The sequence below is a fragment of the Terriglobales bacterium genome (genome assembly GCA_035567895.1).
Lineage (GTDB): Bacteria > Acidobacteriota > Terriglobia > Terriglobales > Acidobacteriaceae > Gp1-AA112.
The window spans coordinates 57,672-173,014 of record DATMPC010000014.1 but is presented as its reverse complement, the minus strand read 5'-3'; the positions used below and the strand labels follow the sequence as shown (position 1 = coordinate 173,014).

At 55.7% G+C, this 115,343-nt stretch carries 105 protein-coding genes and 2 tRNA genes (2 of these 107 cut by a window edge); 53 read left to right on the top strand and 54 right to left on the bottom strand.

The genetic code is table 11. The annotated features are described in order from the left end of the window. Both VNX88_05575 and VNX88_05570 read right to left on the bottom strand, forming a co-directional pair. On the bottom strand, positions 1–1,447 hold the 5' portion of the coding sequence (locus VNX88_05575; protein HWY68112.1) for a methylmalonyl-CoA mutase family protein. Its footprint begins 161 nt before the window's first position; only the first 1,447 of its 1,608 coding nucleotides appear in the window; its start codon is at positions 1,445–1,447; its stop codon lies off the left edge, out of view. Beyond that, positions 1,440–1,781: a hypothetical protein gene (locus VNX88_05570; GenBank protein HWY68111.1), complete on the bottom strand. Its 342-nt coding sequence runs from the start codon at positions 1,779–1,781 to the stop codon at positions 1,440–1,442. The genes VNX88_05575 and VNX88_05570 overlap by 8 nt, the downstream gene beginning before the upstream one ends. An 85-nt stretch (positions 1,782–1,866) precedes the next feature. On the opposite strand from VNX88_05570, the gene VNX88_05565 reads away from it, so the two are divergent. The 5 genes from VNX88_05565 to VNX88_05545 all read left to right on the top strand — a co-directional run bounded on the left by VNX88_05565 (position 1,867) and on the right by VNX88_05545 (position 5,983). Next, positions 1,867–1,995, top strand: a complete 129-nt coding sequence (locus VNX88_05565; protein ID HWY68110.1) for a hypothetical protein — start codon at positions 1,867–1,869, stop codon at positions 1,993–1,995. A gap of 168 nt (positions 1,996–2,163) precedes the next feature. Beyond that, positions 2,164–3,066 carry a LysR family transcriptional regulator gene (locus tag VNX88_05560; protein ID HWY68109.1) on the top strand — a complete coding sequence of 301 codons (903 nt, stop codon included), beginning with the start codon at positions 2,164–2,166 and terminating at the stop codon, positions 3,064–3,066. Between the two features lie 100 nt (positions 3,067–3,166). Next, positions 3,167–3,724, top strand: coding sequence for an arginine decarboxylase, pyruvoyl-dependent (locus VNX88_05555; protein ID HWY68108.1), 558 nt, complete (start codon positions 3,167–3,169; stop codon positions 3,722–3,724). A 153-nt stretch (positions 3,725–3,877) separates the two neighbouring features. Beyond that, positions 3,878–4,780 (top strand): carbon-nitrogen hydrolase, encoded by a 903-nt coding sequence (locus VNX88_05550; GenBank protein ID HWY68107.1) that lies wholly within the window; start codon positions 3,878–3,880, stop codon positions 4,778–4,780. A gap of 117 nt (positions 4,781–4,897) precedes the next feature. Beyond that, positions 4,898–5,983: an agmatine deiminase family protein gene (locus tag VNX88_05545; GenBank protein ID HWY68106.1), complete on the top strand. Its 1,086-nt coding sequence runs from the start codon at positions 4,898–4,900 to the stop codon at positions 5,981–5,983. Positions 5,984–6,094: 111 nt separating this feature from the next. Here VNX88_05545 and VNX88_05540 read toward each other — a convergent pair whose 3' ends face one another. From VNX88_05540 to VNX88_05530, 3 genes are all read right to left on the bottom strand, one after another. Then, on the bottom strand, positions 6,095–6,397 hold the full coding sequence (locus VNX88_05540) for a DUF962 domain-containing protein (GenBank protein HWY68105.1): 303 nt from the start codon (positions 6,395–6,397) through the stop codon (positions 6,095–6,097). Between the two features lie 35 nt (positions 6,398–6,432). Continuing rightward, positions 6,433–6,729 carry a PspC domain-containing protein gene (locus tag VNX88_05535; GenBank protein HWY68104.1) on the bottom strand — a complete coding sequence of 99 codons (297 nt, stop codon included), beginning with the start codon at positions 6,727–6,729 and terminating at the stop codon, positions 6,433–6,435. Positions 6,730–7,066: 337 nt separating this feature from the next. Continuing rightward, positions 7,067–8,329 (bottom strand): hypothetical protein, encoded by a 1,263-nt coding sequence (locus tag VNX88_05530; protein ID HWY68103.1) that lies wholly within the window; start codon positions 8,327–8,329, stop codon positions 7,067–7,069. Between the two features lie 94 nt (positions 8,330–8,423). Between VNX88_05530 and VNX88_05525 the strand changes: the two genes are divergently transcribed. Together VNX88_05525 and VNX88_05520 are read left to right on the top strand one after the other, a co-directional pair. Next, complete coding sequence (locus tag VNX88_05525; GenBank protein ID HWY68102.1) at positions 8,424–8,690, top strand: hypothetical protein; 267 nt, start codon at positions 8,424–8,426, stop codon at positions 8,688–8,690. A 121-nt stretch (positions 8,691–8,811) separates the two neighbouring features. After that, positions 8,812–9,306 carry a hypothetical protein gene (locus VNX88_05520; GenBank protein HWY68101.1) on the top strand — a complete coding sequence of 165 codons (495 nt, stop codon included), beginning with the start codon at positions 8,812–8,814 and terminating at the stop codon, positions 9,304–9,306. A 72-nt stretch (positions 9,307–9,378) separates the two neighbouring features. Here the strand turns inward: VNX88_05520 and VNX88_05515 are convergent, their stop codons facing one another. Beyond that, a complete protein-coding gene (locus VNX88_05515; GenBank protein HWY68100.1) occupies positions 9,379–10,569 on the bottom strand; it encodes a DUF5666 domain-containing protein in 1,191 nt (396 codons plus the stop codon). A gap of 376 nt (positions 10,570–10,945) precedes the next feature. Here VNX88_05515 and VNX88_05510 point away from each other — a divergent pair, with 376 nt between their 5' ends. Next, the gene (locus VNX88_05510; GenBank protein ID HWY68099.1) at positions 10,946–12,094 is read left to right on the top strand and encodes a tetratricopeptide repeat protein; all 1,149 of its coding nucleotides are present in this window, start codon (positions 10,946–10,948) and stop codon (positions 12,092–12,094) included. Positions 12,095–12,129: 35 nt separating this feature from the next. Here VNX88_05510 and VNX88_05505 read toward each other — a convergent pair whose 3' ends face one another. Then, a complete protein-coding gene (locus VNX88_05505; protein HWY68098.1) occupies positions 12,130–13,188 on the bottom strand; it encodes a hypothetical protein in 1,059 nt (352 codons plus the stop codon). A 418-nt stretch (positions 13,189–13,606) separates the two neighbouring features. Between VNX88_05505 and VNX88_05500 the strand changes: the two genes are divergently transcribed. The 5 genes from VNX88_05500 (at position 13,607) to VNX88_05480 (ending at position 16,580) form a co-directional block, all read left to right on the top strand. Then, on the top strand, positions 13,607–13,951 hold the full coding sequence (locus VNX88_05500) for a hypothetical protein (protein HWY68097.1): 345 nt from the start codon (positions 13,607–13,609) through the stop codon (positions 13,949–13,951). A gap of 40 nt (positions 13,952–13,991) precedes the next feature. Continuing rightward, the gene (locus VNX88_05495; GenBank protein HWY68096.1) at positions 13,992–14,729 is read left to right on the top strand and encodes a PilZ domain-containing protein; all 738 of its coding nucleotides are present in this window, start codon (positions 13,992–13,994) and stop codon (positions 14,727–14,729) included. Then, entirely contained in the window at positions 14,716–15,051 is a 336-nt protein-coding gene (locus VNX88_05490) for a PilZ domain-containing protein (protein ID HWY68095.1), read from the top strand. The genes VNX88_05495 and VNX88_05490 overlap by 14 nt, the downstream gene beginning before the upstream one ends. A gap of 34 nt (positions 15,052–15,085) precedes the next feature. Next, on the top strand, positions 15,086–16,096 hold the full coding sequence (locus tag VNX88_05485) for an MBL fold metallo-hydrolase (protein ID HWY68094.1): 1,011 nt from the start codon (positions 15,086–15,088) through the stop codon (positions 16,094–16,096). Between the two features lie 130 nt (positions 16,097–16,226). Beyond that, a complete protein-coding gene (locus tag VNX88_05480) occupies positions 16,227–16,580 on the top strand; it encodes a cytochrome c (GenBank protein HWY68093.1) in 354 nt (117 codons plus the stop codon). A 58-nt stretch (positions 16,581–16,638) separates the two neighbouring features. On the opposite strand, the gene VNX88_05475 is transcribed toward VNX88_05480, so the two are convergent. Next, complete coding sequence (locus VNX88_05475) at positions 16,639–16,929, bottom strand: GNAT family N-acetyltransferase (GenBank protein HWY68092.1); 291 nt, start codon at positions 16,927–16,929, stop codon at positions 16,639–16,641. Between the two features lie 123 nt (positions 16,930–17,052). Here VNX88_05475 and VNX88_05470 point away from each other — a divergent pair, with 123 nt between their 5' ends. Beyond that, a complete protein-coding gene (locus tag VNX88_05470; GenBank protein HWY68091.1) occupies positions 17,053–17,748 on the top strand; it encodes a DUF1349 domain-containing protein in 696 nt (231 codons plus the stop codon). Between the two features lie 20 nt (positions 17,749–17,768). On the opposite strand, the gene VNX88_05465 is transcribed toward VNX88_05470, so the two are convergent. Further along, entirely contained in the window at positions 17,769–20,237 is a 2,469-nt protein-coding gene (locus VNX88_05465; protein HWY68090.1) for an ABC transporter permease, read from the bottom strand. 258 nt (positions 20,238–20,495) lie between these two features. Here VNX88_05465 and VNX88_05460 point away from each other — a divergent pair, with 258 nt between their 5' ends. Next, positions 20,496–20,873 (top strand): DoxX family protein, encoded by a 378-nt coding sequence (locus VNX88_05460; GenBank protein ID HWY68089.1) that lies wholly within the window; start codon positions 20,496–20,498, stop codon positions 20,871–20,873. An 86-nt stretch (positions 20,874–20,959) separates the two neighbouring features. Here the strand turns inward: VNX88_05460 and VNX88_05455 are convergent, their stop codons facing one another. After that, positions 20,960–22,915, bottom strand: coding sequence for a S9 family peptidase (locus VNX88_05455; protein HWY68088.1), 1,956 nt, complete (start codon positions 22,913–22,915; stop codon positions 20,960–20,962). Between the two features lie 187 nt (positions 22,916–23,102). On the opposite strand from VNX88_05455, the gene VNX88_05450 reads away from it, so the two are divergent. The 4 genes from VNX88_05450 to mqnC all read left to right on the top strand — a co-directional run bounded on the left by VNX88_05450 (position 23,103) and on the right by mqnC (position 26,392). Then, on the top strand, positions 23,103–24,551 hold the full coding sequence (locus tag VNX88_05450) for an aspartate ammonia-lyase (protein ID HWY68087.1): 1,449 nt from the start codon (positions 23,103–23,105) through the stop codon (positions 24,549–24,551). Positions 24,552–24,621: 70 nt separating this feature from the next. Further along, positions 24,622–24,852, top strand: coding sequence for a type II toxin-antitoxin system VapB family antitoxin (gene vapB / locus VNX88_05445; protein ID HWY68086.1), 231 nt, complete (start codon positions 24,622–24,624; stop codon positions 24,850–24,852). Further along, a complete protein-coding gene (locus tag VNX88_05440; protein HWY68085.1) occupies positions 24,852–25,259 on the top strand; it encodes a type II toxin-antitoxin system VapC family toxin in 408 nt (135 codons plus the stop codon). The genes vapB and VNX88_05440 overlap by 1 nt, the downstream gene beginning before the upstream one ends. 86 nt (positions 25,260–25,345) lie before the next feature. Beyond that, positions 25,346–26,392 (top strand): cyclic dehypoxanthinyl futalosine synthase, encoded by a 1,047-nt coding sequence (gene mqnC / locus VNX88_05435; protein HWY68084.1) that lies wholly within the window; start codon positions 25,346–25,348, stop codon positions 26,390–26,392. 3 nt (positions 26,393–26,395) lie between these two features. Here mqnC and VNX88_05430 read toward each other — a convergent pair whose 3' ends face one another. Together VNX88_05430 and VNX88_05425 are read right to left on the bottom strand one after the other, a co-directional pair. Next, positions 26,396–26,812, bottom strand: coding sequence for a type II toxin-antitoxin system VapC family toxin (locus tag VNX88_05430; protein HWY68083.1), 417 nt, complete (start codon positions 26,810–26,812; stop codon positions 26,396–26,398). Next, complete coding sequence (locus VNX88_05425) at positions 26,809–27,228, bottom strand: AbrB/MazE/SpoVT family DNA-binding domain-containing protein (GenBank protein ID HWY68082.1); 420 nt, start codon at positions 27,226–27,228, stop codon at positions 26,809–26,811. Before VNX88_05425 ends, VNX88_05430 begins: the two co-directional genes overlap by 4 nt. Before the next feature lie 134 nt (positions 27,229–27,362). Here VNX88_05425 and VNX88_05420 point away from each other — a divergent pair, with 134 nt between their 5' ends. The 3 genes from VNX88_05420 (at position 27,363) to VNX88_05410 (ending at position 33,445) form a co-directional block, all read left to right on the top strand. After that, a complete protein-coding gene (locus VNX88_05420; protein ID HWY68081.1) occupies positions 27,363–29,009 on the top strand; it encodes a cellulose synthase family protein in 1,647 nt (548 codons plus the stop codon). A gap of 360 nt (positions 29,010–29,369) precedes the next feature. Next, complete coding sequence (locus VNX88_05415) at positions 29,370–30,731, top strand: Xaa-Pro peptidase family protein (protein HWY68080.1); 1,362 nt, start codon at positions 29,370–29,372, stop codon at positions 30,729–30,731. 242 nt (positions 30,732–30,973) lie between these two features. Beyond that, positions 30,974–33,445, top strand: a complete 2,472-nt coding sequence (locus VNX88_05410; GenBank protein ID HWY68079.1) for an ABC transporter permease — start codon at positions 30,974–30,976, stop codon at positions 33,443–33,445. A 215-nt stretch (positions 33,446–33,660) separates the two neighbouring features. On the opposite strand, the gene VNX88_05405 is transcribed toward VNX88_05410, so the two are convergent. From VNX88_05405 to VNX88_05395, 3 genes are all read right to left on the bottom strand, one after another. Further along, positions 33,661–34,281: a hypothetical protein gene (locus tag VNX88_05405; protein ID HWY68078.1), complete on the bottom strand. Its 621-nt coding sequence runs from the start codon at positions 34,279–34,281 to the stop codon at positions 33,661–33,663. 103 nt (positions 34,282–34,384) lie between these two features. Then, entirely contained in the window at positions 34,385–35,152 is a 768-nt protein-coding gene (gene eutC, locus VNX88_05400) for an ethanolamine ammonia-lyase subunit EutC (GenBank protein HWY68077.1), read from the bottom strand. A gap of 4 nt (positions 35,153–35,156) precedes the next feature. Further along, positions 35,157–36,527: an ethanolamine ammonia-lyase subunit EutB gene (locus VNX88_05395; GenBank protein HWY68076.1), complete on the bottom strand. Its 1,371-nt coding sequence runs from the start codon at positions 36,525–36,527 to the stop codon at positions 35,157–35,159. 167 nt (positions 36,528–36,694) lie between these two features. Between VNX88_05395 and VNX88_05390 the strand changes: the two genes are divergently transcribed. Next, positions 36,695–37,579 (top strand): histone deacetylase, encoded by an 885-nt coding sequence (locus tag VNX88_05390; GenBank protein HWY68075.1) that lies wholly within the window; start codon positions 36,695–36,697, stop codon positions 37,577–37,579. Positions 37,580–37,624: 45 nt separating this feature from the next. Here the strand turns inward: VNX88_05390 and VNX88_05385 are convergent, their stop codons facing one another. The 3 genes from VNX88_05385 to VNX88_05375 all read right to left on the bottom strand — a co-directional run bounded on the left by VNX88_05385 (position 37,625) and on the right by VNX88_05375 (position 40,548). Continuing rightward, entirely contained in the window at positions 37,625–38,428 is an 804-nt protein-coding gene (locus VNX88_05385) for a dolichyl-phosphate beta-glucosyltransferase (protein HWY68074.1), read from the bottom strand. A gap of 8 nt (positions 38,429–38,436) precedes the next feature. Next, positions 38,437–39,696 carry a glycosyltransferase gene (locus VNX88_05380; protein ID HWY68073.1) on the bottom strand — a complete coding sequence of 420 codons (1,260 nt, stop codon included), beginning with the start codon at positions 39,694–39,696 and terminating at the stop codon, positions 38,437–38,439. A gap of 273 nt (positions 39,697–39,969) precedes the next feature. Beyond that, positions 39,970–40,548: an outer membrane beta-barrel protein gene (locus VNX88_05375; protein ID HWY68072.1), complete on the bottom strand. Its 579-nt coding sequence runs from the start codon at positions 40,546–40,548 to the stop codon at positions 39,970–39,972. Between the two features lie 225 nt (positions 40,549–40,773). Here VNX88_05375 and VNX88_05370 point away from each other — a divergent pair, with 225 nt between their 5' ends. Continuing rightward, positions 40,774–41,061 (top strand): hypothetical protein, encoded by a 288-nt coding sequence (locus VNX88_05370; protein ID HWY68071.1) that lies wholly within the window; start codon positions 40,774–40,776, stop codon positions 41,059–41,061. A 16-nt stretch (positions 41,062–41,077) separates the two neighbouring features. Here the strand turns inward: VNX88_05370 and VNX88_05365 are convergent, their stop codons facing one another. Continuing rightward, on the bottom strand, positions 41,078–42,094 hold the full coding sequence (locus tag VNX88_05365; GenBank protein ID HWY68070.1) for a YpdA family putative bacillithiol disulfide reductase: 1,017 nt from the start codon (positions 42,092–42,094) through the stop codon (positions 41,078–41,080). A 166-nt stretch (positions 42,095–42,260) separates the two neighbouring features. Between VNX88_05365 and VNX88_05360 the strand changes: the two genes are divergently transcribed. Then, the gene (locus VNX88_05360) at positions 42,261–43,331 is read left to right on the top strand and encodes a peptidyl-alpha-hydroxyglycine alpha-amidating lyase family protein (protein HWY68069.1); all 1,071 of its coding nucleotides are present in this window, start codon (positions 42,261–42,263) and stop codon (positions 43,329–43,331) included. Positions 43,332–43,449: 118 nt separating this feature from the next. On the opposite strand, the gene VNX88_05355 is transcribed toward VNX88_05360, so the two are convergent. From VNX88_05355 to VNX88_05330, 6 genes are all read right to left on the bottom strand, one after another. Next, entirely contained in the window at positions 43,450–45,543 is a 2,094-nt protein-coding gene (locus VNX88_05355; GenBank protein HWY68068.1) for a prolyl oligopeptidase family serine peptidase, read from the bottom strand. Between the two features lie 98 nt (positions 45,544–45,641). Further along, on the bottom strand, positions 45,642–46,598 hold the full coding sequence (locus tag VNX88_05350) for a threonine/serine dehydratase (protein HWY68067.1): 957 nt from the start codon (positions 46,596–46,598) through the stop codon (positions 45,642–45,644). Between the two features lie 66 nt (positions 46,599–46,664). Continuing rightward, positions 46,665–47,060, bottom strand: coding sequence for a PIN domain nuclease (locus VNX88_05345; GenBank protein ID HWY68066.1), 396 nt, complete (start codon positions 47,058–47,060; stop codon positions 46,665–46,667). 300 nt (positions 47,061–47,360) lie between these two features. Further along, a complete protein-coding gene (locus VNX88_05340) occupies positions 47,361–49,622 on the bottom strand; it encodes a transglycosylase SLT domain-containing protein (GenBank protein HWY68065.1) in 2,262 nt (753 codons plus the stop codon). 80 nt (positions 49,623–49,702) lie between these two features. After that, the gene (locus VNX88_05335; GenBank protein ID HWY68064.1) at positions 49,703–50,752 is read right to left on the bottom strand and encodes a hypothetical protein; all 1,050 of its coding nucleotides are present in this window, start codon (positions 50,750–50,752) and stop codon (positions 49,703–49,705) included. Positions 50,753–50,936: 184 nt separating this feature from the next. Beyond that, entirely contained in the window at positions 50,937–51,296 is a 360-nt protein-coding gene (locus VNX88_05330) for a cupredoxin domain-containing protein (GenBank protein HWY68063.1), read from the bottom strand. An 87-nt stretch (positions 51,297–51,383) separates the two neighbouring features. Here VNX88_05330 and VNX88_05325 point away from each other — a divergent pair, with 87 nt between their 5' ends. Then, positions 51,384–52,067, top strand: a complete 684-nt coding sequence (locus VNX88_05325) for an RNA polymerase sigma factor (protein HWY68062.1) — start codon at positions 51,384–51,386, stop codon at positions 52,065–52,067. Between the two features lie 23 nt (positions 52,068–52,090). Here VNX88_05325 and VNX88_05320 read toward each other — a convergent pair whose 3' ends face one another. Further along, the gene (locus tag VNX88_05320) at positions 52,091–52,297 is read right to left on the bottom strand and encodes a hypothetical protein (protein ID HWY68061.1); all 207 of its coding nucleotides are present in this window, start codon (positions 52,295–52,297) and stop codon (positions 52,091–52,093) included. A 116-nt stretch (positions 52,298–52,413) separates the two neighbouring features. Between VNX88_05320 and VNX88_05315 the strand changes: the two genes are divergently transcribed. After that, the gene (locus VNX88_05315; GenBank protein HWY68060.1) at positions 52,414–53,691 is read left to right on the top strand and encodes a hypothetical protein; all 1,278 of its coding nucleotides are present in this window, start codon (positions 52,414–52,416) and stop codon (positions 53,689–53,691) included. 69 nt (positions 53,692–53,760) lie between these two features. Continuing rightward, on the top strand, positions 53,761–54,093 hold the full coding sequence (locus VNX88_05310) for a cupin domain-containing protein (protein ID HWY68059.1): 333 nt from the start codon (positions 53,761–53,763) through the stop codon (positions 54,091–54,093). A gap of 317 nt (positions 54,094–54,410) precedes the next feature. Here VNX88_05310 and VNX88_05305 read toward each other — a convergent pair whose 3' ends face one another. Beyond that, complete coding sequence (locus tag VNX88_05305; GenBank protein HWY68058.1) at positions 54,411–55,793, bottom strand: aspartate kinase; 1,383 nt, start codon at positions 55,791–55,793, stop codon at positions 54,411–54,413. A gap of 608 nt (positions 55,794–56,401) precedes the next feature. Between VNX88_05305 and VNX88_05300 the strand changes: the two genes are divergently transcribed. Beyond that, positions 56,402–56,695, top strand: a complete 294-nt coding sequence (locus tag VNX88_05300) for a hypothetical protein (protein ID HWY68057.1) — start codon at positions 56,402–56,404, stop codon at positions 56,693–56,695. A 287-nt stretch (positions 56,696–56,982) separates the two neighbouring features. On the opposite strand, the gene VNX88_05295 is transcribed toward VNX88_05300, so the two are convergent. Both VNX88_05295 and VNX88_05290 read right to left on the bottom strand, forming a co-directional pair. Then, the gene (locus VNX88_05295) at positions 56,983–57,741 is read right to left on the bottom strand and encodes a hypothetical protein (GenBank protein ID HWY68056.1); all 759 of its coding nucleotides are present in this window, start codon (positions 57,739–57,741) and stop codon (positions 56,983–56,985) included. A 123-nt stretch (positions 57,742–57,864) separates the two neighbouring features. Beyond that, on the bottom strand, positions 57,865–58,272 hold the full coding sequence (locus VNX88_05290; GenBank protein HWY68055.1) for a hypothetical protein: 408 nt from the start codon (positions 58,270–58,272) through the stop codon (positions 57,865–57,867). 1,067 nt (positions 58,273–59,339) lie between these two features. On the opposite strand from VNX88_05290, the gene VNX88_05285 reads away from it, so the two are divergent. Beyond that, positions 59,340–60,776 carry a family 16 glycosylhydrolase gene (locus VNX88_05285; GenBank protein HWY68054.1) on the top strand — a complete coding sequence of 479 codons (1,437 nt, stop codon included), beginning with the start codon at positions 59,340–59,342 and terminating at the stop codon, positions 60,774–60,776. A gap of 58 nt (positions 60,777–60,834) precedes the next feature. On the opposite strand, the gene VNX88_05280 is transcribed toward VNX88_05285, so the two are convergent. The 8 genes from VNX88_05280 to VNX88_05245 all read right to left on the bottom strand — a co-directional run bounded on the left by VNX88_05280 (position 60,835) and on the right by VNX88_05245 (position 69,288). Continuing rightward, positions 60,835–61,758, bottom strand: a complete 924-nt coding sequence (locus tag VNX88_05280) for a Rap1a/Tai family immunity protein (protein ID HWY68053.1) — start codon at positions 61,756–61,758, stop codon at positions 60,835–60,837. Positions 61,759–62,146: 388 nt separating this feature from the next. Beyond that, complete coding sequence (locus VNX88_05275) at positions 62,147–62,662, bottom strand: GNAT family N-acetyltransferase (protein ID HWY68052.1); 516 nt, start codon at positions 62,660–62,662, stop codon at positions 62,147–62,149. Between the two features lie 767 nt (positions 62,663–63,429). Next, a complete protein-coding gene (gene rpiA / locus VNX88_05270) occupies positions 63,430–64,128 on the bottom strand; it encodes a ribose-5-phosphate isomerase RpiA (protein HWY68051.1) in 699 nt (232 codons plus the stop codon). Positions 64,129–64,180: 52 nt separating this feature from the next. Continuing rightward, positions 64,181–65,134: a nuclear transport factor 2 family protein gene (locus VNX88_05265; protein ID HWY68050.1), complete on the bottom strand. Its 954-nt coding sequence runs from the start codon at positions 65,132–65,134 to the stop codon at positions 64,181–64,183. A 261-nt stretch (positions 65,135–65,395) separates the two neighbouring features. Continuing rightward, positions 65,396–65,746: a hypothetical protein gene (locus VNX88_05260; protein HWY68049.1), complete on the bottom strand. Its 351-nt coding sequence runs from the start codon at positions 65,744–65,746 to the stop codon at positions 65,396–65,398. A 177-nt stretch (positions 65,747–65,923) separates the two neighbouring features. Then, positions 65,924–67,156 carry a response regulator gene (locus tag VNX88_05255; GenBank protein ID HWY68048.1) on the bottom strand — a complete coding sequence of 411 codons (1,233 nt, stop codon included), beginning with the start codon at positions 67,154–67,156 and terminating at the stop codon, positions 65,924–65,926. A gap of 147 nt (positions 67,157–67,303) precedes the next feature. Further along, complete coding sequence (locus VNX88_05250) at positions 67,304–68,581, bottom strand: DegT/DnrJ/EryC1/StrS aminotransferase family protein (GenBank protein HWY68047.1); 1,278 nt, start codon at positions 68,579–68,581, stop codon at positions 67,304–67,306. A 53-nt stretch (positions 68,582–68,634) separates the two neighbouring features. Continuing rightward, positions 68,635–69,288 carry a hypothetical protein gene (locus VNX88_05245; protein ID HWY68046.1) on the bottom strand — a complete coding sequence of 218 codons (654 nt, stop codon included), beginning with the start codon at positions 69,286–69,288 and terminating at the stop codon, positions 68,635–68,637. Between the two features lie 99 nt (positions 69,289–69,387). Here VNX88_05245 and VNX88_05240 point away from each other — a divergent pair, with 99 nt between their 5' ends. Both VNX88_05240 and VNX88_05235 read left to right on the top strand, forming a co-directional pair. Further along, the gene (locus tag VNX88_05240) at positions 69,388–70,011 is read left to right on the top strand and encodes a hypothetical protein (protein ID HWY68045.1); all 624 of its coding nucleotides are present in this window, start codon (positions 69,388–69,390) and stop codon (positions 70,009–70,011) included. A 577-nt stretch (positions 70,012–70,588) separates the two neighbouring features. Continuing rightward, positions 70,589–71,488 (top strand): hypothetical protein, encoded by a 900-nt coding sequence (locus VNX88_05235; GenBank protein HWY68044.1) that lies wholly within the window; start codon positions 70,589–70,591, stop codon positions 71,486–71,488. Positions 71,489–71,490: 2 nt separating this feature from the next. Here VNX88_05235 and menC read toward each other — a convergent pair whose 3' ends face one another. The 3 genes from menC to mazG are packed head-to-tail and all read right to left on the bottom strand — an operon-like array spanning position 71,491 to position 74,305. Further along, positions 71,491–72,618, bottom strand: a complete 1,128-nt coding sequence (gene menC, locus VNX88_05230) for an o-succinylbenzoate synthase (GenBank protein ID HWY68043.1) — start codon at positions 72,616–72,618, stop codon at positions 71,491–71,493. Beyond that, the gene (locus tag VNX88_05225; GenBank protein HWY68042.1) at positions 72,609–73,430 is read right to left on the bottom strand and encodes a GNAT family N-acetyltransferase; all 822 of its coding nucleotides are present in this window, start codon (positions 73,428–73,430) and stop codon (positions 72,609–72,611) included. Before VNX88_05225 ends, menC begins: the two co-directional genes overlap by 10 nt. Then, positions 73,427–74,305 (bottom strand): nucleoside triphosphate pyrophosphohydrolase, encoded by an 879-nt coding sequence (gene mazG, locus VNX88_05220; GenBank protein HWY68041.1) that lies wholly within the window; start codon positions 74,303–74,305, stop codon positions 73,427–73,429. The genes VNX88_05225 and mazG overlap by 4 nt, the downstream gene beginning before the upstream one ends. A gap of 60 nt (positions 74,306–74,365) precedes the next feature. Between mazG and VNX88_05215 the strand changes: the two genes are divergently transcribed. Then, positions 74,366–74,779, top strand: a complete 414-nt coding sequence (locus VNX88_05215; protein HWY68040.1) for a secondary thiamine-phosphate synthase enzyme YjbQ — start codon at positions 74,366–74,368, stop codon at positions 74,777–74,779. A gap of 121 nt (positions 74,780–74,900) precedes the next feature. Next, complete coding sequence (bshA, locus tag VNX88_05210) at positions 74,901–76,043, top strand: N-acetyl-alpha-D-glucosaminyl L-malate synthase BshA (protein HWY68039.1); 1,143 nt, start codon at positions 74,901–74,903, stop codon at positions 76,041–76,043. Here bshA and VNX88_05205 read toward each other — a convergent pair. Further along, entirely contained in the window at positions 76,016–77,407 is a 1,392-nt protein-coding gene (locus tag VNX88_05205) for a histidine kinase (GenBank protein ID HWY68038.1), read from the bottom strand. The genes bshA and VNX88_05205 overlap by 28 nt on opposite strands. Positions 77,408–77,449: 42 nt before the next feature. Between VNX88_05205 and ribA the strand changes: the two genes are divergently transcribed. Together ribA and VNX88_05195 are read left to right on the top strand one after the other, a co-directional pair. Next, a complete protein-coding gene (gene ribA, locus VNX88_05200) occupies positions 77,450–78,082 on the top strand; it encodes a GTP cyclohydrolase II (GenBank protein HWY68037.1) in 633 nt (210 codons plus the stop codon). A 153-nt stretch (positions 78,083–78,235) separates the two neighbouring features. Continuing rightward, positions 78,236–79,165, top strand: a complete 930-nt coding sequence (locus VNX88_05195) for a halocarboxylic acid dehydrogenase DehI family protein (protein ID HWY68036.1) — start codon at positions 78,236–78,238, stop codon at positions 79,163–79,165. On the opposite strand, the gene VNX88_05190 is transcribed toward VNX88_05195, so the two are convergent. From VNX88_05190 to VNX88_05175, 4 genes are read right to left on the bottom strand one after another with little or no spacing between them, the layout of a single operon-like run. After that, positions 79,162–79,743, bottom strand: coding sequence for a hypothetical protein (locus VNX88_05190; GenBank protein ID HWY68035.1), 582 nt, complete (start codon positions 79,741–79,743; stop codon positions 79,162–79,164). The genes VNX88_05195 and VNX88_05190 overlap by 4 nt on opposite strands. Positions 79,744–79,752: 9 nt before the next feature. Next, entirely contained in the window at positions 79,753–80,763 is a 1,011-nt protein-coding gene (lpxD, locus tag VNX88_05185; protein ID HWY68034.1) for a UDP-3-O-(3-hydroxymyristoyl)glucosamine N-acyltransferase, read from the bottom strand. A gap of 1 nt (position 80,764) precedes the next feature. Next, positions 80,765–81,706 (bottom strand): lysophospholipid acyltransferase family protein, encoded by a 942-nt coding sequence (locus VNX88_05180; GenBank protein HWY68033.1) that lies wholly within the window; start codon positions 81,704–81,706, stop codon positions 80,765–80,767. A gap of 25 nt (positions 81,707–81,731) precedes the next feature. Beyond that, positions 81,732–83,294: a UbiD family decarboxylase gene (locus VNX88_05175; GenBank protein ID HWY68032.1), complete on the bottom strand. Its 1,563-nt coding sequence runs from the start codon at positions 83,292–83,294 to the stop codon at positions 81,732–81,734. Positions 83,295–83,493: 199 nt separating this feature from the next. Between VNX88_05175 and VNX88_05170 the strand changes: the two genes are divergently transcribed. Beyond that, positions 83,494–84,579, top strand: coding sequence for a hypothetical protein (locus tag VNX88_05170; protein HWY68031.1), 1,086 nt, complete (start codon positions 83,494–83,496; stop codon positions 84,577–84,579). Between the two features lie 80 nt (positions 84,580–84,659). After that, positions 84,660–85,556, top strand: a complete 897-nt coding sequence (locus VNX88_05165) for a DUF72 domain-containing protein (protein ID HWY68030.1) — start codon at positions 84,660–84,662, stop codon at positions 85,554–85,556. A gap of 8 nt (positions 85,557–85,564) precedes the next feature. Here VNX88_05165 and VNX88_05160 read toward each other — a convergent pair whose 3' ends face one another. Next, positions 85,565–85,942 carry a response regulator gene (locus tag VNX88_05160; protein ID HWY68029.1) on the bottom strand — a complete coding sequence of 126 codons (378 nt, stop codon included), beginning with the start codon at positions 85,940–85,942 and terminating at the stop codon, positions 85,565–85,567. Positions 85,943–86,092: 150 nt separating this feature from the next. After that, entirely contained in the window at positions 86,093–88,189 is a 2,097-nt protein-coding gene (locus tag VNX88_05155) for an ATP-binding protein (protein HWY68028.1), read from the bottom strand. A gap of 314 nt (positions 88,190–88,503) precedes the next feature. Between VNX88_05155 and VNX88_05150 the strand changes: the two genes are divergently transcribed. From VNX88_05150 to VNX88_05120, 7 genes are all read left to right on the top strand, one after another. Next, positions 88,504–88,578, top strand: a tRNA-Gly gene (locus tag VNX88_05150). Between the two features lie 130 nt (positions 88,579–88,708). Continuing rightward, the gene (locus tag VNX88_05145; GenBank protein HWY68027.1) at positions 88,709–90,256 is read left to right on the top strand and encodes a tetratricopeptide repeat protein; all 1,548 of its coding nucleotides are present in this window, start codon (positions 88,709–88,711) and stop codon (positions 90,254–90,256) included. Further along, positions 90,253–91,563, top strand: coding sequence for a nodulation protein NfeD (locus tag VNX88_05140; protein ID HWY68026.1), 1,311 nt, complete (start codon positions 90,253–90,255; stop codon positions 91,561–91,563). Before VNX88_05145 ends, VNX88_05140 begins: the two co-directional genes overlap by 4 nt. 118 nt (positions 91,564–91,681) lie before the next feature. Continuing rightward, positions 91,682–92,464 carry a slipin family protein gene (locus VNX88_05135; GenBank protein HWY68025.1) on the top strand — a complete coding sequence of 261 codons (783 nt, stop codon included), beginning with the start codon at positions 91,682–91,684 and terminating at the stop codon, positions 92,462–92,464. Between the two features lie 8 nt (positions 92,465–92,472). After that, positions 92,473–93,093 (top strand): SPOR domain-containing protein, encoded by a 621-nt coding sequence (locus VNX88_05130; GenBank protein HWY68024.1) that lies wholly within the window; start codon positions 92,473–92,475, stop codon positions 93,091–93,093. Positions 93,094–93,131: 38 nt separating this feature from the next. After that, entirely contained in the window at positions 93,132–94,277 is a 1,146-nt protein-coding gene (locus VNX88_05125; GenBank protein ID HWY68023.1) for a PilT/PilU family type 4a pilus ATPase, read from the top strand. A 466-nt stretch (positions 94,278–94,743) separates the two neighbouring features. Further along, a tRNA-Phe gene (locus tag VNX88_05120) sits at positions 94,744–94,819 on the top strand. A gap of 476 nt (positions 94,820–95,295) precedes the next feature. On the opposite strand, the gene VNX88_05115 is transcribed toward VNX88_05120, so the two are convergent. Both VNX88_05115 and VNX88_05110 read right to left on the bottom strand, forming a co-directional pair. Continuing rightward, on the bottom strand, positions 95,296–96,519 hold the full coding sequence (locus VNX88_05115; GenBank protein ID HWY68022.1) for a cellulase family glycosylhydrolase: 1,224 nt from the start codon (positions 96,517–96,519) through the stop codon (positions 95,296–95,298). 569 nt (positions 96,520–97,088) lie between these two features. Continuing rightward, positions 97,089–97,574 (bottom strand): hypothetical protein, encoded by a 486-nt coding sequence (locus VNX88_05110; protein HWY68021.1) that lies wholly within the window; start codon positions 97,572–97,574, stop codon positions 97,089–97,091. A gap of 687 nt (positions 97,575–98,261) precedes the next feature. Here VNX88_05110 and VNX88_05105 point away from each other — a divergent pair. Both VNX88_05105 and VNX88_05100 read left to right on the top strand, forming a co-directional pair. Continuing rightward, positions 98,262–99,779, top strand: a complete 1,518-nt coding sequence (locus VNX88_05105; protein ID HWY68020.1) for an FAD-binding oxidoreductase — start codon at positions 98,262–98,264, stop codon at positions 99,777–99,779. 448 nt (positions 99,780–100,227) lie between these two features. Then, entirely contained in the window at positions 100,228–100,350 is a 123-nt protein-coding gene (locus VNX88_05100; GenBank protein HWY68019.1) for a hypothetical protein, read from the top strand. A gap of 209 nt (positions 100,351–100,559) precedes the next feature. Here VNX88_05100 and VNX88_05095 read toward each other — a convergent pair whose 3' ends face one another. The 4 genes from VNX88_05095 to VNX88_05080 form a co-directional block, all read right to left on the bottom strand. Continuing rightward, positions 100,560–101,804, bottom strand: coding sequence for a hypothetical protein (locus VNX88_05095; GenBank protein ID HWY68018.1), 1,245 nt, complete (start codon positions 101,802–101,804; stop codon positions 100,560–100,562). Positions 101,805–101,825: 21 nt separating this feature from the next. Next, the gene (locus tag VNX88_05090) at positions 101,826–103,256 is read right to left on the bottom strand and encodes an amidohydrolase family protein (GenBank protein ID HWY68017.1); all 1,431 of its coding nucleotides are present in this window, start codon (positions 103,254–103,256) and stop codon (positions 101,826–101,828) included. 80 nt (positions 103,257–103,336) lie between these two features. After that, a complete protein-coding gene (locus VNX88_05085) occupies positions 103,337–104,302 on the bottom strand; it encodes a M56 family metallopeptidase (GenBank protein HWY68016.1) in 966 nt (321 codons plus the stop codon). Next, entirely contained in the window at positions 104,262–104,660 is a 399-nt protein-coding gene (locus tag VNX88_05080) for a BlaI/MecI/CopY family transcriptional regulator (protein HWY68015.1), read from the bottom strand. Before VNX88_05080 ends, VNX88_05085 begins: the two co-directional genes overlap by 41 nt. Positions 104,661–104,992: 332 nt before the next feature. Here VNX88_05080 and VNX88_05075 point away from each other — a divergent pair, with 332 nt between their 5' ends. The 4 genes from VNX88_05075 to VNX88_05060 all read left to right on the top strand — a co-directional run bounded on the left by VNX88_05075 (position 104,993) and on the right by VNX88_05060 (position 109,242). After that, complete coding sequence (locus VNX88_05075; protein ID HWY68014.1) at positions 104,993–107,455, top strand: ABC transporter permease; 2,463 nt, start codon at positions 104,993–104,995, stop codon at positions 107,453–107,455. A 126-nt stretch (positions 107,456–107,581) separates the two neighbouring features. Continuing rightward, a complete protein-coding gene (locus tag VNX88_05070) occupies positions 107,582–107,800 on the top strand; it encodes a hypothetical protein (GenBank protein ID HWY68013.1) in 219 nt (72 codons plus the stop codon). 792 nt (positions 107,801–108,592) lie between these two features. After that, complete coding sequence (locus tag VNX88_05065) at positions 108,593–108,934, top strand: hypothetical protein (protein ID HWY68012.1); 342 nt, start codon at positions 108,593–108,595, stop codon at positions 108,932–108,934. Positions 108,935–108,936: 2 nt separating this feature from the next. Then, complete coding sequence (locus VNX88_05060; protein HWY68011.1) at positions 108,937–109,242, top strand: helix-turn-helix domain-containing protein; 306 nt, start codon at positions 108,937–108,939, stop codon at positions 109,240–109,242. Positions 109,243–109,527: 285 nt separating this feature from the next. On the opposite strand, the gene VNX88_05055 is transcribed toward VNX88_05060, so the two are convergent. Beyond that, a complete protein-coding gene (locus tag VNX88_05055; GenBank protein ID HWY68010.1) occupies positions 109,528–109,926 on the bottom strand; it encodes a VOC family protein in 399 nt (132 codons plus the stop codon). A 488-nt stretch (positions 109,927–110,414) separates the two neighbouring features. On the opposite strand from VNX88_05055, the gene VNX88_05050 reads away from it, so the two are divergent. Next, positions 110,415–113,090 (top strand): site-specific DNA-methyltransferase, encoded by a 2,676-nt coding sequence (locus VNX88_05050; GenBank protein ID HWY68009.1) that lies wholly within the window; start codon positions 110,415–110,417, stop codon positions 113,088–113,090. Then, positions 113,090–115,343 carry the 5' portion of a DEAD/DEAH box helicase family protein gene (locus tag VNX88_05045; GenBank protein HWY68008.1) on the top strand. The gene runs 650 nt beyond the window's last position, so only the first 2,254 of its 2,904 coding nucleotides appear in the window; the start codon lies at positions 113,090–113,092; the stop codon falls past the right edge of the window. The genes VNX88_05050 and VNX88_05045 overlap by 1 nt, the downstream gene beginning before the upstream one ends.

Here is a 115,343-nt window from a genome sequence, read left to right as displayed (position 1 = left end):
GGTTGGCGTCCCTGCCGGCCCGCAGTGCCCGCACTCGCTCCACCTGCTTGCGCTCCAGCGCTTCGTCGATCCGCTGGATTGGAATTGCCTTTTCGTCCTCAATCGCGAAGCGGTTCACACCAACGACGACCACATCGCCGTGATCAATCTTCTTTTGGACGTCGTAAGCTGCGTTCTGGATCTCCTGCTGCACGAATCCTTGTTCGATGGCCTTGATCATGCCTCCCAGAGAACCGATTTTCTCGATGTAGTCGCTGGCTCGACTCTCGATTTCGTCCGTGAGGCTCTCAATCGCATACGATCCGGCGAATGGATCAATGGTCTGTGCTGCGCCTGATTCGTAGGCGATGATCTGCTGAGTGCGGAGCGCAATGCGCGCCGCCTCTTCAGTGGGAATCGCCAGCGCTTCATCGTATCCATTGGTATGAAGTGACTGCGTGCCGCCCAACACGGATGCGAGTGCCTGAATCGCGGTTCTCACGATGTTGACTTCAGGTTGCTGGGCAGTGAGCGTTGAGCCGGCAGTCTGAGTGTGGAACCGAAGCATCCACGACCTGGGGTTCTTCGCCCGAAAACGTTCGCGCATAATGCGAGCCCACATCCGTCGCGCAGCGCGAAACTTTGCAACTTCTTCCAGGAAATTGTTGTGGGCGTTGAAGAAGAATGAGAGTCGCGGAGCAAAGCGGTCCAAGTCGAGTCCAGCATCAAGAGCGGCCTGCACGTAAGCAATACCGTTCCCAAGCGTAAACGCTACTTCCTGCACAGCGGTGCAGCCGGCCTCTCGCATGTGGTAGCCGGAGATCGAGATTGGATTCCATTCCGGCAGATGCTCATTGGCGAAGGCGAAGATGTCAATAATGATCCGCATCGCGTGCAGTGGGGGATAAATGTACGTCCCGCGCGCGATGTACTCCTTCAGCACATCGTTTTGCACCGTACCCGACAGCTTACGGGGATTCGCGCCCCTTCGCTTCGCCACGGCAACATACAGCGCCAGCAGAATGATGGCCGTGGCATTGATGGTCATCGACGTGGAAATTTTCTCCAGATCAATGCCGTCGAAAAGCCGCTCCATGTCTTCGATGGAATCAATAGCTACTCCGACTTTGCCGACTTCACCCAAGGCCATGGGATCATCTGAGTCATATCCGATTTGGGTCGGCAGATCGAAGGCGACAGAGAGCCCCATGGTGCCGTGCGCAAGCAGGTATTTGTAACGGCGATTCGACTCTTCCGCATCTCCCATGCCTGCATACTGGCGCATGGTCCAGAGGCGTCCGCGATACATCGTGGGCTGAATGCCTCGAGTGAATGGATACTGACCAGGAAAACCAGCCTGCTCGTCGTAATTCCACTGCGATTGCGAGAGGTCTTCTTCGGTATAGAGTTCGCGCAGTTCGGGTTGAGAAGCCGGCTTGAGGCTTTCCGATCGCGCAGAATCAACCATTGCCATTCTCTTTAATCGCGGCACGGCGGCGAGCACGCAGAAAGGAACTCGCAGAGAAGTAGATGAATGTCGCGGTAAACGCCAAAGTCACGATCACATGCGAAACGGGAGCTGACGACTGGCCAGACTGAATCCTCTCCCATTGACGCCAGGCAGCTCCGAGGCCCATCGCAGCAAACACCGCGAAGAAAAAGCCAGTGATCTCAAGCACCAGGATCCGAGTGGTTCGTGCAGCGGCCTTGCCAACACTCTTAGCCGCAGCAACTCCTCCTCTCACCGCATAGTGACGGTTGCTAAGCCTCCACAAAACGCGCCCTAAAGCGTGGGCTCGCATGAGATTTCGAGACTGCGGCACGCTTCGATTCTAGCAATGAAAGCAGCAAGAAATCGCCACGAACTCGTGGGATACAATTCGGCGCATGAAGAGCACTCGACAACTGACGGCGATCATTGAACGCGAAGACGACGCATATGTAGCCCTCTGCCCGGAGCTCGACATTGCCAGTCAGGGTGAAACCGTCGAGGCGGCAAGAACCAAATCTAGTTGAGGCGCTGGAACTCTTCTTTGAGTCTGCTGATCCCACTGAAATAAACGACAGTCTCCATACGGAGGTCTTCATAACGCGAGTTGAGGTGCCGGTTGGGTGAGCCCGCCGTTTTGGCTGCGAAATTAAGCAATCCGGGGTACGATACAGGTCAAGTTCCCGTCCGGCCTCATGGATCTCGACCAACTCAACTCCTTCCTGGAAGTCGCTAAGCACTCCAGCTTTTCCAAAGCTGCCGAGCGCTGTTTTCGGACTCAGCCCGCCATTTCATCGCAGATTCGCGCTCTCGAAGAGGAAGTGGGAGCCAAGTTGTTCGACCGCTCGGGCGCCAAGGTTACGCTTACCATGGCCGGAAAAGCATTTCAGACGTACGCCGAAGAAGCGCTCCGATCATTGAAGTCCGTGAAGATGACCATTGCGGAAATGGAGCGCACGCCACGTGGAGAAATCGTTGTCGGGGCCAACGAAGCCACCTGTCTCTACATTCTGCCCGAGGTCTTTGGCGACTTTAAACGCCAGTACCCCAAGGTTTCCGTCAGCATTCAACGCGCGGAGACCACTACGACGCTGGAGTCCGTGATTGACCAGACGGTGGACTTCGGCGTTGTCTCGATGCCCGTGAAGGATGCTCGGCTAGCAGCCCTTCCCATACACCACGATGAACTGGTCCTCATTACTTCTCCCGGACATCCTCTGGCGCAGCTTGCACACGCACGCCTCGAGGAAATCGCCAAGTATCCATTGGTTCTCCCAAAGTTAGGACGCACGCGCGACGCGATTGATGACGTCTTTCAGGAAGCTCAGCTCAAACCTCATGTATCAATGGAACTCGATTCCAGTGAGCTGCTCAAGCGGTTCGTGGCCGCCGACGTGGGCATTGGCTTTGTAGCACGATCGAATATCTCCGACGAGGTCCGAGCCGGAACGCTTGTGGCCCTGAACTTCATCGATCCTCCGATCGCCCGAGACTTGGCGCTGGTTTATCGCAAGGACAAGACGCTGAGCCGCGCTGCTCGCGCCTTCATGGACATTGCGGTACATAGAAAAGCCGTAAAGAAATTGGCCCACTCCTAAACCGGGGAAATTCATACTGCTTAAACATTTTCCTTCCCGCGTAGTGCACAATTTCTGTTAGCTTTATTTTTTCTATCAGCCTTTCCGGAGGATTTTTGAATTGGGTAAAGACATGGTTCCCAAGCGGCTCTTTCTCACCAAAGGGGTGGGAAAACACAAAGAGCGCTTGACCTCCTTCGAGCTGGCACTGCGTGACGCCGGCATCGCATCGCAAAATCTGGTACGCGTATCTTCCATCTTCCCGCCGCATTGCAAGTTGACCTCCCGCAAAGTAGGCCAAAAGTACCTCAATCACGGCGAGGTTGTGTTTGCGGTAGTCGCCGAGAATTCAACTCGCGAACCGCATCGATTGCTGGCCTCAAGTATTGGTGTCGCTATTCCGACGGATCGCAGCACTTACGGCTACATGAGCGAGCACCACAGCTTTGGTGAGACCGACGACCAGGCGGGCGATTACGCGGAAGAACTCGCAGCCGAGATGCTGGCGACAACGCTTGATGTGGACTTCGACGCCGACAAGTCCTGGGACGAGAAGAAGGAAATCTATCGCATCTCGAACAAGATCGTGCGCACGGCCAACATGACTCAGTCGGCAGTGGGGGATAAGCACGGCCGTTGGACCACCGTAATTGCAGCCGCAATTCTGATTTTCGAGTAAGACCGGGAAGAGCGAACACGAAGGTCACGAAGGCGACTCCGAAGGACACGAAGAACGTATTTGTAATTCTTTCCAGAGATTTGGCAATAGTTTCTTCGTGACCTCTTGTGTCACCTTTGTGCCCTTCGTGTTCGCTCTTGGTTTTTGCTTTCCATGACTCAAGATCGTTTCCAAGTCGGACTGATTCAACTTTCCTGCTCGCCGGATCCGGATGCCAATCTGCAGAAGGCCGTTCAGCGCATCCGCGAAGCCGGGCGCAATGGCGCGCAGATCATCTGTCTGCCAGAATTGTTTCGGACCCAGTATTTTTGCCAGCGTGAAGATCCTGCCCTCTTCGACCTGGCAGAAACAATTCCCGGTCCGACCACTGACGCAATCTCGAAGGCAGCAACGGAAGCCAAGGCAGTTGTTGTTACTTCAGTTTTCGAGAAACGGACTCGGGGCCTGTATCACAACACTGCAGCGCTGATCGGAAGCGACGGAGCCATCAAGGGTCTGTATCGGAAAATGCACATTCCCGATGACCCGCTCTACTACGAAAAGTACTACTTCACTCCCGGCGATCTCGGATTCAAAGCATTCGACACTGATGTTGGCCGCATTGGAACGTTGGTCTGCTGGGATCAGTGGTATCCAGAAGGCGCGCGGCTTACAGCGCTGCAAGGAGCACAGGTGCTCTTCTATCCGACAGCGATCGGCTGGCATCCGGCGGAGAAGGAGCAACATGGGGTCGCGCAACACGATGCCTGGCGCACGATTCAGCGCGCACATGCCATCGCCAACGGAGTATTCGTTGCTGTGGTGAATCGAGTTGGCCACGAAACCGGCAACATCCGCGGAAACGAAGCCAAAGGCGCCGGCCTGGAGTTCTGGGGAGGCTCATTCCTCGCCGATCCTTTCGGACGCGTCCTCGCAGAGGCCTCACACGACCGCGAAGAGATCCTTTGTGCTGAGGTGAACCTAAGCGAGATTGACGAAACTCGCCGTAACTGGCCGTTCTTGCGCGACCGCCGCATCGAGAGCTATTCCGGCATTACGCATCGATTCCTAGATTGAAAGTAGGAGCTAACCACAGAGGACACAGAGAACACTGAGGAAACCGGGAAAACATGGCTCCAATTTTCCTCCGTGTCCTCTATGTCCTCTGTGGTTGTGTTGTTTGAAAGGCGAGAATTGAAGAGACCGCAGTCAGCCACGCCAGCGTTGCTTGGCTATCGCATGCCGGCGGAATGGGAGCGTCATGAAGCCACGTGGATCGCGTGGCCGCACAACCGCGATGACTGGCCGGGCAAGTTCCAACCTATTCCGTTTATTTATGCCGACATCGTTCGCCATCTCGCGCGCGGCGAGCAGGTGAGGATCATCGTTAACGATGCCTCACATCAGCGTTCGGCCGAACGCACTCTGAAGCACGCGCATGTGCAGTTAGATCGCGTGGAATTCTTTCGCTGGAAGACAGATCGCGTTTGGACTCGCGACTCGGGCCCGATCTTTGTTACGCGAGACAAGAATCCCAAGTTGGCAATCACGCATTGGCAATTCAACGGATGGGCCAAATATCCGAACTACAAGAAGGACGAAAAGCTTCCCGCACTAATTGGCCGCAAGCTTGGACTCGAGAGCTGGCCACCCGAGTTGAAAGTCAACGGAAAGCCCCGGCGCGCCGTGCTCGAAGGCGGCAGCATCGATGTGAACGGGCGCGGCACAATGCTCACGACAGAAGAATGCCTGTTAAGTGACGTTCAGGAGAGAAATCCGGGCGCCACTCGTGAGCAGCTGGAACAAATGTTCGCCGATTATCTAGGAGTCACGAAGACTATCTGGTTAGGAAGCGGAATCGCTGGCGACGATACGCATGGCCACGTCGATGACATTTCCAGGTTCGTTTCGCCCGACACCATTGTCACCGCCGTCGAGAAAAATTCTTCCGATCCGAACCACGCGCCCTTGCAGGACAATTTGCAACGCCTGCGAAGTGCCACCGATCAGGATGGCAAACGCTTCAAAGTGATTGAGCTTCCGATTCCCTCCCCTGTTTGGTTTCGTGGGCAACGGTTGCCGGCCAGCTATGCCAACTTTTACATCGCCAACGCCGTCGTCTTGGTCCCCACCTTCAACAATCTCTACGACAAAGCCGCGTTAAGCATTCTTGGTGAACTGTTTCCAGATCGAGACGTGGTTGGCATTTATTGCGGCGATTTCATTTGGGGACTAGGCGCAATTCATTGCGCCACGCAGCAACAGCCTGCGACTTCTTGAACGCCGAGGAAAGATCGAAGAGCGAACACGAAGGTCACGAAGGCAACATCAAGGTCACGGAGGGCGCTTCGTGTCTTTGGTTTTTCCTTCGTGACCTTCGTGTTTGCTCTGTTAAGCCTTACCTCTCATCTTTGCCACCCACCACCTCGCTCCCACGAGCAAGAACCTCCAATCATGAAAGAACTCCGGAGGCTTGCCTTCGAATGCGTGTCCAACGAATTGAAAGATCCAGCCGACTATGAAAAGCGTGAGAGGCAATCGCCAGAAGCCAGAGACAAATGGAATCACCGGCGTGACAACTAGAGAGAGGATGATCATCGGAATGCCGATCGTGTGGCAGACACGATTGACGGCATTCTGATGGCTGCTTGCGTACTGCGCGATCCATTCGTTCCAGGATCGGCCGAAGAACATGATGTGGTCCTCCAAACCTGCAATCCCGACAGAATCTAGGTCATGGGCGGGCCGGATTGGCTGTGCACTACCTGCGTCTGGGGCACGATGACCGGCTCTTCAGGTATCACGATCCAGGCGATCACATATGCGACAAATCCGATGCCAGTGAATATCGCTACTACCAGCGTGAGCAAGCGGATCAGAGTTACGTCGACATCGAGGTGGCGAGCAAGACCCATACACACGCCACCGATCTTTCGACCTTCACGCGCACGCTCCAGCGGTCGCCGAACTACTCTCGCCCCTAACTGGCGGCCGCAGGCCGAACAGTAGAGACAGTCGTCTGCCATGGTTCGTCCACAAAAATTGCAGTACATAAACCCTCCAGTGACTCATGCTGGCCCTCGTCGGAACCACCTATGGGAAGAAACGCACGCAATCCCTGAAAAGTTCCCACTGTACCCCCCACTGGAAGAACGCGGGTTTAGGGAGGGGCATCGGCTTTAGCCGTGCCGTTCCGAGCTCTCCTCATATCACCTTCGAGCGCCGGGGGCGCGGCACCACTACGCGTATCGTGAAGTGGCCTGCCTCCAGCACTCAGAAGTTCTACCTCTGTTTCGAGCGGCACGGCTGCAGCCGATGCCCTCCTTAAACCAGTTGTCTCGGCAGTGTTCGAAGCCAAATGTCCTATTCAGGACGATAAGGCTCACGCAGGAGTTTGCGAGCTATTTCCGCCTGCGCGGATGAATTGTCCTGAGCAATTACCGCCTGGTATTGAATCACAGCCAGGTCGCGCTTGCGCAGCACATCGTACATCTCGCCCGCAGCCAATCCGGCACGTTGCTTTAAGCTGAGCTGTCCGCTGGGCACATTAGCAGTGAACTCGTATTCCTTGAGCGCGCCCTCATAATCCTTCTGCCCACGCAAACTTTCTGCCAGTCCAAAGGCCGCAAATTCGACGTGAGGGTTCGCAAACTCCGCGGATCTTGCTCCGTCGAGCAGCTTCTCGTAGCAGATCACAGCCTGCGGACCCTTGCCGCCATCCTTCAGCAGATTGCAGTGTTCGAGAGCGAAGAGAAAATTCCTGGGATACTGCTTAGTCAAGGTCTCCACTACCCCGCTAGCCTCGTCGTAACGGCCTTCCCGGCGCAGGAAAAGGGCGAGGGCAACGCGGGCATCAGCACTCGACTCGCGACCCTCCTTCGAAGCCTGTTGCAGGTATTCCAGTCCTCGTTTCCGATTTCCTCCGAGGCCGGCAATACCGGCAAGCACCTTCACCGGCATCGGCAGGCTACCGACCACGTAGTTGTGCGCACCTACGACAGTCTTCGCGTCAATGTACTTAGGATCGATCTGCAGAACGCGTTCATGATCGCGACGCGCCGCAACTGCGCTTCTCAAGGCAGCGAGGAAACTTTTGTCGACCAGGGCGATGTAGGTGGACTTCAACCCCCGTGCAACACCACGCACGTAGAGCGCCTCCACGTCGTTAGAGTCCTTCGCCAGCCGCGCGTCGCAAAGCTTGACTGTGCGCGCTGTGAGCTGGTCGACCTGGGTGCGCACCGCCGGATCGCCGTTTACTGCCTTCCCGGAAAGAAATCCATCGTGTGCGTAGAGCGTCGTATCAAGCAGATTCAGGCGATATAGCTCGCGGAACACGGTCGCCTGTAGGACATGAACTACCGCGAAAGGATCCTCGGGATGGGCCTTCTCGATACGCTCAAACTCGGAAACAGCCTTGTCGTACTCCAGGTTGTAGAAATCGTCGAGCGCAAGCTTTACCTGAGGATCCTGATCCGCGTGATATGTGACAGCTGGGATAGAGGCCGGGGACGATCCCCATGCCGACGGACAGTTCGAGAGGCCCGTTACTAGCAAGGCACCGAGTAAACACAGTAGAAGCACCACTGGAGGTCGGTCCGGGGAGCTAAGAACCGGGTAAGGCTTCATGGCAGGGTACCTGCGAAGTTTACCTGATATTCCAGGTACTCTGAAACAGGTACAAAGATGCTGCCCCCGGAAAGATCGAGAAACCATCACTACTATGCATAGGCCTGCCAAGACGACGAAAGAGTTCTACACCGAACAAGAAGCGGCAGCAGAGCTGAAGATCTCTGTCGACAGGCTCCATCACCTTCTGGATCGAAAGCTATTCAACGATGGCTCCATCCGTCCGGCATCCGTCAGTTTTCAGAGCACCGACCTCATTTTGCTGCGGTTCTGGCTGGAGCAGGACCAGCCTAAGCTGATCCAGATGCCTACCCGTAACTTCCGTGGTACCGGCACCGACGATTTTGATCGGGAGCGGTAAAACTTTCACGCCTCGCTGGGTCCAACAGCCAAAACGGGAAATCTAACCTACTAAGAATTAAAGACTTACGCATAGAAGACCTTTGGCTCTCTACGTGCGAAAGTCAGTGTAGGAATCTCCCATGAGCACCAATCCTCTAAGGCGCGAAGGTGGTTACTGGAAGCCCGTACTCGATTACGAGCATTGGGAAGAAGAAGCACCCGAAGCCGCGAGCAAGACAACAGCAGTAGCTAGCGAGCCTGCCCCGGTGGCAGAGCCGCAGACACGCCACGACCTCTGCCAACATTGCGGCGCAGAATTTGTGGTCAATTCCCCGTTCTGCCGTATGTGTGGTCGTGCCCGTGATGGCGTCGCCAGGCGAAAGAAGAGCCGCTGGGACGCTTTGGATTTCTACCAGCTTCGTTCTCGCTTAGGGTTGAGCGTTGGTGCCATGATCTGTTTCATTGTCGGCCTGATCTGCATCGGCGCAGGGGTAACGACCGGGTTCATCTACACAGCCTCCACGTTGGTCGATTGGCAGGCGATTCAGATTTGGCGGGGCGAATGGCTAATTGCTGCCGGCGTCGCATTCATCTGCGGGATTCTCCTGAACAGCCGCAAGACCACCCAACTCTAAAGATTCTCCCTTAAACCAAGAGCCCGCCGGTGGCGGGCTTTTTTGCGTGTTAGAAAAGCAGCATGCTTCGTTCTACAACTGATCGTCGTCGGAATAAGATTTGTCTCGATCTTTGTCGTTCCGCTTAGATCGATCATCTTTGAATCGATCCTTCTTGCCGTGCTTTTCACTATCAGCAGCAGCGGCGGCATTTTGTTGGGCTTCAGTCATGGCCGCCCTGTCCGGGCCAGAATTTACTTCGATACTCTGCGCGACATAGTCGTTTCCGCGGAACATTGCGACGGCTGTTACCTGGCTTCCGATCGTCAAATTGTCAGGTATCCGCGTGGCGGAATCGAAGTGAATGTCATAGACCTTGCCGTCCGCCTGGTTCTCGATAGCGAGAAGCCCTGCGTGCAGGTCGAGGTGCGTCACGCGACCAAAGTATGTGAACGACGTGCCGGGCGACGCGAGGATCGACACTTCCTCGGCCGCACCGATGCTGCGGGAGCGTGGTGAGAATTTCACCGCGATCAGCGATCCTGGACGTAGAGCGCTTGCGGTTGTCTTCGCGTCGCCTTGCTTGATCGTCGTCTGCGGATCGACTCGGAATTTCACAGTGCTGCCTGCGAGTTGATCCTGCACAACCATGTCCCCGGTCTTGCGATTGAAGCTCACTATCTGACCGCTGGCATCCGCAGAGCGGCTCCCAGATTCAACCTGCACGTTCTTGGCGAATACTTTGCCTTCAAAGAGCTGGGTATCGAGATAGACGCGGTCACCTTTTTTCACGGTTAACTGCGTAGTCTCTTTTCCGTCGCGGTAAAAGTGCGTTCGCTGATCGAACTTCACGCGCATGGTCCCGGCGTCATAGACGTGCACGGTCATGTTGTCGCGAATCTGATCGATACTTTTCACCGTTCCGCCGATCAGAGAGAGCTTGCTTGACTCTAGCGGTTTAGGGGCAAGCAGGTCAGCAACATCGTTAGGATCGACGAGACCTCCGCCGCCAAGAGTTTTAGTCACCGGCTGCGGCGGATTGGCAACGAGAGAGTTTCCTGCACTGACGTCCGACGAGGAAACCGCGGGCGGCGTATTCGCCGACGGTTGCGGTCTTGTCGTAGTGGCGCCAGCTCCATTCTGCGTCGTTCCGACCGTCTGCACGGTCGATTGATCCATATGCGTTCCGGGAGCAGGCGCAGCCGAGGTGCCGGAAGGCTGTTGTGCGGCCGCAACTCCGCAGATCAATACCGTAATAAAAGCACAAGAAGTGGAACGAAACATCGGTCTCCTCAATGCAACTGAGATCAGCTGATGACGCACGAGCAGCAGCTCTGCGTCAATAGAAGTTGGATGCAGAATCTAAGAATCGGGTGATCGGGCCATCGGGTCATCGGTTGAAGTAAGGTAAGAGTGCCGCGAAAGACGCAAGTAAGTCCGCCGTATCCCCAGAGATCCTTCGCCCAAACGAGGCTCAGGATGACAACTGACTTCAGGATGCCGTTCTTTCGGCTGTTACTTGACCCGCTAACCCGATCACCCGATCACCCGATTCCTCCTGATGCAACCAAAAATCCAGTGCAGCTACTCCCATAACCATCGACTGCTCCGGCAGCGAGGCGGCCCTGCGCCTCTGCATCAATGCCGGATGCGGAGGCCCATGATCCTGGTGAAAAGTCCCTGGTCTCGAATTTCGCTTGTTCTCTTCTCGACGGTGCTCCTTGCCTCGTTCCTCCATGCCGAGGAAAAAACACTGCGAATCAGTATTCCAAAACGCAGTAAACCGACTCCCGTGCAGGCACTCAACCGCGATGGTGTAAAGGCCGTGGAAAAGCACGACTACGCCAAAGCCAAGAAGCTTTTCTACAAGGCCTACCTGCTCGATCCGGATGATCCGTTCACGCTGAACAACCTTGGCTACATCGCCGAATTGGAAGGCGATGTCGATCGCGCCCAGCGCTTTTATCAACTTTCACAGGATCAGAAGTCACAGGCTACGATCGATCGCGCTAGCAACGACAACATCAAGGGTAAGACGGTAGCCGAGGTCGCAGGCCATGCACAGACGGGCAACGTTCAGTCGAATGTCCTGAACGTAGAAGCAATCAGTCTGCTAAACAAAGATCGCGTGGCGGAAGCAGACGCCATTCTGCAGAAGGCATTGCGCATTGATCCGCGAAATCCATTCACGTTGAACAATATGGGCTACACGAAGGAGAAAGAGGGCGAGCTCGAAGCTGCGATTAACTACTATCGCGCAGCGGCCGACGCCAATTCGGACGAGCCCGTGATCGTTACCGTGAACAAATCATGGCGAGGACGCCCAATCAGCAAGGTCGCTGCCAGCAATGCGAAAAAAGTGCAGTCAGCTTTGGCCAAGGAAGACAGTACGGATGCCAGAGTCGCGCGCTTGAATCAACGAGGTGTTTCTGCGCTCAATCGTAACAATCGCGCCGAGGCCCTGAAGTACTTCACACAGGCCTACAAGCTCAATCCGGAGGATGCGTTCGCTCTGAACAACATGGGATATGTCGCCGAGCTGAACGGGGACCGCGAATCCGCAAATTTCTACTACAGCAAAGCCAAAGAAGCGGACAATCACGAGCGCCACGTAACTCTGGCCAGCCGAGCCGAGGATGAAGGCAAGAAGTTGGTCGAAGTTGCCGACAAGAACGACAGCAAGACCGAAGCCAGCATTCAGGCTCAACAGGAGCTGAACCGCCGCTCAGGAAAGACTCCGGCATTAGTTGGGCGAGGCACTCGTCGCCCCGCAACAACAACGCCTGACAACGACAACCAGCCACGGTAGGGCGACCGCAAGACTGATCGAGTAAGGGCAGGTTGCTACTGCAGCAGCGAATGCAAGAGCGCAGCGGCTTCGGCCTGTTCTGCGCGGGAGGCGTTTGCTCGCGCGATGCTGGCCAGATGCTCCGAGATGGCAACCACCGCGGCGTCTCCGGCCAAGTACATGGGGCCGGCTCGGTCGTCGATTTTCCACCCATTCTGGGTGCGAATCAGGCGGAAAGTCACAGCGTCGTTCGAAGGATGGGTCTGCATTTCTTCAGGCGTGATACGGGCGACGGATCTGATTTTCACTTCCAATTTCCCAGTAGCTCCTCTCAGTAAAATGCGCTCGACCTTGAGTGTTTCTACGATCACCGTTTCCGATGCTCCTTGCCACCTGTCCTGCCGATCGTCTGAGGGGAGGCCCCATGCCCGCAAAAGCGCACTTTGGACAGCACTTTTCTTGGGCCGTTCCCAGTTTAGGAATACCTCGTCGGAGGATGGGGCCGGGAGGGATTTCGTCTTGAGCGCTGAACCCAGGTTTGCCGATGCGGGATGGTCTGTGGGACTAGTATCGAATCCGTCCTCGTCTGAACGGGCAACTACATTTTCGTTCGTAGTGTTGCGTATACGGTCTCCATTCAGCACTATAAGGCGGAAAAAGCGAGCTGGACCTCGAGCGCGCCAAGTGGCAGAGTCGTACGAATCGATTTTCAGGCCGCTGTTCAACGAGCTATAGAACGAATGCTCCTGAGGATTGACAATGACGCCGACATGTCCAGGCCACACGATTAGGTCTGCCGGCTGTGGCGTCCGAACCCGTTCGAACCCGTCGACTCCCTGGTACAGTTCATTTGACGTGGCATACTGATAGTGTAGGCCGGCTTGCTCGTAAATTTGGTTTACCAAGTGCGAGCAATCGATGGCCGAGTCGAATTTGCTAAGGTTCTTCCACGCGATCTTTATTACCTGCACTCCTTCGCTCCAGGTAAGCAACCGCCGCGCGGCATCGGACTCCGACCGCAAATCGCTGCCGACACCAACTGATCGATTGCTCGAAACTTGACCTGACGACGTTCCTAGAGTGATCAACAAAACTAATAGCAGGCTACGCTTCATGCAGGGCCCTCCGGCAGCAAACACCTCCTAGATAGATAAATCTCGCCCGGAAAATACCTAAGGTATCGGTAGTATCGGCCCTTTCGCTAAGTCGTTTGTTGTCTGTGTAGATTCCGCGGAGTGTTTCGGTTTTTTTTGCGTTCCCTGGCGTGCGCATTCGGCCTTACGCTTCGCACCTTTGCAGATTGCCGAGCCGGGTGAGTTACGACCAAAGAATGGGGCCGTCGCCCCTTTTACTGCCCTTAATATCCGTCGCTAGGACCCTTAGGGGACTTGTTTTCGAGGTGTCCAAATCCCGGACACTTTCCAAAATTCGGACAGAATACTAGTTGACTGGCCATCCGCCTGATCTACAATAAATGCCCCAAAACCAGTGACTTACGTCTGCAAGCCACGGTTGGCGGAAAGATTGCATCCCATGCAGTACAGAAACGGGAATCCGGTACGGGTAATGAACGTGATAGCACTCGCAATATGTGTGCTCGTGTTCATCCTGTTCGGAGTGACCCCTGCTCTGCAAGCCGAGTCGAACCAGGTAGGATCCCGGCAGGCGGTTTTGCACATTAGCGTAGTTGTGATGCCGGTCGTTCAGGCGCTCAACATGAGTCCGGCGCCGCGCCATGACGGTCCAGTTACATTCAACCTGGACACGACTCCACGCGAAACAAGATATGAAGTGCGCACTCTCCCCACAGAAACAACGCCGCACCTTGATAAAGAGGCTCCGGCGATTTTGAAGACTTTCGTAATCGTTCCAGAATAGGACTCCCCCGCACTCCCCCAAGAACCTTCGTGGAGGAAATATGAATAGCTGTGACTTGCAGGCTGTCCTGGTGTCTTCTGACCCGGTGGTCGTTAATTCAGTATCGGAGTCTCTCGAAAAACTCGGGATCACTCCTGCCGTCTATCGGGAGAGCTCGGCCGCGATGCGGACGTTGAGCAGCCAGAAGACAGATGCGTTTCTGGTGGATCGCGAGGTTGATCCTGAATTGTCTGTGCTTAAAGCGATGCGGCATTCAAGTTCGAGCCGCTATGCCGTTGGATTTGCGATTTGCTCCAAGGAGTCCTCAGCCAGAGGAGCCTTCCGCGTCGCCGATTTTGTTATCGACAAACCGCTCGCTTCCCATCGTGTGAAACGAACCATGAAGGCAGCGTACGGAATCATGTTGAAGGAACGCATGCGGTACTTCCGGCATTCCCTGAGCACGGAAGCGACTCTGATCGACTTGAGCTACCGCAGGTTCATCGCTCAAACCAGCAACATCAGCCAAACAGGTATTGGCCTGGAATGCGTTGCTCCGCTGATTGCTCGCCAGGTGGTTCAACTCGAATTTGCCCTTCCAGGCGATCAACAAAAATTGAGTTGCAAAGCTCAAGTCATCTGGCTGGCCGACAACGGCAAAACGGGATTAACGTTCACAGATATGAGCAATGCCGACAGAGAGCGGCTCAATGAGTGGATCGAAAGCCAATTTCTGCGCAGGCTGCATCCGGGAATGCCGGTCAATACTTCCGCGAGGTCCGCTCATGCAACTGCCTGAAACTGCTCAATGGATCGATGGCTCCATAGCTCGCCGCAGCACACGCATAGAAACCGATGTTCTCATCGAGGTGCAGGGAGAAGGCTTCGCATATGCGGGCGAAACTGTCAGAGTTAGCCTCCACGGAGCCTTGATAAGAACGTCCGCACCTTTGGAGGTGGGCACTCCTGTGACGGTATACGTGCACCGGACCGGCAAGTCTGCACCGGCACACATCGTGTCTGTCGTCCACGACACCGGTTCCCGCTATGGGATTGAGCTCGATCGTCCAGGCAACATTTGGGGCGTCTCTGCGACCCCGTCCGACTGGAGAGTATGCTGACTCGCGCGAGGACATTGAGTTAGACTCGCCGGGAATGTCCGCACGAATACGTTGGCAGCCGGGAAGACTGAAGTACACGGCTGCCATTCCGCTCCTAGTGACCTTGGCGATCCCACTCGGGCTATTGGCGCAGAAACCTACGAAGCCGCCACAGACGCAGCTTGAGTTGGTCGTGCTTGGCTCCGGCGGCCCGCGATCGTTCGGACGGGCCTCTACAAGTTATCTAATCCTCATTGAAAATAGGCCGCGAATCCTCGTCGATGCCGGTCCCGGTGCGTTTCTCGAATTGGGAAAGCTCGGCCTCGATCTGGCACACGTGGACATTGTGTTACTCACTCACCTCCATATCGATCACAGTGCGGATATCCCTGCGATCTTCCTCGATCGCGCGCTCACGGCTGATCAGCCAATTCGCTTCAAGGTGTTTGGTCCTCAAGGCGAGGGACTCTTTCCTAGTACCAAGCAGTTCCTGCAGTTACTGTTTGGGCCGGGAGGGGCTTATGAGTACGAGAAAACGTTTGGAGCCGAAGAGACGATCGAGGCCGTGGATTTGCCGATTGCTTTGGATTCGCCCGAACGCAACATCGTCTCGGAAGGCGATCTCCGTGTGAGAGAGATCGCAACCCACCACGGTGATTGTCCAGCAGTGGCCTACCGTATCGATTACAAGCACAACAGCATCACTTTTTCGGGCGACATGGACGCCTCAGCCATTTCCAACCTGCAGCACTTGGCGCTCGATTCGGATCTGCTGGTCGCTCACGCGGCAGTGCTCGATCCACCTGGCTCGCCGGAGATCCTCTACACTCTGCACACTCCGCCGAAACAAATTGGACAGGCAGCTCGCGACGCGCGTGTGAAGCATCTGCTGCTTAGCCACATCGCTCCAGTAATCGAAGAGAATCGCCGCCAAGTCTTGCGGTCGATAGCAAACTCCTATAAACAAAGCATCGAGTTTGCTCATGACGGCATGCGAATTCCCGTCACAGCTGCAAAATCATCACCTCATCACGAGGCCAGAGCCGGGACTCCTTCCGGACAATGAAATCGCCTTCTGTTTGTGAACACGAAAACGAAATCGCGGCGCCGCGGTCCTGTGTTCTTCGAAAGGTCTTTGCCCACCCAAGGGTATTAAGTTGTAAGATTCAGTCTGCTCGTGGAGCCGGAGGTCGATCATGAAGGGATCGGCGCTTCTTTTGTTGATTGCACTGACTTCAAACTGTGCGATCGCTTCCGACAAAGACGCTCTGCAGTCGGGCTCGACCGACGCTGCTCTTCGCGTACAAGGCAAGAAGATTTTCGTTGGCCGATGTGCGCAGTGCCACGATGACGATGGCAGTAAGAAGCTTCCCGACGGCACAACACTCCTGCAGCGGTTGGCGAAAAGCAAAGATCCCGAAGCGCGGCTGCGAACGCGGCTGAAGAATCCGCAAGAACGTCACTCGGTCACGCTCTACATGGAGGAAATCCTCACGCGGCTCCACTTTTCGCCGGCGGGACAAAGTGCATCTCCAGCTGCTCCTCGCTAGTTTCTTATCGGCTTTGGATTACCGGACTGCGACCAACATGCCGTGAGCCGGGGCGCCGCTAGCGCAGCAGAAGATCAGAATATTCCGGATGCTTCTTGATGTACTCCGTTGCGAAGGGACAGATTACGTCGACCTTCACGTGGTGCTCCCGGGCCCATTGCAATGCGGACTGAACAAGAGATGATGCTGCGCCGGTGCCCTTCATTTTTTCCGGCACTTCAGTGTGAATAAGCTCCAGAACCTTGCCGGCCAACGCATACTCCAGATAGGCCACAGTGCCATCTTGTTCGATTTCGAAGCGGCCACTTGTGACCAGCGTCGGATTAGCTGGCTTGCCGAAAATCTTCATGCCAAGAGATTAACTGAGCATCCGGGGACTGGAAACAAACGGAGAGTACGCACGTGAGGAGGAAAATCTTCTGTCCTCAGTTCTCTCCCGTTGCTGAAGCTGTAACATTACGAATCGCGCTCGATGAACCGTCTATCCCTATTCCGAAATATTGATTTCGCGATCCTCTTACTTGTCAGCATTACCATATCTCTATCTCTGCCTGCTGGAGCGCAAGGCCAAGAACCGTCCATTGCAGGTCTCCCTGGCAGACTGGCGTGGAAGAATTCGCCGTTAGCATGGCACGTCGATGCCGGCGATCAGTTAAAGATTTCTGCGGGCAAAAAGACCGATTGGTTCGTCGATCCCTTCGACGGAAGGGTGGAGAACTCAGCGCCCATTCTTTTCTTCGCTCCAGGCCCGGACTATGTCCTCAATGCCAAAGTCAGTGTAGGCTTCCGTTCCAAGTGGGATGCCGGAGCTTTCATGATTTGGGCCGACGACCTTCATTGGGCAAAGCTATCTTTCGAGCTGTCGCCCGAGAATCAGCCCACCATGGTTACCGTGGTGACGCGCGGCTTATCCGACGATTGCAACTCGAATCCGATCAGCGGCAACGAAGTCTTCCTGCAAGTAGCCAAGAGCCGAAACACTTACGTCTTCTATTCTTCCCTGGACGGCCACGACTGGAATATTCTGCGCACCTTCAACCTCGATACCAATTTGAAACAGATGGTGGGATTCGAAGCCCAATCTCCCGCCGGCTCAGGAGCGGACGCCACGTTTTCAGAGATTCACTACAGCCCCACAAGAATCAAGAATATCTACACCGGCCAATGAAGTCGTGGAAAGTCGTTCCGCTACTCATACCTCAACGCTACCATCGGATCTGTGCGCGATGCGCGCAGAGCCGGCAGATAACAGGAAGCCATGGTGACGAGTAGCAGCACGAGCGGCACAATCACGTAGGTCGCGGAATTTGGGTGACCCAGGCCAACAAAGCCCGCCGTCAGTGCCCGTGACACGCCCACGCTGATCGCTCCTCCGATCAGGATTCCCGCAACGGATAACTTGAGTCCCTGCTGCAGCACCATGTTCAGTACATCGGATCGCCGTGCCCCGATCGCCATGCGCACGCCGATTTCGCGCGTACGGCGCGCGACCGAGTATGCGATGAGACCGTACAGGCCGATAAGCGCCAGGGCCAAGCCGACCGCGCCCATCGTTCCGACAACTTCCACGATGATGCGCATCACAGAAATTGCGCGGATCTGATAAAAGTCCTCCATGGTCCTCACGTTGAAGACTGGCTGATCGGGATCAAGCACATGCGCAAGTTCGCGCAGAGGTGCGGCCAAAGCCGCCGAATCGCCATAGCTGTTCGTGAGGAGATACATGCTCTTACGCGGGTTCTGCGCAAACGGCAAATAGAGAAATGTCGTTGGCGGCTCGCCTGTGTACGTGTACTTGCCCGTCTTCGCGACGCCCACAACTTGAAGCCATTCGTTCTTCTTGCTGTCGATGCGCAGACGTTTGCCGATGGCATCCTGTCCAGGCCAGTAGGTTTTGGCAAATTGTTCGTTGACGATGGCGACGGCTGGAGCACCTTCTTTGTCCGTGGCCGTGAATGCCCGCCCCCGAACTACCGGCGTTTGCATGACTTCAAAGTAGTTCTCGTCCACCACGCTGGAGAGGACGCCCACTGTGAATTGTCCTTTCGGGAATTGATAGCCTTCGGGAGCTACGTTCTCACCGTTCTGCGCCGGGGAGAGGGGAACCGTGCTCGCGAGCGTGAGCGCGCGAACTGCGGGCAGTGCGCGCGCCTTCTCCACAAGATCCCGGTAGAAATCGTGGCTCTGCGCTTGCGTGTAGCGCACGAGCGAAGTGTCGAACTGCATCGTCAACATATGGTCGATGCGAAAGCCTGGGTTGAGTACAAGAGCGTTGCGAAAGCCATCCATGAGCATGCCGGTCGCGATCAGCAGAATCATCGACATTGCAACCTGAGCAATCACTAGAACATTGCGTCCAGTGAGACGACGCTGCCCGGGCTGTCCCGATTCGGCACTCTTCAGGGCTGGCACTAAGTCCACTCTCGAGCTTTGCAGCGCCGGTGCAAGACCGAAAACGATCGCGCTGGCAATGGCGCACGCGAGACTAAAGACAAGTACACGTCCGTCAAGCTGCGGAGAGATCACGATCGGAAGGTCCGTCGGTATGCGGATTGTCTGGAGAAAACGTATGCCACCATAAGCGAAGCCCAGTCCAACAATCGCTCCCAACATCGCCAGCAACACGCTTTCCGTGAGCAGCTGGCGCACGAGTCTTCCGCGTGTCACCCCGAGTGCCAGGCGAATTGCGATTTCGCGACTGCGTCCGCGGGCCCGTCCCAGCAGCAGATTGGCGACATTTGCACAGGCGATGATGAGCACCACTCCGACCAAGACCATCAGAAGAGTGATGAGGTAAGCGTCTGGAGGATCTTGAACCACACGAGCCTGGAGTTCAGTGCGAACTCGAATCATGCGCTGCCGATCCGTTACCGAATGGAGCGGTTCTAGTCCCTTCCATATCGTAGCCAGCTCGGCTTGAGCCTGTTCGCGGGTGACGCCAGACTTTAGCCGGCCTTTGACGTCAAAGTCGTGACTGTTGCGGTCTTCAAATTGATTCTCGGTGCTTGCGCTTAGACGCTGCGTCATCGCGGCAGGCACGTAGAGATGAGGACGTACGTACTGATCGACTCCGGTAAAGCCCTTGGGAGCAACCCCAACGATGGTGAAATCAATTCCGTTGATTCGCATCGTCCGGCCGAGAATCGAGGGATCGGAGGAGAAGTCGGTGCGCCAGAAATCATAGGCAAGTACCGCGACAGGATTCCCTCCGGAGACAGAATCTTCTTCCGCAAGAAAGCCGCGTCCGAGAGCCGGCTCAACTCCGAGCACCTGGAAGAAGTTGCCGCTAACCATCAGCGCGGCACGAAGATGAGCACTGTCATTGGTCGACCTCACCACGCTCACCCTTGAGAGCTCCATAGCGGCTAGACCGTCGAAGGAGTGCGCCTTGTCGCGGAAGTCGCGATAGTCCGGATACGAGACGCCGCCCATCGCTCCCGAATCGGTCGCCGGATCGGTGCTGACCGCGACGACTGAACTCGGGTGGTAGATCGCAAGGGGACGCAGCAGCAGAGCGTCGGCGAGACTGAAAATCGCGCTGTTTGCGCCAATACCCAGCGCGAGCGATAGCGTCGCAACCAGGGTGAACCCAGGATTACGCACAAGCAGCCGCAACGCGTAGCGAACTTCTCCCAAGATCGCGTGAAAAAATGCCATCGACGACTCCTTAAGTTGCTGGGGATACGTCTGGCATTCAGTGCAAGTTCCCTGCCTCGAAGGTAAGTTGCAGATTCAATGGTTTGCGACGCAATAGAACTCTTCAATTGTTCAGGGATGCAGGCGTGTGTTCAAAATCGGACGAACCTGGATGCTGGATGAAAGAAACATGAGCGGCCCGCTTATTTGTTTTGTGGCTTGCCTGGCGCGTTTATCATCTGTTGCTGTTCTTCCACCAATCAAAGGGGAAACCACTGCATGGCACAGAAAGTGATCTACTGGATAATCACAGGTCTATTGGCCGCGATGTCGGCCTTTGCCGCCGTCAGCTATCTGACGGGCAATTCTCAGGCAGTTCAAGGGTTCGCTCACGTGGGATATCCACAGCAGTTGCGCATTCTGCTTGGGATTGCCAAACTCCTGGGAGCGATCGTCCTTGTAGCTCCTGGACTTCCCAAGCTCAAAGAGTGGGCTTACGCTGGATTCACCTTCGCCTGGATCGCAGCATTCGTTGCGCACTATTTGGCCAAAGATGGCCCGACAGCGTTTATTCCGGTCGTGTTGCTGGTATTCCTGGCCGTTTCTTATGCAACGCGTCCGTCCAGTCGCAAGTGGCAAGCGACGGCTGCGACGTAGGGCAGGTTCTGGTCGGTTTTTTCGTTCCAGATTTACGCTTTGAACTCGGGAGGATGGTGCGCTGGAGGAGACCCGAACGCCTCACGTCACCGTCCACCCGAGGCAGGATGCGCAGCGGCTCCTGTAGGCAGATACTTCTCAAACCAGTCCAGCGTCCGCTTGATGGCATCGATCTGGTTTTCGCGCTTGGCGAAACCGTGGCCTTCGGCCGGGTAGTAGTGGACATCGACCACATTACCGCGCTTCTTCAGCATATCGACCACTTGATCTGTTTCCTCTTTTGGGACTCGAGGATCGTTTTCCCCCTGCAGAACCAGCAGCGGAGCCTTGATGTTCGCCACATACTTGCTTGGGGATGTGTTTTCATAGACGGCCCGATTCTTCTGCGGATCTCCGAGCAGACTCACGATGTACTGCTGCAAAAGTGGATCGGAGTTCTTCATCATGCTGAACCAATCGAGTGGACCAAAAAGGTCCACGGCCACGGCAAACGTCTGAGGATACTTGCCGACAGCCATTAACGTGGTGTATCCGCCGTAGGAGCCGCCGGTAACTCCGACCTTCTTAGGATCGGCGTAGCCTGTGTCGAGAACAAATTGGACGGCGGCCATATCGTCTTTCAGATCGCCATTCCCCAGGTCTTGATAATTGGCGTTCTGGAAATCGATTCCATATCCACTCGAGCCTCGCGGATTCGGCGCGATCACGATGTACCCGCGCGAGACTAGCGCGTTAATCGTTCGATTGAACGTGTCCTCCGATTGACCGGTAGGACCACCGTGCGGATAGAGAACGACGGGATTCGATCCATCGCGTTTCAAATTAAACGGCGTGTAGAGAAAGGCGCTGATAGTCTTCCCGTCGAAGCTCTTGTAATGCACGATCTGAGATTGCGGAAAGTTTTGCGGAGTCAAGCTTGCTAACGCGGAATGCGTGAGCTGCCGCGCCTGGTTGGCACTTGTATCGTAAATCCAGAGATCGTTTGGAGTATTCGAGCCCGCATGAGCAAGCATCAAGCTCTTGCCATCGGGGGAGAAGTGTTGCGTTCCCAAAAGACCAGTGATCCCCTCGGGCATTTTGAGCTGGCGCGATTGCCCATTGCGATCGCCGAGATATACGTCTCTACGTCCGTCCTGATTGAGCTCGTAGCTGAAATGCACGCCATCGGGGGAAAATTCGCCGGGGCTCGCCTCCCACTGGGTGTCGGTGACCCAAGTCATCTTTCGACTGGCAACATCGAGCAGGGCGATGTTCTCGAATCCGCCTTTTTCGTTCGAGGCAAGCAGAATTTGGCGGCCATCGCGAGAGAGCGAAGTGCCCGTGTGCGAAGACTTGCCGGAGTGTGGCGTGAGGTTTGTTGCACTTCCCGAAACGGCATCGATCCCATAGACATCTGTGTTGGCCCCTAGGAGGTCGCCGCGATTTGCGTACAGAGTCTTGCCATCCGGACTCCAGTCCACAAGCGACCATGTGTATTGTGGATCGCTTTCGTGCGTGAGCTGGCGCAGTTGGTGAGTCGCCACTTCGAGAACGGCGACGTTGTAGGAAGACGCATCCTTGGGCTTGACGATGCACGCGAGCCACTGGCCGTCGCGCGACCAGCGTGGCGACTGCTCTCGAACGTCAGGCGTGTTGCTCAGGTTGGTGAGCTGCGATCCGTTGCTCGAAACTACATAGATATCCCAAAGCTCGTTACCGCCCTTGTCCTGCGTGAAGGCAATCCACTTGCTATCCGGTGACCACTGGCCTTCGTGTTGACGCTCGTCGGACTGCACAATCTGTGTTGGCCAACTTCCGTTAGCTGCCACTCGCCACAAGTTCGCGCGCCCGGTAAGCGTAGTGCTCAGCTCGATCTGCTTGCCATCCGGCGACCAGGCCGCGTCAGAGATGAGTCGCGTGAAGAACAGATCTTCGACGGGAACGGCCTTGGCATCAGCATTCTGCTGTGAGGTTACGGATTTCGGATCGGTGATTTGCCGGTCGTTGGGACCGGAAACGGCGAATGCGGTACCAAGAAGCACTAGGCACACAAGTGTTCTCATGAGGTCCTCCTTAGTGCGACGCTTGCGTGTTCTGCAACTTCCCCGCTTACTCATTGAAAAGCCTGATCAGGCGAGCCGCCATTTCGTCGCGGCCATAGCATACAGTAGCCATCGAAGCATCGCTTATAATCGAAGGTTCGGCTGTGCTTCCAGTACGACTCTGTACATCCCTGGTTCAGGAGCAATCATGTCCACGGCCCCTTCTGTTGGCACCCGCTTAGAGAAAGACTCCATCGGTCCAAAAGAGATTCCAGCACATGTCTATTACGGCGTACAAACCGCCCGCGCGGTGGAGAACTATCCGATTTCGGGAATGCGAGCTCACCCGACGCTGATTCGTGCTATTGGCATGATTAAGCGGGCCGCAGCCGAAGCCAATAAGGAGCTCGGATTAATCGATGTGAGAGTTGCCGACGCCATCATTACCGCTGCCCAGGAAGTTATTGACGGCAAGTGGGACCGTGAGTTCGTTGTCGATGTCTTCCAGGCTGGCGCAGGTGTCAGCTTCCACATGAATTCGAACGAAGTGATCGCCAATCGGGCGGAGGAGATTCTCGGCGGCAAGCTCGGCGAATACAAACGAGTTCACCCCAACGATCACGTCAACTACGGACAGTCCACCAACGATGTCTTCCCTACCGCAATGCGCCTGGCCACGCTGATTGAGCTGGAGAAACTTTATCCGGTGCTCGACGCGATCGCGGCCAGCTTTGAGAAGAAGGGCAAGGAGTTTTGGGAAGTAATGAAGTCAGGGCGCACGCACATGCAGGACGCGGTGCCGATTCGCCTCGGCCAGGAGTTTGCCGCGTATGGACTGACGATCCGAAAAGCTGCGCAGAATATTCGCAGCAACTCTGAGGACTTGCACGAGCTGGGGCTCGGGGGATCGGCCGTGGGCACCGGCATCAATACACACCCTGACTATCGTGGGCTGGCGATTGTCAAGCTCATGCGCATCTCCGGCCAGAAGCTCATGCCGGCCGTGGATATGCGCTGGGCCATGCAATCGAATGCGCCTATGGCGGAGATCTCAGGCGGCTTGCGAAATCTCGCGCTTGAGGTAATACGCATCTCGAACGACGTACGCTTACTATCATCAGGTCCCAATACGGGATTCGCGGAAATTTACTTGCCCGCACTGCAGCCTGGATCGTCAATCATGCCGGGCAAGATCAATCCTGTAATGCCCGAACTCGCAGCAATGGTTTCTTTCCAGGTTGTCGGCAACGACACCGCAGTTGCTATGGCCGTTCAGGGCGGACAACTCGAACTAAACGTCATGATGCCGACGATGACCTACAGCGTGCTGCAGTCGATCACGATCATGACCAACATGCTGCGTCAGTTCGACAAGTTCTGCATCAGCGGCCTTACAGTGAACAAAGAACGGTGCCAGTTCTACGCCGAGAGCACGGTCTCGCTTGCAACGGCGCTGAATCCATACATCGGATATCAAAAAGCGGCAGAAATCGTGAAGGAATCGGTTGAGACGGGAAAGTCGATCATCGACATCGCGCGCTCCAAGGGACTCCTAAAAGAAGAGGAAATCGCTGAAATCCTTGATCCGGTGAACATGACGGAACCGCAACGCCCGCTCGACGCTGCGAAAAAGAGAGAAGCGATCAAGGCTCGCTGATTTTCCACTTTTGCTCAACGCCAGCTTAGTATATACTTGAGGTATATACATATGCGAAAGAGGCTGAATCATGGCGACCGCAAAGGTGTTCCGTTCAGGAAATAGCCAGGCTTTACGCCTACCGAAGGAATTCCGGTTCAAGAGCAAAGAAGTCGAGATCTTTCGTCGCGGCGATGAACTCGTCATTCGTGAAAAGGCGGGAACCTTAGCAAGAGCATTCCACTTACTTGCCGGCTTACCAGACGATCTCGAAATACCAAATCGAACCAAAGACTACCCACAAAAGCGCAAGGGACTTTGATGGAGGTCTTGTATCTGCTCGATACGAACATTTGTATCTATATCCGCCAGAAGAAGCCGCAGAGTGTTCTCCAGCATCTTGAGAAGCTCCGCCCTGGAGAGGCTGGGCTCTCCATCATTACCTACGGCGAGCTGATTTACGGGGCCAGAAAAAGCAAGTATTCCATCGCCGCCCTTGAGCATTTGCGCGAACTTACGACTGTTCTTCCTCCTCTTCCCTTGCCTGAGGCCGCTGCCGATCGTTACGGGACGATCCGCGCTGAATTGGAAACGAGAGGCGAGTTGATCGGCAACAACGATTTGTGGATTGCCGCACACGCGCTGGCGGATGGATTAACCTTGGTAACCAATAACCAGAAAGAATTTCGGCGAGTGCGAGGGCTTAAGACGCAAAACTGGATTGCCTAGTTCCGTTGTGTCCGCGCTCTTTATGTAGCTTTCGTCCGGAATTAGACCGCTTGAAGGAGTTCCCATAAAATCATATCCAGACTGATATGTCCCTGACCCGACAGCAAGCTCTCGATATGTTCCGCTCCGACGATCTGATTGGCATCGGGATGGAAGCCGATGCCTTGCGGCGTAAGCTGCACCCGGAAGGCGTGGTTACCTACATCATCGACCGCAACATCAACTACACCAACTTCTGCACTGAGTACTGCACTTTCTGTGCCTTTTATCGGCCACTCAAAGGCAAGCTCGCAGCGGAAGGTTACATCCTCGACTTCGATACGATTTACGAGAAGATCCGGGAAACCGTTGAAGTCGGTGGCACAGGCGTGTTGATGCAGGGCGGCTTGCATCCGGATTTGAAAATCGATTGGTTCGAGCGCCTGCTGCACGGCATCAAAGAACGGTTTCCTAAAGTCCATCTGCATTGCTTTTCGGCTTCGGAGATCATTGCTATCGCGGAATACAGCGGACTCAGCATTCGCGACACCATCATGCGCCTGCGTGCCGCCGGCCTCGATTCCATTCCGGGAGGCGGCGCCGAGATCCTCGACGACGATGTTCGCCATCGCATTGCGCGACTCAAATGCCTGACCGGCGACTGGCTGAATGTCCATCGCACTGCACATCAGCTCGGCATGCGCACCACCGCGACCATGATGTTCGGAGTAGGCGAGACTTACGAGCAACGCATCAATCACTTCCAGGCCGTCTACGACCTACAGCAAGAAACCGGTGGATTTACGGCGTTCATCCCCTGGAGCTTCCAGCCCAAGAACACCGCACTCGGCGGACGAAAGTGGGACGAGGCAACTTCTGTAGAGTATTTGAAGCTGCTGGCGATCTCGCGCCTCTTCCTCGACAACATTGAAAACGTGCAGGCCAGTTGGGTAACGCAAGGACTGAAAGTCCTGCAACTCGGATTGCGCTTCGGTGGCAACGACGTTGGGTCGGTGATGCTCGAAGAGAACGTTGTACGCGCTGCGGGCACCTCGAACTGTACGACAGAAGAAGAGCTTCGCCACATCATCCGCGACGCCGGCTTCAGGCCAGTGCAGAGAGACACACTTTACCGGACGATGTTTCTGAATTGAACTTCAGCGACCAGGTTTGTGAACCGGCAAGGCAAGTATCTGGAGCCACGGGATGCGGGCGAAGTCCTTTACATCGGCCGTCACCAGAACACCTGATTGACCCGTCAGAGCGGCAGCAAAGCAATCTGCATACGGCAAGCCGTAGGAAGCTTTCAACACTGCGGCAGATCTGGTCTGTTCTATTTCCGCCATCAGCACAGCCACAGGAAGGTTCTCGAGCTGCTTGAGAGCGGTGTTGGCGGCTCCGATTCCGCTATCTCTTGTAATCGTGTAATGCACTTCCCCCCAGTTAACGACAGACATCAATACCGGAGTATGAGCGCGATTGGCTTCCTTAAAGAGCTGCTCAACTATGTCGGCCCCGGGTCCATTCTGCAGGAATCTGTATAGAGCGTTCGCATCCAAGACGTGAGTCTTCATCGGATGTCGCGATCGGTCTCTTTCTCAATCCGTTCAGGCAAGCCTTTCCCCGCCAATATCCCCCGCACTCGCTCGATACTCTGATCGGTGATAGGGCGCAGGAGTATTCCACCGTCGAGTTCCTCAATGTGCACCTGTGTGCCGCTCTTGATGTGATAACGACGACGAATTGCGGCGGGAATCACCAATTGACCCTTTGATGTCACGACACTCTGGCGGCTCGAACGCTTTCTGGCATTGATGGAGGCAGCTATTCTCGGCAGGATTGGGTCATGCTTCGACCATTCATACTTCGTATAGATCCCATCGTCATAGAACGGCATCGATCGCAGAAAACGACGAACTTGCTTCTCAGTCATTCTTAATTGAGCAGCCAATTCCTTAGGAGTGACCGTCTGCTTTGACCGGATTGTCATAACGTCTTGCCCTTCTAACCCTTGTTAAGATGTCTTGCTTACATTATACCCTTGGAAAGTAAGACGTTCGGGATTTATGCCAGAACGCATCCTCTCTAGTCAGCTACAATGGTTACGGATCGTTTGCGCGCCGAATGTCCTTTTCTTTCCCCTCATTTCTGACCCTCGCCCTACTTGCGCCTCATGGGCTCGTGCATTACTTCAGGAGTCACTTTGGCGATATCAGGGTTAATGGGTTTGGCTTCAAGGGACTCTACCGTCTCAACAGCTTCGACGTTGCCCTGCTGATTCCCTACTTCATCGTCCTATTCGTCCTGGCCTCATACGGCATTCACCGCTATGTTCTTGTCTACCTCTATTACAAGCATCGCAAAAACAAGGTAGAAGAGCCGCCGAATCGTTTTGCAGATCTGCCCCGAGTCACCGTGCAGCTTCCTATTTTCAATGAGCAGTTCGTGATCGACCGGCTGGTCGATGCCGTCTGCAAGATGGAGTACCCGCGCGAGAAGCTGGATATCCAAGTACTGGATGATTCGACAGATGAGACCGTCGAAGTCGCGAACGCCGTTGTCGAGCGCTACGCGGCGCTGGGATATCCAATCTCTTACCACCATCGCAGCAATCGTCATGGATTCAAGGCCGGAGCGCTCCAGGAGGGAATGAAGACGGCGAACGGTGAGTTCATCGCCATCTTCGATGCCGACTTTGTGCCGCCGGAAGATTGGCTGATGCGGGTAGTCCACCACTTCGCCGATCCCAAAATCGGAATGGTGCAGACGCGATGGACGCACCTGAACCGCGACTACTCCTTCCTGACCAACGTGGAAGCGATTCTGCTGGACGGACACTTCGTCCTCGAACACGGAGGACGCTCACGCAGTCACGTCTTCTTCAACTTCAACGGCACCGCCGGCATGTGGCGGCGGCAGGCGATCGAAGACGCCGGGGGATGGCAGCACGACACCCTCACTGAAGACACGGATCTTTCTTACCGCAGCCAGCTCAAAGGCTGGGAGTTCAAATATCTTCAGGACGTCGAGTGCCCGGCCGAACTCCCCATCGAGATGACGGCATTCAAGACTCAGCAGGCGCGATGGGCGAAAGGTCTGATTCAGACAGCCAAGAAGATTCTGCCAACTGTGTTGCGCTCCGACGTGCCGTTCAGGGTAAAGACGGAGGCGTGGTATCACCTGACGGCAAACATCAGCTATCCGTTTATGGTGGTGCTCTCAACCCTGCTGCTGCCGGCGATGATCATCCGCTTTTACCAGGGATGGTTCCAGATGCTCGTGATCGATTTGCCGCTCTTTATGGCGTCGACATTCTCGATATCTTCTTTCTACTTGGTATCGCAAAAGGAGCTCTTCCCGCGAGGGTGGCCGAAGACGTTCCTTTATCTTCCCTTTCTCATGGCGCTCGGCATTGGGCTTACGGTTACGAACACGCGGGCGGTCATCGAAGCACTGTTCGGAGTGAAGTCTTCTTTCAAACGAACACCCAAGTATCGTGTGCAAGCCAAAGGAGAAAAGTCGATCGCTGCGCGTAAGTACCGCAAGCGTCTCGGCTTCGTACCCTGGATCGAACTCCTCATCGGGACGTATTTCGCTGCGACCGTGTACTACGCGATGAGCAATGAGAATTACATCACGGTGCCCTTCCTTCTAATCTTCGTTCTTGGCTATTGGTATACGGGACTTATGTCGCTCTTGCAGGGACGCTTCGAGCGCTTTAGCGGTTTCGCTGAACCTCAGAGCGCAAAACCATTTCCGGTGGGTGTCTAGTCTCATCTGTAAAGAGTTGTAAATGTCGCGTGCAGGGAGCGGCGCGCGCTAACTTTTCCAGCTATTCGAACGTCTATTTAGCGAAGAGACATTGTGGGAAGTCAGGGGTGGCTTTCAACGATGCTCCTCCCAGGCTCCGGCCAGCTGGGTTCTTGCCGGCGCATGGAGTTTCGCCCTCTCTAATCGAAAATGTTCTCTCCACCCGCAGGCTTCGAACCTGCGGGCTTTTTTTGGGCACGGCGCTTGGCCTTCACCTTTCTAATTTTGTCCGGAGCGCCGGGCCATCGCCCGGCAAGAGCTCTTGTTTCGTGCTCCGTTTAGACAGATAACTCACTCGGTGTAAAATCGCGCTTCCCTATCATGCGACTGAAGAATCTTCCTCTCCTCCTTGCTCTTGTTTTCCTATCTTCCTTCTCACTCCTGGCGCTTGAACGCCAGAACGCTAGCGTGTACCACGAGCGGCGCGTTGCTCTCTCGCAGAAGACCAATGGCGGCGTGGTGGTCTTGTTCGCTCCGGTTGAACGGCCGGATGAAATTTTCGGATTCCACCAGGAATCGAACTTCTACTACCTCACCGGGTGGACGGAGCCCGGAGCGGGGCTGCTGATCATGCCCGCAGACGCGAAGGCGGATTCCAAGGACGCTGCCTCACGTCCGTATACGGAGATTCTTTTCCTTCCCACACGCAATTTGGCTGAAGAGAAATGGCTTGGGCCGAAACTTGGTCCGGGAGACGCCGAGGTTACCAAGATTACCGGCTTCGAACGCGTCGAGTCCCTCGACAAGATGCACGACGAACTCACGTCAATCCTGAGTTCAGCACGCAAGCCGGTTTATTCCGATCTGGGGAGCTACAACCAGGACTCGGCTTCGATAGAACCCTTAGCATGGCTGCGTCGCGGGCAAGCTCTCGGCGGAGCAGGTGGCTTGCAGGACGTCACGAAATTGATTGGACAGCTTCGCACAGTGAAAGATCAGGGCGAAATCGATCTCGTCGTGAAAGCCACTCGCGCCTCTATGGCCGGACATGTTGCGGCGTTGAAGGCGATACATCCCGGCTTGGGCGAACGCGAGATTCAGGCTCTTATGCAATACGAATATCAGCGCCGAGGATGCGAGCGCTCAGCCTACGCACCGATTGTGGGCTCCGGATTCAATTCCACCGTGCTCCACTACTCTGCCGATTCGGGAACCATGCAATCTGGCGATGTGGTGGTAATGGATGTGGCGGGCGAATATTCGATGTATGCGTCCGACATCACGCGTACAGCGCCAGTGAGCGGGCGCTTCACCGCGCGCCAGCGCGAAATCTACAACATTGTTCTCGGGGCGCAACAAGCTACGATGCAGGCATTCAAAGCAGGTTCCTCATACCTGCGTCGAGGACAAGAGGGTGATTCCCTCGACAAGGTCGCACGCGACTACATCGATTCGCACGGCAAAGACCTGCATGGCAATTCTCTGGGCAAGTACTTCATTCACGGACTCGGGCACTACGTCGGACTTGACGTGCACGACTCCGGCGATTATTCGATCCCGCTCGACAAAGGAATGGTGTTCACCATCGAGCCTGGCATTTACATTCCTGAGGAAAAGCTCGGCGTTCGCATCGAAGACATTTACTACGTTGACCAGCAGGGAAATCTAGTACAGATCACAAAGGATCTGCCGCACACCGCTGAAGAGGTTGAGGCGGCGATGAACCAGAACCGCAGTCGATAGCGGAGGAGAGAACACCAAAATCCGGAACACGGATTGAACGGATTCAACGGATCGGACGGATACGTGCTGAGCCTACCGCAGGTGATCACAGGTCGCGGTGATCTTCACAGCAATCACCAGCTGTTCTGATCCGTCCGATCCGTTCAATCCGTGTTCTGGATTCGCCTTGAGCTTTATCGCAGGTAAAGGCGTGGAAACGAACGCCCGTGCTTCACGTCTAAGCACCATCGCAGGAGGAGCCTATGGAATCGCTGCGTCAGGACATTCGGTACGGAATCCGTCAATTGATAAAGGCACGAGGATTCAGCTTGATCGCGATCCTCACACTTGCCCTCGGCATCGGCGCGAATACCGCAATCTTCACTGTGGTAAACACGATCTTCCTGCATCCCTTGCCGGTGGACGATCCCGATCACCTGATGGGAATCTTTACTACCGACCAGCGCAACCGCGGTGGGCTGAGTACATTCCTTCCGATTTCACAGCCGAATGCCAAGGATGTCAGCGAGCGCTCGCAATCGTTCTCGAAGGTACTGATGTTTACCGGAGCGGGTGTGAGCATGACCATCGATGGCAAGCCTCAGGCGTTTAACGCCGAGCTTGTATCCGGCAACTTCTTCGACGTCCTAGGAGTGCAAGCAACACTTGGCCGGACCTTCCGTCCCGACGAGGATCAGCCCGGAGCTGCCGGAGTTGTGGTGCTCACCCACGGGGTATGGCAGCGCTATTTCGCCTCCAATCCGAACATCATTGGCCAGAACGTTCTGCTCAACGGCCAGGGCTTCACGATCGTCGGCGTGATGCCGCGCGGATTCAAGGGAACCGCCGCGCTTGGCGGTCCGGATATGTGGGTACCGATGGCTACGCACGATCAGGTGCTGGCCGGCGTTCTCAAGGAGATGTACAACGACCGGCGATTTCTGAATTTCGCCGCTGTTGGGCGACTCAAACCCGGTGTAACCATCGATCAGGCGCGGGCGGAACTGAAGAACGTGGGCTCACAGCTCGAGCATGACTTCCCTACCCCAAACAAGGGCCGCAGCTTCACCGTGGTGCCGCTGTTGGAATCAACGCTGAATCCCAACGTTCAGGGACAGGCAGAGCGTGCAGGCCAATTGATGATGGCCGTTGTTGGCCTGGTGTTGCTCATCGGCTGTGCCAACATCTCCAACCTTTTGCTGGCGCGAGCTGCCGGACGGAAGCGTGAAATCTCGATTCGGCTCGCCATAGGCGCATCGCGCGCGCGCATTGTCACGCAGCTTCTTACGGAATCTATTTTGCTCGCGGTTGCAGGCGGGATCGTCGGACTCGGAGTGGCGTTTTTGGCACGCGATCTGCTTTGGAGCTTCCGGCCACCGTTCCTGCAGCAGGCCAGCAACATGGAACTGCCGCTCGACAGTCATGTCTTGATTTTCACTGTGCTGATCTCTCTGGCCACGGGTGTGGTCTTCGGCCTGATCCCTGCGCTTCAGGCTTCGCGTCCAGACTTGGTGACTGAGTTAAAGGAGCGAGCGGGATCCGAGGTGTTTTCCGGCCGCAAATTCGGGGTCCGCGGCGCATTCGTGACCCTGCAGTTCGCATTGTCGCTGGTCGCACTGATTGGAGCGGGACTATTTCTTGTCAGCCTGCGCAACGCCCAGAAAATCGAGCCGGGCTTCGATACGCACAATCTCGGGATGCTCTCATTCGACCTTGGCGCCCTTAACTATGACCCGGCTCGCATGCGCGAATTCCAGCGCCGCGCCGTTGAAGCCGCGCAGGGTCTACCTGGCATCAATTCCATAACGCTTAGCACGAATGTTCCCCTTTTCGGCGGAACGGCGATCGCACGCAGCGTCTTCCCGGAAGGGGAAGAGGGTACCTCTACACGGAACGGGATCCTCACGCAAACCGACAACATTGCCCCTGATTATTTTCAGACGATGGGTATTCCCATTCTGCGTGGGCGGCAATTCGACAGCTCCGACCGCGAAGACAGCCCGAAAGTGGCGGTCATTAATGAGGCCACCGCAAAGCGCTTTTGGCCCAATCAGGATGCGGTGGGCAAGCGTTTCAAATTCTTTGGCCTCGACTACTACGTTCAGGTGGTCGGAGTTGCGCATGACGCCAAGTATGGAACTCTCGGCGAAGAACCTACGCCATACATGTATCTGCCGCTGATTCAGACTCCAAGTCCTGCGCTCACGCTCTTTTTCCGCTCGACCGGCGATCCCAGCATCGCACTTGCATCAGTCCGTGAGCGGGTGCAAGCTCTCGATCGCAACCTTCCCCTCACGAATGTGTGGCCCATCGGAGAAGTGATTTCCCAGGCGCTGTGGGCCGCCAAGTTCGCTGCCGGCCTGCTCACCATCTTCGCCGCACTGGCAATGATCCTTGCCGCGATCGGAGTCTATGGCGTAGTCGCCTACTCGGTAGGCCAACGTGTGCGCGAGATCGGTATCCGTATGGCTCTTGGAGCACGGCGCGAAGACATTCTGGCCATGATCGTTCGCCAGAGTTCGGTTTCGCTAGTGGCGGGACTCGTACTCGGATTCATCGCGGCTTTTGCACTCGCTCGCATGATTACAAGCCTGCTTTACGGCGTCAGCCCAGGATCACCTGTGCCATTTGCCTTATTACCAGTCTTGTTGGCCCTGGTTGGACTGATCGCGACCTATATCCCTGCCCGGCGAGCAACCAAGGTGAACCCGATCATTGCGCTGCGGCAAGAATGAAGAACCGGCAATCGGTCAAGCAGTTTCGCCGTTAGCTAATCAACTTTCAGAAACCAGATGAGGGCAACATCAGCCGCGAAGGGCCTGAGACTTCAAAAGAAGGATTTCGGACCCAGAAACAGCTAAGGCAAGACTCGATCAACCCAATGGTAAGTTGCTCGGGCCGATCCGTCTTGCCTTGTTGCTGTCCGCTAATCGCTACTATTGCCTCTCTCTCACGAGGCACGGCGAATCTGGTCGTCGTCGCTGTCGATGTCGTGGCGCCGGGCGCGGTAGATCTCTTCGCGCCGGATGACATCTGGCTCGCGTGGAGTACGCCAGCGAGGATCTCTGTCGTCGACGTCCGTTTCGGCTCGATTTCTGCCGGACAGCGCGCTGATCACGGCGATGATAGCGATGACTCCGAGGGCGATCCAGAGCCATGGTGCGACTCCTCTGGATCCCGTATTGGGACTCGCAGCCGGAGCATGGGGACTGGCAGGATTGCTTCCCGTATCGTCCCTTTTGATGCCGTTGTTCTCGCTGCTGTCGGGCGGATTAGCGCTGCGGCTGTCGGTGTTGGGACGCACGGCGGTTCCATTGGCTTGCCCGTCGCGCGTGGCGGCATTTGCGGGATTGCTCTCGCCGGGCTGTGCCTGGTTGGGAGTAGACGGCGTGCGGCTCGTCTGTCCCTGTGCGCTCGACGGCGAAGTGGCATTGCTGTTTGAAACCGCGCTCGTGCTGTTGCCGCTGGGCCGCGTTCCGCCGGCGGGGGCTGGGTCGGTCGCTGTGCTCTGCGCAAACGCCATAGCGCCGCTGAGTGCGCACGCAGCAAAAAACGTGAGAAGCCGATGCATGTTGCCTCCTCTGATTATCTTGGGTCTCTGGCAAGGTAAGAATTCGGCTGGGGCGGTCCCGTTGCCATCTCCGTGGTGTTTTCTCATGGGTGAGAGTTGCGGATCACCTGCCGATTTGTCCGGAGACTCCGGTCGGCAGCTCTTCCCTGATCTTCACCCCACTGGTTTGCATTCGCATCATTTTCTCGGCGAGGTTCAGGATCCGAGTCGCTGCCTCGTCGCTCTGGATTCCCCGAGAGTGAATATTGGAGATCAGGTTGCGATCGGCATCGGTTTGTCCCGCCCTGGGACGATAGGCCATGTAGGCGGAGAGGCTCTCAGCCGTTGCCAGCCCAGGACGCTCTCCGATCAGCAGTACCGCTACACGTGGATGGAGGAGATTGCCGACATCGTTGAGAATACCGACGCGACAGAAGCGGACGGCGAAGGGTTTGCCGACGCTCCATTGGCGCACAATTGCGCCCTGCATCAGGAGCGGCAGGAGTGCCGGAACTTGCACCGCGATCGCGGTCGTGGAGAGCCCGTCGCCGATCACGATCTGAAGATCCGGCGCGGAGACACACGTGCTCGCGATCTTCTCCTCGGATATGGCAGAGAACCTCCGTCCCAAATCAGGACGTAACAAAAATTCATCCTTAGAGATCGCCTGGGTTGGGACTTCGAAAATCCCGAACCTCTCGATAAGTTCCTTGCCCAGATGTTGCTGGAGGTCGAAGCCGGTACGGACAGCATCGCGGGCCACGGCATGGGCGGCCCGCAATTCGAGCTGCGTCGACGTCCGATAGCCGCCACCACTGTGGCCGGCAAGCAGGCGCGCGGGGGTGCGCTGGCGAATCTTTTCGAGGATGCGAAGTGAAAGATCGCTGTCCATGGTCTTAGCAGCTCAGGAGCTCTTCGGCTTTGCTCATCAGCTCGCGCCGCATGGGGCCTTCGAGCATCGCGGGCTGGGAGTCACGATACATGCCGCGATTCTCGAGCCACTCGAGAAACTCCGGAGCTGGACGAAGATGGAAGAGGCGGCGCATGGCCAGTGCGTCGTGATAGCTGGTGGACTGGTAATTGAGCATCACATCGTCGGAGCACGGCACGCCCATGAAGTAATTGCATCCGGCGGCGGAAAGCAGAACCAGGAGATTGTCGGCGGAGTTCTGATCGGCTTCGGCATGGTTGGTGTAGCACACGTCGCAGCCCATTGGAAGCCCCAGCAACTTGCCCATGAAGTGATCTTCGAGTCCGGCGCGAATGATCTGCCGCTCGTCGAACAGATATTCAGGACCGATGAATCCAACCACGCTGTTTACTAACATAGGAGAAAATGCGCGCGCGACTCCGTAGGCTCGCGCCTCGAGCGTGAGCTGATCGATGCCGTGATGCGATTCGGCAGAGAGCGCGCTACCCTGCCCGGTTTCGAAGTACATGGCGTTGTCGCCGATCCAATGCACGTCGGTCCGCTGGCGATGATGCTCGCGCACGCGCTCTTGTCCCTCGCGCAGCAACGACACACTTATTCCAAAACTGCGATTCGCGTCTTCAGTGCCAGCGACGGATTGGAACAGCAGATCAACAGGAGCACCGCGCTCCATGGCCGCAAGTTGCGTGGTGATGTGCGCAAGGCAACAGGTCTGTGTCGGGATCTCGTAAGCGGTGACCAGGCGTTGCAAAGCGTGCAGAATCGCAGAAACGCTCTCGACCGAATCCGTCGCCGGATTTACGCCGATTACCGCGTCACCGCAGCCATAGAGCAGACCTTCAAACGCGGCCAGCAGGATTCCGCCAATGTCGTCGGCAGGGTGGTTCGGTTGCGTACGGATGGCAAGTACGGCGGATTCTCCGAGGGTGTTCCTGCAGCGAGTTACATTGCGAATCTTCGACGCGGCGAGGATCAGGTCCTTGTTGCTCATGATCTTCGCCACGGCAGCCGCCATTTCAGGCGTGATTCCCAACTGCAAGGGAGCTAATTCCTCAGCAGAAGTGAGATCACTCAGAATGTGCTCGCGAAAGGCGCCTACCGTCAGGGTGCGAATCGGCGAGAAAGCTTTCTCGTCAAAGCTGTCATAGATGAGGCGAGTGACCTCGTCTTCGAGCGGCGGCTTGGCAAGTATTTCAGCGAGCTGAGTGTCAGCGAGTGCGCATTTTGCCGCAACCCGCTCCTGCTCGGATCGTGCAGCGATCCCTGCTAGCTGATCGCCCGACTTCACCTCATTGGCCTTGGCGAACAACTCACGCAGATCGGCGAAACGCTGCATAACTCTAGGGGACAGGGGACAGGTTACAGGGAACAAGGGTGTACTGCTAGTAGTCCTCGTTGCGCTGAAAAACCGTCTCCCGCCCTACCACGTGTTCCTTCATTTTGTTGTATCCGCTGTCTTGTCTGCTCTGTCGCCTGTTCCCCTGTCCCCTGTAACCTATGTGTATGCGCGTTTACCATTGCGATGTCCACGCAATCGACCTCCCCGCCGCGCATCGGTTTCCTGCAGGTAAGTACAAGCTGATCCGTGAGCGGCTCACCTGCGATGGATTCACTCTGCAGTTGGCGCCATTCGCTCCGATCGAGCTCGTGAAGCTGGTGCACTCCGAAAGATATGTTGACGATTTCCTCTCAGGCTCGCTCTCGCCTGCAGCTGTTCGGCGCATTGGCTTTCCATGGTCGGAAGGACTTGTCCGTCGCACTCTGACTTCGTTGGGAGGAACATTGGCGGCGGTGGAAGATGCGTTCGAATACGGTTGGGGAGCAAACCTCGCCGGCGGTACTCACCATGCTTTTGCCGACTCAGGCGCGGGATATTGTGTCTTTAATGACCTGGCGGTTGCAATTCGCTGCCTGCAAAGAGATGGCAGGATTCGGCGTGCAGCCGTGATCGATCTGGATGTGCATCAAGGCGACGGCACCGCATGCATTTTCTCCGGCGATCCGGACGTCTTCACCGTTTCTATCCACTGCCGCAGCAACTTCCCATTGCGGAAACAGGAAAGCACTCTTGATGTTGAGTTGGCGGCCGGAGCACGGGACGATGAATACCTGGCGGCCCTCGATTTCGTGCTGCCACAAGTACTGGCGTTTCGACCAGACATCATCCTCTATCAGTCTGGGGTTGACGCATTACATTCCGATCAGCTCGGGCACCTTGCACTTACTCACGCAGGTCTCCGGGAACGTGACCGGCGCGTGATGCTGGCCGCCCACAGTTACGACATTCTATTAGTGATCACTCTCGGCGGCGGATATTCCCTGCCCTTGGAGCTCACTGCGGAAGCACATGCGAACGTGTACCGCACGGGATTAGAAGTGTTTGGGTGAGGAAGAGGAATCCGCAGGCGCGGATCCCTAAAATGCAGCTTCGAGCTAGTTAGGGGTGACAGTTCTCAGCGAGTCGCCGGCAACTGCAGCCACCGCTGCTGGAGAAATTGTCTGATAGCTCGGCGTCGGATGGTTATAGACACCGAACAGGATGTGGTAACGGATCTTCAAGACCTCGCACAGCATCTGGAACGAGTCTCTGACGACGTTCAAGCGGCTGCGGTCGTCGTGAATGGACTCGACTCCGACTTCTTTCACGACAAAGCAAAACCTATCGGCCAGCAGCAGCACCTCGGGATCGAATCCCCAGCGCTCAATGCGTTGACGCGAGAACGTTAACCGAGCTGCCTTGTGCTTGAAGGCTTTGAATCCGCATTGTGTATCGGCGAAGCGCAGCCCGAGTACGGAGTGAACCACCATCTTGAAGCCTGCACTGCAAACGCGTCGATGCCAGGGCGCCGCTGCACACACGCCGCCTGGTGCTCCACGAGAACCGATCGCAATATCTGCACCTTGCGCAATTGCTTCGAGCAGTCTGTACGCTTCGTTCATCGGTACGGAGAGATCGGCGTCTGTTAAGAGAATGATGTCTCCCAGCGCCGCTTCGACGCCACGACGAAGACTGAAGCCTTTCCCTCGGTTGAGATGGTTTTGCAGCAGACGCAGTTGAGGCTTGCTCTGCATGTGGCGCATCACCAGACGGGCAGTCCCGTCAGTCGAGCCATCGTCTACTACGATAATTTCTGCGTTCCAGTCAGCGCTTTTGATAAATGCGTCGAGCTTATCTAGCGTAGCTTCGAGCCGGCATTCTTCGTTAAAAGCGGGAATAACAATGCTCAGCGAGTACATGGCACACCCTAGGAATTCACCGTGAGAAGTTCTTCTTCGATCGCTTCCGTCGCTTGAGCAAACTCCGCCGGCCAGTAGTCGACCGTCCGTACGGGGAGACGCCTTGAGGATTTATTCCGCCGCTTTAATGCAAGAGTCTTCGCGAACGAGTGGAGATACTGCCCCACAACCCTCTCCATCGTCGTCCGCACCGCTACCGAGAAATTTTGCTCCGCCATTTCCTGCTGCAGAGCCGGCTTCTCGAGTAGATCAGTCAGGACTTTTGCCAGACTGTCGGGATTTCCAGTTTCGTAAAACAACATGGCGAGCTCTTCTGTATTCGCCATGTCGCGAAAATCGGGGATGTCCGATCCGATGATCGGCACCGCAAATTCGCATGCCTGATGAGCGACTCCGCTTGGTCCGCCGGCAGAGGTGTAAGGCAGTACCAGAACGGTCGCCGATGCGAACAGAGTTCCAATCTCCTCTTCGGGAACATATCCCTGGAACTCGATGCGTGAACAGTCGCGCCATCGGTCGCGCAGCGATTCGACGTAACCGGGACACATCGGATGATTGGAACCCGCGATCACGAGTTTCACGTTGGAAAACTTATCGGCGATTTGCGCAAAGGCTTCAATCAGAATTTCGGGACGCTTATAGGTTCCCCATTTTCCAAATGCCAGAATTCGATGTTCGGGATTTCCGCGCCGGCTGATGTCCGGGAACTTGGGTGCGGCGGAAAAGACGCCATGCTTGCGAAGGTGCACGTATTCCCCACCGTAAGTCTCCAGCAGCACCTTGCGATACGAAGGCAGCAATACTGTCAGCGATCCCGAGAAGAGCATCAGCTTCGTAGCAACTGCCCCGAAGAGCTTGTACAGTCTCGGAAATTTCGTCCCCTTGGAGAGATCGATGAATTCGATTACGTGATGTAGCGTGATGTGCGTATAGAACCCGAAGAGCCGCAAGAGCAATGCCGTACAAATTCCGAGGAATGCAGGGATCGGTTTATCCCCGAAACTGGAAAACACCAGGTTGAACCACACTACGTCCGGTTTATGTCGCCGCGCGGCACGCAGCAACGCGAATGGCGTCCGAAAGGAGTTGAACCTCCAGCAGCGGTCAACATCGAATCCCGGGAGTTCCGAGGCCGGAGTGTCCATCTGATCGGCGAGAATCGTCAGGCTGACGAGGTTCCGCTTTTTAATTTCTTTAGCGAGATGAAACCCATACTCGTTAAGTCTTTCTGAGCTGGGAGGGAACGCTGTGACTAAACAAACTTTCATTGTCTGGGGCCCGTCCGCCATTCTCTTCAGCGGATCATGTGTTTACAGATGAGGCACTCTGCTCAGATGTTGGCAGCAGCTTAGAAAAAATCTTCACGATATTTCTACCAACGCCACCAAGTGCCCGACCTTAGTTTTTATGCGCTTTCGAGGCCTTAAGTGAAGCAACCATTTCTGCCTCAGCCAGTGGTTACTTGATCGATAACACTCACGAGAAAAGCAAAGGGCCGAAGTCTGCCCAGAGACTCCGGCCCTCGACGGTTTCAACAACTCTCAAAAGCGGATCGTTGGACCAAAAGTGATCTTCAGGTTGTTCTGAGCTCCACGATCGAAGTAAATTTCGTCGCCTGCATCGGCGCGAATACCGATCGGTCCCAGAAAGAACTCGATTCCGCCGCCGGGATAGAAAGTGCCATTCAAGTCAGTACTTTCGAGGCGCGTGGGAAATGCCCCGAAGGTAACTGGTCCTGGGGTTACTCCGAACCGGACGAAGCCGCCCTTCGCAAACAAGAAGGCTCGAACGGGTGAGTTGGTACCAAGCTGGAACTTCGGCCCGACTTGAAAGTGAGTGGCTCGCAAATCCGAGCGGAAAACCGTTGTATTGTTACCGATCCCCGTAATGCTCTGCGTGTTGCTCTGCGAGAAATCGTAGGAGCCTTCCACCTCTAAAGCGACGTTGGGATGAACATTCAATCCCACTCTCCCGCCAACACCAAACAGGTTAAGGTCACTGGCTGAGGCTCGGAACATTTCACCGAATATCCCAATTTCACCATGGTCCTGTGCGCGAAGCGCCGGAGCCGAAGTAAAGGCTGCCACTGCGAGCAGCATAATTGCTAGACGTGTTTTCATGGAACTTCCCCCCAATGCAGGTCTCTCGTCTTCCACAAGCCCGGCCTACCAGAACTGGCAACATCTACGCAAAAGGGCTGCTGTGAAATGACCCTAACTGAGACGAGCACCGCGAAGCGCAGGTTGGCAGCGAACGAGAGTAGCGGGAACCTTCACAGTTGACATAGGTCAGAATTGGGGAAATGCTTGTACCGCTTCGCGTATCTAGGAAAACGGGGGTGCGGGATGCACGGTACACTCGACATCCGTAAGAACGCTAGTTTAGGCAGCGCGCCTGACATCTATCAGGTTCGCTACGAAGATCTTGCCGGGAATTCATTTGCCGGAAGCATGAACAACGACGATCTGCGCGAACTGCTGTATCACAAGTTGGCGCTTCCACTCACCGACGCTGAACTCGAAATGGACTTTGACCGTCTCGTGCGCGATGGACATCTGCGGTTCGATGAAATTCAGGTGAAAGCCAGTGAGCTAGCCGGTGCGGGGCTTAGATATCTGGAGCCTGAGGCGTAGAAGTCAGGTCTGCTGGCTACTTGCTTACAATCTGCGGGGACAACTTGCGCGCCAAGTCTGTCGCGATCTGGCGACCATGGAAACGCCCGTTCTCGATAAAAATCTCGCTCGTGCGAGCGCCGGCTACGATCACGCCCGCCAGGTAAATTCCAAGAACGTTTGATTCAAGGGTTTCCGGGTCGCACACTGGACGGCATTCGCTGCCAACCATCTGGATACCGAGCGACTTTAGAAAATCGAAGTCCGGATGGTATCCGGTCAACGCAAAGACAAAATCATTCGCGATCTCGATCTTGCCGGCTGGTGTCTCCAGCAAAACGCTCCGCTCCCGAATTTCGAGCACTTGAGAATTGAAGAACGCAGTTATCTCTTGGTTGCGAATTCGATTCTCGATATCCGGAAGGATCCAGTACTTCACGTTTTTGTGCATTGCTGGGCCGCGATGTACCAAGGTCACCCGACCGCCATGACGCCATAATTCGAGCGCGGCAATCGCCGCCGAGTTCTTGCCGCCGATGACTAGAACGTCGTTGTCGTAATACGGATGAGGCTCGCGGTAGTAATGCATTACATTGGCTAAGTCCTCACCCGGAACGTTCATATAGTTCGGCAAATCGTAATAGCCGGTAGCGACAACAAGCTTTTGCGAGCGGTGGCAATGAGCCTTTCCGAAGCGGTCGGTTGTATGTACGCGAAAATCGCCATCGGCCCCATCGACACGCTCGACGCGTTGATATTGCCGCACGTCCAGTGAATAGTGCTCCGCTACTTTGCGGTAATACTCGAGCGCTTCGCCGCGATTGGGTTTTTGATTTGGACTGCTGAACGGGATGTCGCCGATCTCCAGCAATTCCGGCGTCGTGAAAAACGTCATGTTGGCTGGATAGTGGAACAAAGAATTCACCAGACATCCCTTGTCCACTAGAACAGCACGGAGCCCAACACGTTGACCTTCTATTGCGCACGCCAATCCTGTCGGGCCGGCACCGATCACCAGCAGGTCAAAAGTCTCGAGGTTGTCAGCAGTGCTCACTAAGGATGTCTTGGACCAACTATAGATGAAATCCGGATGGGCATCGCTTCGCTATTCTCGCGATGAAGAACCAAATTTCATGATGACGGCTTGATGAGCCAATAGGTGACTGCGTATCATCGCGGCCACTTAGTCGCGGACGATCTCTGCCGCGCTGGAGGCCTCGTTGAAGAATGCAATTGCTACCCTAGTATTTTTTGCCGCAGTCTTCGTTCAGGCTCAACAAGCTCCTGTACCGGAAATTTCTTACCGTTCTGTGCCAGATTTCCTGAAGCTTCCCAGCGACATGTACTTCGGCGAAGTGGCCGGAGTGGCCGTAAATTCCAAGGGACACGTGTTTGTCTTCTCTCGTGGTAACACCACCGGGCCGGCATATGCTGCCAGCGGTGCGCAACTTCTCGAATTCGGCCCCGACGGTAAGTTTCTTCGCGAGATTGGCCACAATCTTTATGCCTGGTCGTACGCACACAGCGTGAAAATCGATAACCAGGACAACATCTGGGTCGCCGACAAAGGATCCGACATGGTGATCAAGTTCAATCCTGACGGTCACGTCGCGATGGTATTTGGGCGAAAGCAGGAGGCTTCCGATGAAGGCACTGGCCCGCTGAAGCATCCGAAGCCACCCCTGCCACCAGTGGATGGAATGTTTCGTCAAGTCACCGACATGACCTGGGATGCTGCGGGCAACACTTACATTAGCGACGGGTATGTTAATTCCCGCGTCGCCAAAGTGGATAAGAACGGCAACTGGCTAAAGTCGTGGGGCGAGCCTGGCGACCAACCGGGACAATTCAGTACTCCGCACAGCATTGCGGCCGATGCGCAGGGCAACATCTATGTGGCAGACCGCGGCAACCGCCGCATTCAGGTCTTTGATGGCGAGGGCAAGTTCCTTCGTCAGATCACGATCGACGTTCCTATGAACCCAGATGCTCGCCCCGCAATCGGGAACAAACCAACACAAAGCGCCGGCACAATGAGCCCCGGAGCACCCTGGACCATCTGCATCACGCCTAGTCCAAACCAGGTGTTATACAGCTCCGACGCTTTCCCTGGCCGCATCTACAAGCTCACGCTCGACGGAAAGATCCTCGGGGTTCTGGGAGAGTCAGGCAAGCAGCTAAAACAGTTCGGTTGGATTCACGAAATATCCTGCCCTAACGAGAATGAACTATATGTCGCGGAACTTCTGAATTGGCGTGTCCAGAAACTGATTCTGCAACCGCCCAAATAGGGGAACGGCGAACACGAAGGTCGCGAAGGCCGAAGGCAGAGGTCACGAACAATCTGGCTTCGTGACCTCTTTTTTGCGCCTTTGTGGCCTTCGTGTTCTCCGTTCCCTCGCGTTTCCGTCAGTGCGTTTTCAGTTTCTTGTCGAAGAAGGCTCCCGCGGCCTTGTAAGAATTCACCCAATCACGCCATAGCAGCAGATCGTGGATCTCGTCGGGATAGACGATCTCCTCGTATTCGACTCCCTGCTTCTTCAGCCGCTGTACAAGATCGGTGGTCTGACTGAAGGGGACGTTGCGGTCGTCGTCACCGTGAATCAGCAGAACCGGAGAGCGCCACTTGTCGACTGACGAATTGGGAGAAGACGAGAAGGCTAACTGGAGCGCCTCTTTGGCGTCCGGAGCCTCTTCCGCGAATATTCGTGGTCGTTGCGGGAGGAGCGCCGACCAATCATGTACGCCGTGGAAGTCAACCCCAGCTTTGAAGATGTCGGAGTTGCGAGCAAGGCCCATCGCCGTAAGAAATCCACCATAGGAACCGCCCCACAAACCGATTCGCTGGAGATCGACATTGGGCAACGCTTCGAGATAGTGCACGCCCGCAAGCACATCGTTGTATTCCGAAGCGCCACGCCAGCCTGCCTGTGGCGGCTGACGAAAGTCATACCCATACATGATGCCGAGCCGGTAGTTCACCGACAGAACCGTGTATCCCAAATTGGCAAGGTACTGATTCTCCGCATATGCGTTGTGGTAGTAGTACATGTAATGGAAGCCAAGCAGCATCTGCCTGCTTGGGCCGCCATGAGTAAAGATCAGCGCCGGGCCTCGGCCTGTCTGATTCTTGGGTACAAAGAGCTGTCCGTGGATCGTGAGTCCGTCGCTGCTCTTGAACGTGACTTGCTTCGGCACCACGAGTAAAGCCGAAGGAAAATCTTTTCGCAGCGCGTCTTTAGCGATTAGCTCCCGGCCCGAAGCGTTAATGCGATACGGCAGTGCAGGAACCGTCGCAGCAGAGCCGAGACAGAAAATGCGATCTCCAGAAGTGGTAGTGGGAGCCCATTCAATCGTCTCTCCGCGCGTGAGTGCCTTTGGTGAGGGTCCGCCTTTGGCATCGACGCTCCAGATGTGGCGGCGGTCAACGTCGTCCTGGTTCGACGAGTAGACGATCAGGCTGCGACCGGTTGCTTTCGGAGCCACGTCCTCTACATCGAAGTCCCCAGGCGTGAGTTCCACAGCTTGGCCGCCCGAAACGGGAATCGAGTAAAGATGATTGCGATTCGTCTGCTCGGAGACGAATACAACGCGATCCCCTGCGAACTGCAGGGACTCGCCCGCAAAGGGTGGCAGAGAATCACGGGGGCTTGTGCCGCTACTCCAAATCTGGCGCGCTGAGTAGTTCGTCGTGTCGCCCACCCAGAGCGACCACGGCCTCGGACGAACCGGAATGAGCGGAAGTTTATTTTCCTGACCTGCAGTGCGAATGAAAGCAATCTGCTTTCCGTCCGGCGACCATCGTGGGAACAGGTCTCGGTCTGGGCTTGGTGCAAGATAATGGACGGCGCTCAGGAGCGGCGGTTGATCCTTCTTCTCTATCTTTTTGTCTGCCTCTAACTCAGCCGATGAAAGCGACTGATCAAGATTCGCTGACAAATCTCCGACAGCCGCAAAGCTATGCGACTTGCGGTCTACGCGAAAAGCAACATGCTTGCCATCAGGCGACCACTGCGGCCACGAAAGTTCGCCGCGAATGTCGGTCAGCTGCTTCGCTGTGGCGCCGGCTGCAGCGGTTGTGTGAGCGATCCATAGCTGATGCTTAGTCTCCCAGACGGCATACTTCCCATCGGGCGAAATCTGGATGTCCTCGCAGCCTTCCTCTTCGCAGCCCATGTCCCCGAGCACGCCCGGTTCCCCCTTGTCCACATCGGCTGCCCACACCTGTTGCTTTGGCTGGGCCGACAGACTAAGGGGGTTCGCGGACCGACCAGCTCCATTCAACTCCGAACCACGCGCATAGAGAACGGTTCGACCGTCAGGAGTGATCTTGAGCGATGCAATGCGCTGGCCGTCGTCGCCGGAGTAGTGCGTTACCTGGCGGCCAACGAAATCGGGAGCGGCGGCAACCCAGACGTTGTCCGCGCCCTTGTTGTTGAACACCCAGCCAACGATATCGGTACCCGGAGCCGCGGTGAGCTGGGATGGAAACGGCGAACTCATCACTTGCTCAACGGTAAAGCTCTGAGTGAAGGCTGGGATGGAAGCGAACAGCAAACACAGGAGGAAAGATTTCGGTGCTCTCAAGTGATCTCCGAGTATCAGTGGTTCAGGAATTTTGCATGATACTCGCAGAGGTCTTCCACGCCAAGGTTTCCGCCACACAGAATCAGAACAACGTGGCAATCAGGACGAAATCGATCCTTTGCACGTAACGCCGCAGCGAGCGTGCACGAAGCAGCCGGCTCGGTGAGAACCTTGGCCCGCTCTAATAGAATTTCGAGCGCCTCGACTGCTTCCTTGTCGGAAACGACCGTAACGGTGATGAGATGCTCTTTGGCCATAGCAAGCGTGCGGGGAGAAACCGAGGGAGCACCTAGCGTCTTGGCGATGGAAGTAGGACGAATTTCAACTGGATGCCCGGCAGCTAATGCAAGAGCCATAGCATCAGCACCTTCCGTCTCGACTCCACGAAAGCGCACGCTCTTCTGAGAACGGATCGCTACCGCGGTTCCGCTCATGAGACCGCCTCCGCCAATGCTCACAAAGACATCTGTAAGTTCGGGGACATCTTCGAGAATCTCCAGCCCGAGAGTTCCCTGCCCGGCCATCACCAACGGATCGTCGAATGGGTGGACAAAGAGCATTCCCTGCTGCTCATAGTCCTTCGCTTTGGCAAAAGCCTCTGAAATATCCTCGAGCTGAATGACCTCAGCCCCGTACCCACGGGTGGCTTCGAGATAATTGCGCGGCGTACTGCGATGCGTGAGGACCACGGTTCGGCAACCGAGCACCTTGCCGGCATATGCCACAGCCTGCGCGTGATTCCCGCCGCTTACAGCCACCACACCAGCGCGCTGCGCGTGCTCCAGTTCAGAAAGAATCTTGTTGAAGGCTCCACGTACCTTGAAAGCACCTGTGGTCTGAAACAATTCCAGTTTGAGATAAACGTTCGCGCCGAGCATCTCGCTTAGAGTGCGATTGCGAATGGTGGGCGTGCGTTTGACATATTTGGCGATGCGCTCTCGTGCTTGCTGAACGTCTTTGAGGCAGATCATCTGCAAATGACGATAGAAGAGAACAACAGCGGCAGCAATGTCGATTGCTGTCTTTGCTATGAATTTCTACGCAGGCAGCGAATACAATTCGAGGTTCGACATGCCAGCGATGTACCCAAAGTCTTTATCGAGCGTAAAAACCGAAGCCCTCTGTTCAATGGCGATCGCCGCGATCAGAGTGTCGATCGTCTTGAGCGTGATGCCCTTTTCGCGAGCCCTACGAAAGATGGAGGCCGCTGCGCTGTACGTGAGGAGTCCGCTCGGTTCCAACATGTCCCACTGTGCCAGGTATTGCTCGATCTCCGCAGCGTTTCGGGTGAGCCCTTGTAAGACTTCAGCTGCGACGATTCCAGTAAGCGCAAAAGGCTCTGCGGTGAGAATCATCCGGCGCAGCTCGGCACCTGCCGCGCCTGGGGAAGAGCTAAAGAAATCGATCCAGACGGAGGTATCGACCAGGATCAAACGCGGTTTCTCCGCGACGAGTTCAGATCCCCCTTCCAAATGCCGCTTCCGTAGTAGCGAACGATTGATTTACGGCTCTCCGATCGGACGAGCAACTCCAAGGCTCGTTCCACAATCTGCCGCTTTGTTTTCAATCGAGTGAGCTTGCGCGCCTTCCGGATTAACTCTTCGTTAACATCAATATTGGTTCTTGCCATTTGGGACATAATACACCAGTTATCACAAGTTAGGTGTATGGGCACTCAGTTTCACAGCCGAGGGCGGTTGTGCCACATTTTTCACTATTCTGCCGTGAGTTCTTTAAGGAGTAGCTCGTGCGGTCTCAACGTTCTTCGAATACAGCAATCGGTACACGGTCGCATTTCGCATGATTGCTTGTACGTATTCGCGTGTCTCGGTGAAGGGGATGGATTCTACGAATTCATTGATGTCCCGATATGGGCCTTGTGCCTGCCAGTCCTTCACTCGATCTGTGCCTGCGTTGTATGCAGCTAAGGCGTATTGCACTTGCCCGTCGAAGCTGTCAACAATCTGCTTAAAGTACCGCGTTCCAAGCTGTATGTTGATGTTCGGATCGGTTAACTGCTCCTGGCTAAAATGCCTCATCCGCACTTCTCTTGCCAGCTTCTTCCCCACCGGCGGAAGGAGTTGCATGAGTCCCCAAGCATTCGCGTGAGAAACCGCCTGAGGATTGAACTCGGACTCCTGGCGAATGAGGCTCGCCACCAGATAGGGATCCAGACCGTTTGCATTGGCGTAGCGCGTTAGCTCGTTCCAATAGGGCTTCGGAAAGAGGATATTCCATGCCCAGGACGGCAGGTCGGTGATGTCGCCCGCAAAGTATCCCGGCACTGCGCGCTTGAATGACTGCAGAGCACGATCCGGGCGATCCGCTTTCAAATACACCCTGGCAATCTCAGCCTTGGCATAGAGCTTGTCGGGCAACGCCTGCAGTTCGCGCACAGCGAAATCAAATAACGCCGCATTGGCGAGCAGTTGTGCGCGCGCAATACGCAAATCGTCCGACGGAGCTTCAAAGCTGCTCTTGTCGAGATCGTCTTGAATCGGAACTTTATCGAGCAGCGGATCGTGTTTCGATGCATCGAAGTGAAAACGCAATCGCTGGCGTGCCAGGTCAGCGTAGTAATAGTGCGTAAATCGGCGAAGAATGAACGTGTAGTACTCGCCAGCGCGGTCGAGATCACCGTCTTCCTCGGCCAGCCGTGCGCGCCAATACAGTGCTGGAGGAATCTCCTGCCCCGCCGGATACAACTTGATCTGCTCCTCCATCAGACGCTTGGCTTCGTCTTTGTTGCCGATGCGCAGATTCAGCCATGCCGCCTTCCAGTGCGAGTACGGCGAGTACTTCCCTTCCGGGAACAGCTTGAACTGCGCGCTGTAGTACTCGATCGCGTTGTTGTAATCAGGCCGCAGCAGGTACATGTTGCTGGCGGACAGCAAGGCATCTTGCAGCCAGGGACTGGCAGGAAACTTCTGTATCAAGTCCGACAGGAGCTGGCGCTCACCTCCGCCATCATCTTTGCTGCGCGCAATTTCATGCAGATAGTAGAGACGCTCCGCCTCATAAGGCTCCGAGGTCGCCGGTACTGACTCGAGCAGCGACTTGGCCTGCTCCAACTGACGTTGGCGATAGAGAGCTCCACCAAGCTTCACCTGCAGCTCGCGCTGTAAAGACTGTTGGCTCATATCTGAGCGGATGCTGTCGAGAATCGCTCGATACTCGATTGCTGCCAGGTCAAACCGCCGTCCTTTCATCAGCAGATCCGCCCGTGTGCGGCGCTGTTCGAGAGTTGGAACCGAGATGAGTCCCTGCCCGCCCAGTTTTGTTAACTCGATCTGCGCTGCCGAAGCCTCCTGGCTGAGCGGCATTTCGGCGTACAGGTGGTTCCAAATTGAAACAGCCTTGGCCGTTTGACCAACGGCGGCGTAGGCGCGACCGAGCGCGAGTTCGACGTCGGGCCTGTTGTCGCGCATCGGCTCGAGCACACGAATGGCCTCGTCGCTCTGGTTGGAGGCAATCAGCGCATTCGCCCGCAACACCTCCGCTGACCGGATGAAGAGCGAATCAGGGTGCTTCTCACCGAATCCCTTTAGCAAAGTCGCGACTTGCTGCTGGTTGGGAGACGCAGCCGCCGCGGACTGTGCGAGAAAGAAATCTGCGTAATCAGAGAGTTCGCTACCTGGAACCGCCGCGAGCTTCAGCTCTTTATCAGCCTTTGGGTAATCCTTGTCCTGCAAGTGCGCGTAACCGAGCACCAGATGAGCGAGCATGCCACCTTGATCTGCGCGGTGCTTGGTTGCATAGCGCTCTACTGCAACATAAGCAGTAGGGGTAGGCTGCTCAAGCAACTGCTTCGCCATCGGACGCAGGTCTGCCGATTCCACGAAGGCCCGGTGCAGCTTTTTCTTATGCGCAGGTGTGACCGTTGTCCTGCCTCTGGGCTTACTGGTCTTCTTTTTCTGAGTAGCACGTTTGTGCGTGTTGGTCTTGGATGTGCTCTGCGCCAGGGTTGGCGCAGACGAGGAGATCACTAAGAACATTAGAAGTACGACAGAAATGCAGCGAAAAAGCACGGCGGGTTGGCGTCCTGAATTCAGCTCACGTATAGATTAACCCGATCTCAGGCGGGAAAGTCGCTTCCCATCAAAGACCGGTCGTTATCGGCTAGAATACGCACAACCTCGGAGTCGAAGTATCTGGCAAGAGCCACAGGGGTGCCACCATATCGCTTGTCGTAGGTGGCTCGACTCTTCTCGATGTCCTCCCGAAGAACCTTGTACAAATCGCGATTCTGCTTGCCCTCAGCCACTTTGGACTGGTTGTACAGCTTGATCTCGTCCACCAGCAGTTTTGCGAACCGCTGGGCTTTTTTGTGGAGTTCCTGGTCGTCGGCCGAGAGGTTTCCAATTGCCGGCCCGGCATCCGCCGACAGCTTGGATTCGGCTACTGCGGCGGGAGCAGCCGATGCTGTCTGCGTACTGGCAGAACCCACAAACGTGGCGGCGCTCGACTCTGCCACTGGTGACCCACTGGTTTTCTTTCCTGCAGCAAGCTCAAGCCACAGACAGGTGTAGCGAGTAAGCACCTCGATCGCCGAAAAGTCGGTCGCGACACCTGCCGTCGGGCCTGTATCGCAGTACAAAATCGCCGCTACTTTGTCTCTCACGACCAGCGGAAATAACGTGGCATTGCGGTCCGCGGGTGCGCCGTGTTGCTGAATAAAAGCCGCATCAAACTCGGCTGCGGCCGCGGACACGCGATCACGACCCTGAATCGCCCGCGCCGCGAGGCCTTTTGATCCGTCCAGCGTAAGTCCCCGGATGTTATCGTCCGCAAATCCGCGCGCCTGCCAGCCCGCCAGCGCCGTCCCTCGCACGACGAACAACGCGGTTCGAGCGCTGAACTTCGAAACGCCCTCGAGTAAAGCTTTCAGAATGTCCGCCTGAACAGTCGAGGCCTGAATCGCCGAAATCGTGGAACTGAGTACGCCGCTAACGGATGACGCCAGCATTGACTGCGCCTGTCCCGTCGCGCCCGAGGATGCCAACAGAGGCTCAATCTCGCGCAGTACCTGGTCGACGACGTCCTTACGAAACTGGTCAGCCTGCTGCGTAAGCCGGCTTGAAACCGCTCGTTCGATGCCGCTGCGGACTTGATTGAGATCAGCCATGAGAGAGAGAGTTCAGGCCGGATTATAAGGGAACCGGGAAGCAATCGGGCGATCGGGTCATCGGGTGATCGGGTGAAGTGAAAACCGAGGCGGCGAGCTCTCGGCTATCACTTCGGCCTGTACGCGTACGTGTAGTTCAGCGTGTCCTTACTTCACACGATGACCCGATCACCCGATTTTTCGATCATTCCACGACGACCTTCCCCGTCATATCGTTGTGCCCAGGGCCACAGATGATGCTGCATGCCACCCGGAACTCGCCTTTCTTCGACGTATCCAGGTGGATCTCAACCGGCTTGCCTGGCTGGACCGGTTCGTTGATTCCCATATCTTCCACTTCGAATCCATGCTGAACATCTTCGGTGGACACGCTCAGCACCACATCTTCGCCTTGCTTCACGCGGATAACGTCGGGCTCAATCGCGAACTTGCGCATGGTAACCCGCTGAAACTTGAAGTCGTGCGTCGAAGGCTTGGTGTTACAAGCTGTTAGAAGGGACGCCACCGACAGCCAAAGCAGGACAATGATCGTCTTCCGCGACATTCGGGCAGGTAGATAAACTTAATTCGCGAGGAGTGCGTAGTAGCATTTAAGATATCAGACTCGATTTAGTAGACCTCCGGTCTATTGATGCCGGTGGGTCTTCTGTTTCTTTCTGGGGCTGAACGAGTCGTATTACATATGGAAAGTGTAGAAGCCAAGGTTGCGGAGCCACAGACCGAAGAACTGGCGTTAGTAGACCAGGCCAGGCACGGCGATGTGGGTGCGTTTGAACAGTTGATCAAACGTTACGACCGTAATGTGTTCCGGATCGCCCAGCACATCACGCAGAACCGTGAGGATGCTGAAGACGTAGTCCAAGATGCATTTATTAAGGCCTATCAGAACCTGGAGCAGTTCCAGGGAAACTCCAAGTTCTATACCTGGCTAGTGCGCATTGCGGTAAACGAAGCGCTGATGAAGTTGCGCCGGCGCAAGACCAGCAAGACCGTATCCCTGGACGAGGACGTGGAAACCGAAGAAGGCTCTATGCCCCGGGAGGTGGCCGATTGGGGGCCCAATCCGGAGCAGCTATTCGGCCAATCGGAGCTCGGGGACATACTCCAAAAGACCATCCAGGGACTACCCCAAAGTTTCCGCACCGTTTTCGTATTGCGGGACATCGAAGGATTGTCAACAGAAGAGACAGCAGAGATGCTAAATTTAAGCGTACCTGCTGTGAAATCGCGGCTCCTGAGGGCAAGGCTCCAATTGCGGGAGCGCCTCAACCGCTACTTCAAAAAAGTGAAAAAGGACGGGGCTAAGCCGCAGTGAAATGCAAAGACTTCCTTAAGGAACTAAACGAGTACCTGGACGGCGGTATTGACGTCGAGCTCAAAACGGAGCTGGAAGAGCACCTCCAGTGGTGCCATAACTGCTTCGTGGTATGCAATACCACCCGCAAAACAATAGAAATCTACCGCGACAACGACGTTTACCCCCTCCCAGACCCCATCCGAGACCGACTCCACCAGGCAATCGTCACCAAGTGTAAAGCGAAACACGAGCACAAGACCTAGCCGTCGTCTCGCGCTAAACCCCTGTCCTGTGTTCTGGCAACGGGGTAGACTTATGCCATTGTGGCCGCTCGAGGACGCTGTCCTCGACGGCTGGTGCTGCCATGCGCAGGATTGCGTCTCTGCTTCTCTTCTCCGTGGGCTGGATTTGCGCGACTTGGGCGCAAATCCCGCTATCACCCTCTCCGTCCCGAATTCCCATTCCGGAAGCAGGATTCGTCTCTCCCGGCCAGTACACCAACTCCTTCTTCGGCTTCTCGCTGCCGCTGCCCAAAGATCGTAAGTTTCAGATCCAAGACCTCAGCGATTCCGACAAGGCACTTGAACACTCGCTATTTGCCTACAAGTCCGCAAGCAAGGGACTCACCCTGCTCATCGCCTCCGCCACTCAGGTCTTCGGCCCGCCCGACGACGAGGCACAAAAGGCCGTCTACCTCTCCGGCATGCAGGGTCAGAAGGGGGCCCAGGCCATTAGCATTGGCGGTCGTCTGTTCTGGAAAGCCGAGCTTGAGGAGAAGACTTTTTCCGGTAAGCTTCGTCGTCTGCGCTACGCCACTGGCGTGGCCGGCTACGTGATTCTGTTCAGCGTCTCCTCCTACAACTCCGGGCAGACCGATGCACTGCGCGACTGCATCGAGTCGGTGAAGTTCTTCGCTCCGGCCAGGGCCGCCGAGATCGCCGGATCGGATAGCCGTCCTTATCTCCCATCAGCGGCAAAACGCCGCCTGGAGAATGCCCCGCAGCTCGATCTGGCCCATTTGGAACGTGGCTCCATAAGCGGCAACGTGTACTCCAATCCCACTTTGGGATTCGGCTACCAGCTTCCCGAGGGATGGTACGCCGACCTGCAGAATTCGAGTGCGAAAGAACATGAAGCGGACGCAGCAGCAGGCGATTCCACCAGGGCCGCTATCGTCCAGGAATGCACCAAGACGCTGCTTTCAGCTACCGAAGCTACCCCGGCAGACAGAGCGACTGGATCATCCTCACGAATCACCATCCTGGCTGCCGACCCCACGTGTTTCGCCCCCGACCTGAAGTATCCCGATTCGGTGCGCGACTCGGAAGCGCTCCAACACATAGGACAAGCCATTGTGCGCGGCTTTGCCGGCACCTCCATGCTCGGTCGCGAAGCCAACCGCCTGCGGGCCATCGAACTCGCCGGACACCTCTTTCTGGAGATGCCCAGCGCCTCCGCGATACCGGTAGCCGGCTCTACCCTCCTGCGCAAGGTGCACAAATCCTTCGTGCTAACCAACCTGCAGCAGTATTGGGTGATATGGCTATTCGAGTGCGACACGCCGTCAGAACTCGAGCGCATCATGAAAGCCTCAATTTCGTTCGCCCCGCCCCGACGGGCCTCCGGTCCGGGAGGCCAGTAGACGACCAATCTCCAGGCCGGAGCCTCAGCCTAGCTACACTAATCCAATCCCGCCAGGAGGATGATGAGGATGCATCACGTGCGTCAGGAGAACCTGCCTTTTGTGGGTAGTTCGCATGAGTTTGTTGGAGCAGAGCAAGGCGGCACCGGCGTTTCAGTGTTCCTGTTCCATGGAAAGCCCGGTTCGGGACCGGGTCCGCATCGCCATCCGTATGACGAGATCCAGTTCATCCGCGAAGGCCGTGGAGTCTGGACCGTCAACGGTAAGACCTTCGAAGGCGGCGCGGGAGACATCTTTGTCATCAAGGCTGGCGAGATCCACAGCTTCAAGGCCGTCGGCGATTCGCCGCTGGTACAAGTTGACGTCCACCTCAATCCCCGCTTCATCCAGGAGAACCTATAGTCGCGTGCCCGATGCTTTCCGTTTTGGTTCGGCTAAAGGGACTGTGAACCCTCAGGTGGGAGCCCATGCATTCATGCATGGGGCAATGCTTCAGCGTTGCAAGAGAGCAATCGCCTGATAATTGTTCGGGCTTTAGCCCCGGGACTTCCCAACCTGAAACCCCGCGGCTAAAGCCGGGGACAAGTAAAGATGCGCGTCTTGCGAGGCTTGAAAGCCTCTCCCCCGGATGAATCCGGGGGCTCCCACCTAAACCCTAAATCTGAGGCTCCCACCCAAACCCCAAATCCGCGATCTCCCACCAAGGAGTTTCGGAAGCGCTACTGAGCAGCCAGCTCAGGTTCTCCGACGAATACTGAAGGGTCAAGGTGCTGAAAGAATTCGCTGTGTAGGAGTTCAATTGTTCGACTCAAATCGCGCTGAGGCACAACGATGGCGATGGTATGAGGCGAGCAATCGGGCAGCATGATCCTGGCATCGATTCGTCTCAGCAGCATCGCTGCGCGATTCACGACTCGCAGATCTGCTTCGTCTCCGACCAGAGAGACCACCGCCCGGTCATTCAGCAAGTGCGCTTCAACGCAGCCATCAAGGTCGAGCCGTAGATCGAGGTACCGGTCGCCGGTCTTGATACCCACGTACAGAGCCTCACCTGTTTTCCAGACCAGTTCGGCAGCAATTTTCTTGTGTGCGACTGGACTGAGCTCATGTATTAAATCGGGATCCGCGTCCGCAGAGGAGGAACGAATCTCGAGCACCATGATGTTGGCCTTTACGGCGATGGACTTTACCGGATTCGTACACCGCGGTACCTCAGGCACAATGCTGGTACCTTCCACTTCAGGACGGCGGGAGTTGCGGATCACGATGGGAATTTGTTTTTCGATCGCGGGCTGGACCGTATCCGGATGAAGCACCTTTGCACCCCAGCGCGCCATTTCCGCCGCCTCTGCGTAGGAGATCGTCTTAAGAAGATATGCAGCGGCAAACAGACGCGGATCGCACGTGAGCATGCCATCGACATCGGTCCAAATCTGGATCTCAGAAGCGTCGAGCGCGGCGCCCACGATTGAGGCAGTGAGATCGGAGCCGCCTCGGCCAAGAGTCGTAGTGACTCCCTGTTCGGTCGCCGCGATGAATCCGCCCATGACAACCACTTTGCCGGTTCCATTGATGGCATCGCGGAGCCTGCGATTCGTCTCCGCATATTGCGGAGTCGCTCGAGTGTGTTCGGCGTCGGTGACGATTACTCGACGAGCATCAAGGTGCGTCGATTCGATTCCAAGATGACGAAAAGCCGCCGCCACGATCAGGCTCGACAACTGTTCTCCATAGCTGGCGATTTTGTCTTTGAGTGCCGGAGTGAATCCCGCGGCACAGCGTCCGAGGACATCGACCGCGACCCGCAATTCTGAAAATTTTTGGCGCAGGCAAGTCTTCAGGGATTCAAGAGGCTGGCCCTCGACGAGTTTTTCTGCCTCCCCGAAATGAAAATTCTCAAGCTGATCCAGCAGAGCATCGGCAACCTCGTCATGATGCTTGGCGGCCTGATCGGCCATTTCCAGAAGCCGGTCTGTCGTCTTCCCCATCGCAGAGACGACCACCACGGGCCGCTCGGAAAGATGAGAACGAACAATAGATGCTACGCGCACAATCGCGCTTGCCGATTCCACTGAGGAACCACCGAATTTCATCACGATCATGAAAGAAGTTTTTTCCTTGGGCCCTGGTATTAGCTCCATCGAGAATTCAAACAGAACAGGCCGGCGGGCCGCTCAGGAACGCTCCGTCCGTTATGGTGTCAAGACCTGAGCCTCCGGAATTTTGTTGAGCGCGGCCTCAGTTCAGACCTGAGATTTTCGATTTCGCCAAGCGCTGACCACCAACGTTGCGCGGCCAGGATCAACAAAACAAAAAGAACGATGAGAACAATGCTGCATGCCACATTTGTAGCGTCGCGAAGGAAGTCAGGCACAACTCAATTCCACACCAGGAACCGTAAAGGCAACGTAAGGATGTCGTTAGTAGAGGATGTGGCAGATGGTCCGCCAGCTTCTGTGACGTTCAGATCAAAAGGCGCTCACAGACGAAGCACGTATCTTTCATTTTGCCGGAGCCTGGGTGTCCCGAAGTCCGAACTCTAAACTGCAATTGCCTTGCACAATCTTTATTCCTTCTGTATGTCTCCCTTGCAGCTTCCGGCATAGACTTCAATCGCCGGATACGCGTGCCTGGACGATTGATAAATTGAGCCAATCGCCCCCCAGCCATTTTTAGAGGTGAATCATGCTGAAACCAAGGAAACAGGATTGTGGCGCTCTCGCTCATCGCGGGGTTGACATTGCTCGCATCGACTGAAGGAATCCTCCTGGCACAGAAGATGTCGGTCCCAAAGCCACTGCCTGATCGATCCGCACTCGCACAAGAAGACGTAAAGGAGTTGCTGCTGCTGATGGACACGAACCAGAATGGGAAAATCACCAAGCAGGAATGGATGAAGGGAAGCAGAGTTCGACCGACTCGATACCAGGAAGACCGGAGAGCTGGACGCGAAAGAGCTGGCGAAATCGCGATTACGCCCCAGCCCATTTGCAAAAGCTGGTAAGTAGGGACTCCGTTGGGCACCTAGGCGAAGCCGTTCCACCGTTGCTGTTTTGCTGTTGCTGTTGCCTTAGCTAATTGCTGATAGCTAATTGCGTGTTTGACAATTCTGCACGTACCTCTCAGCCATCGTTCTTGCCGGCCCGGCTGCTCCCCTGTTCCCTGTCCCCTGTGACCTATCCCCCGCCCCTTGATCCAGTCGCACCGATCATCGCAAAAGAAGCTGTCGACAAAATCCAGGGCGAAGACCGCTGTCACGACTGTTGCTGATGTTTGGCCCGCTCCCTGACCTTATCGCGGTACCCAACTCTTCGTTCCGAGAAGAATGCCGTGATTCGTACCCAGCTCATTGATATCGTAGAAGCTCACTTCGCTCGAATCGAGCTGCGTCTGAACCACAGCCATTGATGCCGCGCAGACTTTCTCGTACAACTGCACGGCAAAGAGGATGTTGTGGTTCGCGAATTGGCGCCCGATTCGGTCTATGACCTCAGGGATGGGAGGTGTGGTGCGACAAAGGTCCAGGCCGTGGACTTCATCCAGAGCAGTACCCCACGGTGGCGCGACAAAGATGATGATGCTTCGATCCTCAGGAATGTGGTGCTCCTGAAGCAGATTGGCATAGTCGCCCCGAACGAGTTCGATGCTCTGGCCAAGAGCGGCAAAGTTGCGGCGTGTGAGTTCGAACACTTCCGTGTCTGATTCGAACGCGACGCCTTCCGCCTCTTGTATGTGCCGCAAAATCCAAAACAGGGTATTGCACGATCCGGCGAACGGATCGATTGCCACCACCCGCTTCTGCGATGGCATGCGTGCTGCGATGGAGGCAACATCCCGTCCGATGCGATCGGCGAGCGGGTCACGCGTGCACTCTACCGCCGTGCGCCCAAGGAGACGGATTCCCCGACGGTACCACTCTGGCGGACGCAGTCCGTAGATGCTGACGTAATCGGCGTCGCCGAAGCTGTCGATTCCATACTGCTTCACTTCCGCGAGAGTCAGCACCTCGTTGCGTTTGGCGCCGTGCAGGAGCAATGCGCGATCGTACACAAGCCACTCCGAATTGGTTCGTATTCAGTGCCGCGGGGCCGTCCGGTCAAGGACCTATTCTGATCCTACTCAACCTCACCCTGGGCTGTTGCTGATGGATAGGACACTCGAGGTCGGTCCTGGCTATCGTCGTTCAACCGGTGACGGAGGACGAACGTAGGAGTCGACCTTGCATGGCATGTCTTTAAATGTTTCTTTCATTAATTGCTGCATGGCGTTTTCGACGGCAGCGAATTCCTGAGGAATTGATTCTTTTTTACCCATATAAGTACCGGCGGCGAAGTCCCGTTGAGCATGGATAGTTCCATCATCGAGAGCTATCGAATGCCTCTCCAATTCCTTTTCAAGATCCTCCACGTCATCAGAGGCGAACAAATAGACGAAACTTTTCTGGGGAAGATCAAAGAAGCGCACTTGAATCATCAAGCGGATGACATTCCTGACTTTTTCCGGGCTTATCATCGCTTTGCAAGTTGGAAAGACTCCGTATTGCTGGGAGAAGGTCCGGCCCGGATAGCTCTGGCCAATCAATTTCCCCGAACCATATACGTACACAACTTGCCGGTACGTGGGCCAATACGTGATCGTTAGCGTCTTGAGTGCTGCGTCATCGGTCAGGAACTGGGAAAGCTCGATGCGGTCCTTCCATTCCGAGCAGTCCGCTGAGCAGACGCATACAATGAGTGCAACCAGTATCCCTCTTAGGCTCCGCACCTCGCCATTTTATGATGTTTTCGCGGCCGGTCCGAGTGGTGGAATGACGGGGCACCCGCCTTCCGAATTGGAACTCACTGGCGGGTGGCGTACCCGGCACGGGTGACAACGACCCAATGCGATCGTTTCCCGACGGCACTACACGATGCCATCCAGACTAAAAAGCGCGCCGTGGAAACTCGCAGTCGGAACTGCAGGTGGACCCAGAATCTGGATCAGTACGGGTCTCCTAATCTGCTTGGCTGTTGGTTGGTATTGTTTGGCTGCAGATTACAGCTATAACGCCCTCTCAGGAACTTATACTTATCAGAGTGGCGAGGAGACCTCGACAATAATATTGCATAAGAATGGGACGTTTGCGCAGAGCCTGATTCGGAACCAAGGTACAACTTATGCTCGTGGAACCTGGAGGCGAATTTGGAGAGGGCGGAGTCGTGTTCTCAACTGATTTCCTGATCGTAGGCGGGCAAGAGACAAGGCCCGATGGGCAAGTCGGAGGAGACTTTAAGAAGAGGTTCGGGCTCATCCCCTCGATCGCTTTCCGGCCAAATCCTGGTGGTCCGGTATTTCATAAAGAGCTGCTTCGGTAACGGATCGCAGCAGAGCGCGTCGACGGAGAGCGGGCGGGTGGAGCACCCTTTCGCTCTCATTTCAGTTGTTTGATTTCTGTTCTGGGATTCCCGAATGCGGGTGCCGCACTCTCCCACCCCAGCAACAGACAGCCGGAACCAACCACAGGATCCTTCGGCAAGCTCAGGAATGACAAGAGTTGGACGGGTGGGGCACCCGGCGAAACACTAAATGGAAGAAAGGCTGAGGCACCCGGCGCGTCATCCGCCAAGTAATATAGGCGGATGGCTTAAAGAAGGTGAACCAAACAGGGAATGAAAACCAGGCCAACAGCAGCATGTAAGTTATGGAATGAGGTACAGCAGCTTTGCGATAGCCACCTGCCACGCTATCTCACTCTCCCTTCATTGTTCTTGTTTGTTCTCAGCGGCGGTCTTTCGGCGCAGAACTGGGGTGCGCCAGTATGGAGTGACGAGTTCAATGGAACCGCTAACTCGGCCCCTGATTCCACGAAATGGACTCATGACGTTGGAAATCTGAACGTCAATCATGAGCTGGAGATTTACTGCGCCAATCCCATTGGCGCCTCACCAGCTCCGCCCTGCGATGGCAACAATCCGAATGCCTACCAGGACGGAAATGGGAACCTGGTGATCAAGGCTATCAAGACAGCGAGCGGAACATGGACCTCGGCCCGCCTGAAGACGCAGGGAATCTCTGCAGCCACCTTCCAATATGGGCGCATGGAAGCGCGCATGAAGCTGCCGTCGGCAACGGGACTGTGGCCGGCGTTCTGGATGCTGGGAAGCAATATCTCCACGGTGGGCTGGCCGCAGTCGGGAGAGATCGACATCATGGAGAACGTCCTCACCGCGCCGCTGGGCGCAACTAGGATTAAGTCCACGATCCATGGACCGGGATACTCGGGAGGCAATGGCATCGGTCAGGTTTACACATTCCTTAACGGCGGCCGGGTGGACGATAGCGGCTATCACATCTATGGCGCGATCTGGTCGCCCTACCTGATCCAGTTTTACGTAGACGATCCCACCAACATATTTTTCACGATTCCCGCGAACGGAATTCCATCAGGAACGCAGTGGGTATATAACAACAACTTTTTCCTGATCATGAATCTCGCAGTAGGCGGCGACTGGCCCGGCCCCCCGGACGGCACGACGCCGAACCCGTCTCTGATGTACGTAGACTATGTTCGCGTCTATAAGGCAGCCACGGTTCCGGGACCAAGCATGACGGCATCGCCGATCACAGTTACCGCCGGACAAACTGGGACGAGCACGCTGAACCTGAACTCAACGCAAGGCACGGGGAAGGTTTACTTCGTCTGCTCCAACGCACCCGCAAACTCCACCTGCAGCATCACGCCTACGTATCTTGATTTCAGTTCTTCTGCGACAGCGACCGCCAGCCTGAGCCTGACCACTCAACCGCATACGAGCGCTTCGTTCTTCGACAAGAGACACCGCTGGGTTCTCTTAACGTTCGGTGGACTGATGATTGGACTGCTTCTGGCCCCGGCAATGCGTCGCCGGAAATCCAAACACCTCATACGCATAATTGTGCTTCTCGGTCTATTTGGAATGGGGATGGATTGTGGCGGAGGCGGCAGCACGAGATCCACTACTCCAACCCAGGGCGGAACACCAAGCGGTACCTACAGCCTGACGGTAACGAGCTATACCGTAAGTGTCGACCAATCAACCCTGAGCATCCCGGTAACGGTGAACTAGAGCTCCAGCACGTCGACTGTCATCCCTCGTTTACTTTATTCCGAGCAAGACCAGCGGGTCATCTCGGGTTTGGACGCACGTGAAGGACAGGTTCGGGTGGCTCCCCGGTCAGCTGTCGACGCACAACAGATATAACTGGCGCCGGGAGCGGAGGGATGGGCTCTAAGCTGGACTTTACGTAATCGTCCGCCTTCGTCTCGTAGCAAGGCAGAGGAATATGTCTGACATCCAGATCCTCTCTGGGTACGTTGCGAGAGTAGATCATCGGCTCATGTCGATCAGGCAGGCTCCGCGCTGTTAACTGCGCGACCGTCTCGTCGCAATCCGGATTTCGCCACGCTGAGACCTCGTGAACAACTGAGTAATCAAAGCCCGATTCGGAGAGCCGCGGTTGATACGGAAGGTAGGTAAAGACGAGCTTGATGAGACTGAACTCCTCGACGCCAATCTCCTTTTCGGCGACGAGCACCTCAAAGCTGGAGAAGGCAGAACTTCGCGGCAGAGCTGAAGCGACGGCGACCACACGCACTCTCATGCGCGCTTTCTTAGGAGGATCGGGCCAATGGAGTCCTTCGGCCTGTTCGCCTGAACCCCCAATACAAGGTTCTTCGATGTCCTCGTTCAATGCGCGAAGAACGACCGCCGCCGCATCAAGATCCAGTTCCTCCGGCTTCCTCTTCAGCCGACTGAGCGACATTCGAACCACTTGCTCAACAGGGACATCAGGCCGAGCACAGAATTGCGTTACGTTGTTTTTCGATCGACCATTGCCTGGGTCCGCCTTCCTCAATGCCGCTGCTTGCATGACTCCGGTGACAAATCCTATACAGTTTCCGATCTTCATGAAGTCGGGCTCGCTAGACACATTCTCGTTGTTGAAAAGCTTCAGGGCGATGGAGCAGTCCCCCAGCAAATCGTTCCCTGTTTTCGCTGCAGCAAACCCTGGCAACAGCAACATCACTGCGAGAAAGCCTGTTTTCATGGGGAGAGTATTTTACACCTCGAAGGGGCATTGCTGGATTTGAGGAAAACGGAAAACGGGGGACAAACGGGACGTATTCTCATCTGATTTCCCAATGTAGGAAAACGTCCCGTCTGGAAGCTGTGAAAAAATTGATTCGCGAGGGATAGCCAATCGTGGCGTCAAAAAAACTTCGCGTCTAAATGCCTCAGGAGCGATTTCTAGCGTGGATTGGCTCGAACTTATCCTCGACCTGCTTTGCAGTGCTTTTTGGGAGTTTATTAAGTACGCGATCGCAGAAGCCTTTCGAGAAGATCGGCCGTCCTTCCCAAAGGATAGGCTCTGAGATCCGCGCGCACTTGTCTGCGTTGCTGGATGCCAACAGGCGGCTGGCGCGGGGCACACCTTCTTAGAGCAGGTCACCGAGATTTGCCCAGCCGAAGGCTAGCTCCGTCAACTGGACTCCGCCGATCTCAATCTGCTTTTCTGCAACCTGAGTGCCTCCCAGGCGGAGATAAAACCCGACTGCTGGATTCCTTGCCAGAACCCACACAATCAAGCCGCGCAAATAGTTTGCACGCAGGCCTTCTACGAATTTTCGCAAAAGAAGTTTTCCCGCACCTTGCCGCTGTCTTTGTTGCAGGAGATATATGGCATACAGTTCGGCGTCGTAGCCCTCGATTGGGTCACGCAATTTCCCGCCGCTCACAAATCCAAAAACGGCGGTTGTATCTTCAGCTACAAACATGAGATTCGTTCCGGCATCGAACAGCTCCTTCCACGCCCCTGTTCGCGACTCGACGCTGAGGGATGCAAGGTATTCGTCGGGAACGATCCCCGCATATGTGCTTTTCCAACTCTCGACCTGCACGAAGGCGATGGCGCCGGCATCTTCAATTCGAGCTGGACGAATCGTGAAACTCATTCTTTGTCTCGGGAAAGCGGGTCCCACGCGTCTCAGATGATACGTGTGGGGCAGAACCCGTCGGCGATCGGGGTCCCCAACAGACGCCGGCGTTGCGGCTGATGGGGTGAGGGTAGTCGATGGGTGCGTGGGCAGCCGTGCCCTGCCCTTGGTTTTACATCCCTATCCCTCGGCGCGGTTGACGGCGTCGGCGGAGGGAGTGGTTGTCAGCATGATCAGGACCGAAGGCGGCCGCGGTTGGAGAGTTACGCGGTCCGGTTTGTCGTGTCCGGAGCGGCCATTCCTCAGCACCGAACATAGTTCGGTGATACCACGAGTCGAGATTGTGAGTCAACGAAAATTTCATTTTGGAACTCAGGCGGCTCTGGGAGAGTGTTCGTCCGCAATCATCGGACGCTGGCGCGAGCAACGGATTGCAAATTTCATAATTCACTGCTTATTCACTGTTATTCACTGTTCTTTGTGGCGCGTAAGAATCGCGAATTTCGATAATCCCTGACGCGGCAGGAGGTTGCGCGGAACTGTCCGTTGCTCGCCGCCATTTCAGCAAAAATTCACTGTTAGATTCACTGATAAATTCGCTGTTCCGTGAACACCAGTGAATTAAGACTGGTTCAAGCTGAGTCCGTTGCTCTCAGCATGACACGTCGTAGGCGGTAGTTGGAATTGGGGCAGAAATAACGGGGCTGCTGAACTTCCTGGGCCTTAAGCGAGATTAAGGCGCACGGGTGTCCCGGCCTTCCTCGTTTTAGCCTTGTCCCCGATTTCTATCTGCGAAGCTCTGTCACTTGCTCACCTTTTGCTAACAGGACCACACTCGCCATGTTGATGAAGAGGCCGTGCTCGACGATGCCGGGCATGTCGCTGAGGGTCCTTGCCAACTTCGCAGGATCGGGGATTCTCCCGAAATGGCAATCGAGGATGTGATGTCCTTCATCGGTCTTGTAGGCCGTACCGTCCATGGTTTTTCGCAACGTAACCGTGGCTCCCAAAGCAGAAATCCTTTGGGTCAGCAACGTCTCTGCGAATGGGATCACTTCCACAGGCAGTGGAAACTTGCCAAGAATTGGCACCTGTTTGCTGGAGTCGGCCAGCACGACGAATTTTTTGGACGCAGAGGCAATGATCTTCTCGCGGAGGAGAGCCCCGCCTCCACCCTTGACGAGTTGGAGTTGCGGATCGAACTCGTCGGCGCCGTCGACATCGATGTCGAGGGCCTCCACCTGGTCGAGAGTGGCTAAAGGGATGCCACATTTTTCCGCAAGTTGTTGCGTGCGGACAGAAGTAGGGACACCGCGAATCTTCAGTCCCGCTTTCACACGATCAGCGAGGAACTGGATGAAGTAGGTGGAGGTTGAACCACTGCCCAGACCAACTACCTGGCCATTCTCGACGAAACTGAGAGCGGCACGGGCAACAGCCTGCTTTTCGAGGTCTTTGTCCATATCCATGTCATTGTGCCTCACCCGCCCTCTACCGCGGGGTTCTGCGCGGCACCACTCGCTACCGCAGGGCCTGCTACTGCTTTGGCAGGCTTGCTTGCTGTTCGCCTTTACGGAGGGAGTTGTGCATGTTTAGGATCATCCAGCGGCCCTGGTTCTTTCTGCACATGGCCATTCCCCGGCCTGACATTTGTTTTTCCGGAGTCTTCATCTCGAAGTCGTACGAGTACCAGAGGGCATCGCCGAAGGCTTGCACGTCGTGCAGGGTGGTCGTGTAGTGAAGATTGGGAGAAAACTTGAAGTAATATTCACGCATGTAACGCATCACTTCGCTGCGGCCTTTGAACTCTCCTTCAGGGCAATAGAGCACGATCTCGGGATCGAAGCATTGCTCGAGTTCTTCAGCCTTCGCCTGCTCAAAGGCGCCGGTGCAATGGCCCATGGCCGAGTCCATCTGTTGGTATAAGGTCTTTGCATCGGCGGGCTCGCCCCCCAGTGAAGCCACGCGGCGCTTGAGATCGATGGTGACATTCATCATGTCGAGCAAATCGACGCCGAGGATGCCGTCTATCGGACCGCCGCACGCCTGTCCGATCGGACTGAGGTCGATGGCCGGCAGCTTCAACTCGTGCAGGACATGCGTGCCGAGAGCGAGAGTGGGAAGTGTCACTTCGCGCGCGCTGGTGTCTGCGGTTCCCTTCCATGAGCTGATTTTGATCTGTCCGCGCGAGCCTCCGGTAAACGATTTCAGATTCAGCATCGTGGTGGCGCCCGTATCGAGAAGGAAATGCATGTCAGTGTCGGCGACGCGCACCTTCACGACCGGCAGGCGGTCGCAGCGTTCCAGGGGAATCTCGTCTGCGGACGCGGAGCTTTGAGCGGCGGCGGTGAGCAGGCACACGAAGCTGAACGCGACCACCCAGATGCTTCGTGTTAATGAGCTGTTACCGAAGCTGAACTGCAGTTTGGGATGGGACAGGTCGCCCCCTTCGCCGACAGGCTTGTTTCTGCCATAGATTCCGGCTGGCACGGCGGGGATTCGGAAAGAACTACGTCAAGGGCAACACACGACACGGATAAAAAGCACGGATTCACACGAATAGACTCAATAACCTGATACTCACCAGGCAGCCGCTGGTCTTTGCTCTTCGGTCTTTGGGACTCCAGCCAAGGGCGGTAGGTATCACCCAATCGGCATCCGTGCTGATCCACAACATCCGCGTTATTTGCCGTGAGCTCTTGCGGTTAGTCTTAGCCTGATCGCCGATAGCTGGCAGCCGAAAGCTCGCCTTCAGTGCACCGCGGCGGAGGCGCTCGCGACCTGCAACAACTGACTCAAGTGACTCAGCAACTGCCGTTCGGAGGTTCCGGATTCGAGCAGCACGCTTACATGGTGCTGCTGGAGGTTCTTAGCTCCGTCGTCAGAAGCGCACTCGTGATCGAGCAAAACGATATCGAACTTGCAGAGCTGGGTCATCTCTTTGGCAGCCGTCAGCGTGCTGGCTGAGGCGACTAAGTAACCCGCGGCGAGTAATGCATGCTCGCGGCTCTGCATGCGGTCGAGGTTTGGGCAAACCGAAAGCAGCACTGGCCAGCGTGAGCTTTCGTACTTCGAGACTATGTCGGGGCCGAGCCATTCCATAAGAAAAACTCCAGGCTCAGAGGATTCAGTCGTTCAATTGTTTTCGGGGGGAAGGCGAAATTCTCAAGGTAAGACTTGAAGGTGTCAAGCAAATTCTTGCAAGTTTTTGCACAGGCTGCTCGCCACTCCTTTTCACCCGCAACACGTAAGGTACGATGCGTGGCGATGATTGGATTTTTAGATTCGTAACGTAAGTTTGTCGGCGGCGCCCATCACCCGGATCTCTTTGCCGTTTTCTTTGATCTTGTTCCGGCAGAAATCGACCATGGAGTCGATCTTCTGGTCGTCGTGCATGGGATCGTGATGGAACAGAACCAGACGCTTGGCCTCGGAATTTACGGCAGAGATCGCCGCGTCGGAGGTAGTGCTATGCCCCCATCCCCGCTTGGTGACGTACTCCTCGTCGGTGTATTGGGCTTCGCGGATTAGTAGGTCGGAGTTTTTGGCGAACGCGTCGATTTCGGCGTCGAGCTTTTTGGTATGCGGACTGTCTCCAAGCAGCTTGTGATAAGGCTCATGATCTGTCATGTAAACGACCGAGCGGCCCTTTGACTCCATGCGGAACGAAAGCGCCAATCCGGGGTGGTTCAGGTGCATGTTCGAGACCTTTACGTCGCCGATCTGCACGTCTCCGGAAAGCTCCTCGAAGTGCAGGCGCGCCATCAGATCGTCGAGCGTGACTGGAAAGTAGTTACCGTCCATCTGTCCGGTAAAGAGTTTCTCCAGGCTGCGGTCGGGACTGTGCAGGCTGTAGATGTTCACCCGGTTGCCGGCACGATACGCGGGTTGAAAGAACGGGAAGCCCTGGATATGGTCCCAATGCGTGTGGCTGACGAACAGATGAACCTCAAGGTTGCGCTCGGCATATTCCTTGGCCAGCGCAATGCCTAACTCGCGGATGCCGGTACCACAGTCGAAGATCAGGATGTCCTCGCCGCAGCGCACCTCGACGCATGCCGTGTTTCCGCCGTAGCGAATGGTCTCGGGCCCGGGTGTGGCGATCGAACCGCGGGTGCCCCAGAATTTCACGCGAAATATCGTGCTGCGCAGTTCGATCGCGTTCCACACGGCGTCAACCAGTTCCTTCTCCTGGTACGGCTTCACAACATACTCGTCGGCTCCAAGTTCTTTGGCGCGGCGAATGTCAGCCGGATAGCTCTGTGCGGAACAAATCACGATCGGCACATCTCGGAGCGCGGGATCGCGGCGAATCTCCTGGCAGAGATCGTAGCCATGAAGATCAGGAACGCTGACGCCGATCACCACAGCTCCGGGCCGTTCTGCACGCAAAAGCTCAAGGCCCGACTGATAGTCAGGGGCACTCGCGACGCTCATGTCCGCGGCGGCAAATGCTCGCTCGGCGAGCGCGCGGGACTCGGCGTCCTCCTCGATTAGGAGGGCTTTAACCATTCGGAAAACTCTCCTGAATAGCGAGAAGGCATTCTTTCACAGAGTTGGAGAAGGGTAAATGCACTGCTTGAAGATTGGCTAGGAAAACTCAATAGAACCGAGGCCTTGGCGCAACGGCGGACTCCCAGAGTGCAAGAGTTTGCGTTGTTACCCAGTGACCAAATCCAATCGAAGCCGTTTGCTCGTACTAGAAGATTCGTCACCGCAAGTGGCACATTCCATCACCTTCTCGACGGCACGACACATGTCTTCCATGTCGGTGTCGGCCATCGTAGGATGCACAGGAAATGCGAGGCTGGTCTCGCCGAGTTCCCGAGCGACAGGATGCCGGAACGTTGGACGCGACGACTCAAATGCCTTCTCCAGGTATACCTCGCCACAGCTCCCGCTAAAACAAGGCACATTTTCTGCATTCACAGCTTGCAGGATTGTGTCCCGATCCCAGCCTTGTCTCAGCCTCTCCGGACGAACAAAGGCATAGAACCGATAGTAGGCAGGTTCAATGTGGGACTGGATGGAAGGGATTCGCAAGGCAGGAATCCCGCCAAGATGGGAACGCAGCATGTCCGCCAGCGCGCGGCGCCGATCGAGCCACGGACTCGCCTTCTTCAACTGTATGCGTCCGACCGCCGCCTGCGCTTCCGGCATTCGCCAGTTCGTGCCGATGGAATCGTGAATCCAGCGGAACCCGTTGCCATTCGCAGGCTGGGCACTTGCTCCGTGCTGTACACCGTGATCCCGGAATGCCGAGGCTCGCTCCCAGAGTTCGGTGGAATTCGTGGTGAGCATTCCGCCTTCCCCAAGGCTGCTGATGATCTTGTCGTTGCAGAAAGAGAATGCTGCTGCGTGCCCAAACGAGCCCACTGGGCGGCCTCTATAAGTAGCACCTTGGGCTTGCGCACAGTCTTCTATCAGGAACAAGTTTCGCTCTTTGGCAAATTGAACGAGGGTATCCATATCGCACGGATTACCGCCAAGGTGTACGGCAATGATCGCGCGCGTTTCCGGAGTGAGAACCGCACGAACCGTGTCGAGGGTAACGTTTTGAGTGTCGCGATGGACATCCGCAAAGACGGGAGTCGCTCCCAACATGGCTATGCAGCTCGCGGAAGCGACAAAGGTACGGCTGCTGGTGATGACGTGATCCCCTGCTCGAATGCCAAGGCAACGCAATGCGAGTTCCAGCGCCAGCGTTCCATTTGCGACTGCTACCGCCTGCTTTGTGGCACAGGCATCGGCAAATTCGCGTTCAAACGCTCTTCCCTGCTCTCCCGTGCAGTAGTTCACACGGCCGCTGCGCATTACCTCCGCGACGACGGCGATCTCGTCTTCAGTAAAGTGCGGCCATGCAGGAAACTTCTTTGTTCGAACCGGCGCGCCGCCGTGGAGAGCCAATGCAGGTTTAAGAGCTGCCGCGGAATTCATCCGCGATACTTTAAACCAAATTGGGAAAGATGCAAGAGCAGATCGAGAATGGGCTAACGAACTACGAGGACCTCGCGCACGTTGTCGCGAGCCAGGAAGAACTTGAGCGAAGCGTAGTCGTGAAAGAGGTTCTCGATGTGCCGGTTGTTGAAGACGCGCTGAAGCCGAAACTGCGGACCACGCTGAAGGCGCAGGTTGTCGAGGCCGTTGATGTGATAGCGGTAATACGGAGCGTCGGGTCCGGCGTCCTTGGTGTGGAAAAAGGCGAGCAAATAGCCCTTGGGATTCACGACGGAAGCGATGCGCTCGACCATCGGTTTTACGAGCGGTTCGGCCAAATAGTCGGGGATGTCCCAGCACAGGACGGCATCGAATTTCACATTTCTGAAAAGGAGGTTCTCGCGAAAAAAATGATCGGCGTCGATGGTCGGATTTCCGCTCGCGTCCTTGGCTTTGTATTCGGCATTCTGGGCCGCGAGCAGGACGTCCTCGTTATAAACGCGATGTCCGAGTTCGGTGAAGTGCGTAATGTTGGCGGGAGACGTGGGTCCTAAATCGAGAATCGCTAGACCTTCTGAGCCCTTAAGCAGGCGTGTTAATTCGCCCAAGCCGCTGGAGCGTCGGGATCCGGCGTCAGTCCCTTGTGCCGCCTGTTGGTTGTCGAGTGACGGTTTGCCTCGGAAGAAGCGCGAGAAAGGGTTTGCCACCGGTCGTCGTTATTCCCTCTATCCTCTGGTTGATGAGGCTGGCGCGGTGGGCAAGGGAGACGAAGGCGTGGTCACAGGAGTTACGGGAGTTGAGGTCGAATGCAAAGCCTGCTGATCGCGCCGTGGAGTCTGATCCTTACCAATGTCGATGCCGCCTTTGAAATATGCACCATCCTCGATAAGAATGCGCTGCGTAACGATATCGCCCGCAAGCACAGCGGACTTCCTCAACTCGACACGGTCTTTACCGTTGACATTGCCGTCGACTCGACCGTGAATCACAACTTCCTTGGCAGTGATGTTCGCGCGGATGCGTCCATTTGGACCAACGGTGAGGTTGTAATCGTGCAACTCAATGCTGCCTTCTACCTCTCCGTCAACGTACAGGTCTTCACTGCCGGAAAGTTCGCCCTTCACCACGACGGATTTGCCAATATGGGCTACATCGGTACGACTCTGCTCGCTGGTTCGAAACGTGTCCACGGAACCGACCTCCTGATTTCCCTTGCCGGCCTGCGCCGGCGGCCAAAACATCGGACCTCGATCTCAGGACGAAAGATCAACGCCCAGTATGCACAGCGCGACGATCCTGCGCTGCGATCGCGAGACTTACAAGCTACAGGAGCAGCACAGTTTGGCGCAAACTATACAGAGCAGACACTCCGAACGCAACGGATTGCCGGCAGTTCCCTAAAGCCTATTCGCTCTCGAGCAGCATTATAGGCTCATGGAGACAATTCCATCGTTGGGAGACCGCAAACGAATATGGAATCGCGCTACTCACTTGCGGCATCCTGTTGCCTAAGATTGCCCGCTAGTCATGCGGTCGGGTTTCACGCCGGCTGAACGCGGCGCTATCAAGCTCTGTGTTTCCTGTGATTTGCGACTGCACGATTTGGTCATGTTCTTGCAAATCAACTCTCAGTCGGCTCAGTCGGAACGTCGCTGTCAGCAACAGGACCGAAGAACCAGGGGAACAGCGGTTCTGCCACAGTCAGCGATCAAAAACAGCCAATGGGACTGCCTTCTTCCGATTGAGCCGACATAGTTCTTGCCGCATCCAGCGACCTTCGCTTCGATTAGAGAATTCCCCGACCGGTCACACGTAAATTCATGAAAACGCGGGAGATGATCGCTTGTTTTTCTTCTTTTTTGGGGGGACTGCTGATCCTTGTATAGTCGGGCGAAATTACATTTTTGAGCGTCCTCGACCAGCAGCATTGCAACAAACCAGCAGGGAAATCGCGTCTAATAAGCTATATATTCATAACGTGGTACTTAGGCTTCAACAGGGCTTCCTATGGTGATTAGTATTCGCCGACCGTCCCTGCGCAGTGCATTCCTCGTGCTTATCGCCTGCGCTCTATCCTGCAGTTCTGCAGCATTCGCTGCGGATGACTCGAAGGCCGATCAAACGTCCGACTTTCAGCCGAATGCCGAGGCTCGCGAAATTGTTCGCAGAGTTGTTGCTAACGAACTCAAACAGGAAGAGCTCGATAAATCTCACTACATGTTCAAGCTGAAAAAAGTGTCCCCAAAGGGCAGCAAAGTTCAGCAAATCGTGCAGACCGATCAGGGCAGTATTGCGAGAACGCTACTGCTAGACGGACGGCCACCGACGGACGACGTCCGCCAAGCGGAAGAACAGAAGATCCAGAAGCTCATTGGCGACCTCGATGAACAGAAACGACGTCAGAAGCGCGAGAAAGAGGACGAGAATCGCGCCCAGATCATGGTAAGAGCTCTGCCAAACGCGTTCTTTTACCAGGAGATTGGACGAGATGGCGATGTCGTGAAGCTGCGATTTCGTCCCGATCCTAACTATGAACCGCAGTCTCGCGAAGAGTCGATCTACACCGGAATGGCTGGCGAGCTTTGGCTGAACCTTCCGCAGCAGAGATTACGGAAAATCGACGCGCATCTATTCCACGACGTCGATTTCGGTTGGGGCATTTTGGGCAGACTTTACAAAGGCGGCGGCTTCCTGGTTGAGCAGGAACAGGTAGATGCCAGGCATTGGGACACCACAGTCTTGAAGCTCGACCTTCGCGGAAAAGCCCTATTGTTCAAGACGCTTATTTACGATGAACAGGAATTCGAAACCGACTTTCGCCGTCTACCCGATCGCGTAAGCCTCTCCGAAGGTGCGGACATTTTAAAAAAGGGCACGCCTGAACTGGCACAGAAAAACGGACAATAGCTTTAAACCCGTACAGCAGCCGCTTGCCTCATCGTCTTCTTCCGCACCGTAAGGCGCTCGATCAAGTCCGTACGCAGATCGTAGCCTCTTCCGGGCCTGTCACTCACTGTGATCGTTCCTTTTTGGGACACAATGATCTCCGGCTCGACGATGTCCTCTTTCCAGTATCGCTTCGCGGCCGAAACATCGCCTGGAAGAGAGAAGTCGGGCAGAGTCGACAAAGCCACGTTGTGGGCACGTCCGATGCCGCTCTCGAGCATGCCGCCGCACCACACTGGAATGTTGTTCGCGGCAGCGACATCGTGAATGGCAATTGCTTCGCTAAAGCCTCCCACGCGACCCACTTTGATGTTGATAATTCCGCACGATCCTAATTCAATCGCAGCGCGCGCACTGCGAGCATGGTGAATCGCTTCATCGAGACAAATGCGCGTCTTGAGCTGCTTCTGCAAGGTCGCATGAAAATAGAAGTCGTCATTCCATAATGGTTGCTCGATCATCAGCAGATTGAAGCGGTCGAATTCTTTGAGATGCTCGACATCGTCGAGCGTATAAACGGAATTAGCATCGCAACTGAGCAAAATGTTCGGCCATCGAGCGCGGACGCGTTCGAAAACTTTGAGATCCCACCCCGGTTTGCACTTCAGCTTGATGCGCTGATAACCAGCAGCCAGTTCCTCTTCAATTTTGTTCAGGAGCTGTTCAAGGGAGTTTTGGATGCCCAGCGAGACGCCGCAGGCGATCTCGCGGCGTGTTCCGCCTAGTAAGCGCCATAACGGAACATCCTTGAACTGGGCCTCGGCCTCCCAGACCGCATTCTCGAGGGCCCCCTTGGCCATGCGATGACCGCGGACGCGCTTCAGCAGAGCGGGAACGTCGCGGCCCGAATCAATCTCGCGGCCGAGCAGAGCCGGAGCCAGTTCGGCTTGAATGACGTACCACCCTGTCTCCAGAGATTCCTCGCTGTAGTAGGGATGCTCGCCCGCTACGCATTCGCCCCAGGCAGAGACTCCGTCGATCTTCAGTTCAACAAGCAAGACGCGGCGCTCAGTCGTTCGACCGAAGCTAGTTTCAAAGAAATGCACGAGCGGCATGTGCAGTTCGTGCATCGTGATGGACTCTATGTGCATGAGGCCGCTTCCTGTTCCACGGAGCCAAACTCAAATCGTTCTTCCGGAGGCGCCAGCAGAAAGATGCCGTTGCCTTCCTGATCTCGCTTGTAGCCCAACACAGTAAGGCCGCGAGAGAATGCGTTCAGAAACTGCTCGCGATTCGCAAGTTGCGTTTCAAGCGCGCGATCGCGAGTCGTCGGATCACTTTTCCACTCATAAATATGAGCGGGCACCTTGATCACCATCGCTGGATCCACCGCAATCGATCTTCCCTCTTCCAGAAGTTGCCGTACTCTGTTCGAGTTCAGCCACCACTCTGCAATGCAACGGTCGGTGGGCAGTCCGCCTTGTAACTGAGAAGACGAGATGCCGTATTGGTTGATGGTGTAGCGCCTGACTATGGCGCCCAGCTTCTCGATGTTTAGATAAGCGTTCTTAATCTCGAGCGGATCGAAAGTCCACTCCATCAGCTCAAACTTTCGCGCGATCGCGTCATCACGCTGAGCTAATTTGAGTCGCCGTCCAAGTCCGGCATTGCGATACTTTTCACGTACGGCGAGCATGTGCGAGTGAAGATAAGTGTGGCCATCGCGCGCACCCGGAATCGACAACGCAAACCCGACGAGTGTTTCTCCTGCGAACGCTCCAATTACTTGTCCACCGATCTTGCTGGCTACAACGAACATGCGAACCGGGATCAGATCTGCATCGGAGAACCCCCAAACTTCGCGCTGCAAATCCACGCATGCCTGAAATTCCGCTACTTCGCGGCAGTGGTGCAGCGCGATGGAGTCTGTCGGACTGTTATCGCGTGAAGCGGCAGCGCTCAACGCTTCACCTCCTCGGCGGCCTTGGAGTTTTGCCAGAGCTTTTCCATTTCGTCGATGTTCATTTCTTCGAGAGGTCGTCCTTGTTCGCGCGACTGATTCTCCATACCTTCGAAACGCCGTCGGAATTTCTGTGTAGTCCTGCGCAGCGCCGACTCTGGGTCCACGTCGAGAAAACGGGCAAGGTTAACGAGCACAAAGAACAAATCTCCAACTTCTGCCTCGATGCGCTGGTGAAGCTCGGGAGAAACTTGATGTGTTCTCGAACCTGCATGCCCGCCAGCAGGCTTGATCGGTTGAGGAAGTTCTGCAATGTCGTGTTTGAGTTCGGCGACTTCTTCGTCAAGCTTTTCAAAGATGCCAGTGATCTCTGACCAATCAAATCCGATCGAGGCAGCTTTGCGACTCAGTTTTGTCGCTTCAAGCAGCGCCGGCATCGCGCGGGATACTCCAATGAGGAGCGATTGCCTCTTGACCTCGTCCGTTAGCGCATTCTTCCTCGAAGCTTCAGTTTTCTTAAGAGCTTCCCAATTGCGAACAACCTCATGTGAGCTAGCAGCCTTGGTGTCGCCGAAAACATGAGGATGGCGTTTTACAAGCTTGTCAGAGAGTCGGTCAACAACGTCATCAATAGAAAAGTATCCGGCTTCCCTCGCCATCTCTGCGTAAAACAGGACTTGAAGCAGCAGGTCACCCAGCTCCCCTGACAGCTCCTGCCAGTCGCGGTTTTCGATGGCCTCGAATACTTCGTACGTCTCTTCCAACGTATAGGGCTTGATTGAATCGAAGGTTTGTTCACGATCCCACGGACAGCCGCCCGGCGCCCGGAGGCGCGCCATGATGTTCACCGCTCGTTCAAATTTCTCGCCAGTAGGCATATAGCTAATCTAAATGACGCGCGCGCTGATTGTCAGTGGTAACGCTGCTATCCTCTTCTCGTGAAGGCGTACACCGAGTACTTAAAGTTCCATACAAAGAAGCATCGAGACTACATCCACATCACTCCCCAAGTAGAAACTGCCGTGAAGAAAAGCGGAGTGGAGGAAGGCCTGGCCTTTGTATCGGCGATGCACATTACCGCAGCCGTCTACGTGAACGACAACGAATCGGGATTGATTGAGGATATCGACGAATGGCTGGAGAAACTCGCCCCGTTTCGCGAGGACTATCGCCACCACAAAACCGGAGAAGACAATGGCGATTCGCACCTCAAAAGTCTGCTGCTGCACCAGTCCGTAACCTTGCCGATCACAAAGGGCAAGCTGGATCTGGGGACCTGGCAGCGGGTGTTCTATGCGGAGTTCGATGGCCAGAGGGAAAAGCGCGTCATCATAAAGATCATCGGCGAATAAGCCTGCAGCGGCGCTGGAGTCTAGACGCGGCTTGCGGCTGAAACTCTCGTCCCTAAATCTTGAGATTTTGGAACGTGATTCCGCTGCGAACATCCAATCCCGAGTATCCTGCTGAAACAGTATGAAGATCGGAATCACGTGTTATCCCACATATGGTGGCAGTGGAGTCGTTGCCACTGAGCTGGGAATTGAGCTCGCCCATCGTGGGCACGAGATTCATTTCATCTCGTACTCGCAGCCTTTTCGGCTGACTACGCTGCACGACAATATTCGCTATCACGAAGTTACCGTTTCTCAATACCCACTGTTCGAATATCCGCCCTATGATCTTGCACTAGCCACGAGGATGGCGGAAGTTGCGGAAATCTATGATCTCGATCTCCTGCACGTGCACTATGCGATTCCTCATTCGGTAAGCGCAATGCTCGCGCGGCAGATGCTGGCTAGTGCTACCTTTCCTCGTCATCTGCCCTACGTGACGACCTTGCACGGCACCGATATTACACTCGTAGGACAAGATCCCTCCTACCTTCCCGTCACCAGGTTTTCTATCGAACAAAGCGATGGCGTGACGTCAATTTCCAACTACCTTCGGGAGCGCACGGTGCAGGAGTTTGCAGTTCGGAATCCGATCGAAGTGATCTACAACTTCGTGAATTGCGACTTGTACAAGCGGCCGAAAGATATCAGCGCCGATCGTTCAATCTTTGCTGAGCCAGAGGAGAAAATCCTTGTTCACCTATCGAATTTCCGTCCGGTAAAACGCATCGGTGACGTGATTGAGATTTTTGATCGAGTGCAGAAGGAAGTGCCTTCACGGTTGATCATGATTGGAGACGGTCCGGAGCGTTCGGCAGCGGAGTGGCAGGTGCGACGCCTGGGTCTGTTGAATCGAGTCCATTTTCTCGGCAAGCAGGACAACGTGCACGAGAAGCTGGCAATCGCCGACTTGATGCTATTACCAAGCCAGCTCGAGTCCTTTGGACTGGCAGCTTTAGAGGCGATGGCCTGCGAAGTACCTGCGATTGCGACCAACGTTGGCGGCCTGCCGGAAGTAATAGAAGATGGCAAGAATGGGTTTCTCGCTGAGGTGGGCGACGTGGAGCGAATGGCTCGTTGTGCGATCGAAGTGCTCTCCGACGAAAAGCGGCTTCGGGAAATGGCGAAGCTTGCTCGCTTTGAAGCGCAGTCGCGCTTCTGCGCGTCGAAAATTATTCCTCAATACGAGAAGTTCTATCAGCGTGTGCTGGAACGCGCCTCGTAGATCGCAGACGCAGCCGAGAATTCCTTGTCCGTCTGTAGTAACGGCAGCTCGATTGAGATCCTCGTTCCCTTACCCGGACTGCTTTGCACCGTCATGTGCGCATTGGCACCGTAGAGCACCCGCAGGCGCTCGGCGACGTTATGCATTCCGATTCCCTCCGTGTGCAGGTCGGCAGCATCCGCGTCATCACGCGTATACCGGCGACGATCGCTGAAACGGCCATTGATCGCCGCCATTCCGACTCCGTCGTCTTCGATCTCAATGCGCACGCGATGTTCAGGCTGTAATCGGCTGCGGATGGTGATCTTTCCACCCTCGATTTTGGGAGCCAGGCCATGCTTGATCGCATTTTCAACGATCGGCTGTAGCATCATGCTCGGCACGATCACATCGAGAGTTGGGGAATCAAGATCCTTCATAACCTGCAGCTTTTCTGAGCCGAAGCGCGCGACCTCGATATCCAGATAGTTGTCAATGAACTCCATCTCCTCTCGCAGCAGCACAAAAGCGTCATGCTTCCTAAGTAGCGAACGCAGGATGTTCGCCAGCTTCACAATCAGGTCACGCGCCTGCTCGGGGCGAACGCGCACCAACGAGGAAATCGAGTTCAGCGTGTTGAAGAGAAAGTGAGGGTTGATCTGGCTCTGCAGTGCATCCAAGCGGGCTTGCAGAAGGAGTCGTTCCTGCTCCTCAAGTTTGAGTTCAATACGGGTTGCATTCCAGATCTTGATGGGAATGGCCACTGCGGCGATAGTTCCAGCGTAGACTGCCACTTCCACCCAAAAAGTCTCGCCATGCAAGAAGAACAGTCGGCCGGGAAACGCACGCCCTATTTGCTCGCGGAGAAATTGCAGTAGCAGAATTCCAACGAAAAAGGCGACCTGCCAGTCGTGTCTTGGACGCGGAAAATTTCTGCGAACCCATCGGTAGACGCTCAGGTCAACCATCGGGGAGAACGACCAAATGTCTTCGCGATTGGCTGCGTACTCGCGAAACGCCCCGGCAACATATCCGGCAAGCGCGTCTAACGGAAATGCTAGAAATTCATGCCGCCACAATTCCGGGATTGCACACAAAGCAGCCAGCGCGACTCCAGCCAGGCGGCCACCCATCACGCCGACAATGATTGCGCTTTCGAATGCAACGTCAGCGGCAGAGAAACTCGGAACCGTGGCTCGGACCCATACACCGAGCGCCACCGGAACGCCGACGAATAAGACGATCTGAAGCTGCTGGCGCGTGCTGCGAATCTCGTTGCGAAACAGAATGGACTTGAAGTAACGCGATCGCACCACGGCACTGGCAATGGCCGCGACCACGCCCAGCCGAATGAGCAGGGTGATGAGTATTAACTTCTGGTCCACGCAGATGTAAGCCTAGCAGGAATGGCTGGCTATAATTAAGAAGTGAAAGCACCTACAGCTAAGCCAGAGGCCAAAAAGCGCGCGGAAGCGGATTTCCCTACTAAATTCGGGCACTTTCGCATACTCGGATTCGAGGGGAATCGTCGGGATCCCGAGACTGGTCGTCCTGAAGCCGCTGTTGCTTTGGTGATGGGAGACATCCATTCGCAAGCTCCGCTGGTGCGAATCCACTCACAGTGCCTCACCGGAGATGTCTTTCACTCACTGCGCTGCGACTGCCGGCAGCAACTCGAATTAGCGCTTCGGCTAATTGCCGACGCCGGAGCAGGGATCCTTCTGTACGAACAGAAGGAAGGCCGTGGCATCGGCCTGATCGCGAAACTGCAAGCGTATGAACTCCAGGATCAGGGGCTCGACACCGTAGAAGCCAACGAGCGACTTGGATTCAAAGCTGACCACAGAGAGTTCGAGTTACCGGCGGCCATGTTGCACGCAATGGGAGTGGGAAAGGTACGTCTGATCTCGAACAATCCTTCAAAAGTTTCTGCGCTGTCGAGCGCAGGAATCCGAGTAGTCGAACGTGTTCCCTGCGAGCCACTGGTCGGCGAACGTTCAGCCGCATACCTTAAGACAAAGAAGGAAAAGCTAGGGCATCTCCTCACTAAGAAGAGCTAAGAAGGTTTTTGTTTGCGGCTTCTGTCGAAGCTACTCAGTGGGAGAGGACCTTCCTAGTTCCGATGGTTCGACTCGCATCAGAGTAGCTGCAATTCTTCGTGCCAATTCCGGCGATGACATCTATGTGCCAATATGCGTCATCACATATGGGTCATGCCGCTAAGTCGGAAACGCCGTCTGCCTTTGGTGCGCGAAGCGGACGCATCTGGACGAACTCTGGAGATCTATCATGAGATCAAGGCGGCGCTCGGAGTTCCGCATGTAAACCCGATATTCCAGGCTTACGGCGCTTTTCCGAGGTTCCTCGACTTGATGTGGAAGACGTTGCGGCCCGCGGTAGAAACGCGCGAGTTCTTTCAAAACGCCGAACGATTGAGAGCCGAAGCGTACACTCGTGCTCACAACTACCTCCTGATTCCAGATCTCTGCAGCAGTATCCGTGAGATTCAATTCTCAAGCGGAGCACAGCATGAACTTACTGATGTAGTGGAGCTCTTTCATTACAACAATCCGCTCCTGCTGCTGATCACAGCTCTCCAGTTGCAAGCGTTTGAAGATGGCCCGGCCCAAAAGCGAAGTGCCGCAACCGGCGCCGAACATCCTGTGATCGCTGAGAAGCCCGTGCAGGTAACGGAAGAAATCGCGCCGCCTCAGACACGCAAGATTTACGACGACATCAAGCGAACTCTCGGCGTCGCCGTTGTGAATACCGACTACCAGGCTCTGGCGCGCTGGCCCGATTTTTTGAGCCTGTATTGGAATGCTTTCAAACCCGCAGCATCGTCTCCTCTTTACGGAGAGAGCCGTCACGCACTTCGAGAGTCGGCTTTGGCGCTCGCGAGCGAGCTCCCGAACGCTCCGCAACTAAGTGTGGAACCCATGCTGGAAGCTGGGCTGAAGGATGACGAGATCAGCGCGGCCCTCCACATTACCGAGGAATTCCTTGAAAATCTCTCGGGCCTTGTGCTGAACGTTGCCTTTGCAAAAATCGCTCTGGAGGGTGGTAATAAGTTTCGAGCACCGTTGCGTGTGCTTGAGCAATTACCAGAGCAATATCCGAATCGCCCCGAGCGGGCCGCCTAGACGCAGCTTCCGAGTTTGGCTGCCAGCAGACGCAGAAGACCAGGATCGAGGTAATCAAGAAATGCTGTAAATACTGGCTTTTCCTTCACACCCTCAATTCCCTGCTCAACTCTTGAATCGGAGTTGCGAAGTACGAAGGCGTCCGCGCCACCCAGCTGTTGCCTCGTCGATTCTTTGAAATCGTTCTGGGCAGCATCCAGAAGTAGCAGCAGTAAGTCGTGTTGAAGAAATTCCGCTGCCGATGCCGACTCCACAATTACAGCAGTAGTCGTCGAAATCTCCTTCATTAGCACGGAGCAAACTTCCCTTAAGGAACGATTGTCAGCTTGAACTAACAGGCCGCGGTCTGCTCCTGAGTGGAGAAATCTGGCCGCATCGGTTTGATCGTCCGTCGCACTCTGCTCCCAAATAATCCATCCAGGACCCTCCGTTAGCACTTCGCAGTTCTCAGCCGGGTGCCGATGATTGGAGAATTTCACTGCAGTCCACTCGGCAGCAGGAAAGGCTTTGATGATGTTGCAGATCAGAGTAGTTTTGCCGGCATCCTTCGTTTGGCCACCGACGATGATCCGTGCCATAACGGCAGCCTACTCTCTCTTTTTTCGCGTAAGCCGCGAAAGAGTGGCGAGTTCCTTTAGATACTCCTTAAGTGGACGAGCGGGCGTTCCCCAAAAAACGATACCCTTCCCTCGAACAACCTTGTTGCTTAGAATTCCGCTGCCGGAACCAAGAATCACGCCGTCTTCGATTTCTACATGATCGCCGATGCCCACTTGGCCGCCGACAATGGCCCCTGATCCAATCCGGGAACTCCCCGAGATTCCTGTCTGGGCAGCAATGACAACGTCCTCACCAATCTCCACGTTGTGCCCAACATGAACCATGTTGTCGAGTTTTGTGCCGCGACGAATCACGGTTGCGTCGAGTGCGCCCCGATCTACCGTACAGTTGGCGCCGATCTCAACATCATCTTCGATGATGAGGCGGCCCACTTGGGGAAACAAGTAATAGTGTCCAACGTCGTCGCGCACATACCCGAAGCCGCTCGATCCAAGTACGGTTCCAGCCTGCACAACAACTCGATTCCCAAGTTTTGTTCCGGAATAAATAGTTACGTTTGGGTCGATCCGGCACCCCTCTCCGATAACTACGTGCGCGCCAATAACAGAGTTCGCCTCGATGGACGTGCGGTTGCCGATGCTGACTCCGCTTTCAACCACAACTCCGGGACCGATCCAGGTATCTTCGCCAATCTTCGCGGACAGATGGATTTGTGCGCTCTCGTCATGCCCAATGCGCGTCTCAGCGTGTGAGAACAGAGCTGCAACGCGAGCGAAGGCGAGCTTAGGATCACGCGCGATCAGGAGCGACTTGGTACTGTGCACATTTGCCGCAAACTGGCCAGTCAACACTAGCGCAGCGCGTGATTCCAGCGCTTCTTTCAACCTAGCATCATCGGCGGCGAAGACAATGTCTCCATCGTTCGCTGACCGGATACTCGAAATCCCTCGCACCCGCGTTGCCCCGTTTCCGTTAAGAACTGCACCGCAATGACGTGCGATGTCCTGGGCCGAATGGGTTGAGGCGTTAGGGCTCATTTCAGTAGATCGGCGGTTCTCCGGCGGGACGGGTCTTCCATCTGCGGTGAACCCATAACCACTGCTCAGGATATCGGGTCACGTAGTCCTGGATCACGCGATTAAAGAGCGCCGTATTGCTAATCGCGTCAGCGTCATCGTCTCCGGTTGAGGTTAACTGCAGCGTTGGATCAAAGCGAACGCGATATTTCTTCAGTTTCTTGTCCCAGATGGTAAATGCCGGAACGACCGCAGCGCCGGAGCGTAGTGCGACTCTGGCCATTCCCGATGCTGTGCAAGCAGGTTTGCCAAAGAAATCCACGAACACTCCCTGAGGCGGCGTCATGTTTGTGTCCATCAGGATTCCCACGGTTTCTCCCGCCTTCATTGCAGCCAGCAGCCCGCGGGCAAAATCCTCTTTGGCAAAAGTCTGGTTCCCGTGCAGGGTTCGATAGCGCTCCACTAGCGCGTCTACCTTGGGATTATCCAGGCGGCGAACCACGATCTTTATCGGATGGCCGAAGATCGAGTGTACGAAGGAACCGATCTCCCATGCGCCCAAGTGGGCCGTAAGAAGCAAGACACCGCGGCCCGCATCACGAGCCGTTGCGTAGTTTTCGAAGCCATTGTAAACGGCAACACTGCGGGCATTTTCGGCGCTATAGCGTGGAAACATACAGAACTCAGCAAGATGACGTCCGAAACCAACGAACAACTGACGCACGATGCGGCTTCGCTGTTGCTTTTGCATTTCCGGGAACGCAATCTCAAGATTACGTAGGCCGACAGTTCGCAGGCGTCCAACCAAAATGTACGCTGCCATTCCCAGCCCGATCCCCAAAGCGCGCGACAAGCTGCGGGGAAGAATTCCAAGCACTCGGACGAAGAGCCAGACCAACGCATATTCGAAGTTCTGCCGCATTAGGAAGGTGCGACGGTAGCATCCGTGGACATACGAGCGCAATCAGCAATCATCGGCAACCGTTGAATCAGTCAATCCCCAGGCTCTTCCACTTCTTGTCGACGATTGCTTTAATCCCGGGATCCATCGTGATCTCGTCCGGCCATGGACGTGAAAAGCCCTCGGTAGACCACTTTCGCGTTGCATCGATTCCCATTTTGGAACCATAGTTCGCGAGCCGCGAGGCGTGATCGAGGGAGTCGATAGGCCCGAGGGTAAATTGAATGTCCCGCTCGGGATCGATGTTGTTCAGCGCCTTCAACGTTACGTCACCGATGTCGTGGACATTCACGTCCTCATCAACCACAACGATGCACTTAGTAAACATGGCTTGTCCCAGTGACCAGATTCCATGCATGACTTTGCGCGCCTGTCCGGGATAGGACTTTCGGATGGAGACGATCATCAGGTTATGAAAAACACCTTCGACGGGAAGATTCACATCGACGATCTCTGTCAAGGTTAGCTTCATCAGCGGCAGAAAGATGCGCTCGACGGCCTTGCCCATCCAAGCATCCTCCATCGGGGGTTTGCCCACAATCGTGGTGGCGTAGATCGGATCCTTCCGGTGTGTAATGCAGGTGACGTGGAAAACAGGGTAGGCATCCTCCAATGTGTAGAAGCCTGTGTGATCTCCAAAGGGACCTTCCGGGCGAAGCTCGTCGAGCTGCACGTATCCCTCAAGAACAATCTCGGCATTCGCAGGAACTTCAAGATCTACGGTTTCGCACTTCACCAACTCGACGGGTTCCTGCCGGAGGAAACCGGCGATGATGAACTCCTCGACATCTGGCGGCGCTGGAACGATCGCTGAAAACGTGAGCGCCGGATCGGTGCCAATCGCAACTGCAACGTCCATCTTCCCGACGGGGCGGTCCCCTTCCGCGAGCATGCTGCCGCCTGAGGAGCGAGCCATGATGTCAACTGCTGCGCCTCTGTTTCCACCTTGCTCGTTCGAGGCCACACCCATTCGCAGTCTCTCGCGATAGTGTTCTGCCGCAACCTTTTGGCGTTGCCAATGCATGCCAGTCGTGCGCTCGTCATATACCTGCATGCGATACATGCCCACATTTCGCTTCCCTGTTCTCGGATCGCGCGTGATCACACACGGCAGGGTAATGAAGCGTCCACCATCCTGGGGCCAGCATTTCAAGATGGGAAAATCAAGTAATGAGAATTTGTCTTTCTTAACTACCTCTTTGCACGAACCGGTAGCTACTGTCTTCGGAAAGAACTTGCCCATGTCCGCCAGCATGGGAAGCATCTTCAGCTTTTCGAGAAACCCCTCCGGCGATTTCATGTTCAGAAGCTCGCGTATTCGCCCGGCGATTTCATCAAGGGAATCGACGCCGAGCGCCATCTGCATCCGCTTCTCCGAGCCAAATTGATTGATCAGGAGTTTAGAACCAGGATGGCCTTTCAACTTCTCGAAAAGCAAAGCAGCACCGCCGGCCCTCTGCCCTTTTGACTTCGACGCGCGGTCGGCGATCTCAGTAACTTCGAGAATTGGATCTACTTCGGCGCGAATGCGCTTGAGTTCTCCTGCGCGTTCGAGCGCAGCCATCCAATCGCGCAGATCTCTGTGGGGCAAGGAAGCTCCTAAGCCTCTAAGCTCCTAGCTCTAAGCGGCGGAGCTAGATGGAAGTTCGAAAAGACTTGATTATACGGAGGTGCGCGAAAAAACCTCAGAGTCTCAGTAGCTTAGGAGCTTGTTCCGCGTCCAACCACATTCCAGCAGCACACATCCTAGATTAAGGACTCATTTCTTCGCCCTGAGGTCTCCTCTTCGAATGGCATCCAAACTGAACCGTGAAGCTGAATATCTGAATGCGCTCTTCTCGTTGACGCTCAATCCTATACAGGCAGGCAGGGCCGTATCTTTAGTTGCATCCCTGACCCCGGACGAGCGTTCGGAATTCGTTTCGTTAGCGGACTTACACCATGTAGTCGTGCGCAGCCTGAACACTGTAGTGGACCAAGCCACACGCGATGGCAACACAGGGTTGGCGGAGTGGGCGTCTGCAGAGTTAGACAAGGAACATAAACGCATCTCAACAGCCCTGGTGTATCTGCAGAACATCTGCGAGGAACTGGAAAATGCCAAGTGTCCGACGACGGTAATGAAGTCCCTGGATCATTATCCTGACCTTGGTAACGACCTTGATCTCTACAGCACTGCCGACGAGCGCGCAATCTGTAAGGTGATGACCGGAAAATTCAGCGCGCACATTGAAGCACGTAGCTGGGGCGATCGGCTGGCGCACAAATGGAACTTCGCAGTCCCTGGCTTGAAGGAGTCAGTCGAAATCCACGTTCAGCGGCTGGGACAAATGGGAGAGCACATGGCTCTCGCTCGCCGTTTTGTGACTCGCCGCGTCCTGAAGGTCGTCGAAGATAAGACGTACTACGTCCCTGCTTCTGAAGAACGCATCATCGTGGCGACTCTGCAGCGGATGTACCGGCACTTTTACTTCCGCGTGTGCGACATCGTCAATTCTGCCGCCATCATTGAGTCGGGTGAACTGAACTTTGACGAATTGAAACGAGCGACCCAAGCTGCCGGCATTTGGCCTGGAGTCGCGACATACCTGATGGTTGTCTCAGATCACGTAAGGCAATATCGCGGCACTCCGCTCGCCCTGCCTGACTTTGTGTTGGCCGCAGCGCGGTTTGGCGGCAATGAGGTCAAGCCTCGCGCACGATTCCTGCGTGTGCCGGTGCTGCCTCATGGCGCCGCGCTCTATACCTATCAGGTGACTCAGGCTGCCGCCCGTGGAGATGTTCCCGCGACCTTCCGGCTGAGTTTGCTTCCCTACTTAGCTTCGGCAGCCGCCTTCGCCTACAAAGTGACGGGCAGCGATAAGGGAGTCTGGTAAAGGCATCTGACCATGCATGACTTCCCGGAGCGCCGGGCGCACGGAGCTCCCGATTCCTATCTCGCTGTAAGCTGAAGGACGTGCCTCCTCAGATTCTCGTCGGAACTGCAGGCTTTTCCTACAAAGACTGGGAAGGTATTGTCTATCCCGCCGGCCTCAAAAAGAAGCAGCACCCCGTCCAATTCCTGGCCCAGTACTTCGACTGCTGCGAGATCAACACGTCGTTCTATGGACACATTCGCCCCAAGACAGGCAAGGAATGGTGTGATCTCGTCGCCGAGGTGAATCCTGCATTCCAGTTCACCGCGAAGCTATTTCGCAGTTTCACGCACGCGCCGGGCGCGTCGTTACAATCCACCTCCTCAGCAACCCTCAATCCTCTGGAAGAAGACGAAGCCAGCGCGAAGGAAGGACTGGATTCGATCGCGGTAGAGAACAGACTCGGGGCTCTTCTCATTCAATTCCCCATTTCGTTCAGGAACACCGATGAAAATCGAGACTATCTTGAGAAGTTGATCAAGAAATTCCGAGAGTATCCGTTGGTAGTCGAGGTGCGGCATGCCACATGGGATAGCGAAAAGGTGCTTTCGGAGTTTGCCGCACAGAGCGTCGCCTTCTGCAACATCGACCAGCCACAGCTCGGCCGTGCTATGGCAGCAACCGACTATTCAACCGCTCCTATCGCTTACGTTCGACTGCACGGACGGAACTACAAGGAGTGGTTTCAATCGGACAATCGCAACGATCGTTATAACTACCTGTACACGCCTCAGCAGCTAGAGCCCTGGAAACAGAAGATCGAACGCCTTGGGGAAAAGGCGGAGAAAACCTTTGCCATTACCAACAATCACTACAAGGGAAAAGCGGCTGTGAACGCCCTCGAATTGAAAGGCATGCTCAGCCGAAAGAAAGTAAAGGCGCCGGGCACGCTCGTAGATCATTATCCCGAATTGAAGGACTTTGCTGAAAGGGACTAGCGTCCCTCCTACCCAATGCGCCTCAATTTGCTCCGTATGAGCACCTCACGGACTGAATCAGTGAGGGCGTTTAGCGAATAGGCTTTTACAACAAATGCGTCCGCTTGTCTGAGTATTTCCGGTGGAGGGTTGTGGTTGCCTGTGACCAGAATCACCGGCATCTCAGGATCAAGGCAGCGAAGGTTCGCCACAAAGGCGGAATCTCTGGGAGACTGCGGGAAGAGGTCGGTGATTACGAGATCGAAAGTCTCTGTTTTCAGGCGGTTAAGGGCATCCGTGGGAGATTCGGCGGTTGCCACTTCATATCCCGCCCGGGCGAGAACGATCTCATTGAGTTCGTTGATACGTGGATCATCATCTACGCACAGAATTCGGGCGCCAGGCATGATGGTGGGAGTGCTTTCACTAGATAGGATGCACTATCCACGAGGCCGCAGGGGTTAATTTCCCAATTCGGCACGGTTACCTAAGGACACCATGCCCATTGTCCGATAGGACAATGTACTCCGTACGTTGAGGCCGATTTGAGGAAAGGCTTAAGTCTTCTCAGCTCGCAACGAAGCCGCACGTCGCTCCATCTCCAATCCTAGACGTTGACGGAGCGTACTGCGGTCCTGTGCGCGTGCGAGCGCTTCGCGAAGTTTGTGAGTTAACTCGGTGGAACTAAATGGCTTTTGGATGAACGAAACGTCAGCATTGGAGACGCCGTGGCGCAGCGTTACGTCGTTGGTATAGCCGGACATAAAGAGCACACCGATGTCGGGCCGCATCTGCTTTACCCGCCGCATCACCTCTGGCCCCTTCATTTTGGGCATCATGACGTCGGTCAGAAGGAGGTCAATGGTGCCGCTGAATTGAGTGCAAATGCGCATTGCCTGATGACCGTCTGGGGCCATCAGGGCGGTGTATCCCATCGTTTCCAAGGTCTCGAAGATTAGATCTCTCAGTGGCTCGGAGTCCTCGACTACAAGAATCGTCGCACCACCACGGCTCTGTGCGAGGTTTGGGGCCGGCAATTCTCGAGAGGCGGCCAATCGAGTAGCAGGCAGATAGATCTGAAAGCTGGTTCCGCGGCCGACCTTGCTATCCACTTCGATGTATCCGCCGCTTTGCTTGATGATGCCGTATACCGTTGCCAAGCCCAATCCGGAGCCTTTGCCCACAGCCTTGGTGGTATAAAACGGCTCAAAGAGGTGACCTCGAGTTTCATCGTCCATACCCGTTCCGGTGTCGGTGATGGTGAGACGGACAAACGGCCCGGGCGTCACGCCCAATTTAGGAGCCGATGGCTCCTCGACAACCACGTTTTCGGTTTCAATGTGAAGCTTGCCGCCGTTCGGCATGGCATCGCACGCGTTGATTACCAGGTTTAGCAATATCTGCTCGACCTGAACAGGGTCAGCCATGATGGCCAACAGACCTGGATACAACGAGGTCGACAAGGAAATGTCGTCCTTGACGAGACGGTGCAGGAATCCATCCGGATTGCCGATGATCTCGTTGAGGTCGAGTGCCTTGGGCTGCAAAACCTGCTTTCGGCCAAAGGCCAGCAGTTGTCGCGTGAGTCCGCTTGCAGTGTCGCCCGCTTTCCTTATTTTTTCGATCTTTCTGCGCTGCATTTCTGAAGTATCGGGGTCCGTGAGGAGCAGCTCGCTGTAACCGAGAATCACGTTGAGCAGGTTGTTGAAGTCGTGGGCCACCCCGCCGGCAAGCAGCCCGATCGCCTCCATTTTTTGCGACTGCTGCAGCATTCGTTCCGATGCTGCTAACGCGCCCTTCGCGACTTCTTCTTCTGCCTCTGACCGGTCGAGCCGTGATGCAGAGATCCATATCAACCCGGCGAAGAGGAGGATCTGCGCGATAACGAGGGCGGCAACAATGAATCGTACGTCACCAACCATCGTGGAAGTGCGAATCGCGAGGAGTCCCAGCACGAAGGGGAAAACTATAGCGGCAGCGAGCAGCTTGCGCGCTAGCCATCCAGAAGGACGCGCGGTGGTCAGCACCGCCATGAAACCTTGATAAGGACTGTAGGCCAGAATCGAAATCGCCAGAACTAGAAAGCCGAGGCCTGTATGCAGTCCCATCGAGGCATATCGAGACGAACCGTACAGCAACGGAACTCGATACAGATATCCAATAATCGTTAGAAGCGCGCTCAGCCCAACGAAACTCGCCAGCAGTTGCGCCGCTTTGAGTGCCCGCCTGCTTCGGTTGAGCAGGAGCAGCGCAATGCCTGTGGCGCAGAAATTAATCGCCGTAATGTAAGCAATTCGCCCCGGATAGATGAGTTCAGTGCGATCGAGAAAGAACAATTCGTCGAGCTTCAGATCGCGGTGAAGCAGGTATTCAGCCAGTGTGAACAGGCCGATCATCAGCGTGGTCAATGAAAGCAAAGCGGCGGGATAGCGGAGCTTCTTGAAAGAATCGGACCGAACCAAAAAGAGGAGCGCGAGTCCACCGCAAACAAAGCCAATCGCGGTGTTCGCCTTCATGCAGATGTGTCCAGGAACAATGCTCTTCAGGAAGGCTATCTCGAAGAGCCAGCCAGACAAAACTATGGCGCCCAGAAGGACCGACAACATCGCGCCTGCGCGCGTGATGGTCCTAAATTGGGAATCATTGTTGGGCATGAACCGCAAGCTCTGTCCACTGTCACAGCGAGTTGCTGCTCAAGCGCGACAATATGGCCAGAATGGTCAAAGCACGAACGATGCCACTAACGTTGATGGCTAAATGTCTGATTTAATTACATTTATAATTGGGCGCCGAGTGCGTCTTTGGGCCAAATTGTCGCAACGCCAGTCTCACTACGACAGGTTGATACTTTCTATTTTTCGACTCGACCGCTGTTTGTTGTCGGATCGGAGCGGCACCGGAGATGCTTGGAGTCACTCAATTGCGAGCTTGTTTTCGCGGTGATAGACTCGCCTGAGTCGATAAGCGAGCGGGAGTAGTTCAGCGGTAGAACGCCAGCTTCCCAAGCTGGATGTCACGGGTTCGATCCCCGTCTCCCGCTCCAGCATTCAGCGACGCCCAAGGGAGAGCGTCCGAGTTCGGGGAGCTATAATTCAAGCATCTTGAGTCGGCTCCGCGTTATCTTCGTTTTAGCCTTATTTTCTGCGGTTTTGTGCTCCGCCACTGCCCAGTCTATGCAATCGTCAAATGCGCCGAAGGAGACTCCGGACTTCGCGGCCACGAGCAACCGGACAGTGCTCATCCTGCCATTTCACAATGATTCGAAGGCGCCCGGACTGGAGTGGATCGGCGAAGCCTTTTCTGAAGTGCTGGGACAGCGCATGCAGTCTCCGTCCATCTTTGTGATCAGCCGGGAAGATCGCCTCTACGCGTTCGATAGAGTCGGAATCCCCGCTAGCACACAACTATCTCGCGCCACGTTGCTGAGAATCGCTGAGCAGATGGGCGTCGACTATGTCGTGCTGGGCAACTACAACTACGATGGCAATTCTTTCTCGTCGAAAGCTCAGTTGCTGGATATGCGCCGGCTGCACTTGTCGCCATTCGTCGTCGAATCGGGATCGTTGCTGCAGTTGATCGACATTCAGGCCGCGACTGCATGGGACCTGATGCATGTCATCCAGACGGAACTTGCAGCCACCAAGCAGGACTTCATCGCGGACACAAAGGATATCCGTTTGGATGCGCTCGAGAACTACGTACGTGGAGTTGTGGCCACGAGCAACACCGAGAAGATCCGGCGTCTGAAAGAAGCAGTGCGCCTGAATCCAAACTACAGCGTAGCCATTCTCGCGTTAGGAAAAACCTACTTCGACCAGCGTGATTACTCCTCTGCCGTCGTTTGGCTAGCAAAAATTCCGCAGTCGGATAAACATGCCGCGGAGGCGAACTTCTTTCTGGGATTGGCCGCGTACTACAGCGGCAACGTAGATCGCGCCGCGGAGGCCTTCAAAGTTGTGGCCGACAGATTTCCACTCACTGAGGTTTACAACAACCTAGGTGTGGCTGAAGCTAGACGAAACAAGTACGGCTCGCTGGACTATCTGAAAAAAGCAGTGGCAGCGGATCCGACGGAACCGGACTATCACTTTAACCTTGCCCTATCGCTTGCCCGAATCGGCGATAAGCAAGCAGCAGTCCGCGAATTGAAGGAGACGCTGAGCCTTCGGCCCTCAGACACCGAAGCCAGGAATTACCTGCAAACGCTAACGATATCGAGTGCGTCTTCGAGTCGCCCGCCGCTTGAACGAATCAAGCGCAACTATGACGAGGCGTCGTTCAGGCAGCTTGCTTTTGTCATGGAGAATGCGGAAGAAGCGCAGATGGCAAACTCCGATCCAAAGAAGCATGCGGCCATGCATGTAGATCAGGGAAGGCAGCGCTTGTCGCAAGGCTTCTACGAGGAAGCCCGCGACCACTTCCGCAGAGCGCTCGCCCTCGATCCGCAGAATTCCGACGCGCGCTTGGGATTGGCGAATGCGCAAATCGCGCTGAACGACTTGGCAGGCGCTCGTTCCGAATTGGAACGATCGCTGCATGACCGGCCAACTCCGGATGCCTATGTTGCTCTCGCCCAGCTACATCTTAAAGAGAACAAGCTGGACGCCGCTAATCAGGACCTGGCACAGGCACTTCGCCTCGAGCCAGCCAACAGTTCCGCCCTGCAACTGAGACAACAAGTTACCTCCCGGCTCGACACCCCGCCGAGGGCCAAGCAATGACGCGCAGAATCCGCTCGTGGCGATTGTCGCTTTTACTCCTCGTGCTCGCCTCTGTATCGGCGCACGCCGACGTAGTCCGAGTAGTCATCGACGGAACCATCAATCCAGTTTCGGCCGAATACATCGAACGAGGCCTGGCCCGAGCCGACGACCAGCATGCGCAGGCTTTGCTGATCGAAATCCGAACTCCTGGTGGACTCAGCGATTCTACGCGCGACATTATCGCCAAAATGCTCGCGTCGCCGGTTCCTGTGATTGTGTATGTTTACCCGACCGGAAGCAGATCGGCCTCTGCAGGCTTCTACATTCTGGAAGCCGCTGACGTTGCTGCGATGGCTCCCGGTACCAACACGGGAGCCGCCCATCCCGTGTTGATGGGTGTCACCATGGATCCCGTGATGAAGGAGAAGCTGGAAAACGATTCTGCCGCTTTCATCCGCTCTTACGTAGCCAAGCGCGGTCGCAACGTTGAGGTTGCTGAGAGTGCAGTCCGGCAATCGAAATCATTCACCGACCAGGAAGCGCTGCAACAGCACCTGATCGACTATGTGGCGAAGGATTCTTCCGATCTTCTCAAGCAAACCGACGGTAGGACGGTGACTCGTTTTGACGGGCGAACACAAGTTCTGCACACTACGGGAGCACAAATCACGGACTACCACATGTCGGTAAAGGAACAGATCCTCTCGTTCCTGATGGATCCGAATATTGCCTTTCTCATCCTGATGATTGGCCTGGCTGCAATCTATGCCGAGTTCAATCATCCGGGCGCGATCGTTCCTGGGGTGGTGGGGATCATCTTCGTCGTCCTGGCGGTTTTCGCGCTCAATCTGCTGCCCATCCGCTTTGCAGGCGTGGCGCTCATCCTGACTTCGTTCATCCTGTTCGCTTTGGAGGCAAAGTTTTCCACGCACGGCGCGCTCGGGGTAGGCGGCATTGCAGTGATGATCCTTGGCGCTCTGTTGCTAGTAGATGGACCCATCCCACAGATGCGAATCCAGCCAATTACCGCGTTTGCGGTCAGCATCACTTTTGGGCTGCTCACGATCTTCCTGGTGAATATCGCGGTGCGAGCCCGCCGGGGCAAGGTCGTTACCGGCGAAAAAGGCCTGATGGGAGAACTGGGGACGGCACAAACGCCCCTTCGGCCAGAGGGAAAGGTGTTCGTGCATGGCGAGATCTGGAACGCTTATTGTCCTTCCGGCGCGGAGCCAGGCCAACCGGTCCGCGTAACCGGCATCCATGACCTCGTCCTTACCGTAGAACCTGTCTCAGTGGGTGTACCCGCTGGTTCCACTCTGAAATAGCACACTCTCGTAACTTCCACTCAGGCTTATGCTTGAGTCGGGCGACACAACTCCTGGGTTAAAATCCGCTCCAGTTGCCCAAGGTATCTTCGCGCAAGAAGAAGAAAAGGATAGGAAATTGGACTACCTAATTCCGGCAATCGCAATCATCGTTGGGCTCTACGTGATTAGTTCGATCAAGATTCTGGCGGAGTACGAACGCGGAGTTATCTTCCGTCTCGGACGCCTGCTGAGCACTGCCAAGGGTCCGGGCGTGATCCTGGTCTTCGCTCCGATTGATCGCATCGTGCGCGTCTCACTTCGACAGGAAGCCCTCGAGGTTCCACCCCAGGACATCATTACTCGTGACAACGTCACGCTGAAAGTAAACGCGGTCATCTTTCTGCGCGTGATCGATCCGAATAAGGCGGTGGTTGAGGTCTCGAATTACGTCTATCAGACCTCCCAATTCGCGCAGACGACTCTGCGGTCGGTCCTCGGCGAAGTCGAACTTGATGAACTCCTATCGCATCGCGAGAAGCTAAATCTGCGAATTCAGACGATTCTCGATCAGCACACGGCGCCCTGGGGTGTGAAAGTCGTCAACGTAGAGGTCAAGCAAGTCGATCTGCCTGAGAGCATGCTTCGCGCCATGGCTAAGCAAGCCGAGGCTGAGCGCGAAAAGCGGTCGAAGATCATTCACGCCGAAGGCGAGTTCTCAGCCGCGCAGCGGCTCGCGGACGCCGCACAGGTTTTGTCAACTCAGCCGATGACGCTGCAACTTCGCTATCTGCAGACTTTGACTGAGATCGGCGTTGAGAAGAACACGACCATCGTGTTCCCACTGCCGATTGAGCTGATGAGCAGCCTGAACAAGATTTTGGAAGCGCACGCGCAAACTGTTAAGTCTGCGCAATCGTAGAGGATTGGATGTCGGAACAGCAGGATACAGAAATCATATTGGGAACGGGAAAATTGCTGGCCATTTTCTTCGTTCTCGTGGCAATTTGCGGAACTTTTTTTGGCCTGGGTTACGCGCTGGGCCGAAACTCGGGTCCCATGGCGCTCCAGAACGGAACTGCCACGGCTGCGAATCCGTCCGGCGCCAAGACTGGCGCGGGTGTTACGGTGAGCTCTCCGCGAGTGGTAGCCGCCTCTACTCCCGACGTCAGCGCAAGTTCGCAGGCGGAGCAGGCGCCTCCAGTGCAGTCGCCAGTAGCTAATGATGAGACCTCATCGGCCAATACTCAGTCAGGACCGACGGTGTCGTCGCCTACAGCAGCTAACACGAAACCACCGACCACCCCCGAGTCGGAGTCGGCTCCTAGTGGCAATATCACGGTGCAAGTTGCAGCGGTCACTAAGCAAGAAGACGCGGACGTCCTAGTCGCGGCTCTGCGCAGAAAGAACTATCCCGTGTTCGTTGCTCCGGGAACGAATGTCGACAACCTTTACCACGTACAGGTTGGACCATTCGCGGAATTGAAGGACGCTGAAGCAATCAAGAGCAAGCTCGCAGGCGATGGATACAACGCGATAGTCAAGAAGTAGTCCGGACAAACTTAAAGCTCCCAAGAAGGTACATTTGAATGGCGACTACGCCGACGACTGCCCCAACCGCTCCTCAGCCCGCTGCTGCGATCCCCACTCCCGCATTGATTACGGCAATGGTGAAGTTCAATGCCAAAGTCAGCGACTTGATCATCTCGCCGCATCGTCCTCCGCAAGTTGAATTGGGTGGACAGTTGGTGGTCGTGCCCGGACTTCCCGTCCTCTCGGCGCAAGATACTGCGAGACTGGCCGCTGACCTCATTGGAACGAACAAGCGTGCCGCAGACTTTCTAAGAAACGACGGGGCTTGCGATACCTCATACAGCATTCCCGATTTGGCACGATTTCGCGTCAACGTTTTTCGTCAGCGGGGAACGTACGCGGTTGTCATGCGCACGATTCCGATGGTGATTCCGTCTTTCGAAGACCTTAAGCTGCCGCCGCAACTGAAGGACGTTGCGGCGCTTAAGAACGGAATCGTCCTGGTGACTGGTCCTACAGGTTCGGGAAAGTCTTCCACACTCGCAGCCATCATTCGCCTCATCAATGAGACCAAGGCGTATCACATCGTCACCATCGAAGATCCGATTGAGTTCATGCACCCGCATGGCAAGTCGACGATTCATCAGCGCGAGTTGCACAGCGATACGCCTACATTTGCGCTAGCCTTGCGGGCAGCCCTGCGCCAGGCTCCAAAGGTGATTCTCGTTGGCGAGATGCGCGACCGCGAAACCATCGAGATCGCCATGACAGCGTCCGAAACCGGTCACCTGGTGTTTTCGACCTTGCACACGATCGACGCTCCGAAGACCGTGGAGCGCATTATTGGAGAGTTTCCGGTAAGTGAGCAGACCGCCATCCGTAACCGACTGGCGCAATCGTTCCGCTACATCGTTTCTCAACGCCTGCTGGCACGCAAAGACGGCCATGGACGCATTGCCGCTATCGAGATTCTCAAGTCCACCATGCGTACGCGTGATTACGTTCAGAATGGCGAGAAGGATGGGCAGTCGCTACACGACGCAATGAAAGACGGCGAACTCGAAGGCATGCAGCACTTCGACGGCGTGCTGGAGAAGATGGTCCGCGACGGCATCATCACCAAGGCCGCGGCCATCGGCTACGCAACAAATGCCGGCAACCTGAACCTTTCCCTCTCCGATTACGAAGAGACCGAAGCCTAGAGCCTCTTGTGGAGGCCGTGCCACCCGCTGATTTTGCGCCCAAAGAATAAAAATGCCCTGCTGGTTGGCAGAGCGTTTTTACTCAATCGCAACGATCGGCGGCTGGAGCCCTATACATCATGCCGCATATTAACTCTGATGTCTTCCGGTGAAAGTTGGTTGTTCACCGCTCAAACGGAGTCAGATTCGCGGACTGCTCGTCCGTGGCCATGACTAAATCACGGCCCCACGTCCCTAATCAGGCTGGTGATTAGCAACTACCAAAGGTATTACCAACCGCAAACGGTTGAGACCGTCGGCAACATGGAAGCTGAACCTCGAAGCCAGAGAATGAACAGCTTATCCAAAGCATTTACGCCTCTTTCTTCATTCCCAGCTTCAACCTGCCCTCATCACCGCGCGGATTGTTATAATTCCATGAGGGTCGTGGCTCGACGCTCCCAACCTGTAGTTGCAAATCCAGATTGGCCAGGTAGCTCAGATGGTAGAGCGCAGCCCTGAAAAGGCTGGCGTCGGGGGTTCGATTCCCTCCCTGGCCACCATAACTACTGCGCATTGTATAACTTCCTTCCCTTCTTAATGCTCCGCTTCCGGTATCGTCGATTGGGCCGCCTCGATCATGAATGCCTCTACGTCTCTGGTAACAAGAGACATGTGCTGTGGCAGATAGCAGCCCAGAAGCCTTTGGCGTCGACCACATTAGGTAAAAGTATTTGGCAAGCGCTGCACGGGCATTCATCCTTATGCTCATCCTTATATATGCAGGCATTGACGAGCCATTGGCGATGACACGCGCGAGTGCAACAAGCTTCTACGCTTCAGCAAGGTAATCCCGGCTATTGGGGATCGACCTGATGAAATGAGAGGATTTTTGCAAAACAGAACAGTTGAATCGCCAATGGCTTGATTGTGGTATCGAAACTGGGCGTCTTTATCGGCCCGTGAGTACCCACACGGGAAACCGAATCTAATTACTCGTAGCGCCGCGGTCTGGGAATATCTACCGAGGCTATTTCAATCATTTCCCAGAAAGGGATTCCGATCTCATCCCCAACGCTTTTAGATAGCCCTCGTTCACACGACATTTTTGCAGCTGGACGTTCTCCACTAGCTCGCTGAAGTCACGGTTGATCTTCTCCTGTTCAGGGCGGGCCTTCAGCCTGTCTTGGACGTGTGCGGTCTCACGCGGAAGCTTTGCGAATCTCACGATTGTTGCCCAGTCGACCGGCGGGACAATGCTGACTACCGCCGATAGCTTTTCCATCTTCTTGTAGGGCCAAAAAGCCCAGCCGATGTTGTTAGCTTCGAGGGATTTTACGAACGTGGCGATCCAGTCATCCGTATTCTCTCCGGATTCGCCCAACCAGATCGGCACGTCATAGCGATCACGAAAATTGATGTACTGCCGCAGCACGCTTTCATCCGGCGCTGTCCAGTATCTGTGAAACGTATAGGCGACGTTCGCATCGAAGGGTCTCCCGAAAACGGAAAAGTTACTGTCCCACTGCGCGCCGCCGAGAAAGAGAATATGGTGGACATCGACCTTTCGGATCTCGGCTGCAAGCTTCTTATACAGCGGTTCCAGCGAGGGGTTCAAAAGTCGCAGCTCGGGAAAGTGTGGGATCGGTTCATTCAGCAGGTCGTATCCGAGCACAGCCGGTTCCTCGCTGTAGTGCGTCGCCAGGCGCCGCCAGATGGCAATCAGGTGCTCCTGCTCTTGCGGACTCTGATACAGCCATGGATAACCGCCGCTGTCATCGATGTTCGTGCCGGTCTGACCGCCCGGGGCAGCATGCATGTCGAGAATCACATACAAGCGTTCGGCGCGGCACCAGGAGATTAAGCTGTCCAACAGCTTGAAACCCTCCGCGTCATCGTTCTCGAAAAGGCCGTAGTGCATTGGGACGCGAATCGCGTTGAAGCCGGCCCGATGGAGGAACGCAATGTCCTCTCGAGTGATGTAGTTCTGGCGGTACTTCGTCCAAAACGCAGCTGAACCTTCAGGTCCAAGCAGTTCGAACAACAGCGTATGGATCTCACTCGGCGATTGCGGTCCGCCTTCGAACAACCACATGTACCCTTCCGGCAGCAACCAATTTCCCAAATTGGTTGCCCGAATCAGCAGCGGTTTACCGGCTGCATCCACGATCTGTTTGTGGTCGGCGTGCGCGAACTGCGCTCTTGCTTGGGAAAGCATCGCAAGAACAAGAAGAACCTGCAGCAGGATTCTCGAATTCGACATGATTGTCTTGGTCAAAAGCCTACACTATTCCCCGCAGCATGCCCCACCTGGGGCGGTTTTCGTCAGGTGGGCTTCGGCGATCTCGATTCGGAGCGAAGTTGCACAATCTCTTACAGGAACCGAGTTGAGTTGTGCTTTGGACGTAAGCCATAACGCCTCGTCAACCAGCACCCAAGGGACGAACGGCGGGACTATTTCTTCAGATATTCCGCCGGGATCGCGTTGTCCGGCGTTTCCCCTGCCACACGATACCGTGTCGGTCTCAACAAAGGAGAAAAATGAGGCGCACGAGTTGTCAGTAAGGGAGTTTGAAGTGGGCGCGCAAGAAAGGAAAGGTTTGGGAGTTCCGCTGGAGAAGAGATCAGGAAAATTCCGGCTTTCTTATCAATGCCGCCGTGGATTGACCCCTTGCGTAGGTACCAAGGGATCAAGAAGAGGTCGATGCGACACCGCAGGATCCCGGTATTACGCGAAAGACTTTTAGAAGTGGGCTGAAGCGCTTTGAAAGTGGATCGCGTGCCAAAGGCATATTTGCCGATTGACGGGACGCAATAGTTCGCGGGGGCAGTCTACACGATGCTGGTTTCAGAAACTCGGCCGTCACTTTCAGCAAAGAAATGGTGGCCGAGTCTGAATAGAGTGACTGCGGCAGTCATGCCGGTGATAGCAACAAGTGGCCCGCCCATAAGAATTCCCAGCATGAGAGTCAATAGGAAGAGACTTCCCACCCGTCCCAAAGACCATCGCCATTCCAACAGTGGAAGCCCACAAGCATAGAGCGCGGCAAAAATCACGAACGTCGCGCCGCCGACTATAAGACCTCGCAGCACGGTCTGGCCATAATTCTGGACTCGGGATGAATCCAAAATGGCTCCGCCCCAGCTATACCCGGCAATCCCGGCAGCGAAAGAAGGCAATACAACATACAAAATGACGGCGTGAGGTGCCATCACCACCCGAAGGAAAAACAGGGAGGCAGCGAGAGCCGCAAACGCCGCAAACCAAAGTGCGGCTATAGGCTTTCGTGCCGATGGTGGAAAAGTGCGTACGGCCAAACCGGTCTCCGGAGCACACGTCAGAGGCGATGATGATTCACCAAAATGAGTGTGTCACATCTATCACATTTTCTGAAGCCAGTCGCGAATATTTTTGCGCAGTTCGCGCTACGACAAGTCTGCGCCTCCCGGGCTGATCGCACCCAAGAATTGTGAGACCTGGCGCGCAGTCGCACTACTTTCATCTCTCCGGAATGTTATGCGATGCAAATCCACAGGCGCAGGTCGTGAAGCCCTTCTCGCGCCGTACCAGCGTTTGCCTCAAGAATGACAGCTATTCTCTGACCGGCAGTCCGAGCTGCTGCCGCCAAGTAACGTTACGCAGGTGCCGACCTCGTGGCCATTGTTGCTTGTCGTGCGTGTGGCCGCCCCTCAACAATTGCCGCAAGATAGCCAATGTCAATCCCACCGCCCCACCACTACTTCCGCGACCTCTGCAAGACGCCGGTTTGGATGACTAGGTTGTTCGCCAACTCTGGTGCGTTCGCCTATGGAGAGTCGTGGTGCGGACTTTTTTCGTTGTCGGCCTTTTAGCAGCGCTCGATCCGTGGAGCGCGTCTGAGATTGAAGCACGCTCGAGTCGTACGGCGGGAGCAACGCCGATACTCCAGAGGAGAACGGATCAGATCGCAGATAATCGTATACAGAAATGTTTGAGGACTTCCGCGCTCGGTAACGAATAAGACGATGGCGCGTCTGATCTGCATGGTTGCGAACCGCCGCAGGTTTCTGAAAATCACTTCTGTTTCTCTTATCCAAACGCTGTTTCTCCCCTGTCATCGTTTTGCTCTCGCATGGTCGGCGGAGCGGAATCAATCGGCGATTTCTTATGCGCTGGCGAAGCTCCGTCAGCAATTTGAGGGCGATATCGTCCTACCGTCTGATCCGAGTTACGACGTCGCGCGAAGAGTGGAAAGCTTTAATCCAACGACCGATCGGCGCCCGCAGCTCGTAGTGCGCTGCGCGAATCATGATGACGTGGTCCGTGCCGTACGCTTCGCGCGGGAACATGAGCTGGAAGCCTCCATCCGGGCCGGCGGTTTTGACGTGCTTGGGGCTTCAACGTGCGAGGGGGGCATCGTCTTTGAACTATCTCGAATGAAGCAGGTCAACGTTGATCTTCAGCGCCGGACGGCGACAGTTCAGGCGGGAGTGCGCGCGGGGGAGTTGAGCGCCGCCGCAGAGCCCTACGGACTGGCTGCAGCCCTAGGGTGTCATCCGGGCATCGGCGTTGCCGGGCTGACACTCGGAGGTGGCCTGGGCTGGCTCGCCGGCAAACACGGGGCGGCCTGTGACAATCTGGTCGACGCGAAACTGGTTACTGCTGATGGCAACACTCTGCACGTCAGTGCAGACGAAAATCCGGATCTGTTTTGGGCGGTCAAGGGTGGCGGCGGAAATTTTGGAGTCGTGACTTCAATGACACTTAGGCTGCATCCTGTCACGCAAGTCTTTGGCGGGGTGGCAGCGTACCGGGGCGACATCGCGGCATTCCTTCGCTTTTACCGCGACTTCATGAAGCAGGCACCCGACGGACTCACGGTCGAGCTCAGCATTCGAGTGCTCGGTAAGCCGACGGTTTTGGCGACCGCATGCTGGAGCGGCGATCCTACGGACGGCAACCGCGTGCTGCGCCCGCTTCGCGAATTCGGGCCGCTAGCGGACGCGATGGGAATTGTCCCCTATAGTCATCTCATCGACCGCCCAGGGCCGGAGTTCGGCCGCCGATTGTTTTCTGAGACTGCGGCGCCTCCACCTTCGGCCAAGCGTCGTTGTTTCGACTACTGGAGAGGAGGTTCATGGGAGCAACTGAGCGATGCCGGCGCCGACGCGATGGCGAACACCGTGCTGAATGCGCCATTTGGATGGTCCATTGGCATCGGTCATTACATCCACGGCGAAGTCAGTCGGGCGGGGGAAGCGGAGAGCCCATTGCCGCGGAGAACGGGCCAAGCTACGTATTTCTTCGATATGGGCTGGTATGAGCCGTCAGACGCCGAAGCCGCCATGGCGTGGGTGGACAAGTGCCACGCCGACATGAAGTCTCATTCCAGCGCAGGAACCTACATCAATTACCTCAGCTGTGACAGTCCATCCGCCGTTCGCGCATCTTATGCCTCGTCATATGCGAGGCTCGCGTCATTGAAGAGAAAGTACGACCCATACAACTTCTATCATCTAAACCGAAATATCCGTCCCACTTAGCGCCTTCGAGATGGCGTTCGCTGCGACCTCCGCAGACCGGCATGTGTGCAATGGTGTCTTGAACCTTCAACCGACGATTTAAGGATCAGCGGATTAAAGTTGCTTGTTTGCACAGCCAATTGCGGCCAGTCGTTATCGGTTGTTACGAAACTTTGTTACGACGACTGATGTCCAATGCGGCGGAAACCCTCATGAATACTGGGTTTGGTGAGCGCGGAGGGAATCGAACCTTCAGCCTACTGATTAAGAGTCAGTGAAACCTGGAGCGCTTCCTTTGCAATCCCATTTTGTGCCTGATGGCCATGTTGGCCGGCTTCTTCTTTGGCGCACTTGCGATTGTGCTCGCCATTGTGGGACTCTATGGAGTCATTTCCTAAATGGCCGCGCGCAGAACCTGCGAAATCGGCATTCGCATCGTTCTCGGGCGGATCGTGGAGATATCCTCGGCATGATCATGAAAGACGACGCCGCAATGTCTGGCGTGGGAATACGTGCTGGAATTGGATTGGTCGCGGCCCTCGGACCGGCAGCGCTCTCTCTCCTTTTCCTACCGATCCTGCGACTCTTCTGATCGCCAGCGTGCGCGTAGCTGTGATCGCCGCGCTGGCCAGCGCGGTTCCCGCCCTGCCAGCAGCGCGCCTAAACCCCTTCGTGGCGCTACATGACGAGTGACGTAAATCAGAATTTCTCCTCCCTGTGCTCGAGGTTGTTTCCTAGCGTGTTCCCTAGATCGTCACAGTCAAATTGTCGGCAATCGAGAAACTGCCAATCGAATGTGTTTCAGTGCTCCGCCTTGTTCGCCTGAGCTAGCGTACTCTCGATGGCTCGACGAACCTCTCCTCGCCGCTCTTCAGTGTCAGACCAGGAAGATACCGCCGTTTTATGGGAGTCGATCATCGTCAATGCCTTTTCGGCATATTGCCGTGCGAGATCCTTCTGGCCGTCTGCCAAATAGGCGTCCGCAAGGTTAGAGCGGGCGTCGGCGGAATCGGGATAAGCGAGGAGATTCAGCTCGAAGACCTCAATTGCATTCTTGACATCGCCAGCGCGCTGATAGTCCTCAGCGATGATGTCAACCGCGACCTCGGGCCACAACTGGGCCTGAGGATCTTTGCGCCGGGCTTCCAACAATTGCTTCGTGACTTGAGCCGCTCCGCCCGGCTCCTGCAGCTGATTCAGGACTGTCGCTGCTGCGAGCGTATCGGCGGGGGCGCGACCTGGAACCTTGATGAGTGTGGTCACAAACCAATAGACAATCATGCCTGGCAGCTCGGGATGGACCTGAAACATGTCCGTCCCGTGGCCGCCGCGGGCACGAACCTTGCCGCTGCTTTCGGCGTCGGAGGTCTCATACCAGCGCCAGGGCGCGTTCTCGGCTTGGGAGTAATGCACCAGCTGCTTGCTCGAGCTGGACGAAGTGGCATAAAGCAGTTTCATAGCATCCTGTGTGGGTGGGTATTCATCATCGTCGGAGAAGACGAAGAGCTCAGGTAGCTGCGACGCCTGATGAAGAAACTGCAAGCCGTCGCGCATTGTTTCGCCCGACATCAGTACAAGCGACTTTAGGGCCGAGTGGCGCCGCTCAACCTCGACGGCGTTATCGACCCCGAGCCAACCTGCTCCTGCTGCCCCAATCAGGTTGTGATCAACGCTTGGCTGCGAGCTCAAATATTCAAATGCGACGTCAACATCGTCCGGCCAGGCGCGCCGGTACTTACTGCGCTCATCGTCAGTGAGTTTTGCCAAGAGCGTGCCGCTTTCGCCAAACCCGCGCAGATCGAGCGTCAGCGTGTTGATTCCTGCGGCAGCGAGCTGCCGGGCTACGCGTTCCCAAGACTTGCGCGTGCGGGTGTTCTGATGCAGCAGCAGCACACCGGGGCCGAGCTTCGCTGCGCCAAAGTAGGTGGCCTTCAACGGTGTGCCGTCGGCAGCCTTCAGATCGACGATCCGTGCTGCAGGGTTCTGCGCAAAAGCAACACAACCTATGATGAACGTCAGTGCAAACACGCCCACATGTTTCCTCATCCGCTCTCTCCAATTCACCGCTTACCGCGACCGCGCAGCGTCATTTTTGATAACTTCGCCGCCTTTCATCACAAAGACGACATGTTCCAATTCGGCGATATCGGCGACCGGGTCTCCGGCAAAAGCGATCAGATCTGCAAATCTTTCTGGTTCGATGGCCCCAATGCGGTCCTGCCAGCCGAGCATTTCGGCTGCATTGCTGGTGATGGCACGAACCACGTCAAGAGGCGGCATTCCTGCGTCGCGCAGCTTGACCAAGGTCGCAGCGCTCGCTTGCCCGCGCGACTTTCCCGGGTAAAACCAACACATGTCCGAGCCAGCGGCAAACTTCACGCCTGACTTCAGCACTCGCTCGACCAACTGATCGTAGGACTGTTTGCGGCGTGCATTGCTAGTAACAGCGTCAGTGCGGGAACCGCGCGAGATGACTATGCTCGGCTCGGCAATTTTCATGTAGAAGAAGTCGTTGAATGTCGGTGTCAGGTCGAGGAAAATGCCGGCGTCGCGCATCTGCTTCAGTTGCTCGTCGGTTACATCATTGCCATGCTCAATGGAATCTACCCGGGCATCGATGGCGGTTTGTATGCTGACCCTGTCTACCGCATGAACGGCAACCTTGAGGTGCTCCCGGTGTGCTTCTTCGACGACGGCTGTAAGTTCGGCAACGGTCAGGTTCTCATCGGCCGTGACCTTGATCACATCGACGTTTTGGAATGCGTTCCGCCGCACCGCCCGCCGCGCCTCGTCTGCTCCATCAATCAGCAAAAATTCCTGCTGCAGGATTGCGTCAGCCAGACTGGGATTTAGATTTTGGACGTACGAACCTCTGGTGATGAGTTTGCGTCCGGCGGCGAGGATCCTTGGACCGGGAACGCGCCTTGCATTGATCGCGTCGCGCAGCTCGGTGTCGCCGTCAATACCGGAGTGTCCGAGATTGCGGACTGTGGTGAAGCCGCTCTCCAAGTCTTCGCGAGCTGATTGCGCGCCCATCAGCACGCGCTTGCTTGGTGACTCAATGAGAGCGAGCAACAACCCCGGAGCGAACAGTCCGTTCGAATGGCGCTGCTGTTCCAGTTCCGGCGGCACAATGATGCCGAGAAACAGGTGTGTATGGCTGTCAATCAACCCTGGCAGTAATGTCTCGCTGCCGAGATCGATCGTCTGGGCGCCGGCCGGAGCGCTGAGCTGCGAAGGCGACCCAACCTGCTTAATTTTGTCTCCTTCGCTCAGAACGGCGGCCGGCGAGAGCACCTTGCCGGTTCGCGGATCGAGCAGCCGGGCGGCTTTGACCAGAGTGACGGGAGCTGCAGATTGGCCGCGCAATTGCGCCGTTGAAACCAACGCCACGAGTACTAAAACGGAAAATAGCGCGAGCTGTCTGATACGAGTTGACCGCTCCTCTGCGACTAACTGCAAGAGTTGCGAAAGAGAAATCCGGATTGCGCTCAACATTGGCTCCTACGCAGTAAGGCAACGCTACTACATGGTACGTAGAGACGTCAATTCGAGCATCCCGACTCAAAAATCAGACGTTATCGCTTCAGGAAGAAGCAGCAGGCGGTGTGTGCGATTGTTTGGAAGATGCCGGCCGCGAGCACGGCGGCAAATAGCGATGCCAGTATCAGGCTCGTTGGGCGGTGGGCTGCATATGGCCGAGCCGCCAACTGGGCCAAGCGATCGCTCAGATGAGAAGTGGCTGTTGCTTGCAGAAAGAGCGATGGCTCGGGCGCAGCAAGTTTGGCGAGCGCTGAAACCAGTGCTTGTCCTTGCGCACGCGCGATGACAGATTCATCGCAGGAGAGCTCGCGATAGAGTGCCATCCGTGCACCGGCGAGCCAGAGCAGCGGATGGAACCACAGAACGCACAGCGAAACTTCGTAGAGCAGACGGATTAGATTATCGCGCCGTCTCGCATGAGCCAGTTCATGAAGCAGGACAGCATCGAACTCTCGCTGATCGAGTAGCCGATCGATCCCCCAAGGAAGGAAGATGTGTGGCCAGAGGATACCGCCGACAGAGGGCCCGTGATATCTGGTGTCGAAGCTCACGGGGATGCCATCGGCTATGAAACCGGAGGTCACGCTCCCTTCGCTCGAGCGGGCCGCACCTCGGTCTTCGCGACGCTCTTTGCGTATACGCCACATCAATCGCATTAACATGGCGAAGCCGCCCGTTACCCATATCACAGCAAGCTCAACCGCCCTGGGGCCTTCAGTCATATCCCATATCGGCCCGCCAATAGCACCGAGCGGTCTAGCCCACGTCAATTGCGACGCCAAAAACTTATCGATTACTGCGCCTACCGGTACAAAGAAATTGGATGCGGTCGCGACCCATATCCAGTATTTCGTGGTGGCGTTTGCGCCCCGGATGGATGTAAGCAACCACGCTACGGCGCCCACAATTGACGCATACAGAAGGTGGACACCGAAGTAATACATCGAACGCGCAATATGCTCATGCATGTTTGCCACCGCGGCTGCGGGCATTCTTGTCATTGCGGGCCGCACCCTGCAGCGCCTTCAGGTCGCGCAGGGTAAGGCTGCCATTTTCTAGCAGATTGGAAACGAGAAGACGCGGCGAGCCGCCAAACAGGTCCAGCAAGTCGCGTACGAGTCTACTTCGATATTGGCTCTGATTCAGGGCTGGCGCAAAGAGTTGGGCGTTGCCGATCTTCTTCACCTTTTTCAATGCGCCCTTTTCCTCAAGCCTATAGACGAGCGTCTGCACGGTCGTGTAAGCCACGCGTTCGTCCTCGGGCAGACTTTCCAGAATCTCGCGTACCGATGCGGTTCCCAGCTTCCAGTACTGCTCCAGAATGCGGGTTTCGGCTTTTGAAAGACGCAGCTCTTCCATGATCTCCTACTCGTTCCGGCAATCCTACTACAAGAAACGGCAGTCTAGACAACCGCTCGGTATCCGAAGGAATGCAAAACCCGTGGGCCGCTGACGAGAGATTTGGATGAAAAAAGTTTGGGGTACCCGTTCGCTTCCGGACACCTAAAAATTGACGGTGGACACTTCTAAGCGTCATTGTTCCACAAAGTGTTTCTCCTTGTCGTTTCTTCTCAGGAAGTTACGCGTTGCGTTAGATTGGTAAAACTCTTGCCACTAGGGTTTTCGCTCGGTATTGGCCGTCAGCGGTATGCCAATGACTGTGCTGAAGGACGACTGACATCGTGGGACTCATGCAGGAGCTACGCTATGCGCTGCGCCAGATGCGCAAGAGCCCGGGATTTGCGGCGATCGCCATCGTTACGCTTGCGTTGGGGATCGGCGCAAGCACAACCATGTTCGCGGTGCTGAACGCAGTATTGCTCCGGCCCATTCCATTTGCTGATCCAGCCCGCCTGGTAAGAATCTTTTCCACGCAGAGTGGCGCCGTTCTCGGTCCGTCGCCGATAGATCTGCGCGACTTTGCTGCCCAAAATCACACATTTGAAAAGATGGCAGTTTACGATGTGTGGAGAAAGAACGTCAGCTTCACTAGTGGGTCGACGGAACCTGAACAGATGCGCGTCGGACTGGTTCCCGGGGAGTATTTCGAAGTCCTTGGCATCAAGCCTCTGATGGGCCGGCTTTTTGAAGATGAAGAGAACCGTTGGGGGAAAAACTTCGTAGCCATTATCAGTTACAGCTTCTGGCAGACGCGTTTTCACGGGGATCGCGCGGTCCTTGGCAGAACGATCCGAATCAACGACGAGCCTTATAGCATTGTTGGGGTGACGCCAGGTGAAATTCCCGATTTCTGGGTTGGGACACCGCAGGGCAAAACCGAGCTCTGGACGCCGTTCGTACCGTACGTGAATGGCAACTATTCGGTTTGGGCGGAAAGCTCGCGAGGGGACCGTGGCTGGGGCGCCATCGGCCGTCTGAAACGTGGCGTAACGATTCAGCAGGCTGACGCAGATCTTGCGCGCATCGCAGGCAGTTTGGCGGCGCAACATCCGGTGGACCGCGAAGTAGGAGTGACGCTACAGCCCTTGCAGGAAGACCAGGTCAGGAATTTGCGTCCGGTTCTGCATCTTCTCATGGGAGCGGTTGTTCTCATCCTTCTTATTGCATGCTCGAACGTTGCCAATCTGCTGCTGGCACGGAATTCTGGACGGACCCGCGAAATCGCTGTGCGCACCGCCTTGGGCGGACAGAGATCGGAGCTGATTTGGCAATTCACAATCGAGAATCTAACTCTCGGATTGCTTGGTGGAGCGGCCGGCTGCGCTCTTGCGTGGTGGGGTTGCGCTACCGTGGCCAGAGTTCATCCCCCGCAATTGCCACAGCTCGCTGCGGTAACTGTTGATTATCGCGTGCTCGCGTTCGCATTTCTCACATCCGTAGTCAGCAGCCTTATTTTCGGCACCGTGCCCGCGCTGACCAATTTGAAAATCAGTCCAGCGGAAGCATTTAAGGAAGGTGGCCGTAGCAATACCGCCAGCCAGAGCCGAAAACACTTGGGGCGCGTGTTCGTAGCGAGCGAGATCGCATTTGCAGTAATGCTCGTGATCGGAACTGGTTTGCTGATACAGAGCCTGATTCGATTACAAAACCAGAACACCGGGTTTCGTCCAGATCATCTGTTGAGAACGCATCTGTTCCTCCCACCTATGCGTTATCCCACTACCGCCAGCATTACGCGCTTTTGTGACGAATACGCATCGCGCGTGCGGCAGCTGCCCGGAGTGCTCGGCGCGACAATAGCCGCGGCGAGCCCGCCGGATGATCAATGGAAGCAAAACTTCACTATAGACGGCCGTCCGGTTTCGGGGCTTGAGGACACACCGGTTGCTGCCCGAAACGCGACCGATTCTCATTATCTGCACACGCTCGGAATTCCGCTGATCCAAGGCCGAAATTTCTCAGATTTGGATACTGAGACCAGTTCGCGTGTCGCTTTAGTGAATCAGGCGTTCGTGATCAAGTATTTTCCGACTGAAGACCCCATAGGCAAGCAGCTCCGCATCAGCGGGGCACAACAGGTGAGGCCCGGAAACTCCCCCGACGAGGTTTTCACAATCGTGGGTGTAATCGGAAACACGACGAACCGAGGTCCGGCGCTTCCGCCGATGCCGCATTTCACCACGCTATTTCGGCAGACACCCGATTTGAATGTCGGGTTCAAAAATTTGATCGTCCGCACTGCGCTGGACCCGTTGCAACTTTCCGCGTCCATTCGCCACCAGCTTCATTCGCTCGATCCCAACCTGCCGTTCGCAGAAGTTGCAACGATGGACCAACTGATCGCGCAGCAAACGGCAGATCGTCGATACACCACCGGGTTGCTGGCGCTGTTCGCAGTTTTCGGATTGGCGCTGGCGGGAATCGGAGTGTACGGAGTTGTTTCGTACATCGTTGCCCAGCGTACGAGTGAAATTGGGGTACGCATGGCGCTAGGCGCACAACGCGTGCATGTCCTGAGACTGGTTATTCAGCAGGGAATCGGCATGGCAAGCATTGGGGCGGCTGTGGGACTTCTAGGCGCGTGGGCTTTCCGAAGAGCTGTGGCGCAACTTGTGTTCGGCATTTCACCTGCGGACCCGCTGACATTTTTTGCAGCGGCGGCATTGATTGTCGGCCTGGCAGCTGTGGCATGTCTGGTTCCAGCGCTAAGGGCGATGAAAGTCGATCCCATGGTGAGCCTGCGACACGAGTAAATGCCCAGAACCTCGCTTTCTTTCACGACCAAATTACGTCCAACCTAGCTGTTTTTTCGAGAGACCTTGCCCCCTCGGACTGCGAAATGATCGAATCGGGACGGTGTTCGGAAGAGCGGATTCGGTGTGAGCAATAAATTCAGACTGATTCTGATCATCTGTGCAAGCTTACTTCTGGCCCTTGTCTCGAATTTCGCGAATTGGGACACGCGGCCGCGAGTCACGCTGCTCATCCCCGGTGGTGGCCCCCTCGGTCATCCCATGTTGATGACGGTTGTCAGTATTCCCACGAATGTGCTGCATTCGCGCGCCTTGGTTTTTCGCATACAAATCTACTTCCACTAACAGCGAGGAGCCCGGGGCCCTCGCAGAAAACCCCAGCCGCAAGGCTGGGGTTTTCGTTTTTGCGTGAGATAGCTTCGAAGCTGCGCAGCTTCGGAGCTACTGCCGATTCGCTGTTAATACGCTGATCAGGCACTGAACAGTGAATTAACAGCGAAAATATCAGCGAATTTAACAGTGAAAACGAATTTTCGCGCGAAACCCGCATAAACACTGGGGGGCCCGGAAGGGGCAGTGAATTAACAGTGAAATTGCAGTGAATGCCAGGACTCGTGAAGCCTAGGACCGTCATCGTTCTGCGCCTCCCTTTCTTGTAAGCGGAGCCAAGCTGCGAAGCTCCGGACGCCGAAGCTGCGAAGCGATTGTCGATCTCCTCTTCCGTGGTACCCCGACTCGCTAGAAAGAGTCAAGGTTCTTACCGTCGCTCGCTGTGGAAATTAAGTTCAGGAAATGGGGACAGGTCGTTGTTGTTTTGCCGTTGCAGTTGGTTTAGCCAATCGCTGTTCCTTCTTGAAACTCGAAACCTGAAACCTGAAACGCCGCTTGCGTTTCCCTGTTCCCTGTCCCCTATCCCCTGGTTTTCCGTTGGCCGTTCACTTCACGTCCTGAGCGAAGTCGAAGGATCTCGGGTTGGCCTTGGCCCGGTCACCGGATTCTGTTCGCCAATCCGTAGTTAACTTCACCCATCCGCTACCGCGAACGGTTCTGACTTCACTTCACCCGATCACCCGATCCTTCTCTGTCCCCTGTAACCTGTCTCCTGCGCCTTTGCATCTATCCTACTCTGTGGTATAGTTGATCGTGATCTTTATCGAGTTTCGGGTGTTTACAGAAAGGCTGTACCGGCTCGCAAAGGACCACGCTGAGAATGTTCTGCTCGCGATTCAGGAAGATCTCCTGCGAAATCCCGAACGTGGTTCGGTAGTACCCGGCCTGGCTGGAATCCGCAAGGCTCGGGTTGAGAATCCCGGGAGAGGCAAGGGAAAGCGTGGAGGATTTCGCTATATGTACTACTTCCTGGAGCGTGACGAAGAGGTCTATCTCATGTTCCTGTTTGACAAGGGAGAGCAGGAAGACCTGAGTGAAACTCAGAAGCAGGTGCTGCGGCGAGCGGTTGGTGCGCTGAAAGGAGTGTAATCATGGCCAGGAAAATCCAGGTTTTCGACGACTTAATGGAAGGGTTTCGCGAAGCCATTGCTCTGAAGAAGGGTCGGAAAACAGGCTTGCGAATCACCGAGATTCCCCGCGTCAAGCCCATGAAGCCGAGAGAAATCAAAGGAATCAGGCTCGCCCTTGGGGCAAGCCAGTCGGTGTTTGCTCACGTCCTGAATGTCAGTCCCAAAGTAGTTCAGAGCTGGGAACAGGGCGTGCGCCGTCCCACAAGCGCAGCGCTGAAGCTTCTTAGCATCGCGCGAAGCAACCCACAGATCCTGTTGCAGCCATAACGAAATCGTCCTTCGCTTTCGCCGTTGCCTTAGGCTGATTGCTGATTGCTGATCGCTGATTGCTGTGTTGGTTTTGGCTGCTTGCGGTTGCTGTTGTCCCTGGCTGGAGACTGGCAGCGATTACCTCACCCATTCGCTACTGCGAACGGTACTGACCCTGTCCCCTGTGACCTTCGCCGTTTCCTTCGTGACCTTCGTGTTCGCTCTAGGTCTCGGCTGTTTTACTTCACCCAGCGGCTACTGCCGCCGGTACTGACCTGTCCCCTGTCCCCTATCCCCTGTACCCTACGTCGTCGGTTCACTGAAACAGAGGATGTAGCCGTCAGGGTCCGCGACGTAAAAATCCAGGCATGCCCAGGGTCTTTGTTCGAGGGATTTGATCACTTCCGCCCCACGCATTTCGAACTCGCTGAACAAGCCTCGGATCCCGGACACGGAAATGTACGCGTCCAGATGTTCGTTCTGTTTCCGGTGCGCTCGGTCAGCGGCCAGTTTCGCCGCATGCTTAAGGTGGATCGCGAATCCGTCCCGTTTGACGCCCGCATAGAACGACTGATACTTGAAATCGAGCTCAAAGCCGAGCCGGTCACAATAGTACGCAATCGCTCGATCCAGATCGTCGACCAGAAACTGCGGAGCGATCCCGGTAATCTGCGCAGCACTACGAACTGCTACTGGAGCCATCTCATGCCTCGACGGGTAATGGTATACGAGGCTTGCTGAGCTCCGTCAATGGCTGTTTCCTGTTCCCTGTCCCCTGGTTTTCCGTTGGCTGTTCACTTCACCCGATGACCGATTTCCTACCTGTCCTCTGTGCCCTGTTGTGGCCATCCTGAGCGGAGGAGGTTGCGCCGCGCGGTGTTGCCGTTTCCTTCGTGACCTCGCTGTTTCCTTCGTGACCTTCGGGATTTCGGGATTTTGCGTGTTTGCTTTCACATCGTGTCATGCTGCGTGTTTGCTTCCACACCGTGTCATCCTGAGGCGTGATTTTCGCCGAAGGACCTTGCGGTTGGGGTTGGTGTTTGGTTTGAGGTTGGGGTTGACTGGGCACAGACAGAGTTTGAGGAGGCTTCGGGATGACAGAGTTTGGGGGCACTCGGACTTCGCCCTAATTCCCAATTTGGCAATAGGAAAAGCCGCGTATTTGCGAATCGGCGGATTTGTGGTTAACTGTGCCTTCGCCTCCCACGATGCCGAAATCGAAGAAGAGCCCATCCAAGCGCCCCATTGACCGGTACGAGCATAAGGACAAGAAGCGCGTCAACAACCCGCAAGTAGGGCTGGTTACTCCTGAGACCGATCCGGTTGTGCCCACGCACGCGACTTATGACTACATCGCTCCTGTTCCATCGGTGAAGCCGCGGAAGGAATTGGACTACGATCCGCATCTCGATCCGCAACTGGTGTGGGCGGGCAAGAAGGAGCACAGTTCGTTCGAGGTGCCGACGGTCTCGCTGCACGTCCACGAGCGCATCGATCCCTACACCATCATCAAGGCGGTGAGAAAGAGGAACGGCAACGGAGTGCCAGTGCAGCCGTCGCTGTTCGAGCGTCCGGAGGAGCACCGCCCGCTGCGCGAAGAGATCGACTTCTACAAGCATCCGCACGGCTGGTCCAACCGCCTCATCGCCGGCGACTCCCTGCTGGTGATGAACTCGCTACTGCAAAAGGAAGGCATGGCCGGCCAGGTGCAGATGGTCTACATCGACCCGCCGTATGGAATTAAGTACGGATCGAACTTTCAGCCGTTTGTGAATAAGCGCGACGTCAAAGACGGAAAGGACGAAGACCTGACACAGGAGCCCGAGATGATTCGCGCATTTCGGGATACATGGGACTTAGGCATTCACTCCTATCTGACATACCTTCGTGATCGGCTCCTGTTGGCACGCGAGTTGTTGAGTCCGAGTGGCAGCGTGTTTGTACAGATAAGCAATGAGAACCTGCATCACGTAACAGAATTACTTGACGAAATATTTGGCTCCAACAATGCGTGCCCAATCATTCTTATGAGAAAGTCAGGCTGGGCAGCAACATCTCTGCTTCCGCAAGTCCACGATTTCATACTCTGGTATTCGAGAGACAAAGAGCGCGTTAAATACAATCAGCTTTACGTAGCCAAGATGTACGAAAACATGGGAGAGGTTTCGGGTGCTTGGATCGAGAGCGATAACGGAAGTAAAGCACGGCCATTGTCGAAAGAAGAACGAGAAGACCCCAAACTGATTCCTTCCGGCTGGCGCCTCTTCTTCCACGATAATTTGACTTCTGAGGGCAGCAGTTCCACTAGCTCTGGGCCCTTCGAGTTCAAGGGCCGCAGTTATTGGCCCGGCGCTGGGAAACGTACAGATCGACACTGGAAAACACCTCCCCCTGGCTTGAGTCGGCTGGTCGCCGCGAATCGATTGATGGCGGTGGGAGATAGTTTGCGGCAAAAGCGCTATTTCCAAGACTTTCCGTTCTCGCCCTTAAGCGACCATTGGGATGATACTGCCGTTAGCGGCTTCTCAGAGCCAAAGGTATACGTCGTACAGACGAATACCAAAGCTGTGGACCGGTGTGTTCTTATGACGACCGATCCCGGCGATCTCGTTCTCGACCCTACCTGCGGTTCCGGCACGACCGCCTACGTTGCGGAAGAGTGGGGTCGCCGCTGGATTACTTGTGATACATCGCGCGTAGCGATCACACTGGCCAAACAGCGGTTTATGACGGCCAATTTCGAGTACTACGAGCTTGCGCATCCGGAAGAAGGGGTGAGCAGCGGGTTCAGGTACAAGACCGTTCCACACGTTACTCTCAAGTCGATTGCAAATAATCCGGAAATTCGCGAAGGCATGCCGCGCGAGCAGATCGATGTTGCTGTCGCTCGCTACGCGGAGCAAGAGACCCTCTATGATCAGCCTCTTGCGGATAGGAGCCGAGCACGCGTATCGGGTCCGTTCACCGTCGAGGCCGTTCCGGCTGCTACCGTCCGTTCTCTGGATGAAGTTGAAAACGCACAGAAGCCGCCTGCCGACAACTCCATTTCCCGAACTGGGACCACCCTCCGTCACACCGAGTGGCGCGATGAGCTGCTGAAGACCGGGTTGCGTGGCAAGAGCGGCAACAAGATCGACTTCTCCCGCGTCGAGCCGCTGTCGGGCACGCGATGGTTGCACGCCGACGCCGAAACCAAAGGCGTGAAGCCGGAGCGCGTCGTGATCTCCTTCGGTCCGGAGTTCGGTCCCCTCATCCCGCAACAGGTTGAGCTTGCTTGGCAAGATGCGCGGACGCTAATCCCCAAACCGGCGATCATCGTCTTTGCCGCCTTCGAGTTCGATCCGGACGCCGCCAAGGACATCGACGAGCTCACCAAAGAAAAAACCGGCATGACCTTCCTGACGGCGCAGATGAACGCTGACCTGCTCACCGAAGACCTGAAGAAGAAGCGCGCCAGCAACCAGAGTTTCTGGCTGGTGGGCCGTCCCGACGTCGATCTGCGGCGCATTAAAAACGGCGACGACAAGGGCAAGTGGGAAGTCGAGGTCAACGGCTTCGACTACTACAACACCCGCACTGGAACTATCGATTCCGGCGACACCTCCAAGATCGCTATGTGGCTGCTCGACACCGACTACGACGGACGTAGCCTCTATCCGCGCCAAGTGTTCTTTCCCATGGCAGCCGACGACGAAGGCTGGGCCAAACTCGCACGCAATTTGAAAGCCGAGATTGATCCCGATTTGATCCAGCAATATCGCAAGACTGTGTCGCTACCATTCGAACCGGGTGAGTACAAGCGAATCGGGATCAAAGTCATAGATGACCGCGGTATCGAGAGCCTCAAGATCGTCGAGGTCAAGTAATGGCAACCGCAGCGACCTCGGCGAGTATCAACCAACTCATTATTTGTTCACCTTACGAAGAGCCAATCGAGCATTGGAAATACGATCGCGAGACTCGGCGGTTTACCCGCGAGCCTGGGCGACGCCCAGCTGGATACGTGCGCGCATCCGAGGCATCGAAATCCTTCGACGATCCCGGCGAATTTATCGAGTTGCCGCTGGTGAACCAGATTCGCCCGAGGGTGAAGGCGTGGCGTGAGGCGGATTATCCGGGTGCGACCGGAATCAGCAAGCGTCTGCTCAAGCATTGGCGCGATATGGAGCAGCGCGAGCCCACGCGTCGTTTTTTCTTCTGTCAGTTGGAAGCAATCGAGACATTGATGTGGCTTGCAGAGTCGCCCGAATCGGAGCGAGTGGGAATCAAGGTACCGGGCGATGGCGGACGGTTCACACGCCTCTGCGCCAAGATGGCGACCGGATCGGGAAAAACCATCCTGATGTCGATGCTGATCGCGTGGCAGGTGCTGAATAAGGTCACATATCCGCAGGACAAGCGTTTTTCGAAAAATATCCTGGTGATTGCCCCTGGCCTGACGGTAAGGAACCGGCTGGAGGTTCTGGTTCCGGGCAGCGCGGGAAATTACTACTCTGAGTTTCAAATTGTGCCTCCCGGCCTGGAAGACAAGCTGCGCCAAGGTCAGAGCTGCCGCGTGCTAGTGCGCAACTGGCACAAGCTGGATTGGGAAAGCGACGAACAAATCAACAAGCGTCGCAGCGTGGACAAACGCGGCGCACTCAGCGACGAGGCCTACGTCCGCGAGGTGCTGGGCGAGATGCACACGGCGGAGAACATTCTCGTCATCAACGACGAGGCCCACCACGCCTGGCGCGTACCGCCGAAGGTGAAGATTGCCGGTGTCTCCAAAGATGAATTGATGGAAGCAACCAAGTGGGTAGGCGGGCTCGACCGCATTCACAACGCTCGCGGAATTCTCGCCTGCTACGACATGACCGCGACTCCGTTCGCGCCTACTGGACGCAAGAGCAGCGAGGAAACGCTCTTCGGATGGATCGTCAGTGACTTCGGTCTGAACGACGCTATCGAGTCAGGACTGGTGAAGACGCCACGCGTAGTCGTGCGCGACGACGGCGAAATGACCAGCAAGTACAAATCGAAGTTCTACCACATCTATACCGACCCCGAGGTCAAGACAGACCTCAACCGCAAAGCGACGCCCCATACTCCTCTTCCCGATTTGGTAAGCATGGGCTACTACTTTCTCGGCAAGGATTGGTTGGAGACAGCTAAGCAGTGGGAAAGAGAAGGCAGAGCAAAAACTCCTCCGGTGATGATTACCGTCGCCAATATTACGCATGCCGCCGCACGAGTGCACTATGCCTTCACGCATAAAAGAATTCGCCTTGAAGAGCTGTGCGATCCAGAGAAGATCCTGCACATCGACTCCAAGGTGCTCGACGAAGCCGAGGCGCAGGATGAACCTGAACCGCTGGCGGTAGTCAGCGGCGCAGCAGAACCACCTGCAGTAGCGGGTGGCGCAGTATCAGCGGATGACGCAGGAGACGAGGTCGATGAAGATGACGTAACTGACGAGAACGGATCCGGTCCGCGCAAGAAGCTCACAAAGAAAGATCGCGCGGAACTGATGCGCAGGACTGTGTATACGATTGGCCGTGAAGGTGAACTAGGGGCGCCGATTCAGAACGTGATTTCGGTGGGGATGCTGTCCGAAGGATGGGACGCCAAGACGGTGACTCACATCATGGGTTTGCGCGCTTTCACTTCTCAACTTCTGTGCGAGCAGGTTGTGGGGCGCGGACTGCGGCGTACGTCCTACGATGTCGATGAGAAAAGCGGGCTCTTCCGTCCTGAGTACGTGAACATATTTGGCGTGCCGTTCACATTCCTTCCGCATGAAGGTAGCGCCGATGCGCCACCACCGCCGCCCACGACCGGCAAAACAAGAATTGAGCCTCTCGTGGATCGTCGGGCAAAATACGAAATCGCATGGCCGAACGTAATTCGCATCGACCATGAATACCGTCCAGTGCTGAAGCTGGATATCCCGAAGATAAAGCCATTAGTCCTAGATGCTTATAAGACTCCAAAGATTGCCGAACTCGCGCCCATGATCGATGGGAAGCCGGACTTCACGAAGTTAAAGGAAATCGATCTTGAAGATCTGGCGAAACGGTTTCGGATGCAAAGGATCGTCTTCGAAGCCGCTAGCGAGGTTCATGACCTGATGGCTCCGA

Coding starts and splice junctions, on each gene's coding strand:
- VNX88_05570 (HWY68111.1), bottom strand. CDS start 1,781: ATGCGAGCCCACGCTTTAGGGCGCGTTTTGTGGAGGCTTAGCAACCGT.
- VNX88_05565 (HWY68110.1), top strand. CDS start 1,867: ATGAAGAGCACTCGACAACTGACGGCGATCATTGAACGCGAAGACGAC.
- VNX88_05560 (HWY68109.1), top strand. CDS start 2,164: ATGGATCTCGACCAACTCAACTCCTTCCTGGAAGTCGCTAAGCACTCC.
- VNX88_05550 (HWY68107.1), top strand. CDS start 3,878: ATGACTCAAGATCGTTTCCAAGTCGGACTGATTCAACTTTCCTGCTCG.
- VNX88_05540 (HWY68105.1), bottom strand. CDS start 6,397: ATGTTCTTCGGCCGATCCTGGAACGAATGGATCGCGCAGTACGCAAGC.
- VNX88_05535 (HWY68104.1), bottom strand. CDS start 6,729: ATGGCAGACGACTGTCTCTACTGTTCGGCCTGCGGCCGCCAGTTAGGG.
- VNX88_05530 (HWY68103.1), bottom strand. CDS start 8,329: ATGAAGCCTTACCCGGTTCTTAGCTCCCCGGACCGACCTCCAGTGGTG.
- VNX88_05525 (HWY68102.1), top strand. CDS start 8,424: ATGCATAGGCCTGCCAAGACGACGAAAGAGTTCTACACCGAACAAGAA.
- VNX88_05520 (HWY68101.1), top strand. CDS start 8,812: ATGAGCACCAATCCTCTAAGGCGCGAAGGTGGTTACTGGAAGCCCGTA.
- VNX88_05515 (HWY68100.1), bottom strand. CDS start 10,569: ATGTTTCGTTCCACTTCTTGTGCTTTTATTACGGTATTGATCTGCGGA.
- VNX88_05510 (HWY68099.1), top strand. CDS start 10,946: ATGATCCTGGTGAAAAGTCCCTGGTCTCGAATTTCGCTTGTTCTCTTC.
- VNX88_05505 (HWY68098.1), bottom strand. CDS start 13,188: ATGAAGCGTAGCCTGCTATTAGTTTTGTTGATCACTCTAGGAACGTCG.
- VNX88_05500 (HWY68097.1), top strand. CDS start 13,607: ATGCAGTACAGAAACGGGAATCCGGTACGGGTAATGAACGTGATAGCA.
- VNX88_05495 (HWY68096.1), top strand. CDS start 13,992: ATGAATAGCTGTGACTTGCAGGCTGTCCTGGTGTCTTCTGACCCGGTG.
- VNX88_05490 (HWY68095.1), top strand. CDS start 14,716: ATGCAACTGCCTGAAACTGCTCAATGGATCGATGGCTCCATAGCTCGC.
- VNX88_05485 (HWY68094.1), top strand. CDS start 15,086: ATGTCCGCACGAATACGTTGGCAGCCGGGAAGACTGAAGTACACGGCT.
- VNX88_05480 (HWY68093.1), top strand. CDS start 16,227: ATGAAGGGATCGGCGCTTCTTTTGTTGATTGCACTGACTTCAAACTGT.
- VNX88_05475 (HWY68092.1), bottom strand. CDS start 16,929: ATGAAGATTTTCGGCAAGCCAGCTAATCCGACGCTGGTCACAAGTGGC.
- VNX88_05470 (HWY68091.1), top strand. CDS start 17,053: ATGAACCGTCTATCCCTATTCCGAAATATTGATTTCGCGATCCTCTTA.
- VNX88_05465 (HWY68090.1), bottom strand. CDS start 20,237: ATGGCATTTTTTCACGCGATCTTGGGAGAAGTTCGCTACGCGTTGCGG.
- VNX88_05460 (HWY68089.1), top strand. CDS start 20,496: ATGGCACAGAAAGTGATCTACTGGATAATCACAGGTCTATTGGCCGCG.
- VNX88_05455 (HWY68088.1), bottom strand. CDS start 22,915: ATGAGAACACTTGTGTGCCTAGTGCTTCTTGGTACCGCATTCGCCGTT.
- VNX88_05450 (HWY68087.1), top strand. CDS start 23,103: ATGTCCACGGCCCCTTCTGTTGGCACCCGCTTAGAGAAAGACTCCATC.
- vapB (HWY68086.1), top strand. CDS start 24,622: ATGGCGACCGCAAAGGTGTTCCGTTCAGGAAATAGCCAGGCTTTACGC.
- VNX88_05440 (HWY68085.1), top strand. CDS start 24,852: ATGGAGGTCTTGTATCTGCTCGATACGAACATTTGTATCTATATCCGC.
- mqnC (HWY68084.1), top strand. CDS start 25,346: ATGTCCCTGACCCGACAGCAAGCTCTCGATATGTTCCGCTCCGACGAT.
- VNX88_05430 (HWY68083.1), bottom strand. CDS start 26,812: ATGAAGACTCACGTCTTGGATGCGAACGCTCTATACAGATTCCTGCAG.
- VNX88_05425 (HWY68082.1), bottom strand. CDS start 27,228: ATGACAATCCGGTCAAAGCAGACGGTCACTCCTAAGGAATTGGCTGCT.
- VNX88_05420 (HWY68081.1), top strand. CDS start 27,363: ATGTCCTTTTCTTTCCCCTCATTTCTGACCCTCGCCCTACTTGCGCCT.
- VNX88_05415 (HWY68080.1), top strand. CDS start 29,370: ATGCGACTGAAGAATCTTCCTCTCCTCCTTGCTCTTGTTTTCCTATCT.
- VNX88_05410 (HWY68079.1), top strand. CDS start 30,974: ATGGAATCGCTGCGTCAGGACATTCGGTACGGAATCCGTCAATTGATA.
- VNX88_05405 (HWY68078.1), bottom strand. CDS start 34,281: ATGCATCGGCTTCTCACGTTTTTTGCTGCGTGCGCACTCAGCGGCGCT.
- eutC (HWY68077.1), bottom strand. CDS start 35,152: ATGGACAGCGATCTTTCACTTCGCATCCTCGAAAAGATTCGCCAGCGC.
- VNX88_05395 (HWY68076.1), bottom strand. CDS start 36,527: ATGCAGCGTTTCGCCGATCTGCGTGAGTTGTTCGCCAAGGCCAATGAG.
- VNX88_05390 (HWY68075.1), top strand. CDS start 36,695: ATGCGCGTTTACCATTGCGATGTCCACGCAATCGACCTCCCCGCCGCG.
- VNX88_05385 (HWY68074.1), bottom strand. CDS start 38,428: ATGTACTCGCTGAGCATTGTTATTCCCGCTTTTAACGAAGAATGCCGG.
- VNX88_05380 (HWY68073.1), bottom strand. CDS start 39,696: ATGAAAGTTTGTTTAGTCACAGCGTTCCCTCCCAGCTCAGAAAGACTT.
- VNX88_05375 (HWY68072.1), bottom strand. CDS start 40,548: ATGAAAACACGTCTAGCAATTATGCTGCTCGCAGTGGCAGCCTTTACT.
- VNX88_05370 (HWY68071.1), top strand. CDS start 40,774: ATGCACGGTACACTCGACATCCGTAAGAACGCTAGTTTAGGCAGCGCG.
- VNX88_05355 (HWY68068.1), bottom strand. CDS start 45,543: ATGAGTTCGCCGTTTCCATCCCAGCTCACCGCGGCTCCGGGTACCGAT.
- VNX88_05350 (HWY68067.1), bottom strand. CDS start 46,598: ATGATCTGCCTCAAAGACGTTCAGCAAGCACGAGAGCGCATCGCCAAA.
- VNX88_05340 (HWY68065.1), bottom strand. CDS start 49,622: ATGTTCTTAGTGATCTCCTCGTCTGCGCCAACCCTGGCGCAGAGCACA.
- VNX88_05335 (HWY68064.1), bottom strand. CDS start 50,752: ATGGCTGATCTCAATCAAGTCCGCAGCGGCATCGAACGAGCGGTTTCA.
- VNX88_05330 (HWY68063.1), bottom strand. CDS start 51,296: ATGTCGCGGAAGACGATCATTGTCCTGCTTTGGCTGTCGGTGGCGTCC.
- VNX88_05325 (HWY68062.1), top strand. CDS start 51,384: ATGCCGGTGGGTCTTCTGTTTCTTTCTGGGGCTGAACGAGTCGTATTA.
- VNX88_05315 (HWY68060.1), top strand. CDS start 52,414: ATGCGCAGGATTGCGTCTCTGCTTCTCTTCTCCGTGGGCTGGATTTGC.
- VNX88_05310 (HWY68059.1), top strand. CDS start 53,761: ATGCATCACGTGCGTCAGGAGAACCTGCCTTTTGTGGGTAGTTCGCAT.
- VNX88_05305 (HWY68058.1), bottom strand. CDS start 55,793: ATGATCGTGATGAAATTCGGTGGTTCCTCAGTGGAATCGGCAAGCGCG.
- VNX88_05285 (HWY68054.1), top strand. CDS start 59,340: ATGAAAACCAGGCCAACAGCAGCATGTAAGTTATGGAATGAGGTACAG.
- VNX88_05280 (HWY68053.1), bottom strand. CDS start 61,758: ATGAAAACAGGCTTTCTCGCAGTGATGTTGCTGTTGCCAGGGTTTGCT.
- VNX88_05275 (HWY68052.1), bottom strand. CDS start 62,662: ATGAGTTTCACGATTCGTCCAGCTCGAATTGAAGATGCCGGCGCCATC.
- VNX88_05260 (HWY68049.1), bottom strand. CDS start 65,746: ATGGAATGGCTCGGCCCCGACATAGTCTCGAAGTACGAAAGCTCACGC.
- VNX88_05255 (HWY68048.1), bottom strand. CDS start 67,156: ATGGTTAAAGCCCTCCTAATCGAGGAGGACGCCGAGTCCCGCGCGCTC.
- VNX88_05250 (HWY68047.1), bottom strand. CDS start 68,581: ATGAATTCCGCGGCAGCTCTTAAACCTGCATTGGCTCTCCACGGCGGC.
- VNX88_05240 (HWY68045.1), top strand. CDS start 69,388: ATGCAAAGCCTGCTGATCGCGCCGTGGAGTCTGATCCTTACCAATGTC.
- VNX88_05235 (HWY68044.1), top strand. CDS start 70,589: ATGGTGATTAGTATTCGCCGACCGTCCCTGCGCAGTGCATTCCTCGTG.
- menC (HWY68043.1), bottom strand. CDS start 72,618: ATGCACATAGAGTCCATCACGATGCACGAACTGCACATGCCGCTCGTG.
- mazG (HWY68041.1), bottom strand. CDS start 74,305: ATGCCTACTGGCGAGAAATTTGAACGAGCGGTGAACATCATGGCGCGC.
- bshA (HWY68039.1), top strand. CDS start 74,901: ATGAAGATCGGAATCACGTGTTATCCCACATATGGTGGCAGTGGAGTC.
- VNX88_05195 (HWY68036.1), top strand. CDS start 78,236: ATGCCGCTAAGTCGGAAACGCCGTCTGCCTTTGGTGCGCGAAGCGGAC.
- VNX88_05190 (HWY68035.1), bottom strand. CDS start 79,743: ATGGCACGGATCATCGTCGGTGGCCAAACGAAGGATGCCGGCAAAACT.
- lpxD (HWY68034.1), bottom strand. CDS start 80,763: ATGAGCCCTAACGCCTCAACCCATTCGGCCCAGGACATCGCACGTCAT.
- VNX88_05170 (HWY68031.1), top strand. CDS start 83,494: ATGGCATCCAAACTGAACCGTGAAGCTGAATATCTGAATGCGCTCTTC.
- VNX88_05160 (HWY68029.1), bottom strand. CDS start 85,942: ATGCCTGGCGCCCGAATTCTGTGCGTAGATGATGATCCACGTATCAAC.
- VNX88_05155 (HWY68028.1), bottom strand. CDS start 88,189: ATGCCCAACAATGATTCCCAATTTAGGACCATCACGCGCGCAGGCGCG.
- VNX88_05145 (HWY68027.1), top strand. CDS start 88,709: ATGCAATCGTCAAATGCGCCGAAGGAGACTCCGGACTTCGCGGCCACG.
- VNX88_05140 (HWY68026.1), top strand. CDS start 90,253: ATGACGCGCAGAATCCGCTCGTGGCGATTGTCGCTTTTACTCCTCGTG.
- VNX88_05130 (HWY68024.1), top strand. CDS start 92,473: ATGTCGGAACAGCAGGATACAGAAATCATATTGGGAACGGGAAAATTG.
- VNX88_05125 (HWY68023.1), top strand. CDS start 93,132: ATGGCGACTACGCCGACGACTGCCCCAACCGCTCCTCAGCCCGCTGCT.
- VNX88_05115 (HWY68022.1), bottom strand. CDS start 96,519: ATGTCGAATTCGAGAATCCTGCTGCAGGTTCTTCTTGTTCTTGCGATG.
- VNX88_05105 (HWY68020.1), top strand. CDS start 98,262: ATGGCGCGTCTGATCTGCATGGTTGCGAACCGCCGCAGGTTTCTGAAA.
- VNX88_05100 (HWY68019.1), top strand. CDS start 100,228: ATGATCATGAAAGACGACGCCGCAATGTCTGGCGTGGGAATACGTGCT.
- VNX88_05095 (HWY68018.1), bottom strand. CDS start 101,804: ATGAGGAAACATGTGGGCGTGTTTGCACTGACGTTCATCATAGGTTGT.
- VNX88_05090 (HWY68017.1), bottom strand. CDS start 103,256: ATGTTGAGCGCAATCCGGATTTCTCTTTCGCAACTCTTGCAGTTAGTC.
- VNX88_05085 (HWY68016.1), bottom strand. CDS start 104,302: ATGACAAGAATGCCCGCAGCCGCGGTGGCAAACATGCATGAGCATATT.
- VNX88_05080 (HWY68015.1), bottom strand. CDS start 104,660: ATGGAAGAGCTGCGTCTTTCAAAAGCCGAAACCCGCATTCTGGAGCAG.
- VNX88_05075 (HWY68014.1), top strand. CDS start 104,993: ATGCAGGAGCTACGCTATGCGCTGCGCCAGATGCGCAAGAGCCCGGGA.
- VNX88_05060 (HWY68011.1), top strand. CDS start 108,937: ATGGCCAGGAAAATCCAGGTTTTCGACGACTTAATGGAAGGGTTTCGC.
- VNX88_05055 (HWY68010.1), bottom strand. CDS start 109,926: ATGGCTCCAGTAGCAGTTCGTAGTGCTGCGCAGATTACCGGGATCGCT.